Source organism: Spongisporangium articulatum (assembly GCF_044465595.1).
In the GTDB taxonomy this organism is placed as follows: Bacteria; Actinomycetota; Actinomycetes; order Actinomycetales; family Kineosporiaceae; genus Spongisporangium; species Spongisporangium articulatum.
This window is the reverse complement of sequence record NZ_JBITLV010000003.1, coordinates 341,933-456,368: the sequence shown is the minus strand read 5'-3', so window position 1 is coordinate 456,368 and position 114,436 is coordinate 341,933. Positions and strand designations below refer to the sequence as shown.

The window sequence follows — 114,436 nt, the reverse complement described above, 5'->3', positions numbered from 1 at the left end:
CCGGACAGGAGGCCGCTCGCCAGCGGGACCCGCGCGATGATGCCGACGCCGGCCTCCCGCGCGGCCGGGAGCACGTCCAGCAGCGGGTTCGTCCGGAACATGTTGAGGATGATCTGGATGCTCGCCACGTGCGGTCGGGCGATGGCCGCGAGCGCCTCGGCGCGGGTCTCCACGCTGAACCCGTAGTGCGCGACGCGCTTCTCGTCCACCAGGGTGTCCAGGGCGGCGTAGACCGCGTCGTCGGTGAAGACGGCGGTGGGCGGGCAGTGCAGTTGCACCAGGTCAAGGGTGTCGACGCCCAGCTTCTCCCGGGAGCGGTCGGTCCAGGCCCGGAGGTTGTCCAGCGTGTAGTTCTCGGGTTGCTGCGGCAGCCGGCGACCCGCCTTGGTGGCGACCAGCACGTCCGGGCGTCCGTTCGCCAGGAACCGGCCGACCAGCTCCTCGCTGCGGCCGTCGCCGTAGACGTCCGCCGTGTCGAAGAACCGGACGCCCGCGTCGTAGGCGGCCTCGAGGACCGCGAGCGCGTCCTCCTCGCGCACCTCACCCCAGTCGGCGCCGAGCTGCCAGGTGCCGAGACCCACCACGGAGACGGGGCGCTGCGTGCGGCCCAGAGTGCGCTGTTCCATGTCGACCTCTGTTCGGTTGCGTGACCGGGTCAGCATCGTCACCCGTCGGCGTTCGGTCCACTCCAGACGCGCCGGCGTCCCTCAGGGCTGGGGGAACGACCCGAGCGCCCGGTCGACGTCGATCCGGACGACGACCCGCTCGGGGTTCTCCCGCGGCGGCCGGTAGCGCACGGCGTAGCGGGCCTCGGCGTCGGCCACCGAGTCGGCGTCGGTCAGCACCGACACCGGGCCCTCCAGCGCGAGCCAGCGCCGCCCGTCGACCTGGCAGACCACGGCGCGACCGCCGGCGGCGGCGTTACGGGCCTTGCGGCTCGCCCCGTGGGTGATCACCCGGGCCACGCGCGCCTCGTCGTCCCAGGTGAAGCCCACGGCGACGACGTGCGGCGACCCGTCGGGGCGCAGGGTCGTCAGGGTCGCCAGGTGGCGCTCGCGCAGGAACTCCTGGACGCCGGCGGGCAGCCCGGCGGGGTCGAACGACATGTCCCGCAGCCTGTCATAAAGGGTCGAAGGTCCTGTGGGCACGCCCCGGTACGGGCTGTCACGATGGTTCGCATGACGACGCAGTCGGACGGTCGAGCGCGCTACGACGAGCTGCACCGCCGCAGCATCGAGGACCCGGAGGGGTTCTGGGCCGAGGCCGCCGAGGCGATCAGCTGGATCCGGCGCCCGACCCGGGTGCTCGACGACAGCAACCCGCCGTTCTACCGCTGGTTCCCCGACGGCGTGCTGAACACGTGCTTCAACGCGCTGGACCGGCACGTCGTCGAGGGTCGGGCCGACCAGGCCGCGCTGATCTACGACTCGCCCGTCACGGGCACGAAGAAGACCTTCACGTACGCCGAGCTGCTCGACCTGGTGGCCCGGTGCGCCGGGGTGCTGCGCGACCTGGGCGTCGGCCAGGGCGACCGGGTGCTGCTCTACCTGCCGATGATCCCCGAGGCCGTGGTCAGCATGCTCGCGTGCGCCCGGCTCGGGGCGGTGCACAGCGTCGTGTTCGGCGGGTTCGCGCCCGGTGAGCTCGCGGTGCGCATCGACGACGCGAAGCCGAAGGTGATCGTGTCGGCCAGCTGCGGCATCGAGCCGACCCGCGTCGTCGAGTACAAGCCGCTGCTGGACGCCGCGATCGAGCGCGCCGAGCACACCCCCGACCACGTGCTGATGGTGCAGCGACCCCAGGCGCAGGCCGCCATGACCGACCGCGACCTCGACTGGGCCACCCTCATGCGCCCCGGTGTCACCAACCCGGCCGGCGCCGTCCCGGTGGCCGCGACCGACCCGCTCTACATCCTCTACACGTCCGGGACGACGGGCCGTCCGAAGGGCATCGTGCGGGACAACGGCGGTCACGCGGTCGCCCTGCGCTGGACGATGGACGCGATCTACGGCGTCCGGCCCGGCGAGGTCATGTTCACCGCCAGCGACGTCGGCTGGGTCGTCGGGCACTCGTACATCGTCTACGGCCCGCTGCTGGCCGGGGCGACGACCGTGCTCTACGAGGGCAAGCCGGTGGGCACGCCCGACGCGGGCGCGTTCTGGCGGGTGGTCGCCGAGCACCAGGCCACGGCCCTGTTCACCGCGCCGACCGCGTTCCGGGCCATCCGCAAGGCCGACCCGCAGGCGGAACTCCTCGCCGGGCACGATGTTTCGAGCCTGCGCACGTTGTTCCTGGCCGGTGAGCGGCTCGACCCGGACACCTACGCCTGGGCCACGGGGACCCTGGGCGTCCCGGTGGTCGACAACTGGTGGCAGACCGAGACCGGCTGGCCCATCTGCGCCTTCCCGCGGGGCTCGGCCGAGCCGGGGGAGGGGTTCGCGCTCAAGCCGGGTTCGCCGTCCGTGCCCAGCGCCGGCTACGACGTTCGGGTCCTGGACGGCGACGGCGTCGAGGTCCCGGCCGGGACCGAGGGGGCGATCTGCGTGCGACTGCCGCTGCCGCCCGGCACCCTGACCACGCTCTGGCAGGACGACGACCGCTTCGTCGCGTCGTACCTGTCGACGTTCCCGGGCTGGTACCTCTCCGGCGACGGGGGTTACGTCGACGAGGAAGGCTACGTCTTCGTGATGGGCCGCACCGACGACGTGATCAACGTGGCGGGGCACCGGCTCTCGACGGGTTCGATGGAGGCCGTGCTCGCGGCCCACCCCGCGGTCGCCGAGTGTGCGGTGGTCGGGGTGGCCGACGCCCTGAAGGGACAGCTGCCGCGCGGTTTCGTCGTCCTCAAGGCCGGGGTGACCACCGACCCGGAGACCCTGCAGGCCGAGCTGGTGGCCGCCGTCCGGGCCGAGATCGGTGCGGTCGCGGCCCTGCGCGAGGTCGACGTCGTCGCGGCCCTGCCCAAGACCCGGTCGGGCAAGATCCTGCGCAAGACCATGCGCCAGATCGCCGACGGCCAGACGCCGCCGGTGCCGAGCACCATCGAGGACCCGGCCGTCCTCGATGCCCTCACCCCCGTGCTGCGCCGAGCTGACTGAGCGCGGAACGCAGCGCCGCCCAGGTCTTCTCGCCGAGGTCGGCGCGGCGGCGAGCCTCCATCGCGGCGATCGCCGCCGTCGTCGCGGTCACCACCTCACGCCCTTCGCCGGTGAGGGTGACCAGCCGGGCGCGCCGGTCGGTGGGGTCGGGCGCCAACTCGACCAGACCCACCGCCCGTAGGTCGCGGGCGAACTCGCCGACGGCCTGCGCGGTCATGCCCGCCTCGGTGGCCAGGTCGCCGACCCGGATGCCGGTCTCGGGGATGTAGGAGAGCAGGCGCAGGTGCGAGGTCCGCAGCTTCCGGCCGAAGTCGGGCATCAGCTCGTCGAGGTCGGCGCGCAGTACGCGCATCGCCCGGTCGAACAGCTCGAAGACGTGGGGCTCGGGCCGGTTGACGTCAGTCATAAAGTTACCTTACTTTCCTTCTTAGCAAGGTTACCTTTCTATCATTCGGGGTGGCGTCATGGACGGACTCACGGACCTGCTCGGCGGCCTGGGCCTCGACGAGATCGCCGGTCGCCCGCTCGACCCGCGATCCGTCACGGTCGACCCGGTGCCCTACACGTTCGGCTCACCGGCGACGGGCGGCCTGTTCCGGGTGGCCGCCGCGGGGGCGGAGGGAGAGTGGCGGGCCTTCGTGAAGGTGCTGCAGCACCTGCGGCACTGGCCGGCACTGCAGTTCATGCCGCCGCCGGTGCGGGAGTCGTTCCTCGAGTTCTTCCCCTGGCGGGAGGAGGTCGACATGTGGCGCCCGGCCTTCGTCGACCGGCTGCCCGCCGGCCTGCGGGTGCCCGAGCTGCACCGGCTCGTCGAGCTCCCCGACGACCGGCTCGCGGTCTGGGCGGAAGATGTCGCCGTCGACGAGTCGCCGTGGGATGACGAGCGTTTCGACCGGGCCGCCTATCTGCTGGCGGTGCACAACGCACGGATGGCCGACCCCGAGGTGCTGGCCGCCTGCGAGCACGAGCCCGACTACGGGATGCGGATGTGGGTCACGCACGCATTGCGCGGCCAGGGGTTGGCCCCGCTGGCCGACGACGCGCTGTGGGCGCACCCGGCGCTGGTCGCGGGGGGCGACGTCCGGTCCGGCCTGCAGGCCTGGGCTCCGCACGTCGACGAGGTGCTGGCCCGGCTCCGGCCGTTGCGGCACGGCATGCCGCACGGCGATGCGAGCCCGCAGAACCTGCTCGTCCCGGCCGACGGCTCGGCCGAGTTCGTGATGATCGACGTCAGCTTCCAGACCCCGGCCCCGCTGGGCAGCGACCTGTCTCAGCTCGTCGTCGGGCTCGCCCACGCCGGGCTGTTGCCCGCCGCCCGCCTGCCGCAGGTGGAGCAGGTGGTCCTCGAGGCCTACGCGCGCGGGCTGGAGGCCGAGGGGCTCGAACCCGGGGCGGACGACGTCCCGCTGGCCTACGCGGCCACCCTCCTTCTGCGCTCGGGGTTCACGGCCCTGCCCTACGAGGCCCTCGAGCGCGCCGACCCGGCGACCGTCGCCGCCCGGCTCGACCTGACCCGCTTCATCCTCGGGGCGGCCGACCGGCACCTCTGAAAGCTATTCACGCGAGGTATACACCGAGTGTATAGTCTCGGAACATGGCGATGACCGACGTGCTGCTGGCCCTGCTGGCCCGCGGCCCGCGGCACGGTTACGACCTGAAGCGCAGCTACGACGAGTGGTTCGCCGGGCTGCGCCCGCTGGCCTTCGGGCAGGTCTACTCGACCCTGGCGCGGCTCCAGCGCGACGGTCTGGTCGAGGTCGCGCACACCGAGGGTGGGGACGGCCCGGAGCGGGTCGTGTACGAGACGACGGGGGCCGGGCGCGAGGCGCTGCGGGTCTGGCTGGAGGAACCGGTGGAACCGAACGGGACGGCGTCCGACGATCTGCAGCGCAAGGTGCTGGCCGCCCATCGGCTGAAGGAGGACGTGCCGGCGCTGATCGCCCGCCAGCGGGCCGCTCATCTGCGCGCCATGCGGGCGTTGACGCCCAGCGGGGAGTTGGCCGCCACGCTCACCGCCGACCTGGCCCGGCTCCGGCTCGACGCCGAGCTGCGCTGGCTCGAGCTCGCGGAGGAGAGGCTGGCCCGTGGCTGAGCAGATCCTGGTGCTGGACGGCGTCCAGCACGCCTACCGTCGCACCGTCGCCCTGCGGGGCGTGAACCTCGCGGTCGCCTCCGGCGAGGTCGTGGCCGTGACGGGCCGGTCCGGCTGCGGCAAGTCGACGCTCCTGCACGTGGCCGCCGGCCTGGTGCGCCCGCAGGGCGGGCGGGTCGAGCTGTTCGGGCAGGACCTCGCGGGGGTCGGGGACGACGAGCGCGCCCGCCTGCGCCGCACCCGCCTCGCGCTGGTGCTCCAGTTCGGCCAGCTCGTCGACGAACTCACGGGCCTCGACAACGTGGCGCTGCCGTTGCTGCTGGACGGTCACGACCCGGCGGCGTCGCGGCGGCTGGCCGCCGAGCGGCTGGAACGTTGCGGGGTCGCCGACGTGGCGGGCGTCGTCCCGGGGGAGATGTCGGGCGGCCAGCAGCAGCGGGTCGCGGTGGCCCGGGCGCTGGTCACCGGCCCGCAGCTGATCCTGGCCGACGAGCCCACCGGGTCGCTCGACTCGCTCGGGGCCCGCGACCTGCTCGACCTGTTGCTGGCCGAGACCGTCTCGACCGGTTCGGCTCTGGTGATCGTCACGCACGACAACGAGGTGGCCGCCCGGGCCGACCGCGAGGTGCGCCTGGCCGACGGCACGGTCGCCTCCGACGTGGTGCTCGCATGAACGGCTGGTCGCGCGGGGTCGCACCGGCCGCCGTCACCTCGGACGCGGAACGGCGTCGGGCCCGGCTGCTGGCCGCAGCGGTCGCCGTGACCGGGGCGCTGCTGATCGCCACCGAGCAGATCCTCACGTTGATCTGGACGGCGGCCTCGTATCCCGGGCCGGTCGAGTACGTCGCGCCCGACGGCACTCTCACGGTGGTTTCCTCGCTGGACGACAACTTCCACTACCAGGCCCGGCACGTGAGCGGCCTGTCCGAGTACCTCAGCCAGCCGGGCCTGCTCGGTGGCGCGACCCTGGTCCCCGCGCTGCTGGCGGTGACCGTGCTCGTGTTCGCGGTGCAGGCCCTGCGGATCGGGACGGTGGCGCGCGAACGTCGCCTGGCCGCCTTCAGCCTGGCCGGGGCCACCCGGCGGCAGCTGCGCAGGCTGGCCGCGCGGGAGGGGACGCGCGCCGCCGTCCGGGGGGCTCTGCTGGCCGGGCCCGCCTACCTCGTCCTGTGGCTGCTGCTCGGCGTGCTGGCGCCCGACGGCTGGAAGCTGCTGCCGCCCCTCGACTGGACCGCCGCCGTGACCTGGGTGCTCGTCGTCCCGCTGCTCGGGCTGCTCGGTGGGCTGGTGTCGGCGCGGACCGCCCGGACCGCCGAGGTGTCCCCGCTCGGCATCACGCGGCGGGCGCCGCGGGCGCTGACCTGGCGCACGGTCGCCGTCCCGGTGGTCTCGTTGACCGTCTGCCTGGCCTTCCTGGTCTACGCCTTCCGCACCTACGCGCAGCAGTGGGTGATCCTGCTGGGCATCGTCGCCGCGGTGGTCTTCTGCCTCAGCCTCGGCCCGCTGGCCGTGGTGGGCCTGGGCCGGTTGGCGGTCCGCAGCGACCGGCTCGAGACCGCGCTGGCCGGCCGCCGTCTGCTGGCCGACCCGCGGCCGTCCGGGCGGGTGGCGGGCGTCCTGTTCGCCGTGGGGCTGACCCTCGGCTTCGAGGCGTACCTGGCCGTGGGCGTCCTGCGGGAACCGGGGTACACGGCCGACGACCTGGCCTTCTACCTGGGCGGGGTGGCCATCGTCGGGGTCGCCGCCGTGCTCTCGGCGCTCGTGGCGTGCCTGTCGATGGTGGTGGCCGCCTCGGAGCAGGTGCTGGAGGGCCGCCGGGGCGTGGCCGTGCTCGTCTCGCTGGCCGCCTCGCCCGGTTTCGCGCTCTCCGTGGTGCGGCGTCAGCTGCGGATCGTGGCCGTACCCCTGGCCCTGACGGGGGCGGTGATCGGGCTGGTGGCCCTCGGTCTGGGCGACCCGGTGTCGACCCTGGCCGGGTTGCCCGCGCTCCTGGTGGTCTACCTGCTCGGCCGGGGTGGCGCGGCGCTGGCCGCGCGGGCGGTGGCGCCCGTCGTCCGGGAGTGCTCGGGGCCCGAGAACCTGCGTGCCGCCTGAGGGCCGACTCACAGCGGGTGGCTACCATCGGCCTCCGGCGGGGCGAGAATCTGTGGGATGACCGGGTGAGAGGGGCGGGACGTGGACAAGGCGGTGAAGTCCGTGGCCGTGCCGCGCTGGCCGGCGACGGCCGAGCCGGTGACCACGCTCGCCAACGCCGTCACGCTCGTGCGCACCGTCGTCGCCGTGGCTCTGGGCGTGGCCGCCATCGCCCAGGGGTCGCTGGAACTCGTCGGCATCGGCTACGCCGTCTACTGGGTCGGCGACATCGCCGACGGGGCCGTGGCCCGGCTGCGCGGCGAGGAGACCCGGCACGGGGCCGTGTTCGACATCCTGTCCGACCGGGCCTGCACCAGCATCCTGGCCGCCGGGTACCTGAGCATCCGGCCCGAGTCGGCGCCTGCGCTGGCCGTCTTCCTGCTCCAGTTCATGGTGCTGGACTGCCTGCTGTCGCTGTCCTTCCTGCACTGGGAGATCTTGGGCCCCAACGACTTCCATGCCGTCGATCCGGTGGTCTACAAGCTCAACTGGTCGCCGCCGGCCAAGGCTCTGAACACCGCGGCCGTGATCATCCTGCTGCTGGCCCACCTGGTCTGGGTCGCCGCCGCGCTGGCCCTGGTCGTGGCCGCCGTCAAGGCCTGGTCCGGACGACGGGTGCTCCGGCTCCTCGCCGAACGGACACCCGCCGAGCTGGCCACGGTCGTCTGATGGACTCCGCGGCGTTCGCCGTCCTCACCGGGTCGCTCGGGTTCGGGGTGGCCTCGGCGATCCTCGTGATCCTGAACGCCGAGGCCTACCTGATCGCGGTCGCCGAGACCACCTCGTTGTGGGTCGGCTGGGGGGCGGTCGTGGCGGTCAGCGTCGGGCAGATGATCGGCAAGATCATCCTGTTCGTCTCGGTGCGCCAGGGCAGCCAGTCGAAGTGGTTGCGGCGCTGGCGCGAGAAGCACGCCGGCGACCTGGAGCGGGCCCGCGCGGACGGCGTCCCGGCCCCGCCCCCGGGTGGGCCGACGGCCACGGCCGTCGCCGTCCGTCCGGTCGAACAGACCCGCTGGCAGCGGTTCAAGGCCTGGACCGTCCGCTGGGGCACCCTCGGCCTGGGCCAGCTCGACCACCCGGTCCGGGCGGCCGGGCTGGTGCTGTTCAGTGCCGCCGTGGGGGTGCCACCGCTGGCGGTCGTGACCATCGCCGCGGGGGCCCGCCGGACGTCGCTGCCGGTGTTCGCCGTGTGCGCCCTGGTCGGCCGGCTGGTCCGGTTCGGGGTGATCGCGGCACCGTTCATCTGGCACCACAACCGCTGAGGTCCGTCGGGGTCTCGCCCTGCGGGGACGCCGTTCCCAGGTGACGCTTCACCCATGACGACCGCAGCCGTGCCGCACCCCACCCGCCCCTCGAACGGTGACCTGGCCCGCCAGGTCGCGGTGGGGCTCGGGGCCGTGGTGGCGATCGTGGTGGCCTTCATCGGCTCCGGCGTCGTCGTCGGGACCCCGATCGCCGACGCCGCGGGCGGGGCGCTCTCGGCAGACGCCACGCCCGTCGCCCCCGGGACGTCGGCGTTCCGCATCTGGTCGGTGATCTACACGGGCCTGCTCGCGCTGGCCGTGTTCCAGGCGCTCCCCGCACGGCGGACAGACCCCCGACAGCGGTCGGTCGGGCTGCTCGTCCTGGCGTCGTTGGTGCTGAACGCGGTGTGGATCCTGTGCACCCAAGCCGGCTGGGTCGCGGCGACGGTGCCCGTGATCGTCGCCCTGCTGGCCGTGCTGGTCGTGACGTGGGCCCGGCTGGTGCGCAGCGCACCGACCTCCTGGGTCGAGGCCGTCCTGGTCGACGGGACGATCGGCCTCTACCTGGGCTGGGTGTCGATCGCGACGGTGGCGAACGTGGCGGCCTTCGGCGTGGACGCCGGAGCCTCGGCGACCGGGCCGGTCGCGACCGGGGCCGCCGTCACCGTCCTCGTGGTCGCCGCGGGAATCGGGGTCTTCCTGGCCGTCGTCGGGCGGGGCCGGCTGGCCCCCGGTGCCGCGCTGACCTGGGGTCTGGCCTGGATCGCGGTCGGCCGCACCGACGGCGGCCTGGAGAACGGGACGGTCGCGGTCGTGGCCGCCCTGGCGGCCGCAGTCGTCGCCGCGACGACCGCGACCGCGAGGTTCCGGGCCGGCCGGGCCACGCGCGTGGGCACGGTGTGACACCGCGCCCGTCCCGTGAGCGCTGTGTGACACCGTGCCCATCCGGGCGCCCGTTCAGGCGAAGGCGTTGAGCCCCGTGAGCGCCTTCCCGATCACCAGCTGGTGCACCTCGGACGTGCCCTCGTAGGTGAGCACGGTCTCCAGGTTCGACAGGTGCCGCATGGGCGAGTAGTCCGCCGTGATGCCCGACCCGCCGAGGATCGTGCGCATGGTGCGGCACACGGCGAGCGCCGTCCGGACGTTGTCGAGCTTGCCGACACTGATCATCTCCGGGGTGATCCGCACGCCGGGGTAGGCGCCGTCCTTCACCCGCCCCAGGTGCAGCGCCAGGAGCACCGCCTTCCCGTAGGCCGCGGCGGCGTCGGCGAACTTGGCCTGCGTGAGCTGGAAACCGGCGATCGGCTTCTCGAACTGGACCCGCGTCGCCGCGTAGGCCAGCGCCTGCTCGAGGCTGTCGCGCAGCGCGCCGGTGGCCCCCCAGATGATCCCGAACCGCGCCTCGGTCAGGCAGCTGAGGGGGCCCTTCAGACCCGAAACCCCCGGTAGGACGGCCGATTCCGGCAGGCGCACGCCGTCCAGCACGATCTCTCCGGTCAGGCTGGCGCGCAGCGACAGCTTGCCGGTCACCTCGCTGACCGAGAACCCCTTCGAGTCGGTCGGGACGACGAACCCGCGCACCCCTTCGTCGGTCCGGGCCCAGATCACGGCGACATCGGCGACGGGGGCGTTGGTGATCCACATCTTGCCGCCGTCGAGCACCCAGTCGGAGCGGTCCCGGCGGGCCCGGGTACGCATGGACGACGGGTCCGACCCGACGTCCGGCTCGGTCAGCCCGAAGCAGCCGATCGCCTCGCCGGCGGCCATCCGCGGCAGCCATTCCTGCTTCTGCTCCTCGCTGCCGTAGCGGTGGATCGGGTACATCGCGAGGCTGCCCTGCACCGACACCAGCGACCGGACGCCGCCGTCGGCCGCCTCCAGCTCGCGGCACGCCACCCCGTACATCGTCGCGCTGGTGCCCGCGCAGCCGTAGCCCTCCAGGTGCATGCCGAGCAGGCCCAGGTCGCCGAAGGTCTTGGCCAGGTCACGGGCCGGCAGCGTGCCGTCCAGGTACCACCGCGCCACGTGCGGGCGGACGACGTCGGCCAGCATCCCGCGGACGCTCGCCGCGGTCGCCCGCTCCTCCTCGGTCAGGACCGAATCGAGAGCGAGCAGGGAGTCGGGGGTGAAGGACGGCTGTGCGGACGGCGTCGTCATGCCCGCCATCATGCCCGGCCCCTCAGCGACGGCGCAGCAGTCGGCCCACGGGGCCCGCTTCCTCGGCCTTGGCGAGGTCCGACTTCCACTCCCGGAAGCCCTCCTCGGTCCGGCCCTGGCGCCAATAGCCGGAGATGGACACGTCGGCGCGGGGGAGGCCACGCTCCTTCAGCAGGTAGGGCCGGATGCCGTGCATGACGGCTTGCGCCTCGCCGTGCACGAAGGCCTGCACGCGTCCGGGCAGCCAGTCCAGCGCCCGGACGGCCTCGACCAGGTCGTCGCCCGACTCCCGGTGCAGGAACACGACCTTCGCGTCGTCGGGCCGATCGTCGAGCGCGGGTTCGTGCGCCGCGTCGTCCACCAGGACGACGACCCGCGCCACGGCGGTCGGGCTCAGCACCGCGAGGGCGGCGGTGATGGCGGGAAGGGCCGACTCGTCCCCGGCCAGCAGGTGCCAGTCGGCGGCCGGGTCGGGGGAGTAGGCGCCGCCCGGCCCGTTGGCCAGCAGCGTGTCACCGGGCTGGGCGCGGGCCGCCCACGGCCCGGCGGTGCCCTGGTCGCCGTGCACGACGAAGTCGATCGCCAGCGTCCCCGCCGCGACGTTAGGAAAGAGCGCGGTGTAGGTGCGGACGACCGGCCGGTCCTGGTCGGCGACGGGGAACATCAGCTTCACGTACCGGTCGGTGTGCTCGCTGCCCGCGAAGGCGGACAGGTCGTCGCTGCGGAACCACACCCGGCGCAGGCCGGGCGTGACGTCCTCGGTGCTGGTGACCGTCAGGTGAGTAGGCACGCCCCCAGTATCCGCCTCGCTGTCGGTGGTCGCGGCTAGGGTCGTTCACCGGGGCAGTCCTCCCACATACAATCTCGATGTTTTCCCTTGCTGGATAACGCTTTTCGGGCTAGAATCGAACACATGTCGGAATGCTTCGCGGAGACCGGGTGGGTGGATGAGTCGCCCTTTCCGGAGCCGGAGCTGACTCCCGACGAGCTTGCGCACTGGCGCGAGTTGGAACGTGAGTTCGCGCGTGAGGGCCTGGCGGACGGGCGGGTGTGGGAGTTCGACTCCGCGCCCGGTGAGGCCCTGTCGCTGCGCCTGCATGCGTTGAACGACCGGGCCGTCGTGGCCGATGCCGATGACCGGGTGCTGCTGGCCGGTCTTCGAGGGGTGCAGCGGGCCAAGGCGGCGTTGGCGGCGCAGGAGTTGGAGCTGGTCGCCGAACTGACCCGGCGTCGAGCGCCGGTCACCGACACGGTGCCCGAGATGGCGTGGCGGGCTGTAGCGGATGAGATCGCGGCCGAGACCGGCATGTCCCGCTATGCGGCGACGAAGTTGCAGGACCTGTCGTTCGGGCTGAGCGACCGGTTCCCCGCCACGCTCGATGCGCTGGCGGCCGGGCGGTTCGACGTCCGGAAGGCCGAGGTCATCGCTGACGGCCTGACGAACGTGCGCGACGATACTGTGCGGCGCCGGTTGGAGGCCGCGGCGATCGAGGCCGCGGGCGGCCTCACCGTTCCTGGGCTGCGGGAGTTGCTGAAAGGCTGGGTGCTCGCAGCCGAACCGCAGGTGGCGGACGAACGCGCCGTAGAGGCCCGGTCGCGGCGGCGGGTTGTGTTCACCCCGGTCGAGGGCGACATGGTCGAGCTGTGGGCGCTGCTACCGGCCGAGGACGGGCTGAAGGTCCGCGCGGTCCTGGAAGCCACCGCCGCCCAGGTCAAAGATTCACGGACCGCGGATCAGCGGCGCGCGGATGTCCTGGTCGACCTGGTGACGGGCGAGCAGAGTGGGGTGCAGCCGAAGACGCGAGTGACGGTGACTGTCCCGTTGGATGTTCTGGCTGGGGACAGTGACCAGCCGGCCCATCTGGACGGGTACGGGCCCGCGACCGCGCTCCTGGCCCGGCGGTTGGCGGCGGACGCCGTCGAGACCGGGACGTTCCGGTGCGCGATCGTCGACTGACAACACGGGACGTTACTGGGGTTGGGTAAGGCGACGCATACCGCGCGATATGTGGCGTCGGCGGCGTTGAAGGACCATGTGCAGCAGCGGGACCGGCACTGTCGGTTCCCCGGCTGCCGGATCCAGGCGTCGGCGTGCGACTTCGACCACCGCACAGCACATTCTGCGGGTGGGGCGACGTGTGCCTGCAACGGCCAGTCGCTGTGTGGTCACCATCATCGGGTCAAGCACGAGACCCGCTGGAGCGTGCAAGCCACGACCGAAACGCTGGTCTGGACCACCCCGGCCGGCACCCAGGTGCCCGACCGACCGGCCCGGCTCACGCCGTCCGCACCACCGTTCTGAGCCCCAGAGTTCAGGCCGACTCGCGCCGGAAGGTCGACGTGCCGAACCAGAGGCCCAGGGCCACGAGGATGACCAGCGACACGAGACCCCAGGCGCCGGTCGAGGTCGCGATGTCGCCCTGGAAGTAGGCGCGCACGCCGTCCACGATGTGCTTGATCGGGTTGACGTCGGAGACGCGCTGCAGCCACGTCGGGGCGATCGACATCGGCAGCAGGATGCCTGACAGGAGCAGTACCGGGACGAAGAGGCCGTTGAACAGCGGGGCCAGGGCGTCCTCGGACTTCAGGCGCAGCGCGGCCCCGTACGAGAGGGCGGCGAAGGCGGCCCCGAGCCCGGCCACCACGACGATCGCGAGCACGATCCCGCCGAGCGGGGCCCGCAGCCCGAACGGTACGGCGACCAGGACGAGCGCGACCGCCTGGATCACCAGGGTCAGCACGTCGCGCAGCACCCGGCCGGTCAGCAGGGCGGTCCGGCTCGCCGGGGTCACCCGCTGGCGCTCGATCACGCCGGCCCGGTACTCGGCGATCAGCGCGAAGCCCACGAACGCCGCCCCGAACAGCCCCAGTTGGACGAGCAGGCCCGGGACGAAGATCTGCCACTCGTCGCCCGGCGGCAGCCCGGGGGTCGCGGCGACGACCTTCTTCAGCAGCGGCCCGAACAGCCCCAGGTACATGATCGGCTGGATCAGCCCGAGGAAGACCCAGACCGGGTTGCGCAGCGCCAGCCGCCACTGCCGGACGAAGACGATCCAGGTCTCGCGGAGGAAAGTCATTGCTGCTCCTCAGTTCTCGTCGCGCAGCGAGCGCCCGGTCACGGTCAGGAAGACGTCGTCGAGGGTGGGGCGCCGCACCTCGACGGCGGCCAGTTCGACCCCGCGCGCGTCGAGATCGCGCAGCAGGCCGGGCAGGACCGCTGCGCCCTTCGGGACGTGGACGACGAGTTGCTCACCTTCCAGGGCCGGTTCGTCGGCACCGGTCAGGCTCTTCAGCACGGCGACGGCGTCGTCGGAGCGGGCCGGGTCGGTCAGGGTCAGCGTGATCGCGTCGCCGGACACCCGCGCCTTGAGCTCCTCGGGGGCGCCCTCGGCGACGATCTGCCCGGCGTCGATGACGAGGATCCGGTCGCACAGGGCGTCGGCCTCGTCGAGGTAGTGGGTGGTCAGGAAGACCGTGGTGCCGCCGCCGCGCAGGGCGCGGATGTGCTCCCAGAGGTTGGCCCGCGACTGCGGGTCGAGACCGGTGGTCGGCTCGTCCAGGAAGATCAGCTGCGGGGTGTGGACCAGGCCCATCACGATGTCGAGCCGGCGGCGCTGTCCGCCGGACAGCGACTGGCACTGGCGCTTCCAGAGCCCGTCGAGGTCGAGCTGCGCGAACAGGTCCTGCCCGCGTCGGGTGGCCTCGGCCTTCGACAGCCCGTAGAGCCGCGCCTGGTCGACGCACTCCTCGCCGGCGATGGCCTGCGGCAGGGTCATCCCGCCCTGCGCCACGTACCCGATGTTGCGCCGGACGCCGACCGGGTCCTTGCGCAGGTCGTGCCCGGCGACCGTGGCCTCACCGGCGGTGGGGGCGATCAGCGTGGTGAGCATGCGCAGCGTCGTCGTCTTCCCGGCGCCGTTGGGGCCGAGGAACCCGACGATCTCCCCGGCGGCCACATCCAGGTCGACACCGCGCACCGCCTCGACCGGACCCGTGCGGGACGTGAACGTACGGGCGAGCCCGCGAGCCGTGATCATCCGATGGATCCCTCCGTGTGAGTCGATCGCACCCCAGCGTAGGTGGGGGCTCAAGTCCGGCGGCGTGCCGTCCGACGAAACGCGCATGAGTCGGACCCAGGCGGAGACGCAGGTGGCTGAGCTGCTGCGGACCGCCCGCCGGGCCCTCGGCCTCAGCCTGGCCTTCCTGAGCCGGCTCGACGAACAGCACCAGCACATCCAGGTGATGGAGTCGGCCCTGCCCGTCTTCCGGGACGGCCACGTCGCACCGCGTGAGACTTCGCTGTGCCAGTACATCCTGGACGAGAAGCTGCCTCCGGTGATCCCCGACCTGCGCGCCCACCCCGAGGTGATGTCGCTGCCCGGCCCGCGCTGGGCGCACCTGCGCAGCTACGTGTCGGTCCCGGTGACCCTGTCCGACGGCACCCTGTGGGGGACGTTCTGCGCCGCCGGCCTGAAACCGCACAAGAAGCTGGCCGAGAAGGACCGGGCGTTGCTGGAGGTGCTGGCCCACGCGGCGTCGATCGTGATCGAGCGGGACGTGGTGGAGACCGCGCGGCTCCAGGAGATCCGGTCCCGGCTGGAACCCCTGATCGCGGCGGGCGGTCCGGTCGTCGTCCTGCAGCCGATCGTCGACCTGGCCGACGGCCGGCGGGTCGGGGCCGAGGCGCTCAGCCGGTTCCCGCCGGCCTGGGACCGGACACCGGACGTCGTCTTCGCGGAGGCGCACGAGGTCGGCCTCGGGCACGGGCTGGAGCGGATGGCCCTGGCCAGCGCGATGCGCTACCTCGACGGCCTGACCGGTTACCTGGCGATGAACGTCTCGCCGCGCACGCTCGTCACGCCCGAGTGCCTCGCGCTGCTGGCCGAGGCTCCGCTGGACCGGGTGGTGCTGGAACTGACCGAGCACGAGGCCGTCGAGGACTACGACACGCTGCGCGCGGCCCTGGGCGGGTTGCGCGGTCAGGCGGCGCGGTTGGCCATCGACGACGTCGGGTCGGGCTTCTCGTCGCTGCGCCACATCGTCCTGACCGCCCCGGACGTGATCAAGCTGGACCGCACGATCGTGGCCGGCGTGCACGCGGATCCCGTTCTCCAGGCGCTGGTCTCGTCGATGGTCCGGTTCGGTCACGACTCCGGCGCCAAGGTGGTCGCCGAGGGGGTCGAGACCCGGCAGGACGCCGACGCGCTCGCCACCCTGGGTGTGGACTACGGGCAGGGCTGGTTCTTCGGTGCCCCCGTGGCCCCCGACCAGCTGGCCCCGGCGCGGAAAATGCTTGGCGAGGAACGACCTCGGGACGCGACACTGCGGACGTGATCACCACGCCGCTGCTCGCCGTCCCTGGCCTGCGGTCGACCGACGACCCGGAGGACGTGCTCGAACTGCTGTTCCTCGAACCGTTCACGGCCGGGCGCGAACCGTTCGCCCGGCAGCGGGAACTGGACGACGTCCCCCAGACCGAGCCCTGCCTGCCGGACGCGCGCGACTGGCCGCACCGGGTGGTCCGGGAGACCACGGCCGAGAGCCGCCGCTGCCGCCTCGTACGGGGGGCCGAGTGGTCGCTGCGCGTGCGGCGCTGGCGGGACGGTACGACGCACCTGTCGGTGACTGCGGCCCGGGTCGAACTGGCCCGCGACGTCATGGCTTCCGCGGTCCGCGACGCCCTGCCCGCCCCGCCCGACCCCGACGAGGTGCCGGTGGGCTTCTGGCATCTGCGTGAAGACTGCGCCCGGCGGACGCACCGGGTCGTCGGGGCACCGGCCTGGTCCGACGTTCGGGGCAACTACGCGGGCCGGGTGGCGGCCGCGCTGGACCCGCTGATGGGGCTGCGCCCGGACGACGTGAGGGGGCGGCTGCTGCTCCTGCACGGCGCACCAGGGACCGGGAAGAGCACCCTGCTCCGCAGCCTGGCCCGGGAGTGGCGGGACTGGTGCGCCGTCGACTGCGTGCTCGACCCCGACCGGCTCTTCGAGAAGCCCTCGTATTTGCTGGACGTGGTGCTGGGCGAGGACGACGAGTACGAGGACGAACCGCACCGTCCGTGGCGGTTGCTGCTCCTGGAGGACTGCGACGAGCTGATCCGGTCCGAGGCGAAGTCCACGACCGGGCAGCAACTCTCACGCCTGCTGAACCTGACCGACGGGCTGCTCGGCCAGGGTCGCAACGTGCTGGTGGCCATCACCACCAACGAGCCGCTGGCCGCCCTGCACCCCGCCGTGACCCGCCCGGGCCGTGCGCTGGCGTCGGTCGAGGTCGGCGCGCTGCCGCCGGTCGAGGCGCGGGAATGGCTGGCCGGGCACGGGGTTCAGGCACCGGCCGGTCTGATCGGTCCGGACGGCGCCACCCTGGCCGAGCTGTTCGCCGCCGCCGGTCGCGGTGGCCCGGTCCGCGTCGACGCCCCACCCGCCGAGGTCGGCCTCTACCTCTAGTGCCCCAGCAGCGGGGCGAGCAGGCGGGCGGTGACGGACGGGTGGCGGGTCAGCCGTTCCTCGGCGTCGGCGGTCGACATGGCCAGCAGCCCGGCGTTCACGCCGAGCCAGCGCAGGGGCTCCGGTTCCCACTGCGGGGAACGGTGATCGACCCACGGCAGCGTCGTCAACGAGGTCTCGGCCCCCAGGCCCAACTGCCGCAGGGACAGGTCGCGCAGCGTGCGCCCGGCCAGATTGGTCGTGGCCAGGCCGTCGCCCACGTAGCCGCCGGCCCAGGCCAGGCCGGTCGCGGGGTCGAGCCCGACGCTGGCGTGCCAGTCCCGGGGGATGCCCAGCGGGCCACCCCAGGCGTGCGTGAAGTCGTCGCGTGACAACCCGGGGAACAGCTCCCGCAGCGTCAGACGGAGTTTGGCGAAGACCCGCTCCGAGCGGTCGTTCGCCGGCGCGATGGTCGAACCGAAGTGGTAGGGCGCGCCCCGGCCGCCGAAGGCCAGCCGGTCGTCCGCGGTGCGCTGCCCGTAGATGATCAGGTGCCGCTCGTCGGTGAACGTCTGCCCGCGCGCCAGCCCGGCGACGTCCCAGAACGACTGCGGTAGGGGCCGGGTGGCGACCATCAGGGAGTACACCGGGACGACGTCGCGCCGGCTGCCGGGCAGCCGCGCCGTCCACGCCTCGGTCGCCCGCACCACGACCTTCGCGTGGACGGTCCCGGTCGACGTGACGGCCCGGCCCGGCTCCAGGCGCAACGCCGGCGACTCCTCGAACAGCGACACCCCGCGGCCCTCGACCACCCGGGCCAGGCCGCGCACCAGCCGCGCGGGCTGCAGGCGGGCGCAGTGCGGCGTGTACGCGGCGCCGAGAACGCCCGCCACGCCGACCTGTTCGGCCGCCTCGGTGGCCGAGAGCCAGGTCAGCCCGTCGGGACTCCCGAGCGCCTCGTCGTCCTCGACGCCGGCCCGGGCCCGGTCGCGCTGCACCGTGGTCCGGGCCAGGTAGAGCGTGCCGCCGCGCCGGTAGTCGCAGGCGATCTCCTCGGCCGCGGCCACGTCCCCGACCTCGCGCACGGTGTCGTTCATCGCCGCACGCATGGCCAGCGCGGCCTCGGCCCCGTACCGGCGCACCAGCGCGCCGGTGGTGACCGGGAACAACGCCGAGCACCACCCGCCGTTGCGGCCGCTGGCCCCGAACCCGGCGATCCGCGCCTCCAGGACGACGATCCGCAGGTCGGGGCGCGCCCGGGCCAGGTAGTAGGCCGTCCACAGCCCGGTCAGGCCGCCGCCGACGATGCACACGTCGGCGTCGAAGTCGCCGTCGAGCGGCCGGCGCGGTCGCAGCGGGTCGCCGTCCTCGGCGACCTGGTCGAACCAGAGCGACAGCCCCCGATGGCTCATGCGCGGGGCGGCCACGTACCGATGGCCGGCGGAGCGGTGGGATCGACGCCGGCCGGCAGGTCGGGCGCCGGGACGGGGGAGCCCCAGACATGTTCCAGCGGAACGATCCCCGCCCAGACCGGCCGGGCGACGTCGTCGGGCTCGTCGTCGGGCCCGACCTTGGCCGAGACCTTCAGCGACCACTCGGCCAGCGGCAGCTCCAGCAGCAGGGTGGCGGCCGACTCCTTGCGGGTGGGCGGGCGCTGCCAGTCCACCCCCGGCAGCAGGCCGGCCGAGATCGCCTGCAGCCCGGCCTCCTTCGCGTCGCCCTCCAGGACCGAGCAGCGCCCGAGCACCATCGCCGACCGGTAGTTCATCGACGACTCGAACTGGCTGCGGGCCAGCACCAGACCGTCGAGGACGGTCACGGTGACGCAGGTCGGCGCGCCCGTGGCGAGCGCCCGGAAGGCCCGCGAACCGGTCGATCCGTGCAGGAGCAGGCGGTCGCCGTCCCGCGCGAAACCGGTCGGCACCACCAGGGGCCAGCCGTCGTCGACCACCGCGACGTGGGCCACGAGCGCGGTGTCGAGCAGCGCGTCGAGCGCGGCGCGTTCGGTGACCTGTTTCTCGGCGGCCCGCCGGACCCGGGTGTCCGGCGCGCCGCTCAGAGGTGGCTCCAGGCCTCGGTGAGCACGCTGCGCAGGATGCCCTCGATCTCGTCGAACTCGGGCTGCCCGATGATCAGCGGCGGGGCCAGCTGGATGACCGGGTCGCCCCGGTCGTCGGCGCGGCAGTACAGGCCGGCGTCGAAGAGGGCCTTGGACAGGAAACCCCGCAGCAGGCGCTCGGACTCGTCGTCGTCGAACGTCTCCCGGGTGGCCTTGTCCTTGACCAGTTCGAGCCCGTAGAAGTACCCCTCGCCGCGCACGTCGCCGACGATCGGCAGGTCCAGCAGCTTCTCCAGCGTGGCCCGGAACGCGGGGGCGTTGTCGTGCACGTGCTGGTTGAGGCCCTCGCGCTCGAAGATGTCGAGGTTGGCCATCGCGACCGCGGCCGAGACGGGATGCCCGCCGAAGGTGTAGCCGTGCGGGAAGTACGTGGTGCCCTTCCGGAACGGCTCGAACAGCCGGTCGCTGGCGATCATCGCGCCGATCGGGGAGTACCCGCTGGTCATCCCCTTGGCGCAGGTGATGATGTCGGGCACGTAGCCGAAGTCGTTGCAGGCGAACATGTCCCCGATCCGGCCGAACGCACAGATCACCTCGTCCGAGACCAGCAGCACGTCGTACTCGTCGCAGATCTCGCGGACCCGTTCGAAGTAACCGGGCGGCGGCGGGAAACAGCCGCCCGAGTTCTGCACCGGCTCCAGGAAGACTGCGGCGACCGAGTCCGGGCCCTCGAACTCGATGGCCTCGGCGATGCGGTCGGCGGCCCAGCGGCCGAACCGTTTGGGGTCGTCGCGCAGCTCGACGGGCGCCCGGTACTGGTTGGTGTTCGGCACCTTGAAGGTCCCCGGGACCAGCGGCTCGAACGGGATCTTCGCGTCGGGGATGCCCGTGATGGACAGCGCGCCCTGCGGCGTGCCGTGGTACGCGATGGACCGGGAGATGACCTTGTGTTTGGTCGGGCGGCCCATCAGCTTCCAGTACTGCTTGGCCAGCTTCCACGCGGTCTCGACGGCCTCGCCGCCGCCGGTGGTGAAGAAGACCCGGTTCAGGTCGCCCGGCGCGTAGGAGGCCAGCCGGTCGGCCAGCTCGATCGCGCGGGGGTGGGCGTAGGACCACAGCGGGAAGAACGCGAGCTCGCGGGCCTGCACGGCGGCGGCGTCGGCCAGTTCCTGCCGCCCGTGACCGACCTGGACGACGAACAGCCCGGCCAGCCCGTCCAGGTAGCGCTTGCCCCCGTCGTCCCAGATGTAGGCGCCCTCGCCGCGCGTGATGACGGGGACGTGCCCGCCCTCCTCGAACGTCGAGTGCCGGGTGAAGTGCATCCAGAGGTGGTCGCGCGCTGCGTCTTGCATGGTCATCGGGTACCCCAGTTGTAGAGCTGTTTGCGGAGTTTCAGGTAGACGAACGTCTCCGTCCGCCGGACGCCGGCCAGCCCGCGGATCTTGGAACTGACCAGCTCGAGGAGGTGGTCGTCGTCCTCACAGACCACCTCGACCAGCAGGTCGAAGGAGCCTGCGGTGACCACGACGTAGTCGACCTCGGCGAACGAGGCGAGCTCGTCGGCGACCGCGGCGATGTCGCCCTCCACCTCGATACCGATCATGGCCTGCCGGGAGAACCCGACCTGCAGCGGATCGGTGACGGCGACGATCTGCATGACCCCGGTGTCCAGCAGGCGCTGAACCCGTTGCCGGACCGCCGCTTCCGAGAGGCCGACGGCCTTGCCGATGGCCGCGTACGGGCGCCGGCCGTCCTCCTGCAGCTGTTCGATGATCCGTTTCGAGGTCTCGTCGAGCACCTGCGCCGTGCGCTGCCGGTTCGATCGAGTCGCCACGTCTCGATGGTGGCGCTCACCAGGGCGCCGTGCAAGTGATTTCGTCGTCCGGAAGTGCTTCCAGCACGGAATCAGTCGGCGTAGGGTTTCGTCATGAGCAGCCTCCGTGTTCTGAAGAACTTCGTCAACGGCGAGTACGTCGAGGCTCGCGCGGGCGCCACGAGTGACGTCGTCGACCCGTCGTCCGGCGCGGTGGTCGCCCAAGCGCCCGTCTCGGGCCCGGACGACGTGAGCGCGGCCTACGCCGCGGCGTCGGCGGCCTTCGAGGGCTGGGGTCAGACCACGCCCGCGGAACGGCAGAAGGCGTTGCTGAAGATCGCGGATGCGATCGAGGCCCGCGCCGACGACCTGATCACGCTGGAGGCGGCCAACACCGGGAAGCCGTTCGCGCTCACCGCGAGCGAGGAGATCCCGCCGATGGTCGACCAGATCCGGTTCTTCGCCGGCGCGGCGCGCGTGCTCGAGGGGCGCGCGGCGGGGGAGTACATGGCCGGGCACACCAGCTGGATCCGGCGCGAGCCGATCGGCGTCATCGGCCAGGTCACGCCCTGGAACTACCCGATGATGATGGCGGTCTGGAAGTTCGCACCGGCGATCGCGGCGGGCAACACCGTCGTCCTGAAGCCGAGTGACACCACCCCCGAGACGACCCTCCTGCTGGCCGAGATCTGCGCCGAGTTCCTGCCGCCGGGCGTGTTCAACGTGATCACCGGCGACCGGGACACGGGCCGGGCGCTGGTCAGCGACAAGGCGGCGCAGATGGTGGCCATCACCGGGTCCGTGCGGGCCGGCATGGAGGTCGCGGGCGCCGCGGCGGCCGACGTGAAGCGGGTGCACCTCGAGCTGGGCGGCAAGGCGCCGGTGATCGTGTTCGACGACGCCGACGTCGAGGCCGCCGCCGAGGCGATCGCCGTGGCGGGCTACTTCAACGCCGGCCAGGACTGCACCGCCGCCACCCGCGTGCTGGCCGGCCCCGGCGTCCACGACGACTTCGTCGCCGCGCTGGCCCAGCAGGCCCGCGACGCCGTGGTCGGGCTGCCCGACAACGAGGACGCCCTGCTCGGCCCCGTGAACAGCGCCAACCAGCTGGAGCGGGTGTCCGGGTTCATCGACCGGCTGCCGGACAACGCCAGCGTCGACGCCGGCGGGCAGCGGGTGTCCGAGCTGGGCGGGGGCTTCTTCTGGCAGCCGACCGTCGTCTCCGGCCTGCAGCAGAGCGACGAGATCATCCAGAACGAGGTGTTCGGCCCGGTCATCACCGTGCAGCGCTTCGACGACGAGGAGAAGGCGCTGGCCTGGGCCAACGGCGTGGAGTACGGCCTGGCCTCGAGCGTGTGGACCAAGGACTTCGGCCGGGCGATGCGGATGTCGAAGCGGCTCGACTTCGGCTGCGTGTGGATCAACACGCACATCCCGCTGGTGGCCGAGATGCCGCACGGCGGGTTCAAGCACTCCGGTTACGGCAAGGACCTGTCCATGTACGGGTTCGAGGACTACACGCGCATCAAGCACGTGATGGCCGCCATCGACTGAAGGCCGGTCACCGCACAGGCGCGGCCCGTGCGGTGACCGGCCGGCCCTCAGACGGTGAAGGTCCCGATCAGCGACTGCAGGTTGCTGGACAGGCCGGCCAGGTCGCTGGCGGCCCGCTGAGCCTCGCCGATGCCCCGGGTCGAGGAGTCGGCGGCCTCGGCCACGGACGCGACGTCGGAGGCGATGGCGCCCGCCCCCGCGGCCGCCTCGGAAATGTTGCGCGAGATCTCGTTGGTGGTGGCCGTCTGCTCCTCGACCGCACTGGCGATCGTGGTCTGGAAGGAGCTCACGTCCTCGATCGTGCGGGAGATCCGCTCGATGGCCTGCACGGCGGCGTCGGTGTCGCCCTGGATGGCCTCGACCCGCTGGGAGATGTCCTCGGTGGCGCGGGCGGTCTCCTGAGCGAGCTGCTTGACCTCTTCGGCGACGACGGCGAAGCCCTTGCCGGCCTCCCCGGCGCGCGCCGCCTCGATGGTCGCGTTCAGCGCCAGCAGGTTCGTCTGCTCCGCGATCGAGGTGATCACCTTGACGACGTTGCCGATCTCCGCGCTGGACGCGCCGAGCCGGGCGACGGTCCCGGTCGCGGTGGCGGCCTCGTCGACGGCCGTGGACGCGACGCGGGAGGCCTCGGAGGAGGACTGGGCGATCTCGCGAATGCTGGCGCTCATCTGCTCCGTGCCGGCGGCGACGGTCTGCACGTTGCTGGACACCTGGGCCGCCGTCGAGGAGAGCGTGAGCGCCTGCGCCGAGGTCTCCTCCGAGTTGGAGGCGACCTGGGCGCTGACCGCCGACAGCTCCTCGGCGCTGCCGGCCAGGGTGGTCGAGGTCTCGCGGATCGAGGTCACCGTCGCGGCGATCTTGGCGACGAACCGGTTGAAGTTCTTGCCCAGGGTGCCCAACTCGTCGGCACGGTCCTCGTCCACCCGCTCGGTGAGATCGCCGTCGCCGTCGGCCATCTCGGCCAGACGCTCGGTCAGCGCGCGCACCGGGGCGGTGACGCTGCGGGTGATCAGCCAGCCGAGGGCCACCAGCAGGAACGTGGCGAACAGGCTGCCGAAGAGGATCACGGAACGCGTGGTCGAGGCGGCGCTCTCGCTCTCGTGCTCGCGGACGCCGAGCAGGCTGCGCTCGGTCTGGTCCATCGTGGCGATCAGGGCCCGGATCTGGTCCATCACGGCCTTGCCCTTGTTGTCCAGGACGATGGCCCGCGCGGGCTCGAAGCCCTTCGTCCGGCGCACATCGATGGTCGACTGCATCTCGGCGAACTTGGCCTGCGTGAGCGTGCGCAGTTGCGCGATGCGCTCCTGCTGCTTCGCGTTGTCGGCGGTCAGGTGGGCGACCGCGTCGATGTCGGCGCTGATCCCTGCGGCGGCGGCCGTGTACGGGGCCAGGTAGCTGTCCTTGCCCGTGATCAGGTAACCCCGCTGGCCCGCCTCGGCGTCCTTGAAGTCGGACAGCACCTCGCTCAGGCCCTCCAGGACCTGGTAGGTGTGCACCACCATGCCCTGATTGCGGTGCAGCTTCCCGACGTTGAGGTAGGCGACCCCGCCGATCACGACGAGGAGGGTCAGGGCGGTGGCGAAGCCGGCGGCCAGCCGGTTGCCGATGGTGTTGATGCGCATGTGTCCACTCCCGTGGTCGCTCGAAGGGTCGCTCGTGGTTGGGCGTGCTCTCGAAATCGGCGAACACCGGGAGAACTTGATCTTGAAACGCGGGCCGATTTGATCTTGAAACAGACCGGCCGGGCGGCTCTCGGGAGGAGCTGACGGGGCGAGCGCACGGCGCAGATAGGCAACGATCATTGCCGTCGTGTAACGAATTCGGTCGCCGGTGGAGTGCAGGCCTACGGATCTCGTCGCGAACCTTGCCGAGCTTCTGGGGGCATGTCAGCATTCGGGAAACCTTCGCTCCAATCAGCCGATGATCGGCTGATTCTTCGCCCAGCGGAGGAGGAAGGCGGCGATTTCGATGCCGGCACCGGACCAGAGCCGAGCCGCGGCCATGGCCAGGCTCTCGCCGTCCCAGCGCTCCGCCGTCCGCTCGATCGTGCAGGGCTCGATGAGCAGGCGCGCGTTCCTCGGGGGCGCCGGAGGGCTCGGGCTCTCGGCGTTCCTGGCCGCGTGCGGGACGGCGGGCCTCTCCAGCGGGCCCCGACCGTCGCCGGCGGTCGACAAGTCGGCCACCGAGAAGGTGGTCAACTGGGCCAACTGGGCCGCGTACCTCGACTACGACTCCGACCTCAAGGGGTACCCGACCCTGAAGGCGTTCACGAAGAAGACCGGCATCAAGGCCACGTACGACGAGGCCATCGAGGACAACGACAGCTACTACGGCAAGGTCCAGGGCCAGCTGCGCAACGGCGACGACATCGGTAAGGACATCGTCGTGTTCACCGACTGGATGGCCTCCCGCATGATCCGGCAGGGCTACGTCCAGGAGCTGGACCACGCGAAGATGCCGAACGCCGGGAACATCCTGAAGAACCTGGCGGACGTCGACTTCGACAAGGGCCGCAAGTACTCGCTCACCTGGCAGTCCGGCTACGCGGGCCTGGCCTGGGACAAGCGAAAACTCCCGCAGGGCCTGCGGAACGTGTCCGACCTGTGGAACCCGGCGCTGAAGGGCCGGGTCGAAGTGCTGTCCGAGATGCGTGACACGATCGGGCTGATCATGCTCGAGCAGGGCGTCGACATCAGCGGCGACTTCATCGCCGACGACTTCTCGAAGGCGCTGGAAGTGCTGGAGAAGCAGGTCGGTTCGGGCCAGATCCGCCAGGTGAAGGGCAATTCCTACCGGGAGGACCTGGTCTCGGGCGACGCGATCGCCGTGATCGCCTGGTCCGGCGACATCACGTCGCTCAACTTCGAGAGCGGTGACCACTGGGAGTTCCGGCTGCCCGACGCCGGCGGCACGCTCTGGAGCGACAACCTCATGGTGCCGATCGGCTCGCCGCACAAGGCCAACGCCGAGGCGCTGATGAACTACTACTACGACCCCGAGGTCGCCGCGACGGTCGCCGCCTACGTGAACTACATCTGCCCGGTGCAGGGGGCGCAGGAGGCGATGCAGTCCATCGACCCGTCACTCGTCGACAACCCCAACATCTTTCCCACCCCGGCCGACCTCACGAAGGCCCACGTGTTCCGAACCCTGCAACCCGCCGAGGAGACCGAGTTCTCCACCGACTTCCAGAAGGTGCTGGGCCTGTGACGAGTGACCTGACGCTGACGGGCGTGACCAAGTCGTTCGCCGACTTCACCGCCGTCGACGACCTCGACCTGACCATCCCGGCCGGCGAGTTCTTCGCCCTGCTGGGCCCTTCCGGCTGCGGCAAGACCACGACCCTGCGGATGATCGCGGGTCTGGAGGAGCCGACGGTGGGCACGATCCACCTCGGCGACCTCGACATCACGCACGCCAAGCCGTACAAGCGCCCCGTCAACACCGTGTTCCAGAACTACGCCCTGTTCCCGCATCTCGACATCTACGAGAACGTCGCCTTCGGCCTGCGCCGCCGGCGCATCAAGGACGTCAAGAAGCAGGTGGACGACGCCCTCGAGCTGGTCGAGCTCGGTCACCTCGCGCGGCGCAAGCCCGCGCAGCTGTCGGGCGGTCAGCAGCAACGCATCGCGCTGGCCCGGGCGATCGTCAACCGGCCCGACGTCCTGCTGCTCGACGAGCCGCTCGGGGCCCTGGATCTCAAGCTGCGCCGCCAGATGCAGCTGGAGCTGAAGCGGATCCAGACCGAGGTCGGGCTGACCTTCGTGCACGTCACGCACGACCAGGAGGAGGCCATGACGATGGCCGACCGGGTCGCCGTGATGAACCTCGGCAAGATCGAACAGCTCGGCACGCCGCAGGAGTTGTACGAGACGCCGCGCAGCACGTTCGTGGCCAACTTCCTCGGCCAGTCCAACCTGGTCGAGGGCACGATCACGGCCTCGGAGGCCGACGTCGTCGCCCTCGACGTCCAGGGGCGCGGCGTGACGATTCCCGGTGACCGGTGCATGGCCGTCGGCGGTGCGGGCGAACCGATCCTGCTCGGTGTCCGGCCCGAGAAGCTGAAGCTGTACGCCGACGGGGACCCAGCTGCGGCGGGGGAGAACGTGCTGCCCGGCGGAGTGGTCACCGACGTCAGTTACCTCGGCGTCTCCACCCAGTACCTGGTCCGGATGCCGTGGGGTCAGACTCTTACCGTGTTCGTCCAGAACCTCGTCGCCGGAGCGGGTTTCGCGGTCGGGGCCGGCGTCGAGGTCGGGTGGCAGCCGGTCAACTCGTTCGGCCTGCGGGGCGATGCCACCGCGGGCGTCGAGGTCGACCCGGACGAGCTGGTCGTCGTCCCGTGAGCCTCGCTCCCGCGGCCCGGCCGGGGCTGGACCCGACCCCGCCGCCCGCCGCGAAGGCCTCGTCCTGGAGCCGTCGGCGGCTGCTGCTGGTCCTGCTGCTGCCCGGGCTCGCCTGGCTCACCGTGTTCTTCGTCGTGCCGATCCTGACCCTGTTCGCGACGTCCCTGCAGACGCCCGCCCCCAGCGGTGAGATCGGCGCGTTCCAGCCGGACCTGCACTTCGGCATCTACTGGGACGCGATCCAGGAGTACCACGAGCAGTTCGTCCGCTCGTTCGTCTACGCGGGCATCGCCACGGTGCTCTGCCTGGCGATCTCCTACCCGCTGGCCTACTTCATGGCCTTCAAGGCCGGCGGGGCGCGGAACATGCTGCTGGTGCTGGTGGTCGCGCCGTTCTTCACCAGCTTCATCCTGCGCACGCTGGCCTGGCGCCAGATCCTCGGCGACGACGGGCGGGTCGTGTCGTTCCTGCACTGGCTGCACGTCCTGCCGCAGGGCACCGCGCTGACCGCCAGCCCGGTCGCGGTGGTCGCGGGCATCACCTACAACTTCCTGCCGTTCATGATCCTGCCGCTGTACTCCAGCCTGGAGCGGATCGACCCGCGACTGATCGAGGCGGGCGGCGACCTGTACGGCAACGGGCTGACCGTGCTGCGGAAGGTGACCTTCCCGCTGTCGCTGCCCGGCGTCGTCGCGGGCACGCTGCTGACCTTCATCCCGGCGGCCGGCGACTACGTGAACGCCGCGCTGCTGGGCAACTCGCGGACCCAGATGATCGGCAACGTGGTCGAGAGCCGGTTCTTCCGGATCGTCGACTACCCGACGGCCGCGGCGCTGTCGTTCATCCTGATGGCGGCCATCCTGATCCTGGTGTTCCTGTACGTGCGTCGGGCCGGGACGGAGGAACTGGTGTGATCCGCTGGATCCGCAGCCACTGGCTGCACTTCTACGCCGTCCTGGCGTTCGCGTACCTGTTGACGCCGGTCGCGTACGTGATGGTGTTCAGCTTCAACAGGTCGGGCAAGAGCAACCTCGTCTGGCGGGGCTTCACGTTCGACAACTGGACCAACCCGTGCGGCGCCCCCGGCGTCTGCGGGGCGGTCGTGAACAGCCTGAAGATCGGTCTCAGCGCGACGGTGATCGCCACCGTGCTGGGCACGATGATCGCGTTCGCGCTGACCCGCAACCGGTTCCGCGGCCGGACGACGACCAACCTGCTGCTGTTCCTGCCGATGGCCACCCCCGAGGTCGTGCTCGCGGCGTCGTTGCTGGCCCTGTTCCTGAACATGAAGCTGCCGCTGGGCTACCCGACCATCGTGATCGCGCACGTGATGTTCTCGATCAGCTTCGTTGTGGTCGCGGTCAAGGCGCGGATCGCCACGCTGGACCCCCGGCTGGAACAGGCGGCGGCCGACCTCTACGCGACCGAGTGGCAGACGTTCCGGCGGATCACGCTGCCGCTGGTCGCCCCCGGGATCGCGGGCGCGGCGCTGCTGGCCTTCAGCCTGTCGTTCGACGACTTCATCATCACCAACTTCGTGTCCGGCAACGTGAACACGTTCCCGAAGTTCGTCTACACCTCCGCCCAGCGCGGTATCTCGGCGCAGGCCTACGTGGTGGGCGCGTTCATGTTCATCCTGGCCCTGACCATCGTCGGCGTCGGGGAGTTCCTGCGGTCGCGGCGGGCCCGGAGCCTCGCCAGCTGAGTATTCGCTCGGTCGCAGGCTGTGAGAAGCGGGATCTTAAGGCCCTCTTCAGCGTGACAAGTGCAGGTCAGCGCCCATACTGGCGGGTAGGGAACCACCCCGAGTACAGCAACGACGCCGTGCCGAGAGGACCGCCAGCATGCCCGCGCCGGACCGCCGCGCCTTTCTCAAGGCTCTGGGCGTGCTCGGCCTCGGGGCCGCCGGGCTCCCGCTGGCGGCCTGCGGGAACGGTGCCGACAGCCCCGGTTCGGGCCCCTCGCCCGCGCGGGACGTCTCGACCCGCGACCTGCTGGTGAACTGGGCCAGTCGTCCGCTCTACCTGGACTACGACGCCGACCAGAAGTCGCACCCGACGCTGGACGTCTTCACCCGGACGGTCGGCATCAAGGTCACCTACGAGGAGTCGATCCAGGACGGCGAGAGCTTCTACGAGGAGGTCCAGCCCCAGCTGCGCTCGGGCCGGGACATCGGGGCGGACCTCGTCGTGCTGCGCGACCACGTCGCCGCCCGGTTGATCCGGCAGGGCTACGTGCAGCGGCTCGACCGCAGCAAGATCCCGAACGCCGCCAACCTGCTGCCCGCCCTCGCCGACCCGAACTGGGACCCGGGCCGGCAGTACTCGCTGCCCTGGCAGTCCGGTTACACCGGGCTGGCCTGGCGACGCGACGCCGTCGACGACGGCCTGCGCTCGGTCTCGGACCTGTGGCGCAAGGACCTGAAGGGCAAGGTCGTCGTGCTGTCGGAGATGCGCGACACGATGGGCCTGCTGCTGGGCGAACAGGGCGCCGACGTCGGCGGTGCGAACGGCACCGGCTTCACCGACGACGATTTCTCGAAGGCGTTGGAGGTGCTGGAGAAGCAGCTGTCCAGCGGTCAGATCCGCCGGGTGGCGGGCGCCGAGTACGCCGACGACCTGGTCTCGGGGGACGCCGTCGCCGTCATCGCACGTTCCGGCGACATCGCCCAGCTCAACGAGATGCACGGGCACAAGTGGGATTTCGCGCTGCCGGACGGCGGCGGCCTGCGCTGGAGCGACGACCTGCTGATACCGATCGGCGCCCCGCACAAGGAGAACGCGGAGATCCTCATCAACTACTACTACGGGCCCAAGGTCGCGGCCACCGTCGCCGAGGCGATCCGCTTCGTGTGCCCGGTGACCGGCGCGCAGGAGCAGATGCAGACCATCGACTCGCGGGTCGCCGTGGACGACAGGGTGTTCCCGACGCCCGAGCAGTTCGCGAAGGTGCCTGCCTTCCGGGACCTGCAACCGGCCGAGGAGGCCCAGTTCGACAGTGACTTCCGGACGGTCATCGGGGTGTAGCGGGCGGCTGTGAGCCCGCGGCTATTGTCCTGCGGTGCCCACCGCCGACCACATGTCGTCCCGCTCAGGCGGCCGGACCCGTTGGGCGCAGCCGCTGCACGTGGCTCTGCTGCTGGTGAGCGCACTGGCCGTGACCGATGCGGTCACCGTGGTCGTCGTCGTCCCCCGGCCGCCTCAGGTGCCGCATCTGACCCTCGCGGTGGCGCTGTTCGCTGCTCTCGGGGTGGTCAACGTCCTGCTCGGTGTCCTGGCCTGGTGGCGTCGCCCGCACAACCGGACCGGGGTGCTGCTGTGTGTCTGCGGCTTCCTCTTCATCCTGGCGATGGCGGCGAACTCCGAACTGCCGGTGCTCTATCCGGTGGGCTTCGTGGCCGGACAGGCGACCGTCGCCGCCGTCCTGCACGTCCTGCTGGCGTTTCCGTCGGGTCGGCTGAGCGGCCCGGCCGACCGCGTGCTCGTGATGGCTGCGTACGGGGTGACGGCCGGATTCGACACGGTCCGGATCGCGCGCATCCTGACCGGTGACCTGCTTCCGGGTCAGGAGAGCGGGTTCGACCGCTGGTTCCTGATCGGGCAGCGGACGCTCGGTGCCCTCGTCCTGCTGGCGGCCGGCGCGCACCTGGTCACCCGGGTGCGCGGCAGCCGGATGCGTCGCCCCGTGGCCGAGCGGCGGGCCCTGGCCGCCGTCTACGGCTGGGGTGTCGTCGTCCTGTGGTTCATCCCGTTGTCGGCCAACGTGATCGCCCCGGCGTTGCGGTGGCAGCCGCTGCCGCTGTTCGTGGCCCAGACGCTGGCCCTGCTCACCATGCCGATCGCCTTCTCCGCCGGCCTGCTGCGCGGGGGGTTCGCCCACATCGGCCGGATCGAGGAACTGGGGGCCACGCTGGCCTCGGGCGCCGGCGGGTACCCCGACCTGCGCTCCGCCGTGGCCGGGGCCCTCGGCGACCCGAGCGCCGACCTGGTGATACCGGCACCGAGCGGCGCGCCCGCCCCCGGCCGCGGGCGCGTGCTCTGTCGAGGCAGCTCCGGGACCTTCGGCGCGATCGAGTACGACCTCGAGTTCATCGCCGATCCGCGGCCCGTGATCCAGGTGGCCGACGTGGTCTCGCTGGCGCTGGAACGCGACCACCTCCTCGCCGAGCTGGTGGCCGGTCGTGAGCAGGTGGTGGCCTCCCGGGCCCGGCTGGTCGAGGTGGCCGACGCGGAGCGCCGACGGGTGGTCACCCAGTTGCACGACGTCGTCCAGTCGCGGCTCGTGCTGGCCGCCGCCCAACTCGGCGCGGCGGTCGCGCGCCCGGGCGTCCCGGCGGACGACGGCCCGGCGCAGGGTCTGGTCCTCCAGGTCCGCGACCGGCTGGATGAGACCCTGGACGAGATCCGCAGGTTGATCCAGGGCCTGCTGCCCGCGACGTTGACCGATCTGGGCCTCGTCGCCGCCGTGGAGGAACTGCTCGAACGCACCCCGCTGCGCTCACGGCTGACGCTGGACGACGCCGGCCGCGGCGCCGACGTGCCGGACACCGTGGCGTTCGGTGCCTACGCGATCGTGGCGGAGGCGGTCGCGAACGCCGTGAAGCACTCCCGGGCGACGGAACTCGTGGTCGACCTGGCCCGGCAGCCGGGGCGCCTCGTCATCACGGTCGCCGACGACGGTCGCGGCGGCGTGCGGCCGGGTGGCGTGCGCCCGGACGGCACCGGCCTGGGACTGCAGAGCATGGCCGACCGCGCCGAGGCGATGGGCGGTCGGCTCACCATCGAGAGTCCGCCCGGAGAAGGCACTCTCGTGCGGGCGGAGCTGCCGTGCGGGTCGTGATCGTCGAGGACGAGGCGCTCTTTCGGCACGGACTGGTCTCGCTGCTGGCGGGCTCGGAAATCGATGTCGTGGGTACCGCCGGGGACGCGGGCTCCGCGCTGGACGTGGTGCGGCGGGCCCGACCGGACCTGCTGATCACCGACGTCCGCATCCCGCCCGGTGGCACCACCGACGGCCTGGACACCGCACTGCAGCTGCGGCGCGAGCAACCCGGCCTGGCGGTGATGGTGCTCTCCCAGTTCGTCGCCCGCCGCCACGGCGCGCAACTGCTCCGTCAGGACGCGCGCGGCGTCGGCTACCAGCTCAAGCAGCGCGTCGGACACGTCCCGACCTTCCTCGCGGACCTGCGTCGCGTCGCCGGCGGCGGCACCGCCTTGGACCCCGACGTCGTCCGGCTGCTGCTCGGGCACGCGGGCGACCCGGTGGAGCGCCTGACCCCGCGCCAGCGTGAGGTGCTCGCCCTGGTGGCCCAGGGTCGCTCCAACGCGGCCATCGCGGCCCGGCTGGGCATCGGGGAGAAGGCGGTCGTGGCCCACACCTCGCGGATCTACGACGAACTCGGCATCCACGAGGACGGCGACGACCACCGTCGGGTGCTGGCCGTCCTGCGGTTCCTGGCCGGGGACTGAGCTCTGGACCCGGGCATGGACCTGGGTCCATTCCGGAAGCCCCGCCGTCCTGCCTAGAGTCCGCGCGGGTCGTTGCGGCCCGGCGGACAGCGGTGAGCGGACGGAGAAGCCAGGCATGACGGTCACACCCACGGCAGCACGAACCTCAGGGACCGGACGCCGGTGGCGCCCGGCCGTGAGCGCCACCGCAGTGGGCGTGCTGGCCGTCGGCTCGGCCCTGGTCGCCCTCGCCCCGCCGGCGGCCGCGGCGGGCGGGGTCTGCGTGTACGGCTTCACCGGGGTCGAGCAGACCTGGACCGTGCCGGCGGGTCTGACGTCCACGACCGTCACGGCGAACGGCGCCAGCGCCGGTGGCCCGGGCGCCCAGGTCACCAGCACCCTGACCGGCCTGGTGCCCGGCAGCACGCTCTACCTCGAGGTGGGCGGCGAGGACGGGTGGAACGGCGGCGGCCGCGGCGGGTCCGGACGCGGCGCGGACGGCGGCAACGGTGGTGGAGCCAGCGACATCCGGACGGTCAGCAGCACGCAGAACGGCTCCCTGGCCTCGCGTCTCGTCGTCGCCGGCGGAGGCGGCGGCAGCGCCGGGATGGGGGGCGCGAACGGTGGGGACGCCGGCGCCGCGGGCAGCGACGGGCGGCCCGGTTTCATCGGCAACGCTCAGGGCGGTCGCGGAGCGTCGGGCACGGCCGGAGGCCAGGGCGGAGCCGGAGCGAAGGGATACCAACCCGTCCCCGGCGGCTTCTACTACGTGGGTTCGGACGGCGGCGCCGGCGGTCTGGGCCAGGGCGGCGACGGGGGCGACACGTTGGGCCGCGACGGCGCGGCCGGTGGTGGGGGCGGCGGCTACTACGGCGGCGGGGGCGGCGGCAGCGGCGGCTACGCGGTCGACTCGAGGGGTCAGTCGATGTACGAGGAGGTCGGCGCCGGCGGGGGCGGCGGTTCGTCCTACGCCCCGCCCGGCTCCCGGATCATCACCGGCGGCGGACCGGCCGGCATCAACATCACCGACCCCACGATGCAGCCGCCCTCGGCGCCCCGGCAGCTGCAGGCCGCGGCGGGCAACCGCGGTGCGCAGGTCTCGTGGTCGGCCCCGGCCGACGACGGCGGCTGCGCCGTGACCTCCTACACGGTGACCCCGTACGACGTGACCGGCGGTCAGAGCGTGCCGGGGCGCGCGGTCTTCGTGACCCGGACCTCGGCCACTGTGACCGGCCTGACCGAGGGCCACGACTACCGGTTCGCCATCGTGGCGATCAACCCGGCCGGAGACTCGGGCATCGCGACCACCCAGGCGGTACGGCCCTTCTCCGACGCCGGCTTCACCGGCACCCCGCCCGACGGCGCCGAGGACCAGCCCTACGACTTCAGCTTCACCGCCACCGGGTACCCGGCCGCCGGCTTCACGGTCACCGGGGGCGCCCTGCCGCCCGGTCTGACCCTCGCCTCGGCCGGCCGGTTGTCCGGGACTCCTACCGCTCAGGGCGATTTCAGCTTCGAGGTGACGGCCGCCAATGGGGCCGGGGCCGCTCAGCGACGCTCGTTCACGTTGTCCGTGCAGCAGTCCGTGCCCGACGCCCCCACCGCCGTGCGCGCGAGCGCCGGGCCGTCGTCCGCGGACGTCTCCTGGACCGCCCCCGGCTACACCGGGATCAGTCCGATCACGGGCTACACCGTGACCGCGCGCGACACCACCGACCCGGCCGCCACCCCGGTCACGACGACGGTCGCCGGTACCTCGACGACGGCCACCGGGCTCACCGCCGGGCACGACTGGACCTTCACCGTCATCGCGAGCAACTCCGCGGGCCGCTCGGTGCCGTCCGCGGCGTCGGCTCCGGTGACGCCGTTCTCGGCCCCGGGCATCACGTCGGAACCGGTGCCGAACGGCACCGTGGGCACCGACTACCGGTTCGGGTTCACCGCGACCGGCTACCCGGCGTCCACCTTCACCGTCTCGGGTGGCGCGTTGGCGCCGGGGCTGAACCTGAGCTCGGCGGGCGTGCTGAGCGGGACCCCCTCGGCCGCAGGCTCTTTCGGGTTCACCGTGCGGGCCGCCAACGGCCATGACCCGGTCGCCGAGCGGAACGTCACGATGACCGTGGCCGCGATCCGGCCCGGCGCCCCGACGAAGGTCACCGCGACGGCGGGCAACACCTCGGCCGACGTCAGCTGGACGGCGCCCGCCTCCACCGGCGGGACGGCGCTGACCGGGTACACGGTCACCGCGCACGACATCACGGACGGCGCCACCGCACCGGTCACCCGGACGGCGACGGGCACCTCGGCCACGGTGCCGGGCCTGACCGCCGGCCACGCCTGGACGTTCACCGTGGTGGCGTCGAACGCGGTGGGTGACGGCCCGGCGTCCGCGCCGTCCGATCCCGTCACGCCCTTCTCCCCGCCCACGATCACGGGCACCCCGCCGAACGGGACGGCGGGCAGCGCCTACTCGTTCGCGTTCGGCACCGGCGGCTACCCGGCCCCGGCGGTCACCGCCACCGGCGCGCTCCCGCCCGGGCTGGTCCTGAGCCCGACCGGCGTGCTGTCGGGCACACCGACCACGGCCGGTACCTACGCCTTCACCGTCGTCGCCGACAACGGTCGGACCGCACCGGCCAACCGCGCGGTCTCCGTGGCCGTCGTGGCCGGGCCGGCCACCGCGGTCTCCGCCGCAGGCGGCTCGGGACAGGCGGGCACGGCGGGCCAGCCGTTCGCCGATCCGCTCGTCGCCACCGTCACCGACGCCTACGGCAACCCGGTCCCGGGCCAGAGCGTCACCTTCAAGGTCGTGTCCGGCTCGGCGGCCTTCGCCGGCTCGGCCGCCACGTCGACGGCGGTCACGAACGCCGCCGGCACGGCGACGGCCGCCGTGCTCACGGCAGGCCGTACGTCAGGCCCGGTGCGGGTGACGGCCTCGACCGGTTCGGCCACCTCCGCGAGCTACTCCCTGACGGTCCTGTCGGTCACCTCCGCGCGAGCCGACCTGCAGGTCTCGGTCAGCGCTCCGTCGAGCGTGCCGCGGGGCGGTACCTTCACCGCGACCGTGACGGTGCGCAACGTCGGCCCGAACGCGGCGTCGGCCACGACGACCTCCGTGGACCTCGGACCGGGGCTCCTGGTGAGCGAGGCCAAGGGCGGGACCATCGTGCTGCCGACCGCCGTCGTCTACAGCGCCTCGGGACTGGCCAGCGGGGCGAGCCTCACCTACTCGGTGAGCGTGAAGCCGGTGGCGCTCCTGCTGCCCGGGAGCTGGATCAAGGCCGGCGCGTTGTCGACGGTGCCCGATCCGCGGTTGAGCAACAACGTGGCGGCGCCGACGGTCCGGATCGGCTGAGCGCCCCGGCCCCCCGGCCCCCGGTGATCAAGGAAACTTCTACTCTCAGCGGCCGTTCCAGCCATGGTCGAGGTCCTCGAGGAGAGTAGAAGTTTCCTTGATCACGACCGGATGAGGGCGGGCATCGGCACGGTCGGGGGGCTCACCAGGATGGGGGCCGTCTCGGGGGAGGTGGGGGCCGGTCGGGGCGTCGGCTTCCGGCGGGCCCGGGGCGCGAGGGCCAGCAACTCGAACGTCGGGCCCAGCCGGGCGGCCAGGTCGCGGGCCTGGGCGATCTCGCGCCGTGACCAGACCGAGTCGGTACGTCGCAGGCAGGTCAGCAGGGCGACCGAGACCCCGCGGCTGACCACCGGGACCAGCAGCGCGGCCCCTTCTTCCGTGTGCACCGGCATGACGCGCCGCTCGGCGAGGCACCGCCGGGTCGCGCCGCAGTCGGCCAGCCGCACCCACTCGCCGGACCCACCGTCGCGGGCGGCCCCGAGGTCCGTGACCGCCGTCCCGGCACCGGTCACCGGGCTCAGCACCACCGTGTCGGCGCCCAGCCGGGCCGCCTCGGCGGCGGCGAGCTCGCCCAGTTCCTCGACGGTGCGCGCCGCAGCCAGGCGCGTGGCCAGGTCGCCGCCGTGCTCCCCGGCGGGGGCGCCGAGCATGGCCGTCAGCGACGCGCAGGCGGTGCGCACGGCCGAGGGCCGGGCCGGTTCGAACTGCGCCCGCGGCCCGCCGATCAGCCAGCCCTGCGCGAGGTCGACCTGCAACTCGGCGAGCGCCGTCAGGTCCTCCACCGACTCGACCCCCTCGGCGCACACCTCGGCGCCGAGCTGGGCGGCCAGTTCGACGATCGTGCGGATCAGGGCCGCCTTGGCGGGGCGCCGGGCCACGCCCTGCACGAGATGCCGGTCGATCTTCAGGCGGTCGGGCTCCAGCTCGATCACGCGGCGCAGGCCCGAGTGGGCGATGCCGACGTCGTCGATCGCGATGGTGGCGCCCCGGGCCCGCAGGGCGTCGATGGCCCGGCGCAGCCGGTCGCCGGCACCGGGCTGGTCGGCCTGCTCGGTCAGCTCGATCTCGATGCCGGTGAGGTCGTCGGGCAGGACACCCGACAGCAGGGGGCCGCTCAGGCCGGGCCCGGTCAGGACGCCGGGGGAGAGGTTGACCGCCAACGTCACCCCGGCCGGCCGGTCCTGAGCACCCTCGAACGCCCGGCGCAGCGCGGCGGCCTCCAGTGCGGGGCCGAGGCCGACCGTGCGGGCCAGGCCGAACCAGTGCTCGGTGCCGGAGTAGGGATGGTGCGGGAACCGGGAGAGCGCCTCGTAGCCGGTGACGGTGAGTCGGGACAGCGACAGCTGCGGCTGGTAGACGACCTGCGGCCCGCCGGCGTCCAGCAGCTGGTGCAGCCTCGCCTCGCCGGCCCGGGCCCGTCCGTCGACACTCGGCCCGGCGGTCAGGTGGGGCAGGTCCTCCGCGGAGGCGCCGTCGAGCTCAGGGGGCTCGTCGGTCTCGCGGTCTTGCTGGTGCGCCGGTGCGGTCAAACCGGCCATCGCTCACCCCCGGGGGAAGTCGGTGGGTCGCCCTCGCACCGGCCACCGGGGTGGGGAGCGCGAGAACTGCCGGTCAGCATGGCACACAAAACCGGCAGATTGATCCCCCGAACAGACCCGGTTCGTGACGTTGAGTTAATGATTGTTGCGTTAGGCCGTTCTCTGTCCCGATATCGCCACCGCCAGCACATCGAGCCCCTCGGCGAGCAGCCCGTCGTCGATCACCAGCGGCGGCAGCAGGCGCAGCACGTTGCCGAAGGTCCCGCAGGTCAGCGTGATGACCCCGGCCGCGTGGCAGGCCGCGCTGATCCGGGCGGTCTCCACCGGGTCGGGGTCCGTCGTCCCGGGCCGCACGATCTCCACGGCCACCATGCCCCCTCGCCCGCGCACGTCCCCGAGCTGCGGGCAGGTCTTCGCCAGCTCCGTGAGCCGGGTGAGCAGCGTCTCACCGATGCGGCGGGCGGCGGCCACCAGACCGTCGTCCTCGACCCTGGCGTGCGCGGCCAGCGCGGCCACACAGGCGACCGGGTTGCCGGCGTAGGTGCCGCCCAGACCACCCGGGGGGACGGCGTCCATCAGTTCCGCGCGCCCGGTCACCGCCGACAGCGGCATCCCACCCGCGATGCCCTTGGCGGTGGTGATCAGGTCGGGGACGACGCCCTCGAACTCGCACGCGAACAGGTCGCCGGTGCGGGCGAACCCGCTCTGGATCTCGTCGGCGATGAACACGATCCCCCTGTCCCGGCAGTACTCGGCCAGCGCGCCGAGGAAGCCGGGGGCCGGCACGACGAACCCGCCCTCGCCCTGGATCGGCTCGATCACCAGGCAGGCGACGTTGTGGGCGCCCACCTCGGCCTCGATCTGGCGGATCGCCCGGTCGGCGGCCTGCGCACCCGTCATGCCCTCCGGGTCCCGGAACGGGTACGACATCGGGGCCCGGTGCACCTCGCCCGCGAACGGGCCGAAGCCGTCCTTGTACGGGACGTTCTTGGCGGTCATCGCCATCGTCAGGTTGGTGCGGCCGTGGTACGCGTTCTCGAACACCACCACGGTGTCCCGCCCGGTCGCCCGACGGGCGATCTTCACGGCGTTCTCCACGGCCTCGGCGCCCGAGTTGAACAGCGCGGTGCGCTTCTCGAAGTCGCCGGGGGTGATCCGGTTCAGCAGCTCGCACACCTCGACGTACGGCTCGTACGGCGTGACCGTGAAGCAGGTGTGCGTGTACAGCGCCGCCTGCTGCGCGACCGCTGCGGCCACCCCGGGGTCGGCGTTGCCGACCGTCGTCACCGCGATCCCGGACCCCAGGTCGATCAGGCTGTTGCCGTCGACGTCCACCACGACCCCACCACCGGCCCGGGCGGCGTAGACGGGGATCACGCTGCCGACCCCGCCCGCGACGGCGGCCGCGCGCCGGGCGGCCAGCTCACGGGACTTCGGGCCGGGCAGCTCGGTCACCAGCTCGCGCTTCTGCCTCACAACGCTTTCGGAGCCCCCCGAGGTGGTGTCTGAGTGGCCCGCGGCGGAGGATGACGCAAGGGTGGAATCCATGGGTACCAATGTAAGGAGTGAGCGGCTGTGAGCGTGAGTCTCAGCGAGCGCGAGGCGGAGATCGTCAAGGCGGCTCCAGGGGGCCTGTTCATCGGCGGCTCGTGGCTGCCGTCGAGCTCCGGGAAGACGGTGCCCGTCGAGGACCCGTCGACCGGTGAGCAGATCGCCGAGGTCGCCGACGCGACGGTCGAGGACGGGCGCGCGGCCCTCGACGCCGCGGTCGCCGCCCAGGCCGACTGGGCCGCCACGCCGCCGCGCGAACGCGGCGAGATCCTGCGCCGCGCGTTCGAGCTGATCACCCGCCGGATCGACGAGCTCGCCCTGCTGATGACCCTGGAGATGGGCAAGACCGTCGCCGAGTCCAAGGGGGAGATCACCTACGCCGCCGAGTTCTTCCGCTGGTTCTCCGAGGAGGCCGTGCGGATCTCGGGACGCTGGTCGGTGGCCCCCAACGGCGCCACCCGGCTGCTCACCATGAAGCAGCCCGTCGGGCCCTGCCTGTTCGTCACCCCGTGGAACTTCCCGCTGGCCATGGGCACCCGCAAGATCGGGCCGGCGATCGCGGCCGGCTGCACGATGGTGGTCAAGCCCGCGACGCTCACCCCGCTGTCGATGTACGCGCTGGCCGGCATCCTCACCGAGGCCGGGCTGCCCGACGGCGTGCTGAACGTCGTCACCACCTCGCGCACCGGCCAGCTCGTCGAGCCGCTGATCCGCGACGACCGGCTCCGCAAGCTGTCTTTCACCGGCTCGACCGAGGTCGGCAAGAAGCTGGTCGAGCAGTCCGCCGAGCAGTTGCTGCGGGTCTCGATGGAGCTGGGCGGCAACGCGCCGTTCCTGGTCTTCGCCGACGCGGACCTGGACAAGGCCGTGGACGGCGCGATGCTGGCCAAGATGCGCAACGCCGGGGAGGCCTGCACGGCGGCCAACCGGTTCCTGGTGCACGAGTCGGTCGCCGACGAGTTCGGCCGCCGCCTGGCCGAGCGGATGGGGGCCCTGAAGGTCGGGCGCGGCAGCGAGGACGGCGTGGACGTCGGCCCGCTGGTCGACGCCGCCACGCGGGACAAGGTCGAGGAGCTGGTGGTCGACGCGGTCGACTCGGGCGCGAAGGTGCTGACCGGCGGGGCGCGGGTGGGGGAGCGCGGGTACTTCTACGCGCCCACCGTGTTGGGCGGCGTCGAGCCGGGCGCGCGGCTGCTGTCGGAGGAGATCTTCGGCCCGGTCGCACCGATCACCACGTTCCACTCCGACGCCGAGGCGCTGGCCATGGCCAACGACACGGAGTTCGGGCTCGTCGCCTACGTGTTCACCGAGGGCCTGAGCCGGGCGCTGTCGATCGCCGAGGGCCTGGAGACCGGCATGGTCGGGCTGAACCAGGGGATCGTCTCGAACCCGGCCGCCCCCTTCGGCGGGGTGAAGCAGTCCGGTTTCGGCCGCGAGGGCGGCTTCGAGGGCATCGAGGAGTACCTCGAGACCAAATACGTCGGAGTGGCGCTCTAGGTTCTTCCCGTGAGTTCCGCGGTGAGAGACGTCGTCCTGCTCGGCTCGACCGGTTCCATCGGTACCCAGGCGCTCGACGTCGTCCGGCGCAATCCCGAGAGATTCCGGGTGGTGGCGCTCGCCGCCGGCGGGCGCGACGTGGGGCTCTTGGCCGCTCAGGCCGCAGAGTTCCAGGTGGCCGCCGTCGCGGTCCATGACGAGTCGGCGGCGGGGCCTCTGGCCGCCGAACTGGCCCGGGCGGGGTCCGATGCGCGCATCCTGGCGGGCGCCGAAGCGGCCGCCGAAGCGGCCCGCATACCTTCAGACGTCGTCCTGAACGGGATCACCGGGGCCATCGGCCTGGCCCCGACCCTGGCCGCCCTGGCGGCCGGCTCCGTGCTCGCCCTGGCCAACAAGGAGTCGCTCATCATCGGCGGCGCCCTGGTCACCGGGGCCGCAGGCGAGGGGCAGATCGTGCCCGTCGACTCCGAGCACTCGGCCCTGGCCCAGGCCCTGCGCTCGGGTACCGCCGCCGAGGTCGAGAAACTGGTGCTCACGGCGTCCGGCGGGCCCTTCCGGGGCTGGACCCGCGAGCAGCTGACCGGGGTCACCCCGGCCCAGGCGCTGGCCCACCCCACCTGGGCCATGGGCCCGGTCGTGACCACCAACTCGGCCACCCTGGTGAACAAGGGGCTGGAGGTGATCGAGGCGCACCTGCTGTTCGGGGTGCCCTTCGAGCGCATCGAGGTGGTCGTCCACCCCCAGTCGATCGTTCACTCCATGGTCGAGTTCGCCGATGGGTCCACCATGGCTCAGTGCTCGCCGCCCGACATGCGGCTCCCGATCGCCCTCGGCCTGGGTTGGCCCGACCGGGTGCCCGGAGCCGCTCCGGCCTGCGACTGGACCACGGCCGCCACCTGGGAGTTCTTCCCCCTGGACGACGCCGCCTTCCCCGCGGTCCGGCTCGCCCGGGAATGTGGTGACCGGGCTGAGACGTATCCTGCCGTGTACAACGCCTCGAACGAGGTCTGCGTCGACCGTTTCCTGCGCGGAGAACTGGCCTTCACGGACATCGTGGACACGGTGGCCCGCGTGGTGGCCGACCACGAGGCGCCGCAGGCGCTGAGCCTGGAGTCGGTCCTCGAGGCCGATCGCTGGGCTCGGGGACGGACGGTCGAGATGCTGGATGGAAGGGTGGCGCTGTAGATGGCGTACCTGGTGGGCGTGCTGGTCTTCGTGGTGGGCATCGCCCTCTCGATCGCCCTGCACGAGATCGGCCACCTCGCGCCGGCCAAGCGGTTCGGCGTCAAGTGCACCCAGTACATGATCGGGTTCGGCCCGACGCTGTGGTCGACCCGGCGGGGCGAGACGGAGTACGGGGTCAAGGCCATCCCGCTGGGCGGCTACGTGCGAATGGTCGGCATGTTCCCGCCGCAGCCCGGCAAGCGGGCCCGCGCCGACACCACGGGCCGGTTCGGCCTGCTGATCGAGCAGGCCCGTCACGACTCGGCGCAGGAGATCGGTGATGAGCTGCCCGAGCGCCTCTTCTACACGAAGCCGGTCTGGCAGAAGCTCGTCGTGATGCTCGGCGGGCCGACGATGAACCTGGTGATCGCCGTCGTCCTGCTCACCGTCTGGTTGTGCGGCATCGGGCTGACCGCCCAGACGACGACCCTGAAGTCGGTCTCCCAGTGCATCCTGCCGGTCTCGGCGCCCGCCGACGCGACCTGTGGGGCCGACAGCCGACCGGCGCCCGCCGCGCAGGCCGGCCTGAAGCCCGGCGACACCATCACGTCGATCAACGGGGTGCGCACCACCAGCTGGTCGCAGATGCAGAAGGCGATCCGCTCGGGCGCCGGCCAGCCCCTGACCCTGGGCATCGAGCGCGCCGGGCAGGCCCTGACCATCCGGGCCACGCCGCAGCTCGACGCGCGCAACCAGCTCGACGCCGACGGCAACCCGGTGCTCGACGCCGACGGCAACCCGGTGCTGACCAAGGTCGGGTTCCTCGGCGTCACGCCGGCCAGCACCTACCAGCGGCAGTCGGTCACCGACGTGCCGGGCGTGGTCTGGGACGGACTGACCGCGACCGCGGGCGTCGTGCTGCAGATCCCGAGCAAGATGGTGGGCGTCGTGCAGTCCATCGGCGGCGGCGAGCGCGACCCCAACGGGCCGATCAGTGTCGTGGGGGTCGGCCGGCTGGCCGGCGAGGTGACCAGCTCGTCCGACACCACGACCACCGACATGGTGGTGCAGCTGCTGTCGCTGCTGGTCTCGCTGAACATGGCCCTGTTCGTGTTCAACCTGATCCCGCTGCTGCCGCTGGACGGCGGGCACGTGGCCGGGGCGCTGTGGGAGGGCGTGCGGCGCCGCTGGGCGCAGGCGCGCGGGGCCGCCGACCCCGGGCCGGTCGACGTGGCCCGGGCCCTGCCGCTGGCCTACGGGGTGGCCTGCGTGCTGCTCGGGTTCTCCGCGGTGCTGATCTTCGCCGACGTGGTGAACCCGGTCCGGCTGGGTGGCTGACCTGAGGGACAATGAACCCATGAGTGTGTCCCTGGGATTGCCCGGCATCCGTTCCAACGAGGCTCCGCCCGTCCTGGCGCCGCGCCGGGCGTCTCGTCAGATCAAGGTCGGCAAGGTGCTGGTCGGCGGCGACGCCCCGATCTCGGTGCAGACGATGACCACGACGTTGACGTCCGACGTCAACGCCACCCTGCAGCAGATCGCCGAGCTGACGGCGGCCGGGTGCGACATCGTCCGGGTGGCCTGCCCCTCGCAGGACGACGCCGACGCGCTGCCGGAGATCGCGAAGCACTCGCAGATCCCGGTGATCGCCGACATCCACTTCCAGCCCAAGTACGTGTTCGCCGCGATCGACGCCGGCTGCGCCGCGGTGCGCGTGAACCCCGGCAACATCCGGCAGTTCGACGACCAGGTCGGCGCGATCGCCCGGGCCGCGAAGGACGCCGGGGTGTCGATCCGGATCGGCGTGAACGCCGGCTCGCTCGACAAGCGGCTGCTGGAGAAGTACGGCAAGGCCACGCCCGAGGCGCTGGTCGAGTCGGCCGTCTGGGAGGCGTCGCTGTTCGAGGAGCACGACTTCCACGACTTCAAGATCTCCGTCAAGCACAACGACCCGGTCGTGATGGTGCGCGCCTACGAGCTGCTCGCGGCCGCGGGCGACTGGCCGCTGCACCTGGGCGTGACGGAGGCCGGCCCCGCGTTCCAGGGCACGATCAAGTCGGCGGTCGCGTTCGGGCACCTGCTCGGCCAGGGCATCGGCGACACGATCCGGGTGTCCCTGTCGGCGCCGCCGGTGGAGGAGGTCAAGGTCGGCCAGCAGATCCTGCAGTCGCTGAACCTGCGGCCGCGCAAGCTGGAGATCGTCTCGTGCCCCTCGTGCGGGCGGGCCCAGGTCGATGTGTACACGCTCGCCGAGCAGGTCACCGCCGGGCTGGAGGGGCTGACCGTGCCGTTGCGGGTCGCCGTCATGGGCTGTGTCGTGAACGGGCCCGGCGAGGCCCGCGAGGCCGACCTGGGCGTGGCCTCCGGGAACGGCAAGGGCCAGATCTTCGTCAAGGGTGAGGTGATCAAGACCGTGCCCGAGTCGAAGATCGTCGAGACCCTGATCGAGGAGGCCATGCGGATCGCCGAGGAGCTGGGCGAGGGCGTCGAGGGCGAGCCCACCGTCAGCGTCAGCTGATATTCATTGAGCGTGCTCCGCTCGGCGTTGAGAGTCCTCGGCAGGGATGACCTGGACGAGGCCCTCGAGGTGTGCGCGACCAACCCGGTCGCGAACCTGTTCGTCGCGGCCCGCCTGACCTCGGTGCGGCTCGACCCGCGTCGGCACACGGGCGAGATCTGGGGTTTCTACGAGGCGGGCCGGCTGCGGTCGGTCTGCTGGTCGGGCGCCAACCTGGTCCCCGTCGAGGCGACCCCGGTGGCCCTGGAGGCGTTCGCGCACCGGGCCCGGCGGCACGGCCGGCAGTGCTCGTCGATCGTCGGCCCGGCCGAGTACGTGCTGCCGCTGTGGCAGCACCTGCAGTCGTCCTGGGGGCCGGCGCGGGACGTGCGCGCCAACCAGCCGCTGATGGCCATGTCCCGCGAACCCGACGTCGCCTCCGACCCGTTGGTGCGGCGCACCCGCGTCGACGAGCTGGAGGTGCTGGTCCCGGCGTGCGTCGCGATGTTCACCGAGGAGGTCGGGTACTCGCCGATCGCCGCGGACGGCGGCACGGTCTACCGCACCCAGGTCGCCTCGCTGGTCGCGGCGGGTCGCTCGTACGTGCGGATGGAGGAGCTGGCCGGCGGTTCGCAGGTGGTCTTCAAGGCCGAGCTCGGGTCCGTCACCCGCGAGGCCGTCCAGGTGCAGGGCGTGTGGGTGAACCCGCGGTGGCGGGGTCGCGGGGTGGCCGCACCGGCCATGGCGGCCGTCGTGGCGGCCGTACGCCGCGAGGTCGCTCCGACCGTCTCCCTCTACGTGAACGGCTACAACACCCGCGCCGTGCGGGCCTACGAGCGGGTCGGCTTCCGCTCGGTCGGCACCTACGCCACGATCCTCTTCTAATTCGGGAACCCGGTCCAGCGGACGGCGGCGGCCACGGCACCGGCGGCCAGCAGGACGCCGAAGAGCGCGAACCAGGCGCTCAGCTCGACGTCGTGCTGCTCGACCCGCATGTGCCGGGGCAGCTCGTCGAACACCTGCTGCAACTGGTCGGCGTCGCCGGCGCTGAAGTACTCGCCACCGGTCGTGTCGGCGACCTGTCGCAGCGTGGCGTCGTCGGCCACCAGCGGGCTGCCCGCGCCCCCGAGACCGCCCGGGACGCCGCCGTTGACGCCCTGCGTCGAGCCGAACTGGCCCTGCCCGAAGTTCTCGAACGTCCGCCCGCCGAGCTGGTCCGCGCTGCACACCATCGACGTCGGGTTGCTGGTGCCGAAACCGATCGGGTAGACCCGCACGCCGCGCGAGGCCGAGATCTTCGCGGCGTCCTCGGGGCTGATCCCGTGGGTGTTCGCGCCATCGGTGAGCAGGACGACGATCTCCGGCGCCTGCTGGGCGGCCGGCACCGCCGCGCCCGGGTCGGGGCCCTGGGGTTGGGCCGGGTCCTGCGCGTCGCCGACCGGCTGCACGTCGGGGTCGATCTGGGCGATGGCGTCGACGGACTTCAGGATCGCCGCCCCGATGGCCGTGCCCCGGCCCGTGGTCAGGGCGTCGATCGCCTGGTTGAGCGCGTCCTTGTCAGTGGTCGGCTCGACCACCACGTCGGCGAACCCGGCGAACGCGACCAGGCCGATCCGCGTGCCCTTCTGCTGTCTCACGAACTCCCGCACCGCGTTTCCGGCCGCGGTCAGCCGGTTGGGTGCGACGTCGGTCGCGCACATCGAACCCGACACGTCGAGCGCGAGGATCACCGACGTCGCCGACACCGGGACGTCGAGCCGGGCCTGCGGGCGGGCGGCCGCCAGCCCGAGCGCCGCCAGGGCGGCGAGCAGCAGGGCGGCCGGCACGTGCCGGCGCCACGTCGCACCGCCGGGCCGGGCGGCGCGCAGCAACGCCAGGGCGGGGTGCGGGACGACGGCCCGCCGCCGCCGTCGCAGCTGCCACAGGTAGGTGCCCAGCAGGGCGGGGACGACGATCAGCGCCACCAGCGCCAGCGGCCATTCGAAGCCCACGTCAGATCACCCGCCCGGTCCGCACGACCGTCACACCCGCGGCCGCCACCACCAGGCCGAGGGCGACCAGGGCGAGGAGCCCGGTGATCTCCTGCTTCTGGCCCCGCGCCGTCCAGCCCAGGTCGATCGACGAGTAGACCTCCTCCAGCGTGGCCGCGTCGGCGGCCGGGAAGTACTGCCCGTCGGTGGTTCTCGCGATCTGCTGGAGCCCGGCCTCGTCGAGCCGGGTGGCGACCTGGTACCCGTCGACGGTCAGCACCGTCCCCTGCGGGCTGCCCAGCCCGACCGGGTAGACCTTCACCCCCGCGGTCGAGGCCAGTTCGGCGGCCAGCTGGGGGTCCGGGTCGTCGGTGTTCTCGCCGTCGGACAGGAGCACCACGGCGGCGGAGGAGAAGTAGCCGAGGTCCGGTGCGGGTGCTGACGTGCCCGAGTCCGGGGCCTCCGGGTCCTCCAGTGCGACGGTGTGCCCGGCGATCGCGGACAGCGACGTCTGGATGCCCCGGGCCAGCGCCGTCCCACCCTCCGGCTGCAGCCGGTCGACGGCGGCCAGCACCCGGTTGCGGTCGGTGGTCGGCGGCTGGGTCACCAGACCCTGACCGCCGAACGCGACCACCGCGATCCGCACCGCGGGCGGCTGGCGGCGGACGAACTGCTGCGCAGCCGTTTTCGCGGCCGCCATCCGGGTCGGAGCCACGTCGGTGGCGGCCATGCTGGCCGAGGTGTCGAAGGCCAGGACGACGGTGCCCTCGCGGTGCGGGACGTTCACCGTCGCGGTGGGCCGGGCCAGGCCCACGCCCAAGACGGCGAGCGCGGCCAGCAGCAGCCCGGGCGCCAGGTGCCGCAGGGCCCCGGAGCGCCCGGTGGGGGCGCGGGCGACCAGTCCGGTGGCGGCCAGCCGCCGGCGGCGGGCCTCGGCCCGCTCCAGCAGCCGCAGGTACCCGAAGGTGGCCAGGGGCACCAGCAGCAGCGAGGCGAGCAGCCAGGGCCAGGCGAAGGTCATCGCAGCCCCCGCCGGCGCAGGCCCGCGATGCGGGTGAGGACCCGGACCAGGTCCTCGTCGGTGCCGACCGTGTGCAACTCGGTGCCCGCGGCGCGCACCTTCTCGACCAGGTCGGCCTGGTGCTGCGCCGCGACCTCCCGCAGCCGGGCGCCGAACCCGGCGTCGGCGGTGTCGACGAACAGCTGCTCACCGGTCTCCGGGTCCTCCACGTAGATCATCCCGATGTCGGGCAGCTCGTGCTCGCGCGGGTCGAGCACCTGCAGGGCCAGGACGTCGTGCCGCCGGGACAGCACGCCCAGCGGCCGTTCCCAGCCGGGTGTGCTGGTGAAGTCGGAGACCACCACGACCAGGCTGCGCCGCCGGGCGATCCCGGACAGCGCGCGCAACGGTGCGGCCAGGTCGGTGGTGCCCTTCGTGCCGTGCGGGGGGTTCAGGAGCCGGGACAGGATGCGCAGCACCTGGGCCCGGCCGTGCCCGGGTGGGATCACCTCCTGGGCCCCGCCCGCATCCCGGTGGCCGAAAAGCACGGCCCCCACCTGGTTCCCGCCCCGGACGAGCAGCTGGGCCAGCGAACCGGCCAGCTCGGCGACGACCAGGTTCTTCTGCCGGTCGACCGGCCCGAACCCCATGGACGGCGACCGGTCCAGCACCAGCCAGGCCGTCACGTCGCGGTCCTCCAGGTACTCGCGCACGTGCGGTACGTCGGTGCGGGCCGTGACGTTCCAGTCGACGCGGCGCAGGTCGTCGCCCGGCTGGTACTCGCGCATGTCGACGACGTCGATGCCGGCGCCCCGGAACAGCGTGCGGTGGTCGCCCTGCAGGCGGCCGTCGAGGCGGCGCAGCACGCGCCACTCGAGGCGGCGCAGCACCCGTTCCGGGGTCAGGGCCGGGGCGGTATCCGGGGCCGGCCCAGCGCCCGGGGCGGGTCCCTGGTCAGGCGTGGGCGCCCGGGAGGGGGAGCGACGCCACAGCACGTCGTCACCTCTCCTGCGCGGCGGCCGGGCCGCGAGAAGCCGTCTCGCGCATCGGGATCTCGGGGACGGTGACCGCCCCGACGACCGGGCCGATCAGGTCGTCGGGCGAGACGTCGTCCGCCAGCCCCTCGTACGACAGCACCAGCCGGTGCCGCAGGACGTCGGCCGCCAGGTCGCGCACGTCGCCCGGCAGGGCGTAGTCGCGCCCGCGCAGGAACGCCAGTGCCTTGGCGGCCATGACCAGGTTGATCGAGGCCCGGGGACTGGCGCCGAACGAGACGTACTTCGCCAGCTCGGGCAGCCCCACGGACGCCGGATCCCGGGTCGCCGTCGCGAGTTTTACCGCGTACTCGATCACGCCGGGGTCGACGTACACGGCGTCGGTGGCCCGCTGGTAGTCGCGCAGCCGGTCCAGGTCGAGCACCTGGGCGGTCGGTTCGAAACCCCCCGTCATCCGCTCGACGACCACGAACTCCTCGGCCGGGGACGGGTACCCGACCAGCACCTTCAGCATGAACCGGTCGACCTGCGCCTCGGGCAGCGGGTACGTGCCCTCCGACTCGATCGGGTTCTGCGTGGCCATCACCAGGAACGGGTCGGGGGCCGGGTAGGTGTCGCGCCCGATCGTGACCTGACGTTCCTGCATGACCTCCAGCAGCGCGCTCTGCACCTTGGCCGGCGCCCGGTTGATCTCGTCGGCCAGCAGCAGGTTCGCGAACACCGGGCCGAGGGAGACCTGGAACTCGCCCTTCTGCTGGTTGTAGATCCGGGTCCCGACGACGTCCGCCGGCACCAGGTCGGGGGTGAACTGGATGCGCTGGAACTCGCCCCCGACGGCCCCGGCCAGCGCCTTCACGGCCATGGTCTTGGCCAGCCCGGGGACGCCCTCGACGAGCAGGTGCCCGCGGGCCAGCAGGCAGACGAACATCCGCTCCAGCAGCTGGTCCTGGCCGACGATCGTCTTCTTCACCTGGTAGAGCGCGTGCTCGAGCGGGTGCTGGGGCGTGTCTGCCATGGGGGCTCCCTATTTCATGGGTCCGCCGGGGCCGCCCCCGGCGGTCTCGATCGGGACGGCGAAACCGATCCCGACGAAGTACGACTGGTGCGAGGGGTTGGCCAGGCCGGTGACGACGCCGACCACCTGTCCGGCCCGGTTCAGCAACGGGCCGCCGCTGTTGCCGGGGTTGACCGCGGCGTCGAACTGGATCAGCCCCTTCAGGACCGTGCCGTCCTCGCTCTCGATCTGGCGGTTCAGCCCCGAGACCAGCCCGCCGGACAGCGACGCGGTCAGCCCGAGGGGGTTGCCGACCGGGTAGACCGGGTCGCCGACCTGGACGCCGCCGCCCAGCACCGCGGGCACCACGACCGACGGCAGCCGCGCGACCCGCAGGTGGGCGATGTCGTCGTCCGGTTCCTTGCTCGCGACCACCGCGGGCGAGGTGGTGCCGTCGGCGAACCGGACCCGCACGTCCTTGCTGCCGGCGACGACGTGCAGCGCCGTGAGGATCGAACCGTCCGCGTTCACCACCGTGCCGGACCCGGTGGCGGTGTCCTTGCCGACCTTCGCGCTGATCGACACCAGCGACGGGAGGATGGCCTGGTACGCGGTGGCGGCCTCGGGCGGCCGCCGGTCCTGCGCTTCCTGGGCCTTCGCGATCGCCGTGGCCACCGCCCGGTTCACCTGGGCGGCGTTCAGCCCCGCGTCACCGGTCCCGGCGCTCCAGCGGACGGCGAGCACCCCGAGCGTCGCGACCGTCAGGACGACGAGCAGAGGGACGACGACCGCGCGGACGCGTGGTCGTCTCTCGGGCGGTGGGGGGTCCCCGGCGGTTCCGGCCGAGCCGGTCCCGTCGGCGCCGAGCACGGAGTGTGCCTGCCCCACTCCATGAATGTACGTGCCGATCCGGGGAATGACACTCCCAGGCCGTGACAGTTTCGTTACCACCCCCCATCCCCTCGTTGATCATGCGCAAACGCAGCATCGTTGCTGCGTTTGCGCATGATCAACGGGAGAGGGAGTGGAGCGCGGCCCGGATCTCCTCAGGAACGGGGACCGGACGGCGGGTGGCGGCGTCCACGTAGACGTGCACGAAGCGGCCCGTGGCCGCGGCCTCCGCGCCGGCGCCGAAGATCGCGAGCGAGTAGGTGACCGACGACGTCCCCAGCCGCTCCGACCGCAGTCCCACGGTGACCGGTTCGGGGAAGGACAGCGGCGCGAAGAACCGGCAGCTCGTCTCCACCACCAGCCCGATGGCGGGCAGCGTGCGCACGTCGAGGCCCGTCGCCTCGATCAGCCAGCCGTTCACGGCCGTGTCGAAGAAGGCGTAGTAGACGACGTTGTTCACGTGCCCGTAGTGGTCGTTGTCGGCCCAGCGGGTGGTGATCGGCCGCAGCGCGGGGAACTCGGCCCGGGTCGGCCGCTCGGTCGAGGTCACCGGGGCATGGTGCCAGGCGCCGAGCCGATACGGTGCAGGCATGTTGAGGATGTCGTCCCTGTTCCTGCGCACGCTGCGGGAGGACCCGGCCGACGCCGAGGTGCCCAGCCACAAGCTGCTGGTGCGCGCCGGCTACATCCGGCGCGCGGCGCCGGGCATCTACTCGTGGCTGCCGCTGGGCTACCTCGTGTACCGCAACATCGAGCGGATCGTGCGCGAGGAGATGGACGCGGCGGGCTTCCAGGAGGTCCACTTCCCGGCCCTGCTGCCGCGCGAACCCTACGAGGCGACGAACCGCTGGACGGAGTACGGGGACAACATCTTCCGGCTGAAGGACCGGCGCGGGAACGACTTCCTGCTGGGGCCCACGCACGAGGAGATGTTCACCCTCCTGGTGAAGGACCTGTACTCGTCCTACAAGGACCTGCCGCTGGCGATCTACCAGATCCAGACCAAGTACCGCGACGAGGCGCGGCCCCGCGCGGGCCTGCTGCGCGGCCGCGAGTTCGTGATGAAGGACAGCTACTCGTTCGACGTCGACGACGCCGGCCTGGAGAAGAGCTACCTGCGGCACCGCGACGCCTACATCAGGACGTTCGACCGGCTCGGCCTCGACTACGTCATCGTGCAGGCTCAGTCGGGTGCGATGGGTGGCAGCGCCTCGGAGGAGTTCCTGGCCGTCGCCGAGAACGGGGAGGACACGTTCGTCCGCTCGCCCGGCGGCTACGCGGCCAACGTCGAGGCGGTGACCACCGTCGTCCCCGACCCGATCCCGTTCGACGGCCTGCCCGCCGCGCACGTCGAGGACACGCCCGACACCCCGACCATCGAGACGCTCGTCGCGGTCGCCAATGAGAAGCACCCCCGCGCCGACGGGCGCGCGTGGACGGCGGCCGACACGCTCAAGAACGTCGTCGTCGTGCTCGTGCACCCCGACGGCACCCGGGAGCCGCTGGTCGTCGGCCTGCCCGGCGACCGCGAGGTCGACCTCAAGCGGCTCGAGGCGCAGGTCAGCCCGGCCGAGGTCGAGGCGTTCACCGAGTTCGAGAAGTACCCGGCGCTGGTCAAGGGCTACATCGGGCCCGGCGCGCTGGGGGAGAAGAGCGCCAGCGGCATCCGGTACCTGGTCGACCCGCGGGTGGTCAGCGGCACGGCGTGGATCACCGGCGCCAACGAGACCGGTAAGCACGTCTTCGACCTGGTCGCCTACCGCGACTTCACCCCCGACGGCGTGATCGAGGCCGCCGAGGTGCGCGCCGGCGACCCGGCGCCCGACGGCTCCGGGCCGCTGGAACTGGCCCGCGGCATCGAGATGGGCCACATCTTCCAGCTGGGCCGCAAGTACGCCGAGGCCCTCGACCTGAAGGTGCTCGACGAGAACGGCAAGCTCGTCACGGTGACCATGGGCTCCTACGGCATCGGGGTCAGCCGGGCGGTCGCTGCGATCGTCGAGAACTCCTACGACGACCTGGGAATCATCTGGCCGCGGGAGATCGCCCCGGCCGACGTGCACCTCGTGGCCACCGGGAAGGACGAGGCCGTCCACGTGGCCGCCGAGGCGCTCGCGCTGGAGCTGGAGGCCGTCGGCGTGCGGGTGCTGTTCGACGACCGGCCGAAGGTCTCACCCGGGGTGAAGTTCAAGGACGCCGAGCTGATCGGCGTCCCGACCATCCTCACCGTGGGCCGCGGTCTGGTCGACGGTGTCGTGGAGCTGAAGGACCGGGCCACCGGCGAGCGCACCGAGGTGCCGATCGGCGAGGTCGTGAAGCGCGTTCTGGAGGCGACACGACCGCGGGGTTGAGGCACGCTGATGGCGTGATCTCCGTCGAGCTCGCCCGCCGGCTGCGCGACGCCGGCGTGGCCTGGGAGCCGCAGCCCGGCGACCGGTTCGTCGTGCCCGACAAGGGGATCGACGACACGGTGTTCGTGGTCAGCGACATGGTCGTCGAGGTGCACGAGACGCCGGGCGGGCGGATCCTCGGTTTCAACGGGACGACGGAATGGGCGCTGGACAGCGTCCAGGCCAACGACGTGCTCTGGTTGCCGCGTGAGGGGCAGTTGCGCGCGATGCTCGGTGGCCGGTTCCGCCGCCTGGAGGCCGCGGACCCCGGCTGGGTGGTCGTGGTGGAGCGGGACGGGCAGGAGCACCGGGAGGTCGACGGCAGCGCCGAATCGGCATATGCGCGAGCGCTTCTGGCGATCCTGACATAGGACTGGGGACATGGATACCGGGACCGAAGGGCCTCAGCTGGCTGTCGCCTCGCCCGCGGACCTGCCGCACATCGAACGCACCGGCCCGGTCGATGCCGTCATCTTCGACTGGGGCGGCACCCTCACCCCGTGGCACACGATCGACCTGGCCGCCCAGTGGCACGTCTACGCCGAGCACTACGCCCGCGGCCTGCCCGAGGAGTTGCCCGGCGGGGCACCGGCGCTCGCCCGCCGGATGCTGGCGGCGGAGCAGGCGGCGTGGGCGCGGCTGCGCCGGGACGGCGGGAGCGCCCGGCTCGCGGAGGTGCTGGAGGCCGCGGGGATCCGCGACGACCACCCCGGTTACCTCGGCGCCCAGGCCGCGTACGAGGAGTTCTGGGAGCCGCACACGATCGTCGACCCGCAGGTGCCCGACCTGCTGGCGGGCCTGCGCGAGCGCGGCGTGCTGACCGGCGTCCTGAGCAACACGATCTGGTCCCGGGAGTACCACGAGCGGGTGTTCGCCCGCGACGGCGTCCTGCAACTGCTGGACGGCGCCGTCTACACCTCCGAGATCCCTTACGTGAAGCCGCATCCCGCCGCTTTCGAGGCGGCGATGGCCGCGCTCGGCTGCACCGACGCGAGCCGCTGTGTGTACGTCGGCGACCGTCCGTTCGAGGACGTGTTCGGCGCCCAGCGGGTCGGGATGCGGGCGATCCTGGTGCCCCACAGCGACATCCCCCTCGACCAGCAGGTGCCGGTCGACGTCCAGCCCGACGCCGTCGTCCACGAGCTGGGCGAGGTGCTGGGCCTGGTCGAGGGCTGGAACGCTAGGTCGAGGCCGGCGCGCTGAGCGCCGGGGCGCCGGTCGTCGCGGGCGCGCTCGGGGAACTCTGGGCGTCCGCCGACCGCCGACCGGGCAGGCCCTCGGTCCGGCCCGACCACCCCGCGGCGCGGCGGGCCGCGAGCACGAGCTGCTCGGCGCCGTCGTCCCGGTCCGCGCCCACGGGGGCGGTCGCCACCACGTCGGCGGCCAGGGTGGCCAGCGCCGCCTCGATCCGGGCGGCCAGCTCGGCGGCCTGACCGGCGGTCGTCGGCACCGGTTGGACGACGTACGCGGGCTCCGACTGCACCGGCGCCACCCCCGCGCTCAGGAGCCGGGCGACCAGCACCTCGCGCCGCGCCCGGTGCTCGGCCCACAGCTGCTGGGCCAGCTTCCGGCGGGCGCCCGTCGTCCGGGCGATCACCAGCGGGTAGGCGTAGACGGCGGCGTGCTCACCGGCCAGTTGGCGGTTCAGGGCCCGCTCCGTCGGCGAGGCGAACACCGACCCCGGGGAGGGCGTGGGGGTGACCGACGGCGTTGCGCTCGGACTGGGGCTGGGGCTCGGGCCGGCACTCGGGCTCACCGAAGCGGCTGCGGGAGAGGCGCTCTCGACGGTGAGTTCCGCCGGAACCCTGGCCTTGGTCGCCGTGGCCGTCAGATCGGCGTGCGCCGCGTCGGAGGCCGCGAGCCGGACCAGCAGCAGCGCGAGCGGACCGCTGGCGATCGACCGCCCGGCCTGGAAGGCCTGCACCGCACTGGACCATTCGGCGTCGAGCTGAGCGGCCGCGGGGTCACCGGCGGCGGGCGAGGGTGACGTCGAGGGGGACACGGACGGGCTGGCGCCCGCCGTCCCGGACGTGGACGCGAACGGTGCGCCCAGCGCGGCCAGCTGGTCCTCGTGGTCGCGGGTCACGTCGAGCATCAGCGCCCGGACCCGATCGCTCTGGGTGACGTCCTGCGCGAGGGCGGCGGCCCCCGTGCGCAGGGCCCGGGCCCGCGCGACGGCGGCCTCGACGGCCTGCTGCTCGGCGCCGCGGGAGGCCTGCGCCGCCGGGCCCGCGCCGTCGGAGTCGAAGGGGTTCGTGCAGCCGGCGATCGCGAACACGGCCAGTCCGGCCAGCACCACGCGACGCTCCAACCCCACCTCCTCCACAGCCGGGATCCTGCCACGTGGCGACCCGTGGGTGTCCGAGGCGCCTCGCGTGGCGGGTAGGGTGCTGACGCACGATCATCGTCGTGCGACCGGCCCTGGCCTGATCAGGGCGGTCGTTCTCGGCGCTCATATCGAGGAGGTGTTCGCATGGGCGCGCCCTCCCCGGTGGACGGCGTGCGGCAGCTGGTCGAACCGCTGGTGGCGGAGGCCGGGCTGGTGCTGGAGGACGTCACGGTCACGCCGGCCGGCAAGCGCCGGGTGCTGCGCATCACCGTCGACCTCCCCGAGACCGAGACCGGCGGCGTCCCGATGGACTCGGTCGCCGAGGCCGCGCAGGCCATCTCGGCCGCGCTGGACGCCGACGCCTCGATGGGTTCCACCCCGTACGTGCTGGAGGTCAGTTCGCCGGGTGCGGACCGCCCCCTGACGCAGCGCCGGCACTGGCTGCGCGCCCGCGGCCGGCTGGTGCGGCTCACGCCCGCCGACGGCGTCAAGACGTCCGCGCCGCAGTGGTCGGGCGACGCGCCCGCCGGGCGCCTGGAGGCGGTGGACGACGACGGCGTCGAACTCGAGGGTGGCCGCCGGTACCCGTGGGGCGAGATCCGGGCCGGCAAGGTCGAGCTGGACTTCTCCAGACCCGTCGAGGGCGAAGAGCTGGACGAGGAGGAGAGCTGATGGACATCGACCTCGCGGCGCTGCGCGCGCTGGAACGGGAGAAGGAGATCCCGCTCGACCTGCTCGTGCGCACCATCGAGACGGCACTTCTGCAGGCCTACCACCGCACCGAGGGCGCGGAGCGGGACGCGCGGGTCGAGCTCGACCGCAGCAGCGGGCACGTCGTGGTCTACGCGCAGGAGAAGGCCGCCGACGGATCGGTTGTGCGGGAGTGGGACGACACGCCCGAGGGCTTCGGCCGGGTCGCGGCCACGACGGCGCGCCAGACGATCCTGCAGCGGCTTCGCGACGCCGAGGACGAGCAGGTCCTGGGCCAGTTCCACGGCACGGAGGGCGAGATCGTCTCCGGTGTCGTCCAGCAGAGCTCGGACGCCCGGATGGTGCACGTCGACCTGGGCACGGTCGAGGCGGTCATGCCGCCCACCGAGCAGGTGCCGGGGGAGAGCTACCCGCACGGCTCGCGGCTGCGGGTGTACGTGGTCGGCGTCCGGAAGGGGATGAAGGGGCCGTCGATCACCGTGTCGCGCACCCATCCCAACCTGGTCCGCAAGCTGTTCGCGCTCGAGGTGCCCGAGGTCGCCGACGGCAGCGTGGAGATCGCGGCCCTGGCCCGCGAGGCCGGGCACCGGACGAAGGTCGCGGTGAAGGCCAACGTGGCCGGGCTGAACGCCAAGGGGGCCTGCATCGGGCCGATGGGGCAGCGGGTCCGGGCCGTCATGACCGAGCTGCACGGTGAGAAGATCGACATCGTCGACTTCAGCGAGGACCCGGCCGCGTTCGTGGCCAGCGCCCTCTCGCCCGCCCGGGTGGCCTCCGTCGAGGTCGTCGACGCCGAGGCCCGCTCGGCCCGGGTGATCGTCCCCGACTACCAGCTGTCGCTGGCGATCGGGAAGGAAGGGCAGAACGCCCGCCTGGCGGCCAAGCTCACCGGCTGGCGGATCGACATCCGTCCCGACACCCAGTAGGACCGCCGGTCACCGGGCCGGAGCGCTCACAGCGGCACCAGGAACAAACCATGGCCCTCCGAGGGCTATGCTCTACGAGGCAGGTCGACGTGGTCACAGCTCGGATGTGCATTCGGATGTGCATCGGGTGCCGCGAGCGCGAAGACCGGTCCGTCCTCTTGCGAGTGGTCGCGGCCGAGGTCGGTGGAGTTCTTTCCGCCGTTCCCGATCCCGACCGTCGGCAGCCCGGCCGGGGTGCTTCACTGCACCCGCGGCAGCACTGCCTCGACCTCGCCGAACGACGTCGGGCGTTCTCCCGGGCCCTCCGCTCGGGGGTTCCGCTCGCGTCCGAACCGGTGCGGGAGTACCTCGCCGGCCGGGCGTAGCACCATCGGAAGTGAAGAAACACGACCGTCCACCGAAAGCGGGTCAGAAGCTGATGAGCACTCGATGAGCGTCCAGCGATGAACGTCCCACCCCGGTAACACGGTCCGCGCCTGCCTGTCTGGCCCGGACCGAGACAGGAGAGAAGTGGCAAAGATCCGGGTCCACGAGATCGCCAAAGAACTCGGGTACGACAGCAAGACCGTCCTGGCCAAGCTGCAGGAGATGGGCGAATTCGTCCGGTCGGCGTCGTCGACCGTCGAGGCGCCCGTCGTCCGCAAGCTCCGAGAGGCCATGCCGGCCGTAGCGGCGCCCGCCCCCAAGACCGCCGCGCGCAAGGCCCCCGCCGCGCGCCCCGGCCCCGCACCCGCCCCGTCGGCACCCGCCCCGTCGGCGCCCGCCCCCGCGGCCCCCGCCGTCGAGGCTCCCGCCCCGACTCCCGCCCCGGCCGCGCCCGGTCCGGCGCCCGCGGCCCCCGCCCCGGCGGCCCCCGTGGCCCCGGCCGCGAGTGCCGCCCCGGCCGCGCCGGCCGCGCCCGTCCCGAGCCGCCCGGCCCCCGCCGAGCGGCCCGCCCCGGCCCCGGCCGACCGGGACGACTCCGGTGGCTCGGCCCCGGCCCCGCGCCCGGCGGGCCCCCGCCCGGGCGCCCGCCCGGGCAACAACCCGTTCGCGTCGTCCCAGGGCATGCCCCGTCCGGGCGCCCCGCGCCCGGGCAACAACCCGTTCGCGTCGTCCCAGGGCATGCCGCGCCCGCAGGGCCGGCCCGGTGCCCCGGGTGCGCCCGCGGCCCGGGACGGCGCCGGTGCCGGTGACCGGCCCGGCGGTCCCCGTCCCGGTGGCCCGCGTCCCTCGCCCGCGGGTATGGGCCCGCGCCCGAACCCGGGCATGATGCCCGGCCGCAGCAACGTCCGTCCGGGTGCGCCCGGCGGCGGTGGCGGCGGCCGACCGGGCGGTGCGCCCGGTCGCGGCGGCCCCGGTGGTGGCCGGGGCGGCGGCTTCGGCGGCGGCCCCGGTGGTCCCGGTGGCGGTGGCCGTCCCGGTGGTCCCGGTGGCGGCGGCGGTTTCGGCGGCCCCCGTGGTCGTGGCGGCCGGGGTGGCACGCAGGGTGCGTTCGGTCGCGCCGGCGGCCGTCCGGTCCGTGGCCGGAAGTCGAAGAAGCAGCGGCGTCAAGAGTTCGACAACATGGCGGCGCCGGCGCCCGGTGGCGTGATCGTCCCCCGTGGGGACGGTTCGACGATCATCCGGTTGCGTCGCGGCTCGTCGCTGACCGACTTCGCCGACAAGATCGACGCGAACCCGGCGAGCCTGGTCACCGTCCTGATCCACCTCGGTGAGATGGCCACGGCGACCCAGTCGCTCGACGAGGACACGTTCCGCGTGCTCGGCGAGGAGCTGGGGTACGTCATCCAGGTCGTCTCGCCCGAGGACGAGGACCGTGAGCTGCTCTCGACGTTCGACATCGACGTCGAGGGCGAGGCCGAGGGCGATGCCGACTTCCTGGAGGCCCGCCCGCCGGTCGTGACCGTCATGGGTCACGTCGACCACGGTAAGACGAAGCTGCTGGACGCGATCCGGCAGACCGACGTCGTGGCCGGCGAGGCCGGTGGCATCACCCAGCACATCGGTGCGTACCAGATCCACACCACGCACGAGGGTGAGGACCGGGCGATCACGTTCATCGACACCCCGGGTCACGAGGCGTTCACCGCCATGCGAGCCCGTGGTGCGAAGGTCACCGACCTCGCGGTGCTGGTGGTCGCGGCCGACGACGGCGTGATGCCGCAGACGATCGAGGCGCTGAACCACGCCCAGGCGGCGGACGTGCCGATCGTGGTGGCCATCAACAAGGTCGACAAGGAAGGCGCGAACCCGGACAAGATCCGGCAGCAGCTGACCGAGTACAACCTGGTGGCCGAGGAGTACGGCGGCGACACGATCTTCGTCGAGGTCTCGGCGAAGCAGCGGCTCAACATCGACGGGCTGCTGGAGGCGATCCTGCTGACCGCCGACGCCTCCCTCGACCTGCGGGCCAACCCCGACAAGGACGCCCGTGGTGTCGCGATCGAGGCCAACCTCGACCGCGGCCGCGGTCCGGTGGCCACCGTCCTGGTGCAGTCCGGTTCGCTGCGGGTCGGCGACTCGATCGTCGCCGGGACCGGTTACGGCCGGGTCCGGGCGATGCTCGACGAGCACGGTGAGCAGGTCGAGGTGGCCACGCCGTCGCGGCCGGTCCAGGTGCTCGGTCTGACGTCGGTGCCCGGCGCCGGTGACACCTTCCTGGTGGCGCCCGACGACCGGACCGCCCGGCAGATCGCCGAGAAGCGTGAGGCGGTCGAGCGCAACGCCGCCCTGGCCAAGTCGCGCAAGCGGATCAGCCTGGAGGACTTCACCGCGGCCCTCGAGCAGGGCAAGGTCGAGACCCTCAACCTGATCCTGAAGGGCGACGTCTCCGGTGCCGTCGAGGCCCTGGAGGACGCGCTGCTGCAGATCGACGTCGGCGACGAGGTCCAGCTGCGCGTCATCGACCGCGGCGTCGGTGCGATCACGAAGAACAACATCAACCTGGCCGTGGCCTCGAACGCGATCATCGTCGGCTTCAACGCGAAGGCCGACGGCCAGAACGCGGAGTACGCCGAGCGCGAGGGCGTCGACGTCCGGTACTACTCGGTCATCTACCAGGCGATCGAGGAGATCGAGGCGGCCCTGCGCGGGCTCCTCAAGCCGGAGTACGAAGAGGTCCAGCTCGGTACCGCCGAGGTCCGGGAGGTGTTCCGTTCCAGCCGGTTCGGCAACATCGCCGGTTCGCTGGTCCGGTCCGGGGAGATCCGCCGCAACTCGAAGGCGCGTGTGCTGCGCGCCGGCGTGGTGATCGGTGACAACCTCTCCATCGAGTCGCTGAAGCGGTTCAAGGACGACGCCACCGAGGTCCGCGAGGGCTACGAGTGCGGTATCGGCCTCGGGTCGTACAACGACATCCGGGTCGACGACGTCATCGAGACCTTCGAGATGCGCGAGAAGGCGCGGATCGAGAAGGCGCGGAGCTGAGTTGTTCGTCGGGACACTGAGTCTCGACCTGCTGCTGGGGGACGTCCGGTCGCTGAAACAGAAGCGATCGGTCGTCCGCCCGGTGGTGGCCGAACTCAAACGCACGTTCGACGTCGCGGCCGCCGAGACCGGCCACCTCGACCTGCACCGGCGGGCCGAGGTGGGAGTTTCGGTGGTGGCGGCGGACGCCGGCCACTGCCAAGACGTGCTGGACGGTTGCGAGCGGCTGGTCTCCGACCGGCCCGAGCTGCAGGTGCTGTCGGCTCGTTCGCGGGTCTGGAACGACGGCGATGAATAGGCACGACGAGTGAGGGATTCATGACCGACACCGCACGCGCGCGGAAGCTGGCCGCCCGGGTCAGCGAGGTGGTGGCCGAGACCCTGGAGAAGCGGATCAAGGACCCGCGCCTGGGCTTCATCACCGTCACCGACTCGCGGATGACCGGCGACCTCCAGCACGCGACCGTCTTCTACACCGTGTTCGGCGACGACGAGGAGCGGGCCGCCACGGCCGCAGCTCTGGCCAGCGCCCACGGCGTACTGCGCTCGGAGCTCGGCAAGCGCCTGGGCATCCGGCTGACGCCGACGCTGGAGTTCGTGGCCGACGAGCTGCCCGAGAGTGCCCAGCACATGGCCGAGCTCCTGCAGCGGGCCAAGCAGCGCGACGCCGAGGTCGCGGCGATCGCCGAGAAGGCGCAGTACGCCGGCGACGCCGACCCGTACAAGAAGCCCGAGCTCGACGCGGTGGACGACGAGCTGGACGAGGACGACAACCTCGACGACGAAGACCTCGACGAGGACGACTGAGTTGGCCGAGTCCGGGCTGGTCGTGGTCGACAAGCCGCAAGGGCTGACCTCGCACGACGTCGTCGCCCGGATCCGGCGGCTGGCCGGCACCCGCAAGGTCGGGCACGCCGGGACGCTCGACCCGATGGCCACCGGGGTCCTGGTGGTCGGCGTCGAGCGGGCCACCCGGCTGCTGACCTACCTGGTGGGCGCCGACAAGGAGTACCGGGCGACGGTCCGGCTCGGCGTCGGCACCCACACGGACGACGCCGAGGGTGAGGTCACGTCGACCCCGGGCTTCACCGGTGACCTGGACCGGGTGGACGTCGCGATACGCCCGCTGCGCGGCGCGATCGAGCAGCGGCCCAGCAGCGTCAGCGCGATCAAGGTGAACGGCAAGCGGGCCTACGCCCGGGTCCGCGACGGGGAGGACGTCACCCTCCCGCCCCGCGCGGTCACCGTGCACGAGCTCGAGGTGCTCGGCGCCCGTGCTCAGCGCCTGGACGACGGGACGCCGGTCCTCGACGTCGACGTCCGGGTGGTCTGCTCGTCCGGTACGTATATCCGGGCGCTGGCCCGCGACCTGGGCGAGAACCTCGGCAGCGCGGGCCATCTCACGATGCTGCGGCGCACCCGGGTCGGCCCGTACGGGCTGGACGTGGCGGCCACGCTGCCGCAGTTGGAGGAGTCGTTCACGGCGCTGCCGATGGCCCGGGCGGCCCGCGCCGCGTTCCCGGCCCGCGAGCTCACCGACGACGAGGCCCGCCGGCTCGCCCACGGGCAGCGTCTGAGCGCGAGCGGGCACGGCGAACCGACCGCCGCCTTCGCACCGGACGGTGGCCTGGTCGCCCTGGTGGCCGACGCCGGGGAGACCGCGAAGCCGCTCGTGGTCCTGGTCGGGTGAGCCCGCCGATGCGGTTGGCACCCGAATACCCGGTCCTGACGGACCGTCTCATGCTGCGCCCGTTCGGGGTGGACGACATCGACGCGATGCTGGCCTACCGCGGCCGCGCCGACGTCTGCCGGTACCTGCCCTTCGAACCGCAGGACGCCGCGGACCTGCTCCAGCGCCTGGCCGGAGACTACGGGCGGGTCGCGCTGACCGCCGAGGGGCAGTCGCTCACGCTCGGCGCCTGGTCCCGCGCGACGGGTGAACTGCTGGGCGACGTCATCCTGTTCTTCCGCAGCCAGGTGCACCGCGGCGGTGAGATCGGCTGGGTGTTCGACCCGGCCCATGCGGGGCGGGGCTACGCGACCGAGGCCGCGACCGCCGTCCTGGCCCTGGGTTTCGCACGGCCGGAGGCCGGGGGACTGGGGCTGCACCGGGTGGAGGCCCGGTTGGACGCGCGCAACGACCGCTCGGCCGCGCTCTGCGAGCGGCTCGGCATGCGCCGCGAGGCCCACTTCGTGCGCAACGAATGGTTCAAGGGCGAGTGGGGCGACCTGCTGGTCTACGCGGTCCTGGCCGAGGAGTTCAGCCGCTCCTGACCGTGCACCACCACCGAATGTACGGTCGGTGCGCCAATTTCCCGCCGATTCCGCACTCATCTGCGCATCAGCCTCACACTCGGTGGGCGGAGCCCGTGATGGACTGGGCATTGGGCCTCCCATGATCGATGCCGACGTGCGACTCTGTGCCCATGGGGACGCATGGGGGACTGGTCGAACGGCTGCGGCCGGCGGCGCGACGGGTGGCGGGGCCGGCCGTCCGCCGGCTGCGGCGGGAGCTCGACTGGCGCCGGCACGGGCGCGCGTTGTGGCTCGATCGCGCGCCGGAAAGCTTTTTCCCGCACGGGGTCTCGGCCCACGCCACCCCGCTGTTCCGGGAGCTGGCCGGGGTGGACCAACAGTTGCAGCGCAACAAGGTGGTCAACCTGGGGCTGGCGATCGAGCGACTCGACGGGCTGGTCCTCGCCCCGGGGCAACGGTTCTCGTTCTGGTGGCACGTCCGCAAGGCGACCGCCCGGCGCGGCTTCCTCGAGGGGCTCGAGCTGCGCAACGGGGCGATCGACACCGGGATCGGTGGCGGCACAGCTACGACGTCTTCCCCAATACCAACCGCAACCAACCCTTCGGTAGCGGGGCGACCTGCGCGTGGCCGGTGCTGGACCTGCAGCTGGAGAACCCGACAGACACCCGGTTCCGGCTGGGCCTGCACCTCACCGGCACGGACCTGGTCGGCGCCTGGACCGCCGATCGGCCCGTCCTGGGCGGCTACCGGGTGTACGAGCAGTCGCACGCGATGACGATCGGCGCGCCCGGGGTCTACCTGCGGCGGAATGTGCTGCGCCGCAAGGTTTTCAACGAGGCGGGCGACGAGGTCGGCGACGAGCTGGTGGCGGTCAACCAGGCCCGGATGATGTACCAGCCCTTCATCGAAGCCGGCTGACCAGCTGCGGGTTGTCGACGTCGGCGGCGGCCGCCCGGGCCGCCCGCAGCGCGTCCGGCTCGCCCAGCCGGTGCCGGTGCAGGTGGGCCCGGACGACCATCTCCCGCATGTCCGTCCGGGCGGCCAGGGCGGACAGCGCCCGGACGGCGCCGCGCGCCGCGTCCGCATCGCCGCGGCCCAGGGCGGCGGTCGCCGTGGCGTCCAGGACGTACGCCGTCACCCACTGGTACCGGTCGGACGTGCGGGTGCACCGCCGTCCGGCCTCGGCCAGCCACTCCTGCCCGTCCGCCGTCGCGCCCCGGGCGCTGTGCAGTAGGCCCAACCCGCGGGCCACCATGCCCTCCCAGCACGGGTCGGCGATCTGCAGCGCCATCACCCAGGCCTGCTCGAGCGTGTCCGCGGCGCCGGTCAGGTCGCCGTCCAACCGACTCAGCTCCGCGGAGAGGGCCTGCGGCCAGGGCTGGAACGCCATCCAGCGCTGCTGGGCGACGACGTCCAGCGTCTGGGCGATCTCCACCCGGGCCTGGCTCAGCTCCCCGCGCAGCAGGTGGGCTCGCGCGACCAACGACTGCGACCAGGCCGCTTGCCGGGCGTCGCCCGCCGAGCGGGCCGCCTCGACCGAGGCCGTCAGCTGCTCGAACGCGGTCGCGTAGTCGCCGCGGTCGGAGGCGTTCATGCCCCGCACGCCGAGGATGGCGCCGAGTTCCGCCGCAGACTCCGCGGCCGCCTGCGCGCGGGCCAGCCAGCCGTCGCCGGTCTCCCGCCGTCCGGCCTGTACATCGATGAAACCCAGCTCCCGGCAGGCGGTCACGGCCGTCGCGGCGTCGCCCGTCGAGGTGGCCAGCTCCAGCCCCGCGTGCAGGACGACGGCCCCCTCCTCGTCCCGCCCGCGCACCGAGTGCACCAGCGCCCCACCCAGGGCGACCAGCGCGCGGGCGTGCAGGGCGTCGTCCCCGCACTGCTCGGAGTCGGCCACCGCCCGGCGCAGGCACTGCACCCCGGCGTCCACCGCGCCGGCCACGATCGCCGCCCGCCCGGCCTCCAGCTGGTTCAGCGCCGCCGCCCGGCCGCCCGCGGCGGGCAGGGAGGGGGAGCCGGGCGCGGCGCCGGCCGCGTCGCGCAGCGCGGGCGAGGGTTCGACGCCCAGTTCGCGCCCGAAGAGGTCCTCGCAGACGGCGACCTGCCGCAGCGCCGCCTCCCGGTCGCCCGCCGTGGCCAGGCTGCGGACCAGCAGCTCGTGGTTGCCCTCCTCGAGCGGGTTGCGGGCGACCGCCGCCGCGGCCAGCCGCACCGCCTCGCGCGGCCGGCCGCCCGCCAGGTGCGCGACCGCCGCCTCGTGCCACCGGGCTTCGACACTCGCCGAGACCCGGTGCCTGGCCACCACGAGCCACGACTCGAACTCCAGCGCGGTCGGCAGGGACACGCCCTCGAGCAGTTCGCCGGTGCTGATCGGCACTCGCTCCGCTCCCTGGGTGCCCTCGGTCACCTCCTCGTGCAGGTCGAGCCGGACGCCGGGCGGCAGCGCGACCTCGATCGGGTCGCCCGTGAACGACTCGGGCAGCCCCAGCGCCCGGCGCAGCTCGGCGAGGCTCCAGCGCAGGGCGCCGAGCGGGTCGTCGGCGTCGGCGAACAACAGGTCCGCCACCTGCCGCCGGCTCGGGGGCCGCTCGGCCAGCACGAGGTAGCCGAGCAGCGCCCACGCCTTGCGCCCGCGGGGTGGGCGCAGCGGTACCTCGGTCCCGTCCGGCTCGTGCCGGACGGCACTCGGCCGTCCGAGCAGCCGGATCGTCAGCACCTGTCCCACCTCCCCGCTCGCGGTGATTATCGCCCCTACTTCCGGACGCCGACGGCCTCGAGGTAGGTGCCGACGATCTTCACCCCGGGCCCGTCACCCGTGACGTGCGTCCGCGCCGCACCGGCCAGCTCGGTCGCGAACCGCGCCCGGGTCACCTCGTCCAACGACCCCGACAGCCGGGTGATCGGGCCGTAATGGGCCACGAACCAGTCGGCGAAGTGCTCGGGGGAGCGGTAGCAGAAGTGGAACTCCTTCTCCTGCAGGGAGATCCACTCCACCCGGTCGCCGAAGATGTCACGCAGGTGGTCGGCGTCGCCCCACAGCACGGGCGGCTGCACCGGCACCGGCGGCTTCGGCGCGTACGACCCGATGATCCGGAACATGTCCGCGACCAGCGAGGTCGGCGTCCAGCTGGCCAGCCCGATCCTCCCACCCGGCTTCACGACCCGGACGAGCTCGGACGCGGTCTGCGCATGGTCGGGGGCGAACATGGTGCCGACGACGCTGAGCGCGACGTCCTGCTCGCCGTCCTCGCACGGCAGATCCTGCGCGTCGCCTTCGACGAACCGCACGGGCAGTCGTTCGGCCTGGGCGCGCTCGCGGCCCTCGGCCAGCAGGTTGCGGGCGTAGTCGACGGCCACGGCCTCGGCGAACCGGCGTGCCGCCGCCAGCGCCGCGTTGCCCTGCCCGGCCGCGACGTCGACGACCTTCTGGTCGGGCCGCACGTCGACGGACTCGACGAGGCGCTCGGCGATGATCTGCAGCGTGTTGCCGACCCGCGCGTAGGCACCGGTCTCCCAGGCCGCCTGCTGGGCCTTCGTCACGCCGCTGTAGTCGTACTTCTCGGTGGTGGTGCTCATGTCGGTGGTTCTCCTTCTCACGCGGATGGATGAGAGGAGTCGACCGGGCGGGCGTGTGAAAGCGCGTGTGAAGGTTCAGAGCATGCACCCCGTCGAGTTGCGTGAGCAGCTGGTTCACCGAACCGCGCTGGGCCGACCCCTGCAGCGCCGTCCGCTTGTGACCGAGGGCGTCGATCTCGTCGAGGAACAGGACGCACGGGGCGCCGTCGTCCTCCGGGCCGGCGCCACCATCCGCCGGGTGGGGCGCCGCCGCGCCCGCCGTGCGGTGGCGGGCGCGTCCCGGCACGTCTGAATGCCTCTGTCTGCAACGGTTCGTGTGGATGGCAGCGATTGGCATACCCGACGGCTTCGCCGGTTGGTCGGCACCAGCGCAGCGACCTGATCGGGCGGATCCGTGCAGGCTTGGACCTGCCGAAATTCACCCAATCCCGCTCGGGGTTAAGGCTGGCTGAAGGACTCGACCTGCACGTCGCCACCCTCCGGCTGTCGGGCTGCCCTCGACACGATGCTCTCCAGAGTTGCCGCCGACGCGGTGCAGTAGAAGCCGAACTTCGCCCGCACCCGCTCGCTCGCGATGGTCAGCGCCTCGGTGCTCAACCGCACGAACTCGTCGACCGGGTAGGTGTTCCCGGGCGTCAGGTACTCCTCGACGACCAACGACGGTGAGTAGCAGCGCTCGCGCGCCCCGTCGGGCCACACGACGTGGAAGTACATCTCGGGCATCGAAATCAGCTCCGTTCTCAGCTCCGGTAGGTGTCGGGACGGCGTTCGGACAGGTGGTCGAGAACCCTTCGGGCGAGGGTGATCTCGGAGTCGACGTCGACCGTGGCGACGGCCAGACCGGCCTTGGCCCACGTGCGCGCGAGGATGTCGCCGGCCGGCCCGACGACCTTGGCCTGACCGAGGAACCGCATCCCGCCCAGGGCGCCGGTCTGGTTGGACGACGCGAGGATCACCTGGTTCTCGGCGGCCCGCGACCGGTCGTAGAGGTCGAAGAGCCGGGACTGGCGGTCCTGGTTCATCCGCGGGGCCCGGTTGCTGATACTGGTCGGCCAGGCCGACAGACAGGCCAGGACGCGGGCACCGTCCAGGGCCAGCGACCGCGCCGACTCGGGGAACGTCTTGTCGTAGTCGATCAGCATGCCCAGCCGCCCGATCGGGGTGTCGAACGCCGAGAACCCGGCCCCCGGCGCGTAGGCGCGTTCCTCGCCCGCGGGCAGGTGCACCTTCCGGTGCCGGCCGAGGACGCCGTCCCCGCTCACCGCGACCGCGGCGTTGTAGCGCGAACCGTCCGGGCCGAGTTCGCAGTACCCGACGCAGACGACCATCTCGGCAGCCGCCGCAGCGACTTTCGCGATCAGCTCGTGGTCGGGCTCCAGCGCCGGGGGCAGCGACTTGGGGTCTGACGGGTCGGGGTTGCGCAGGTCGGGCAGGTAGCCGCCGAGCGCGGCGTCGGGCAGCACCAGCAGCCCGGCCCCGGCCCGCCGGGCCTGCTCGATGAGCGTCTGCACGCGGGCCAGGTCGAAGTCCAGGTCGCGCCCGAAGCTCGCCGCCACCGCGGCGATCGTCAGGGCCGGGCGGGACGCCGCCGGTCCGGCGACGTTCACCGCTCACCCACCGATCGTGACGGTTTCCGCCAGCGGCGGCCCGTAGGCGTCGGGACGCCGGTCACGCAGGTGCCCCATCGAGCGTCGCGCCGCCTCCAACGCCGCCTCGACGTCGAGCGAGGCGACGGCCATCCCGGGCGCGACGCCGGTGTCGGCGAGCACCTCGCCACCGGGGTCGACGACCTTGGCGCTGCACACGAACCGCAGCGACCCGAACGAGCCGCTCTGGTTGGCCGACAGCCACACGACCTGGTTCTCCAGGGCCCGGGCCCGGTCGAACAGGTCGAAACGGTGCTTCCACCGGTCCTCCGCCAGCGTGGGGGCCGCGTTGGTGCGGCTACCCGGCCAGGCGGACACGCACACCACGATCTGGGCGCCGTCGAGCGCGAGCGCCCGCGCCGACTCGGGGAAAGCCTTGTCATAACAGATCATCATGCCGAGTCGCCCGACCGGAGTGTCGAACGCCGCGAAGCCCGCGCCTGCCGCGTAGTGCGCGTCCTCCCGTAGCGGCTGGTGCACCTTGCGGTGGTTGCCCAGCACGCCCGACCCGTCGACGCACACGACACTGTTGAAAACCCTTGTCTCACCGTCAAGCTCGGCCTGCTCGCAGTAGCCGGCGCAGACGACCATGTCCCCGGCCAGCGCCGCCAGCCGGGCGATCTCGGGGCCGTCCACCGCGAAGGCCGGCGGCGGGGGAGCGTTGCCCGCCAGGTCCGACAGGTACCCGCCGAGCGCGGCCTCGGGCAGCGCCAGCAACTGCACGCCGCGCTCGCGGGCCTGGCCGATCAACTCGGCGATGCGGGCGAAGTCTCCCTCCAGGTCGCGGTCGAACGGTGCGCAGACCGCGGCCATCGTCAGCTCGCCCATGGTTCTCTCCTCACGTCCGACGGGCCCAGGCCCGTGCTCCCCAGACCCGTGCTCCCCAGCCCCGTCACGGCGCCGGTCACGGCCGGCGTCGTCTCACCGTCCGGCCACCGCAGTCGGACGCCGTCGCCCGGCTCGAGCGCTCCGCACACCGCCGTCGTGGTCGGCCCGGGTACCGGTTTCGCCCGGCCCGGCGCGTCCGTGGTCAGCATCGCGAACCCGGGGAAGCAGGTCAGCCAGTCACCCGCCGTAGCACCGTCGGGGCGGGGTACCGCGGCGACGTCCAGCACCGCCCCGCACCCACTGGCCTCGGCCAGCATGCCGAGCGTGCCGACCACCCCGGCCATCGAGACGTCCTTCGCGGCGGCGGGCCGCAGGGCCGCCACCGTGCCGAGCATCGCCCGCAGGTCGGCCGGCGACCGGTGCGAGCTGGAATCCCATTGCCGTCCGGCGTATCCCGGACGCCAGTCACCGCCGAGGTCCACGCTCAGCCGGACGTCGTGCCCGGGGCGGCCACCGGAGCCCGGCACCGGCTCCGGCGCGTGCCCGAGCGCGGTCACCGACAGCGCCGCGGGCACCCCGAGCTGGGTGTGCCCGCCGAGCACGGGCACCCCGTAGGCCTCGGCGGCCCGCCGCAGCCCGCCCAGCACCCGGGCGGCGAAGGACGCGTCGCGGGCGCCGATCGCGTCGAGCAGGCCGACCGGACGGGCGCCCATGGCGGCCAGGTCGTTCACGTTGACCAGCACCGCGCACCAGCCGGCCCAGTCGGGGTCGCGCTCCACCATGGCCGGCAGGATCGCGTCGCAGGCGGCGACCAGGTCGCTGCCCGGGACGGGAGCCCCGTCGTCCCCGACGAAACCGGGCCCGCCCAGGTGGAGCCCGCCCAGCAGCCCGCCCAGGTCGCGCTTGGTGACCGCGGCCAGGGCCGCGATCCGCCCGATCGGCCAACGCATCCCGGCGTGCGGGACACCCTGCACGACAACGGTTCCCGTATGATCCCAGCCGAGCCGCTCGAAGAAGCGCCGGTAGCGGTCCTGCACGGTCGCGTCGAACCGCAGCACGCCCTCCGCCTCGGCCCGGGCGCACGCGGCCCGCACCAGGGCCGCGCCCACGTGGGCTCCGTCCCGGGTGACCAGCCGGGACCCCTGCCACCACCCGATGTCCGGGGCGTGCACCGGGTGCAGCCGCACCCCGCCGAGCACCCGGCCGTCGGGGGCCCGGGCCACCAGGACGACGGTGCGCGGGTCGTCGTCCACCTCGTCGGCGTCCGAGCCGGTGAAGAGCCCCTGGGACACTACGAACTCGTCGTGCCGCAGGCGCCGGTAGGCGGCCAGGGCGGCGGCGTCGGCCTGCTCGACGACGAAGGTCGAGGCCGGCGAGGGGACCGACAGGTCGCGCAGGAGAACCTCTCCGATGACCGTCATCCGCCGGCCGCCTTCAGGGCGCTGCACGCCCCGCAGGCCGCACATCCCGCGCCCTGGTCGGCGCCGAGCATCCCGGCCCCGCGCAGCAGCGCCGCGACCCGGGCCGTCACGTCGGCCACCACGGAGGCCGGGGCCGTCGTGGCGCCGTCCCGCCGGGCGAGGGTGCCGGCCATCGGCCGCATCGGGACGACGAACGGGTAGACCCCCCGCGCGATCAGGCTCCGGGCCCCGGCGACCAGTTCGTCCGGCGTCTCGCCCAACCCGATCAGCAGGTACGTCGACACCTTGTTGCGGCCGAACACCCGCACGGCCTCGTCCCAGGCCGCCTCGTACTCGGCCATCGGCACGGAACCCTTGCCCGGCATCCACTTCCGGCGCAGCTCGTCGTCCATCGACTCGACGTGGATGCCGATCGACGTCGCGCCCGCCTCGCGCAGCTCGGTGAGCACCGCCAGGTCGCGCGGCGGTTCGATCTGCACCTGGACGGGCAGGCCGGGGACGGCGGCCAGAACCGCCCGGACCGAGCGCACGAGGTTCCGCGCGCCCCGGTCCGGGCCGACCGTCGTCCCGGTGGTCATCACCATCTGCCGCACCCCGTCCAGCCGGACGGCGGCCTCGGCCACCTCGGCCAGCTGGGCCGGGGTCTTCGCGGCGATGGTGGAGCCCTGCGTCAACGACTCCTCGATCGCGCAGAACCGGCACCGCTGGTCCTCGACGTAGCGGATGCAGGTCTGCACGACCGTGGTGGCCAGCACGTCCTGGCCGTGCAGCAGGGCGATCTTCTCGTAGGGGACGCCGTCGGCCGTCGTGAGGTCGTAGAACCTCGGCCGCCGCACGGTGTTCACGCTCAGGCCGAGGTCGATCCGGCCCGCCCGCTCGTCGTAGACCCGCCCCTGCCGGATGACGTAGGGGCTGTCGGCCACGATGGGCAGGGCCGCGTTCTCGCCGTCGAGAACCAGGTGCCCGTCGTCGCTCGGCCCCGCGCCCTTGCTGCGCGAGACCGGAGCGTCCACCCGGACACCCCGCACTGCGAGGTTCACTCTGGTGACGGTGTCCATGAGAAGGCTGCTCTCAGAACATGTAGGTCGAGTTGATGATGGCGCCCTTGCGCGCGTAGTGGATCAGCGCGTCCTGGACGTCGAGGGGGTGCGTCGGGATGACGCCCTCGATCAGGTCCTCCTCGCGGGCGCCGTGCAGGGACAGCCCGAACCGGCAGCAGTAGACCTTGCCGCCCTCGGCGATGAACGTCTTCAGCGAGTCGTTGATGTTGTGCTCGCCGGGGAACGCGCTGTTGCCGGTGGTCGGGAACCCGCGGGTGGCAAGGCAGTTCAGCGAGCCCGGCCCGTAGAAGTAGATGGCGGACTCGAAGCCCTTCCGCTGGGCGCGGGTGGCCTGCAGGATCGCCACGAAGCTCACCGACGACTCGTGCGCGATGCCGTGCACGAGGGTGAAGTACACCTCGCCGTCCTCGGCCTGGTAGTCGGGGAAGACCTTCGTCCCGCCGTAGATGCTGCTGCCCTGCGGCAGGCTGGGGTGCGGGATCTCCTCGAGGCTCTTGGTCTCCAGCTCGGTCAGTTCAGTCATCACGGTCCCTTTCGTCGGTGGTTCAGTCGTAGAGCGTGGCGAAGGTGTCTCGGAATGCGAGGGCGGCGAGTTCGCCGTCCCCGAACGCCGCGCTGAGCCGGGCGTATTCGCCGCTGAAGTCGCCCCAGGGTTGATCGCTGGCGAACAGCACCCGGTCGTGACCGAGGCCGCGGGTGGAGATCTCCTGCGCCAGCCAGCGGGGCGCGAAGCCGATCGCCCAGGACAGGTCCGTGTAGACCTGCTTGCCCTGCGCGATCCAGTCGAAGAAGCGACCGCCGATCAACTTCATGTGGCCGCTCATGCCGCCGCCGAAGTGCACCAGGTGCAGCTTCACGTCGTCGGCGTACTGCTCGACGAGCTTGCCGATCTCGTCGATGTCGGAGGCCGCACCGGGAGAGGTGTGGCAGTGCACCACGAGGCCGTGTTCCCGGGCGGCGCCGAAGATGGCGTCCAGGCCCGGCCGCACGTCGTCGTCGTCCACCTTCCCGCCCAGCAGGAAGCTGAGTTTCAGGGCCCGGACGCCGTTCTCCCCGGCCAGGGTCAGCGCCCGCGCCGTACGCTCGGCGTCCGAGGGCTTGGCGCTGACCCACAGGCCGGCCCGGATCCGGTCGTCCGTCTGGGCCGCCTCGACCACGAGCTCGTTGAAGCCGAAGGCGATGTCGGGCTGCGGGACGCCGTAGTTCGGGATGACGAGGGCCCGTTCGGTGCCCTCCTCGTCCAGGTCGGCGATGAGCTCCTTGATCGTGGCGCGGGCCGTGATGTCGGCCCGGATCGGCGGCCCACCGTAGAAGGGGAACTCCGGCATCACGCCGAGGTGCCGGTGGGCGTCGCTGTGCGCCGCGACGTTCGTGAAGAGGCTCATGCCGCGACCTTCCGGGCGACGCGCGCCTGGATCCTCTCGGCCAGGTACTCGGCGTCGTCGGCCACCCCGCGGAACCGACCCGAGCCCCAGGTCCACTGCCACGGCATGCCCAGCACGTACAACCCCGGCACGCTGGTGACGCCGCGGTGGTGGGTCGGGTAGCCGCGCCCGTCGAAGGCGGGCAGGTCGACCCAGGAGTAGTCACGGGTGAAGCCGGTGCACCAGATCACGCTCGTGACGCCGGCTCCCACCGGGTCGAGCGAGGTCGGGGTGTCGTCGCCCGGCTCCCACACCGGGGTGTAGCGCGGCTCCGGCGGCGCGTCGAGACCGAGCGCGTCCACGTGCGCGTCGACCAGGTCCTTGATCGACTCGGCCACTGCGTCGGCGCCGTCGAGGTTGCTGCGCAGGTCGTCGTCGAACGCGATCGTGCCGGTGGCCCGGTCGACGTCCCGCAGCCGCCCGTAGAGCCGCATCCCGTCGCGGGCGAAGGCGCGCAGGTCGATGTCGCGCCCGCCGTCCCGCCCGGTGACGTAGTGGTTGACCTTGTACCGGGTCGCCTCCTGGTCGGGGAACTCGTCGAGACCCTTGGCGTAGTGCCCGATCTCGTCCAGCCAGGTCATGCAGTCCTTGCCGCGGTAGACGCGGGCGACCCGCGGGGCGGTGCCGGTGGCCAGGTGCACGCGCCGCCCGGCCAGGTGCAGGTCCTCGGCGATCTGGCAGCCCGACTGGCCCGTGCCGACCACGAGCACCTCACCCGCGGGCAGCTGGGCGGCGTTGCGGTAGGCGCTGGAGTGCAGCTGGACGACGTGGGCCGGCAACCGCTCGGCGAACCGGGGGGTCTTCGGGATCTGGTAGGGCCCCGCGGCCAGCACCACCTGGTCGGCGCGCAGCGTGCCGCGGCTCGTGGACAGGACGAACGAGCGCTCGTCGTGCGCGAGCCGGGTCGCGGCGACGCCTTCGTGCAGCGGCGCGTCGAACGAGCGGGCGAACGCGCGCAGGTAGCCGACGATCTGGTCCTTGACCATGAACCCGTCGCCGTCGCCCGACCCGTCACCGGTGTAGTCGGCGTAGGCGAAGCCGGGCAACTGGCACTGGTAGTTGGGTGTGACGAGACAGAAGCTGTCCCAACGCCTTTCGGCCCACTCGTGACCGACGCGATGCTTCTCCAGCACGACGTGCTCGAGGCCGCGGGCGCTCAACCGGTGACTGGCCGACAGACCGGCCTGGCCGCCACCGATCACCGCGACCGGCACGTGCCGGCCGTCCAGGCCGCCGGCCAGTTGATGACCGGCGAGATCGCTCGTGGCTGTCATGCCAATCAAGTAGAGAGGCGCTGAGTTACCGAACGGTTTCGTCCGGAACTCCTGCACGTTACTCGCCGTGAGACGACGCCGGCCTCCGCTCGATTCTCAAAAGGGCTGAACGACAGCTACTTTCGAGCCTTCAAGCCGTGTCGCGGCTCACCGCGAATCAGGTAAACACTGGCGAACACGGCCCCGGCGAGCAGGGCGGGGGCCTCGATGACGCCGGGGGGGGGGGGGGGGCGGGGGGGGGCCGGGGGGGGGGGGGGGGGGGGGGGGGGGGGGGGGGGGGGCGGGGGGCGGGGGGGGGGGGGCCCCCCCCCCCCCCCCCCCCCACCGGTGGTCTGGAGCCGGGGCTACGGCTGGGTCGAGATCCGCACCATCTCGTCGCGCGCCACGACCTTCACCCGCGCGCGCCCCTGCGCCTCGCCGAGCGTGACCTCGTGCGCGTCCAGCAGGTCCCAGCCCTGCTTGGTCGTGTACCGGACGCCCAGCCCGTCGAGGTGCGCGGTGACGTCGTCCGGGTCGGGCCGCTCCGCGGGGGTCAGGGTGGCGACGTCCTCGAGCAGGCACGAGATCGTCTCGGAGGCGTCGCTCTTCGTGTGCCCGATCAACCCGATCGGCCCGCGCTTGATCCACCCGGTGACGTACACGCCGGGCACCTGCTGCCCGTCGACGTCCTGCACGCGGCCGGCTGCGTTGGGCACCACATGCCGCCGGTGGTCGAACGGGACGTCGGCCAGGTGTGAGCTGCGGTAACCGACCGCCCGGTACACCGCCTGCACGTCCCATTCGGTGAATTCGCCCGTGCCCCGGGCGGTCCCGTCGCCGACCAGCTCCTGCCGCTCGGTCCGCAGCCCCTCGACCCGCGCCGTCCCGAGGATCTCGACCGGGTTCTCCAGGAAGTGCAGGTGCAGCCGGTGCGGCTTACCGGTGGGCTCCTGGCCGACCCAGGCGTTGAGGGTCTTCATGACCATCTTCACCTGCTTGTCGGTCTGGGCGAGCTGCAGCGAGGCCTCGTCGAACTCGAACCCCTCGGGGTGCACGACGACATCGACGGTGGGGGAGTGCGCCAGCTCGCGCAGCTCCAGCGGGGAGAACTTCACCTGGGCCGGGCCGCGCCGGGCGAACACGTGGACGTCGGTCGCGCGGTTGGCCAGCAGCCCCGCGTGCACGTTCGGCGGGATCTCGGTGGTCAGCATCTCCGCGGCGGTCTTGGAGAGCACGCGGGCCACGTCGAGCGCGACGTTGCCGGCCCCGAGCACCGCGACGCTGCGCGCGTCCAGCGGCCAGGTGCGCGGCACGTCGGGGTGCCCGTCGTACCAGGAGACGAAGTCGGCCGCGCCGTGGCTGCCGGGCAGGTCGACGCCGGGGATGTCGAGGTCGCGGTCGTCCATCGCCCCGGTGGAGAAGATGATCGCGTCGTAGTGGCGGCGCAGGTCGTCGAGCTTCAGGTCCGAGCCGTAGTTCACGTTGCCGAGGAACCGGATGTCCGGGTGTTCGAGCACCCGGCGCAGCGCCTTGATGATCTCCTTGATCCGCGGGTGGTCCGGTGCGACGCCGTAGCGGACCAGGCCGTAGGGGGCGGGTAGCCGCTCGATGAGGTCGATGCTGACGGGGAGCTGCCCGGAACCGGCCTTGGTCAGGATGTCCGCCGCGTAGATGCCGGCGGGGCCGGCGCCGACGATGCCGATGCGGAGGGGGCGCGAGAGGACGGTCGTCATAGTTAGGCGAGCCTAACCTAACAACCCTTGCCCGGGTGCGCCGGACGGGCGTGACCTCAGTCATGCTGGCCTCGTGCGGATCGCCCTGCTCACCTACTCGACCAAGCCGCGCGGCGGCGTCGTCCACACCCTCTCACTCGCCGAGGCGCTGGCCCGAGCCGGGGCGGACGTGACGGTCTGGACCCTGGCCCGGGGCGGCGACACCGGCTTCTTCCGGCCCGTCGACCCCGGTGTCGACGTCCGGGCCGTGCCCTACCCCGAGGTGGGGGGCGAGACGGTCGGCGAGCGCGTCGCCCGCTCGATCGAGCTGCTGGGCACGGCGTTCCGCGCGCACGTGGCCGCCGGCGCCGGCTTCGACGTCGTGCACGCCCAGGACTGCATCACCGCCAACGCCGTACCCGGCCGGGTCCGCACGATCCACCACCTCGACCACTTCACCACGCCGCAGCTGGCCGCCTGCCACGAGCGGGCGATCGTGGAACCCGTCGCCCACGTGTGCGTCTCGGCGTTCGTGGCCGGACAGGTTCGGGACGGCTGGGGGATCGAGCCGGTGGTGATCCCCAACGGCGTCGACGCGGCGCGTTTCGCCGCGGCGCACGCGATCGGCGACGGGGCGAAGGCCCGGGCCCAGCTGGGCCGGTACGTGCTGGCGGTCGGTGGCATCGAGCCGCGCAAGGGCACGCTCGAGCTGGTCCGCGCGATGGCCGTCGTGCAGGCCGCCGAACCCGACGTCCGGCTCCTGGTCGCCGGCGGCGAGACCCTGTTCGACTACCGCGACTACCGGCTCGAGGTCGACGCGCTGGTGGAGATCCTCGGGGTCCGGCTCGACATGCTCGGCGTGGTCCCCGACGGCCTGCTGCCGGGGCTCGTCGCCGGCGCCGAGGCCTTTGCCTTCCCCTCCACCGCCGAGGGTTTCGGCCTCGCCGCGATGGAGGCGCTGGCCGCCCGCCGGCGCGTCGTCGTCCGGGACCTGCCGGTCCTGCGTGAGGTGTTCGGCCGGTGCGTCAGCTACGCCGACGACGAGGCGAGCCTCGCCGCCCGCCTGCTGGACGCCGTCCGCGGGTCGGGCCCGGACCCGGACCTCGGTGCCGCGCTGGCCGCGTCGCACAGCTGGGACGACGCCGCGGCCCGGCACCTGGACCTCTACGAGGCACTCATCGGCGCCGGCCGTCACATCGGCGTCGGGTGAACCGTCACCACAGTAGGAGGTGGCGTAGGTGAGTGACGACGAGCTGGCGGCCCGGTTCGAGGCGGAGCGGGCGCGGCTGCAGGCGGTGGCCTACCGGATGCTGGGCTCACCCGCGGAGGCGGAGGACGCCGTCCAGGAGACCTGGTTCCGGCTGGCCCGCAGCGACCACCGGTCCATCGACAACCTGGCCGCCTGGCTGACCACGGTCGTGGGGCGGGTCTGCCTCGACGGGCTGCGGGCGCGCAAGGCGCGCCGCGAGGCCTACGTCGGCACCTGGTTGCCCGACGCGGTGATCGCGGACGTCGAGTCGGCCCAGCCAGGCCCGGACCGGGACGCCGAACTGGCCGACGCGGTCGGGACGGCGCTGCTCGTCGTCCTGGAGACCCTCACGCCGGGCGAGCGGCTGGCCTTCCTCCTGCACGACATGTTCGGCCTCCCGTTCGGCGAGATCGCCCGAGTGCTCGACACGTCCGTGCCCGCCGCACGGCAGCTGGCCAGCCGGGGGCGACGGCGGGTTCGCGGCGCGCCCGAGCCCGAGCGGGACCGGGCCGCGCAGCGCGAGGTGGTCGAGGCGTTCCTGGCGGCCGCCCGGCGGGGTGACTTCGACGCGCTGGTCGAGGTGCTGCATCCTGACGCCGTGTTCCGGATCGACCCGGGGGCGTCGCCGGGCGGGCGGGGTGCGCCGGCGGAGGTCAACGGCAGCGCCGCGGTGGCCCGGCAGGCGGCGGCCAACGGCCCGTTCTTCGCGCCGACGTGCCGGGTGGCCCTGATCAACGGTTCGGTCGGCATCGTCGTGGGCGCCGCATCGGGTGCCGCATCGGGCACCGGGCCGGGAACCGGGCGCCCCCGGGGAGCGGCCGCCGTCACGGTCGTGGACGGGGTGGTGGTGGCGATCGATCTGGTGCTGGCCCCCGAGAAGCTGCACGTCGTGTCCTGAGGGCCGTGCGCGCTCTCAGCCGTAGTGGGTGACCTGCGGCCACAGCTGCGTCCACGATCGGCGCAGCCCGGTGCAGACCTGGACGCTCGCGCCGTCCTCCTCGTTGTCCACCCCGGTGTCGATCGTGGCCACCGGCCGGCAGGCGGTGAACCAGTCCCCGAGCGTGCCCGGCTCGTACCCGACCACGACCACCGTGGTGGCCGACCCCGGCGGCGGGCCGAGCATGCTGAAGGCGTTGTGCCCCGAGTAGACCGGCGGCAGGTCGGCTCCGCTGCGGCGGGCCCGTTCCAGGGCGCCCGCCTCGCCGTAGTTCCCCGTCAGCAGCACGGTCTCGTCGGCGGGGGAGCCGGCCGCCGTCACCCTCGACGTCACCGCACCCACCTGCGCGGTCAGCCGGTCCCACCCGACGGTCTCCCCGGCGTCGGGATTCGCGGCGACGGACACCTCGTACAGCGCCGACCCCTCGGGCGCGAGCGGCAGGCACACCACCGCCGTCCCGAGCGCGTGCAGCCCGACCAGGGCCCCCGCCGTCCAACGCCGCCGGCGCGCGCCGTCCATCCAGCGCAGCGTCACGTCCGCCCCGGCGGCGAGCAGCGCCGGGTAGAACCCCGACGGGTAGTAGGCCTTCCCGCCCAGCACGACCAGAAGAACGAGCAGGACCACGAAGCCGAGGCCGAGCCAGCGGAAGGCCCGCAACCGCTGCGAGCGCAGCAGGGCCCAGACCCCGGCGATCAGCACGGGGCTGATGAAGACGCCGACCATGACCAGCTGCATCGGGATCAAGGCGGCGCGCGGGGTCGAGCTGGTCGAGCCGCCCGCCGCGATGTCGGCGGCCACCTCGAGCTGGGGCCACCCGTGGACGGCCTGCCAGACCAGGTAGGGCGCGGCGATCAGGGCCGCGAGGAGCGCGGCCAGCCAGGGCCCGGGCCGCCGGAGCCCCTCGCGCGGCCCGGCCACCAGCACGCCGACCAGGCAGGCGAGCAACGTCAGGGCCGGCAGCGTCTGGGCCTGCAGGGCCACGCCGGCGCTCAGGCCGGTGAGCAGCCAGGCCCGCAGCCCGCCGTCCTGCAGGGCCCGGACCAGCAGCAGCAGCGTGAGCGCGGTGAGCAGCAGGGTGAAGGTGGAGGTGGAGAACAGGTGGCCCATCGCCACCGCCGCGGTGGTCAGGGCGGTGAGGACGGCGGTCGCCACCTGGGTGCGCCGGTCACCGCCCAGCCGGGCGGAGGTCGCCGAGGCGACGAGGACGACGCCCGCCACGGCCAGCGCGGGGAGCAGTCGGAACAGCCACAGCTGCCCGCCGACCACGGCGTTCCAGCCGGCGGCGAGCAGGGGCGTCAGGGGTGGCTGGTCGGGGTACCCCCAGGAGGGGTGGCCACCGGCGACCACGAAGTACAGCTCGTCGCGGTGCCAGCCGTACCGGCCCGCGGTCAGCGCGAGGACGCTGAAGAGTGCCCCGGCACTCAGCCAGGAACCGAGCGGGAGTCTCGGGAGACCTAGGAACGAGGACGCATCGGCGGTACGGAAGCCACCTTGCCGGCCTGGGCGCACGGCCACACGCTGCCACAGACGGTGCAGAAACCACCCTCGCTGGTGTGCGAGTAGTGGGTGCCGGTCGGGGCCATCAGGAGCGGGGCCCGGCCGGCGGTGGGAGATGACGGTTCCGTCGGTGCCATTTGCGTCGTTTGCACGTACCTATCCAATCACGTTCAGTCACGGCCCAGAGGATTTCGACCGCAACGAGAGTTGATTTCATCACATCGGCGCGGTGCTCGTGGGCCTGAATGCGATCTGCCGCGAGAACTGGGCCGAACGAGGGAGCTGGGACTCCCACGGGTTACCCGGTCGGCATCGCGGCGGGCGGCATGAGCGTTACGACGCTCGTCCGGACGGCCGTCACCCGCTCGGCGCACGACTTCGGCAGGCAACCTGGCAGAGTATCGGCGTGCCCACCTCGCCCACCCGCTGGAACGAGCTGACCGACGTCCCCGAGGGCTTCGGTCCGTCGGTCGTGACGATCGGGAACTTCGACGGCGTGCACCGCGGTCACCTGGGCGTTCTCGCCCTGGTCGTCGAGCGGGCCCGCGAGCTCGACCTGCGCCCCGTGGCCATCACGTTCGAACCGCACCCGGTCGCCGTCCTGTACCCGGAGCGCGCGCCCGAACCCCTGACCAGCACCGGGCACAAGCTCGAGCTGCTCGGTGGGGCCGGGCTCGAGGCCGTGCTGGTCATGGAGTTCACGCACGCCCTGGCCCTGTGGAGCCCGCGACGGTTCGTCGAGGAGGTCGTCGTGCGGACCCTCGGCGCGAAGCTGATGGTCGTCGGCGGCGACATGCGGTTCGGTCACCGGAACTCCGGAAACGTCGACACCCTGCGGGAACTGGGCGCCGAGTTCGGCTTCGACGTCGAGGTGATGCCCGACCTGCACGACGACGACGGTGACGAGAAGGGGGACGGCGAGCGCCGCTGGTCGTCCACGTGGGTCCGTGAGCTGGTCGCGGACGGTGACGTCGAGGGTGCCGCCGCGCTGCTCGGTCGCCCGCACCGGGTCGAGGGCGAGGTCGTGCACGGCGACCACCGGGGCCGGGAGCTCGGCTTCCCGACCGCGAACCTCGGGCCGGACGCCGTCGGCGCGGTCCCGGCGGACGGTGTCTACGCGGGGTGGCTGGTGCGCGCGGCGGGCGAACGGCTCCCGGCGGCCATCTCGGTGGGCACCAACCCGACCTTCGACGGCGTCCGGCACCGCCGGGTCGAGGCCTACGTGCTCGACCGCACCGACCTCGACCTGTACGGCGAGCAGGTGGCCGTCGACTTCGTGGCCCGCCTGCGGGCCACGGAACGGTTCGACAGCGTGGAGGCCCTGGTCGAGCAGATGGCCGCCGACGTCGTCCGGGCCCGCGAGCTTCTGGCCCCGTAGGGGAGTGTCGCGATTGGGCTCTGACCTGGGCCCGCTGGTAGTGTGCAATGGCCGTCAGATCGGCCGCGGAACCAGAGAGCCCGGGTGGATATGCCCCGGAGCGCCGCGCAGCGACTTCCGGGAGGAATTTCGTGGCACTTGAAGCTGCCGTCAAGTCCCAGATCATGGCCGAGTACGCGACGTCCGAGGGTGACACCGGTTCCCCCGAGGTCCAGGTGGCAATGCTCACCAGGCGCATCAAGGACCTGACCGAGCACCTGAAGGAGCACAAGCACGACCACCACAGCCGGCGGGGCCTGCTGCTGCTGGTCGGGCGTCGTCGTCGTCTCCTGAAGTACATGCAGAAGACCGACATCGCGCGCTACCGCACGCTCATCGAGCGGCTCGGTCTGCGCCGCTAGCACCAGACAGGCCGTGGCCCTTCGGGTCACGGCCTGTTCCACACCTGGAGCGGAGTTCCGGCTTCCGGTCCTCGGTAGTGGCCTCCGGGGTTGAACCCCGTGGGCCTCGATCGAAGACCGGCCGAGCCCGCCGGTGACGCCGCTCCTGCCGATCCGCAGCACCACACGGGTGCTGGGGAGTGACAGACAGGAGAGTGACCCTTGGAGGGTCCGGAGATCACGGCCGCTGAGGCCATCATCGACAACGGCTCGTTCGGTAAGCGGGTCGTGCGGTTCGAGACCGGGCGGCTGGCCAAGCAGGCCGCCGGTGCCGTCGCCGTCTACCTCGACAACGACTCGTTCCTGCTGTCGGCCACCACGGCCGGCAAGCAGCCGAAGGAGCAGTTCGACTTCTTCCCGCTGACCATCGACGTCGAGGAGCGGATGTACGCCGCGGGCAAGATCCCCGGCTCGTTCTTCCGTCGTGAGGGTCGGCCCAGCACCGAGGCGATCCTCGCGTGCCGCCTGATCGACCGCCCGCTGCGCCCGACCTTCGCGAAGGGGCTGCGCAACGAGGTCCAGGTCGTCATCACCGTCATGGCGCTGAACCCCGACGACGCCTACGACGTCGTGGCCATCAACGCCGCGTCGCTGTCCACCCAGATCGCGGGCCTGCCGTTCTCCGGCCCGATCGGCGGCGTGCGCGTCGCCCTGATCGACGGCCAGTGGGTCGCGTTCCCGCGGCACTCCGAGCTGGAGCGGGCCGTGTTCGACATGGTCGTCGCCGGCCGGGTCGTCACCAACGCCGACGGCAGCTCCGACGTCGCGATCATGATGGTCGAGGCCGAGGCCACCGACGAGTCGTGGAACCTGATCAAGGTCGCCGGCGCCACCGCGCCGACGGAGGAGGTCGTGGCCCAGGGTCTCGAGGCGTCCAAGCCGTTCATCGCCGCGCTGTGCGCCGCCCAGAACGAGGTCGCGGCGAAGGCCAGCAAGCCGACCGCCGACTACCCGCGCTTCCTGGACTACCAGGACGACGTCTACGCCGCCGTCGAGGCCGCGGGCGCCGAGCGCACCGCCGCCGTCCAGCAGATCGCGGACAAGCAGGAGCGCGAGGCCGCGACGGACGAGCTGAAGGAGGCCCTCAAGGCCGAGCTCGGCGGGCAGTTCGAGGGGCGCGAGAAGGAGATCTCGGCGGCGTACCGCTCGCTGCAGAAGAAGATCGTCCGGCAGCGCATCCTGCGCGACAAGGTCCGCATCGACGGCCGCGGGCTGCGGGACATCCGCCAGCTGAGCGCCGAGGTCGAGGTCATCCCCCGGGTGCACGGTTCGGCGCTGTTCGAGCGCGGCGAGACCCAGATCCTGGGCATCACCACGCTGAACATGCTGCGCATGGAGCAGCAGCTCGACACGCTCTCCCCGGAGACGCGCAAGCGCTACATGCACAACTACAACTTCCCGCCGTACAGCACGGGTGAGACCGGCCGCGTCGGTTCGCCGAAGCGCCGCGAGATCGGCCACGGTGCGCTCGCCGAGCGCGCCCTGGTGCCGGTGCTGCCGACGCGCGAGGAGTTCCCGTACGCGATCCGCCAGGTCTCCGAGGCGCTCGGCTCCAACGGGTCGACCTCGATGGGCTCGGTCTGCGCGTCGACCCTGGCGCTGCTGAACGCCGGGGTGCCGCTGCGCGCGCCGGTCGCCGGCATCGCGATGGGCCTGGTCTCCGACACCGTCGACGGCCAGACCCAGTACGCGGCGCTGACCGACATCCTGGGCGCGGAGGACGCGTTCGGTGACATGGACTTCAAGGTCGCCGGCACCTCCGAGTTCGTCACCGCCATCCAGCTGGACACCAAGCTCGACGGCATCCCCGCCGAGGTCCTGGCCGGTGCGCTGACCCAGGCCCGCGAGGCCCGGCTGCACATCCTCGACGTGATGGCCGAGGCCATCGACAAGCCCGACGAGATGTCGCCGTTCGCGCCGCGGGTCATCACGGTGAAGGTGCCCGTCGACAAGATCGGCGAGGTCATCGGGCCCAAGGGCAAGATGATCAACCAGATCCAGGAGGACACCGGCGCCGACATCTCCATCGAGGACGACGGCACGGTCTACATCGGCGCGACCGACGGTCCGTCGGCCGAGGCGGCTCGGGCGGCGGTCAACGCGATCGCCAACCCGACCATGCCCGAGGTCGGCGAGCGCTACGTCGGCACCGTCGTGAAGACCACGACGTTCGGCGCCTTCGTGTCGCTCAGCCCGGGCAAGGACGGCCTGCTGCACATCTCGCAGATCCGCAAGATGGTCGGCGGGAAGCGGGTCGAGAACGTCGAGGACGTGCTCGGCATCGGGCAGAAGGTCCAGGTGGAGATCGCCGAGATCGACCCCCGCGGCAAGCTGTCGCTGGTGCCGGTCCTCGACGAGTCCGCGGCGGGCGAGGGCGAGAAGGTCGACGAGCCCGCGGGCGCGAACGCCTGACGTGCCGGTCTCCCTACCGCTGACCCCCGCCGGCCCCGAAGGCCGGTCGTGGACCATCGCCGGGCAGGACGGCGGCGCCCTCGTGCGCCGTTCCGTCCTGCCCGGCGGGGTCCGGGTCCTCACCGAGTCGATGCCCGGTCTCCGCTCGGCCACCGTCGGCCTGTGGGTCGGCGTCGGCTCGCGCGACGAGACGACGAGTCACTTCGGCTCGACGCACTTCCTCGAGCACCTGCTCTTCAAGGGCACCGCCCGGCGCTCCGCGATGGACATCGCCTCGGCCTTCGACGAGGTCGGGGGCGAGGCCAACGCGGTCACGGGCAAGGAACACACCTGCTACTACGCGCGGGTGCTGGACGACGACCTCCCCATGGCGGTCGACGTCCTGTGCGACATGGTCACCTCGGCGACCCTGGCCGAGGCCGACGTCGAGAGCGAGCGCGGGGTCATCCTCGAAGAGCTCGCGATGAACGACGACGACCCGACCGACGTCGTCCACGAGCGGTTCGCCGAGGCCGTCCTGGCCGGGCACCCGCTGGGCCGCCCGATCGGCGGCACCCCCGACACCATCAACGCGGTCGGGCGCGACGACATCGCCGCCCACTACGCGCAGCACTACCGCCCCGCGGGGCTCGTCGTGACCGTCGCGGGCGGCGTCGACCACGACAAGGTCTGCGCGCTGGTCGGCGAGAGCCTGGCCCGTTCGGGCTGGGACCTGTCGGACGACTCCGCCGCCGACCGCGCGCCGTTCGCGCGCCGGCCCACCACCGGTGGGGCGCAGCTGATCACCCCGGCCCGGCGCCCGGTCGTGGTGCGCCGGACGACGGAGCAGGCCAACGTCGTCATCGGCACGCCGTCCCTGACCGCTACCGACCCGCGCCGGTACGCGATGTCCACGCTGAACGCGGTGCTCGGCGGCGGGATGAGCAGCCGCCTGTTCCAGGAGATCCGCGAGGCCCGCGGGCTCGTCTACTCCGTCTACTCGTTCGCGTCCGGGTACTCCGACTCCGGCTACTTCGGCCTCTACGCGGGGTGTACGCCGGCCAAGACCGACGAGGTCGTGCGCCTGCTCGTCGCCGAGCTGCACCGGCTGGCCGACGGCGGCCTGCCGGCCGACGAGCTGGCCCGGGCCCACGGGCAGCTGCGCGGCGGACTCGTCCTGGGGCTGGAGGACACCGGCTCGCGGATGTCCCGGCTGGGCAAGGCCGAGCTCGTACACGGCGAGTTCATCGACGTCGACGAGGCGCTGGCGCGGGTGGAGTCGGTGACGGCCGAGGACATCCGTTCCCTCGCAGCCGATCTCGCTGCCCAGGAGCTGACCCTGGCGGTCGTCGGTCCCTTCGACGAGGACCGCGAGTTCTCCCTGGGCTAGGTCCCGGTAGGTTGCTCACGTGAGCATCAGAGTCGCCGTGATCGGGGCCGCCGGGCGGATGGGGGCGACCACCTGCGCCGCGGTCGAGGAGGCCGACGGGCTAGAGCTGGTCGCCCGGCTCGACGTCGGTGACGACGTGGCGGCCGGCCTGAAGGGCGCCGACGTCGCCGTCGTGTTCTCCGTGCCTGCGACGGTTCTCGAGCACGTCCTGGCCTGCGTCGAGGCCGGTGTGCACGCCGTGGTCGGCACCACGGGCTGGGACGACGAGCGCCTGGCGGCCGTGCGCTCCGCCCTGGAGGGCTCCGCGACCGGGGTGCTGGTGGCCCCGAACTTCGCGATCGGCGCCGTCCTGCTGATGGAGTTCGCCGCCAAGGCCGCGCCGTTCTTCGAGTCCGTCGAGGTCGTCGAGCTGCACCACCCGAACAAGGTCGACGCGCCGTCCGGCACGGCGCAGCACACCGCGCACGCCATTGCCGAGGCCCGGCGGGCGGCCGGTTCCGCGCCCATCCCCGACGCCACCGAGACCGGGCTGGACGGCGCCCGCGGCGCCGACGTCGAGGGCATCCGCGTGCACGCGGTCCGGTTGCGGGGCCTCGTCGCGCACGAGGAGGTGCTGCTCGGCGGCCCGGGGGAGCAGCTGACCCTGCGCCACGACTCGTTCGACCGGGTGTCGTTCATGCCGGGGGTGGTGCACGCCGTGCGCACCGTCGGGTCGCGTCCGGGGCTCACCGTCGGCCTCGAGCACTACCTCTGACCGGCGCCCCTGCCCGGCTAGAGGCGCAGGAGGGCGGCCGTCAGGGCGGCGGCCGCCACCACCACGATGAACGGCGCCCGCCGCCACAGCAGGACGGCGGCGACCCCGACCGCGGGGACGCGGGCGTCCAGGGCCAGGCGCTCGCCGTCCACCAGGGTCTGCACGGTGACCAGCGCGGCCAGCAGGCCCGCGGTGACGATCGCCGCGGCGCGGACCACCGCGGGCCGCTCCAGGTGGCGCGCGGGCACCAGGTGCCCGGCGAGCTTGAGCACGAAGACCGCCGCGCAGCCGAGCAGTACGACCGTCCAGGTGCTCATACCAGGACCGCCATGCCCAGCGCCGCGACGGCCGCGATCAGCACCGGCACCCCCGCCGGGACGAACGGCACGGCGACCGCCGCGACCAGCGCCGCGACCAGCGCCGCACGCCGGGCCGACAGCTCCCGCAGCCGCGGCCACAGCAGCGCGAGGAACGCGGCGGCGGCCGCCGCGTCGAGCCCGAACCGGCGCGGGTCGCCCGCGGCGGTGCCGAGCAGGGCCCCGGCCAGTGTGGTGGCGTTCCACAGCGAGAAAACCGTGACGCCGGTGACCCAGAAGCCGACCCGGGCCACATCCGGCCGGTCGGGCTGCACCGCCTGCTGGCCCGTGGCGACGGCGGTCGTCTCGTCGATCGTCAGCTGTACGCCGACCAGGTCGCGCACCGGTTTGAGCGGCCGCCGCCAGCCTGTCGGGGCCGGCGCCCCGCGCAGCAACGGCCCCACCTGCAGCCCGTACAGCCCGTTCCGGACGCCGAGCAGCCCCGCCGTCGCGACCGCCGACAGGCCGCTACCACCCGCGCCGACGATCCCGGCCAGCGCGAACTGCGACCCGCCGCTGAACATCAGCAGGCTGAGCACGCAGGTCTGCGCGACGCTCAGCCCGGACGCGGCCCCGAGCGCCCCGAACGACACCCCGTAGGCGCCGACCGCGAGCCCGACCGACAACGCCTGCCGGACGGCGGCCGCCCGGGCCGGGTCCTGGGTACCCCTCGTCAAGCGACTCTCCTCACGACCCGCGCGACGCCCTCTTCGAGCGGCCCACGTTCGCGGGGTGCACCGCAGGCGAGCGCGAACGCTACGGCCGCAGCCAGTTCCACGACGAGGGCCACCGCCGACAAAGTGGCCTCGGGTTCGGCGGGCAGCGCCCCGAGCGTGATCACGTGCAGCGTGTAGAGCGTCAACGTCATCGACCCGGCCGCCGCCAGCGGCCACCCCGCCCACCGCCGGGGCACGACCAGCAGGGCCAGGCCCAGCACCGCGACCGCGACCCCGGTCGTGTACAGCAGGTCGGTGACCGACCCCGAGTGCGGCGCCCGGACCAGTAGCCACACCGGGTCGTGCAGGGGCGTGACCCCGAAGAACGTGTCGTGCAACAGGTCTGGACCCCGATCGGTGAGATCCGCGCCCGGCTGCGGCGAGCCGGCCAGCCGCGCGTTCAACCCGGCCACCCCACCGGCGACGTGCACGGCGACGGCGCCGGTCACGACCGCGACCCCCGCCGCCGCCACGCCGGCGCCGAGCAGCGAACCGGCCACGCGCGTCGAACGCAGGTCCAGCCGGCCGATCGCCAACCCGGCCAGCAGGTAGGTCGTCCAGGTCAGCACGGGGTAGTAGCCGGTCAGCAACACGGTGCTCACCAGAGCGCCCGGCGCCGGCAGCGACAGCAGTCCGAGGTTCTCGAAAGCGACCGAGTCCAGACCGTTCTGGCGCAGCACGTAGCTCAGCACGGGTGTGCCGAGCGCGGCCACCAGAGCCAACGCGGCCAGCGTCCCGGGGCCGAACCGCAGGAACGCGGCGGCCACCACGAACAGCACCCCGTAGTACACGAGGATGATCGCCGCCGGGGTCGGCACCAGTCCGACCACGAGCCCGACGACGACGAGACACAGGCCCCTGACCACGGTGCGGGCCCTCGCGGTGTGCGCCAGCCCGGAACGGGTGGCCAGCCCGAGCCCGACCCCCGCCAGCACCGCGAAGGTGGCGGACGCCGTCCCGGAGCTCACGCGGTGCAGCCAGCCCAGCGGCGCGGGCGCGTCGAACGGCACGAGGTGCACGGCGAACATGCCGGCCAGCGCGACCGCGCGGGCCACGTCGACCGCGGCGATCCGCGGCGCGTGCTGAGCCTCGGTCACGGCTCCCCGAGGGACGCCGCCAACCGCAGCTCGACCACCTCGCGACCCTCGGCGCCGAGGTAGCCGCGCGTGGCGCCGTCCGGCTCCATCCCGGCCGAGGTCAGGAACGTGCGGCGCGCGTAGTCGAGCTCGGGCGACCAGGCGCGGACCACCGTGAGGCCCTGTTCGCGCAGGTGGTCGGCCGCCGCGGACAGCAGCCGCGACGCATGCCCGGCGCGCTGGTGGGCCGGGTCGACCACGAGGACGGCGAGCAGCCCGTCCCCCTCGCCGGCGTCCCCGTCGTCGCTGGGCCCGGCGGTCGCGAACCCGACCACGATGTCGTCCGAGACCGCGACCAGCAGGGCGTTGCGGGTGCCGTTCGCGGCCAGCACCGCCTCCCGCCAGCTCGGCGTCAGCGCGGCCGCGTCCAAGGCCTCGAGCACGTCCTCCGGCAGCAGCCCCGCGTAGGCGGCGCGCCAGCCGCGCGACTGGACCGCCGCGATCGCCGCCGCATCACCGGGCGTCGCGGGCCGGACCGATACCTGTGCCGTCGACGCCATGCCCGTCATCGTGTCATCCCCGGGGCGGTTACCGTGTTCCGGTGCTCGACACCCTGGAGGGGCGCGTGTTCGCCGCCGTCCTGTTCGACATGGACGGCACCCTCATCGACTCCCACCCCGCGGTGGAACGCAGCTGGGTGCGTTGGGCGCAGGAGCACGACGTCCCGTTGAGCAGCTTCGCGGGGATGCACGGGCGCCCGGCCGCCGACATCGTGGCCCTGTTCCTGCCGCCCGAGCGGCGCGAGGCGGCGTTCCGCCGGATCGAGCAGCTGGAGACCGAGGACACGGACGGCGTCGTCGTGCTGCCCGGCACCGTCGACGCGCTCGCCGCGCTGCCGCCGGGCCGGGCCGCCATCGTCACCTCGTGCACCGCGCCCCTGGCCCGGGCCCGGATCGGCGCGTCGGGCCTGGTCCAGCCGTCGGTGCTGGTGACGGCCGACCAGGTGACGGCGGGGAAGCCGGCCCCCGACCCGTACCTGCTGGCCGCGCAGCGCCTCGGCGTGTCCGCCGCCCAGTGCCTCGTGGTCGAAGACGCCCCCGCCGGGCTGGCCGCCGGCCGGGCGGCCGGGGCGGCGACCCTGGCCGTGACGGTCACCCACAAGGCGTCCGAACTGGACGCCGACGCCGTCGTCGAGACGTTGGCGGACGTCCGGTTCGTGGTCGGGGACGGCGGCGTGCGGGTGGTTGCTCCGTCCGGGTGATCATCGGCGCGGGAACCGCTGTCCGGGTAACGACCGCTCACGGGCTGCCGATCAGAACACCAGGTCCTGGTGTGCTCGAACCCCCGAGCGGGCACACCAGGGCCACTCCAGTTTGGGGGGCCGATAGGCTCGGGCCATGCCCCCGACCAGCCCGACGGAACGTCCCGGACGTCCGTTCGGTGCGGTCCTGGTGGCCATGGTCACCCCCTTCGACGCCTCCGGCGCCGTCGATCTCGACGCCGCAGCCGCGCTCGCCGAGCGCCTGGTGGACGACGGGTGCGACGGCCTGGTCGTGTCCGGCACCACGGGCGAGTCCCCGACCACCTCCGACGCGGAGAAGGTCGCGCTGCTGCGGGCCGTCGTCGAGGCGGTCGGTGACCGGGCCACGGTGGTGGCGGGAGCCGGCACCAACGACACCGCGCACTCGTGCGAACTGGCCGGCCAGGCCGAGCAGGCCGGCGCCCACGGCCTGCTGGTCGTGACGCCCTACTACTCCAAGCCCCCGCAGTCCGGGCTGATCGCGCACTTCACCGCCGTGGCCGACGCGACCGGCCTGCCGGTGATGGTCTACGACATCCCGGGCCGTTCCGCACAGGTGATCGAGTCGTCGACGCTCGCGACGCTGGCGGAGCACCCGCGGATCGTCGCGGTCAAGGACGCCGCAGGCGACCTGTACGCCGGGTCGTGGGTGATGGAACGGACGGACCTGGCCTACTACTCCGGTTCTGACGAGCTCAACCTGGCGTGGTTGACGCACGGGGGAGTCGGCGTGGTGAGCGTCGTCGGGCACGTGGCTGCGGCACGATATGCGCAGATGGTCCGGGCGGTGGACGCAGGGGACCTCCGGGCGGCGCTCGCGCTGCACCGGGAGCTGCTGCCCGCCGTCCGCGGGATCATGACCAGGGCCCAGGGGGCCGTGATGGCCAAGGCGGCGCTGCAGCTGGCCGGCGCCCTGGCGAACAGACGAACGCGACTGCCGCTGCAGGACGCGACGGAGGAACAGGTGACGGCGTTGCGCGCCGACCTGGAGGAGGCAAGGGTTTCTTGAGTCAGTCGCATCCCGAACTCGGGCTGCCGCCCGCGTTGAAGCCGGGCGCGTTGCGCATCGTCCCTCTCGGCGGTCTCGGCGAGGTCGGCCGGAACATGGCCGTCCTCGAGATCGACGGCAAGATCCTGGTCGTCGACTGCGGGGTGTTGTTCCCCGAGGACCACCAGCCGGGCGTCGACCTGATCCTGCCCGACTTCGAGTACATCGCCGACCGGCTCGACGACGTCGTCGCCGTGATCCTCACGCACGGCCACGAGGACCACATCGGCGCCGTCCCGTACCTCCTGCGGCTGAAGCCCGACATCCCGCTGATCGGTTCGCAGCTGACCCTGGCGCTCGTCGAGGCGAAGCTGAAGGAGCACCGCATCACGCCCATCACGCTCGCCGTGCGGGAGGGGCAGAAGGAGCAGCTCGGGCCGTTCGGCTGCGAGTTCGTGGCGGTCAACCACTCGATCCCCGACGCGCTCGCGGTGGCCGTGACGACGGCCGCCGGCACGGTGCTGCACACCGGCGACTTCAAGATGGACCAGTTGCCGCTCGACGGCCGGATCACCGACCTGCGGTCGTTCGCCCGGCTCGGCGAGGCCGGCGTCGACCTGTTCATGGTCGACTCCACCAACGCCGAGGTGCCCGGGTTCACCGTCTCCGAACGCGAGATCACGCCCGTGCTCGAGTCGGTCTTCGCGGCCGCCGACCGGCGGATCATCATCGCCTCGTTCGCCTCGCACATCCACCGGGTGCAGCAGGTGCTGGACGCCGCCCACAAGTACCGTCGCAAGGTCGCCCTGGTCGGGCGGTCGATGGTCCGGAACATGGGCATCGCCCGCGACCTCGGGTACCTGAACGTGCCGCCGAACACGATCGTCGACGTCAAGGCGGTCGACGACCTGCCCGACGAGCAGGTCGTGCTGATGTGCACCGGTTCGCAGGGTGAGCCGATGGCCGCCCTGTCCCGGATGGCCAACCGCGACCACCGGGTCAGCGTCGGTGCCGGCGACACGGTGGTGCTCGCGTCGTCGCTGATCCCGGGCAACGAGAACTCGGTGTACCGGGTGATCAACGGGTTGACCCGGCTCGGCGCGAAGGTGGTGCACCAGGGCAACGCCCGGGTGCACGTCTCGGGCCACGCCTCGGCCGGCGAACTCCTCTACTGCTACAACGTGATCCGGCCGCGCAACGTGATGCCCGTGCACGGCGAGGCCCGGCACCTGGTGGCCAACGCCGAGCTGGCCGTCAAGACCGGCGTGCCGCGCGAGCGGGTGGTGATCGCCGAGGACGGCGTGGTGGTCGACCTGGTCGACGGCGTCGCGAAGGTGGTCGGCAAGGTCGACTGCGGGTACGTGTACGTCGACGGGTCGAGCGTCGGGGAGATCACCGAGGCCGACCTGAAGGACCGGCGGATCCTCGGCGAGGAGGGGTTCATCTCCATCATCGTCGTGGTCGATTCGGCCAGCGGAAAGGTGGTGGCGGGCCCCGAGATCCACGCGCGCGGGTTCGCCGAGACCGAGTCCGTGTTCGACGCCGTGCGGCCCCGGATCGTCGACGCGCTGCGCGACGCCGCCAACTCCGGCCCGACCGACACCTACCAGTTGCAGCAGGTCGTGCGGCGGGTCGTGGGCCGGTGGGTCAGCGAGTCGTACCGTCGCCGCCCGATGATCATCCCGCTCGTGATCGAGGCCTGAGGCGTCCCTGGCGCACGCCACGGCGCTTCATTGCGTAGTTTCTGCGCTACGCACGGTTAGGCTCCGGGCGTGTTGCGCACCCTCGTCCCGATCCTCGCCACCGCGGCCGTGCTCGCCGGCCTGACCGCCTGTTCGTCGTCGGACTCCACGGTCTCGCCCTCCGCGCCGCCCGCCGCGGTGCCGACGTCGACCGTGTCGCCGACCGCGGCGCCGACCACCGGCCCCACGGCCGCGCCGAAGCGGGTGAGCGCCGACCTGGAGGCCGCGGCCCGGACCGCCCGGTCGGCCGCGAGGTCGGCGAAGGCCGCCGTCCTGGCCGCGCAGGACACCGACGAACCGGTGCCGTTCTCGTGAGGCGGCGCGTGGTGATGGCCGTGGCGTTCCTGGTGGCCGTGTCCGGCCTCCTGGCCGCGTCCGGCCCGGCCCGGGGCGCCACCCCGAGCGGCACGACGATGCCGAGTTCCATGGCCGGTGACGAGTCGCTCTGCACCGCGAAGGCGAAGGCCCGCGTCGTCACCCTGACCGGTCGGGCCGTCAGCCTGCGGCAGGACCTGCTGAGGCAGCTGGACGGCAGCGCCACCCGGGCCTCCGCCCTGACCGCGAAGCACCGGGCCCAGATCGGCGCGATCACCGATCGCGCCCTCGAGGGTCTGGCCGCGCTCAAACCGGCGGTGCGGTCGGCCGACGGGTGCAGCGTGGCGATCTCCCTGGCCAAGGGCATCGTCACCGACTTCCGGGTCTACGGTCTCGTCGCGCCGCAGATCCGGCTGGCCGTCGCCGGCGACACCGGCGCCCACGCGGCCGCCCAGCTCACCGACGTCCTGCCCGCCCTGAAGGCGGCCGTCGCGGCCATGCCGGACACCGATACGAAAACCCAAGCCCAGAGCCTGCTCTCGAACTACAGCGGATCGGCCACGGCGGCCGCCGAAGCGTTCGGGCCGGTGGCCGACGCCGTCCTGGCGCTGAGCGCCGACGACTACCCCGGGAACCGGGCCACGCTGGAGGCCCAGATGATCGCGGTCGCGCGGGGCGTGCAGGCGCTACGGGTCGCGGCCACCGACGCCGACACCCTCGCGGACCTGCTCACGGCCTGAGCTCCACGGCCGCCTGACAGGATGGGCGGGTGCCTGAACTGCCCGAGGTGGAGACCGCGCGCGCGGCGATCGAGCGGTCCGGCCTCGGCCGGCGCATCGTGGACGTCGACGACACCGACTCCTACGAGTGCCGCCCGCACGCCCCGGGCCAGATCCGCGCGGCGCTGGTCGGGCACGAGTTCACCGTCGCCCACCGGCGGGGGAAGTCGATGTGGGTGGAGACCGACGGCGGCCCGGTGCTGGGGCTGCACCTGGGCATGAGCGGCAAGATCGTCGCCGTCGAGGCCACCCCCGACGGTGCCGCGGTCGCCGACCAGGGCGGCGACTACTGGAACAACAACCGCCCGGTGAACCTCGAGGCGCTGCGCAAGTGGTCGCGGTTCAGCCTGACGTTCTCCGACGGCGGTCGCCTGCACCTGCTCGACCCTCGCCGCCTCGGGCGGGCCCGGCTCGATCCGGACGTGTCCGGGCTGGGGCCGGACGCCTTCGACGTCGGTCGGAACGAGTTCCGGGCGCGGGTCGGGCGCGGCCGGATCCCGCTCAAAGCACGGCTTCTCGATCAGGAGACGATCGCCGGGGTGGGGAACCTGTTGGCCGACGAGGCCCTGTGGCGGGCGAGGCTGGACCCGCGCCGTCCGGCCGGGGACCTGACCACGGAGGAGTTGGACGGCCTGCGTCGTGCGGTGCGGGCCGCCGTCCGGCACGCGATCACGCACGGTGGCGTGCACACCGGTGAGATCGTGCCGTTCCGGAAGGCGGGGGAGCACTGCCCGCGCTGCGGGACCGAGATGCGGCGGGCGACCGTCGGCGGGCGCACCACGTGGTGGTGCCCCGAGGAGCAGCGATAGCTCGTGTCCGTCGACCTCATGTCCGTCGACGCGGTCGTGTTCGACGTGGGCGGGGTGCGCCGAACCGTACCGGTGGCGATCCTGAGCAACTCCGCCGACGGCGCTCGCGAGGAGGAGGAGCGGCGGTACGGCTTCTCCTCGGCGGACCTGGGCTTCGCCGCCGTGCGCTTCGAGGAGACCGGTCAGGTGACGGCCGAACTGGCCCGGCTGACGGGCGTCGCCTGACTGTCGGCGGATGCTCGAGGCCCGTCGTGAGGGCCCCGCTCGGTCCGCCAGTCGTGGCCCCAGGAGACGACGAGCACCGCGCAGAGGGCGGCCAGGGCCACGCTCAGCAGCACGACGAGGGCGCGAGATGCGTTCCCCGGCACGGCGCCCCGCCCCGGGCCGGGCACCGTCAGCTTGACGGCGGGTACGAGCCGGGCCAGCAGATGCGCCCCGGTAACGGTCGCCCAGGCGATGAACACCGCCTGGTGGAGGGTCACGTAGTCCACGCGCAGCAGCGGGAGGGTGAACAGCGTGGTCCGGGCCGGGTCGGGGCCGATCAGCACCAGCAGCAGCCCGGAGCCCAGCAGGGCCAGGGTCGAGATCACGACCAGGGGCCCCAGCGCTCTGAGCAGCGGGACCGGTGGGCCCGCCTGGCCGTAGTCGGCGTCGCCCAGGTAGTACCGGACCAGGCGCCAGCCCGTGCTGCCGGTCTTGAGCAGGGCCGGCGGGACGAGCAGGGCGCCGATGGCCAGGTGCCAGCTGATCAGGCCGCCGACGTCGAGCAGGGTCAGCAGTTCGGCCACGAACAGGACCAAGAGCAGCAGGCCGGTCCAGGCCGTCAGTCGCGCGTTCCCGGCGGGACCCCCGGTCCCGGCCCGGACGGGGTCCCGCCGGTGCCCCCGACCGAGGGCCTCGTCGACCACCTCCGTGGCGAGGACGCTCAGCCGAGTCGGGGCAGGTGTGCTCATGAACCCAGGATGTCCGGGCGGGGGCTCTCACATGAGCCGACACCGTCGTCCGTTCAGACTGCGCTCAGAAACGTGAGGGCCACCCGGCTCACCTGGCTGTACCCGGATGACAGCCGTTCAGTGAGTGTCGGTGGTCGCGTCTAGGGTCGTTCACTGGGGCAGTCTGCTCGGATGCAGGGGCGATGTTTTGCCTTGTGGGAGAGGTGGTTTCGGTCTAGAATCGAACACATGTCGCACTGCCTGGAGGCCCCCTTCGATCCGGAGACGGGCCTGTCTGCGGAGGCGTTGGTGCGGTGGCGGGAGATCGAGCGTGAGCTCCTGCACGAGGGCTGGGTCGACGAGCGGGTGTGGGAGTTGGACTCCGCGCACGGTGAGGTTCTGTCGGTTCGGTTGCACGGGTTGGACGACCGGCGCGTGGTGGCTGACGCGGATGATCGGGTGCTGTTGGCGGGGTTGCGGGGCGTGCAGCGGGCGAAGGCGGCGTTGGCGGCGCAGGAGTTGGAGTTGGTGGCGGAGTTGTCCCGGCGGCGGGCGCCGGTGACGGATCGGGTGCCCGAAATGGAACTGCGGGCGGTGGCGGATGAGATCGCGGTCGAGACGGGCCTGTCCCGGTATGCGGCGACGAAGCTGCAGGACCTGTCGTGCCAGTTGATCGACACGTTCCCCGCGACGCTGGATGCGTTGGCGGCGGGTCGGGTTGATGCGCGGAAGGCGGAGGTCATCGCCGACGGGCTGACGAATGTGGGTGAGGAGTCGGTGCGGCGGCGGTTGGAGGCCGCGGCGATCGAGGCCGCGGCCGGGCTGACGGTGCCGGGATTGCGGGAACTGGTGAAGGGCTGGGTCCTCGCAGCGGAACCTCAGGTAGCCGAGGAACGCGCACTCGAGGCCCGGTTGCAGCGGCGGGTGGTGTTCACGCCGGTCGAGGACGACATGGTCGAACTGTGGGCGCTGCTACCGGCGGAGGACGGGCTGAGGGTCCGAGCTGTCTTGGAATCCACTGCCGCGCAGATGAAGGACTCGCGGACGGCGGATCAGCGGCGGGCGGATGTTCTGGTCGATCTGCTCACCGGCGAGCAGAGTGGGGTGCAGCCGAAGACGCGGGTGACCGTGACCGTGCCGTTGGAGGTGCTGGCCGGGGAGAGTGACCAACCGGCGCACCTCGACGGATACGGGCCCGCGACCGCGCTGCTGGCCAGGAGACTGGCCGCGGATGCGGTCGAGACCGGCACCTTTCAGTGCGCGATCGTCGACGGAGACCACGGCACCCTGCTCGGGTTGGGCCGAGCGACGCGCACCGCCAGGTATGTCGCGTCCCAAGCGTTGAAAGATCATGTGCAGCAGAGGGACCGGTACTGCCGGTTCCCCGGCTGCCGCACCCAGGCGTCCGCGTGCGACTTCGACCACCGCCAGCCCTACGCGGCGGGCGGCGCGACGTGTGCCTGCAACGGCGTCTCGCTGTGTGGGCACCATCATCGGGTCAAACACGAGACGGCATGGCGCGTGCACGCCCCGGCCGAAACCCTGGTCTGGACCACCCCGGCCGGCACCCAGGTGCCCGACCGACCCGCCCGGCTCACGCCGTCCGCGCCGCTCGGCCCGCCCCCGTTCTGAGGTGCACACTGGGCCCGTGCTGGGTGTCGACGCGACCGCCGAGGAGACGGCCGCAACACGGCCGGGGGATGCGCTGGTGCGCGCGGACGTCGTCATGGACCGCGCGTTCACCGTCCCCGGCGCCCCCGAACTCGTGTGGCCGTGGCTGCAGCAACTCGGCAAACGGCGGGCCGGCTGGTACCTGCCCCGGTCCGTGGAGCGGTTCGTCCCGCGCGGGCGGCGGGCGGCCCGGCACCTCGACGACCGCTGGCAGCACCTGGTCGTCGGCGACGTGATCCCCGACTACGGCGGGCGCGACGAGACCTTCACCGTGGCGGTGATCGAATCGCCGCACACACTGGTCTACACGTCGCTGCGCGGCCACACGCACGTCAGCTGGTCGATCACCCTGACGGCCACCGGGCCCGACACCCGGGTGCACCTGCGGCTGCGGCTCGGCCCGGTCAAGCACCGACGGCTGGCGGAGACCCTCGGCGGTCTCTTCGACCTGCTCACCATCGCCGGGATGGCGGCGGGTCTTCGGGAGCGCCTGGCAGAGTGACGCCGTGGACCGGGTGGTGTGCGTGGGCGGCGCGGTCGCCGACCTGAAGCTGACGTTGCGGGCCTCCGCCGTCCTGGAGACCTCGAACCCGGCGGTGTCCGGTACGGCCTGGGGCGGGGTGGCGCGCAACGTCGCCGAGAACCTGGCCGTGCTCGGCGTTCCCGTCGCACTGGTGTCACGGGTCGGCTCCGACCCGACGGGGGAGGCGCTGCGGGCCCACCTGACCGGGGTCGGGGTCGACGTCCAGCACCTGGCCACCGACTCCGGCGCCGAGACCGCCCGCTACGTGGCGGTTCTCGAACCCTTCGGCGATCTGGTGCTGGGTGTCGCGGCCATGGACATCCTCGACGGGCTCACCACCGACGACCTCGACGCGGCGTGGCCGGGACGCCCCGGCGCCTGGGTGTTCTGCGACGCGAACCTGCCGACCACCCTCCTGCGCCGCGCGATCGCGCGGGCGGCGGCCGACGGCGTCCCCCTGGCCCTGGACGCCGTGTCCACGCCCAAGGTGACCCGGTTCCCCGCCGACCTGCGCGGCGTGACCCTGATCAGCCTCAACATCGACGAGGCGCGCGCCTGGCTGGCCGCGCACGGGCGGCCAGACCCGGTCGACGAGACCGGGCTGGCCGAGGCCGTGCGCCGGGCCGGCGCCCGGACCGTGCTGCTCACGCTGGGGGAACGCGGCGTCCTGGTCGCGCAGGAGGGGCGCGTCGAGCTGGTGCTGTCCCCACCCGCCACCCCGGTCGACGTGACCGGCGCCGGCGATGCGCTGATCGCCGGGACGCTGGCGGCCCTGCTCGCCGGGGCGGACATTCTGGACGCCGTCGCCCTCGGGGTCGAGCGGGCGGCCCGGACGGTTGAGAGCCCGCACTCCGTGCTGCCTAGGCTGGAGGCGTGAGTACCCCGGTCAAGGCCAAGAAGGTCAAGCGCGAACTCCTGCACGTCGACCCCGAGGTGGCCGAGGCGCTGGCCGCCGACCGGCCGGTCGTGGCCCTGGAGTCGACGATCATCAGCCATGGGATGCCCTACCCGCAGAACCTGGAGACGGCTCGCGAGGTCGAGCAGACGGTCCGCGACGGCGGGGCGGTGCCGGCCACGATCGCCGTCCTCGACGGCCAGCTGCGGGTCGGCCTCGACCCCGCCTCCCTCGACCGGCTGGCCCGGCCCGGCGAACCGGGGGAGGAGACCGCGAAGGCGTCGCGCCGCGACCTGCCCGTGCTGCTGAGCAGCGGGAGGACCGCCGGGACGACGGTCGCGGCCACCATGTTCATCGCGAACCTCGCCGGGGTGGGTGTGTTCGCCACGGGCGGGATCGGGGGCGTGCACCGGGGCGCCGAGCAGACCTACGACGTGTCCGCCGACCTGCTCGAACTGGCCCAGACCCCCGTCACCGTGGTGTGTGCGGGCGCGAAGTCGCTGCTCGACCTGCCCAAGACGCTGGAGCTGCTGGAGACCCACTCGGTGCCGGTGCTCGGGTACGGCACGACGGAGTTCCCGGCCTTCTTCTCCCGCACGTCCGGGCTGTTCCTCGACCACCAGGTGGACGACGTCTCGGCGCTGGCCGCCGCGGTCGAGGCGCACCGCGAACTGCGGCTGCGCAGCGGCATCCTGGTGGCCAACCCGGTGCCCGAGGCCGACGCCATCCCCGCCGCCGAGATCGACGGCATCATCGAGCAGGCCGTGACCGAGGCCGACGACCAGGGCGTGAAGGGCAAGGACGTCACGCCGTTCCTGCTGGCCCGGATCAACGAACTGACGGGCGGACGGTCGCTGGTCGCCAACATCGCCCTGGTCAAGAACAACGCCGCCCTCGCCGCGGCCCTGGCCTCGGAGCTGGCCCTGCCTTAAGGCTGCAGGTGGTGGCGAGCCTCGGCCAGGTAGCTCTGAACCGCAGCCCGGTCGTAGCCGCGGAACCGGATGGTGAAGGCCGCCTCGTCGAGAGCTCGTGCGGCCTGCGATCTAACCAACGGGTCGGGCGAGTCCTGTGCCGCATCGACGAGCGCGACGAGGGCTGCGACCTCGTCGCGATCGTAGCCGCGCATGACGAGCATGAACTCCGGGAGCGGCGTCATGCCCCGGGACGATAGTGGGCGGGTCTCGGCGCAGGGGACGATTCGGGCGCCCGCGTCACGGCGTGGGATCCCTGGGACCGGCGTGGCGCTCACGTAGTGTCGGGAACATGGCCTTCGGTACGTCTGCTCAGCGCACGAGCAAGCAAAAGGCTGCGTCGCGGGCGAACGGAAAGAAGGCAGCTCAGAGTCGGACCACGAGCCTCAGGCAACCGGCGGCGAAGACCGCCGCCCGCAAGCCCCCGGCCAAGAAGGCCGCCCCCCGGGCTCGCCGGGCGAACGCGACGCACGAGCCCTCGTGGCCGGTGCGCGCCGCGTCCGCGGTCTGGATGGGGCTCGCCCATCTCGTCGGGGGCGCGGCCCGCGGCATCGGGCGCAGCGCGCGCGAGCTCGACCCGGCGCACCGCCGCGACGGGGCGGGTCTCCTGCTGGTCGGCCTGTGCCTGGTGGTCGCCGCCCGCGAGTGGTGGCAGCTGCCGGGGCCGGCCGGGACGGCGGTGCACGCCGTGGTCGCGGGCACGTTCGGCCGCGCCGGGCTGGCCCTGCCGGTGGTGCTGCTGATCGTCGGGGTGCTCCTCCTGATCAAGCCGGAGGAGGTGCCGATGATCAACCGGGTCGGCATCGGCCTGACGGCGATCATGGTGGCCGCCACCGGGCTCGTGCACGTGTCCGCTGGGGTACCCGGCCCGGGCGACGGCATCGAGAAGGTCCGGGACGCGGGCGGTTTCGTCGGTTACCTGGTCGCCACGCCGCTGGTCGCGGGGCTGACCGCCTGGGTCGCGGTGCCGATCTTCCTGCTCCTGGGCGGGTTCGGCCTGCTGGTGGTCACCGCGACCCCGGTGCACGCGATCCCGCAGCGGCTGCGCTACCTGCACGACCGGCTGACCGGCTCGCACGCGGCCGCCGGCGGCGTCGCCGACCCGCTCGCGCCGTGGCGCTCGGGCAAGGGCGGCCCGTCGCTCGACGGGGACGAGGCCTACGAGCAGGCCATGGTCAGGGAGAAGGAGCTGGAGGCCGAGGCGAAGAAGCCGGCCCGCGGCCGCAAGGCCAAGGACACGGTGCTCGACCTCACCACGGCCGACGCCGCCGACACGATCTCGGACGAGCTCGGGGCGGCGTCGGGGATGGCCAGCGGGCGGCAGGCCGCCGAGGCGAAGGCCAAGACGTCCGACGCGCCGAGCCCGGCGCCGTCCCCTCCGCCGAAGGTGCCCTCGAAGCCCCCGCTGGAGGCCCCGCCGACCACGCAGCTGCCCGAGCGGGTCGAGCAGCTCAGCTTGGCGGGCGACGTCACGTACACACTGCCGGCGTCGTCGTTGCTGGCCGCCGGCCCGCCGCCGAAGGAGCGCACCGAGGCCAACGACAAGGTCGTCGAGTCGCTCACCCAGGTCTTCGAGCAGTTCGCGATCGACGCGCAGGTCACCGGCTTCACCCGCGGTCCGACGGTGACCCGGTACGAGGTCGAGGTCGGGCACGCCGTCAAGGTGGAGCGGGTCACGGCACTGAGCAAGAACATCGCCTACGCGGTGGCCAGCGCCGACGTCCGCATCCTGTCGCCGATCCCGGGCAAGTCGGCGATCGGCATCGAGATCCCGAACACCGACCGGGAGACGGTCAGTCTCGGCGACGTACTGCGCAGCAACACCGCCCGCCGGGTCGAGCACCCGATGGTGATGGGCGTCGGTAAGGACGTCGAGGGCGGGTACGTCATCGCCAACCTCGCCAAGATGCCGCACCTGCTCGTCGCGGGGGCCACCGGCGCCGGTAAGTCGAGTTTCATCAACTCGATGATCACCAGCATCCTGATGCGCTCCACGCCCGACGAGGTGCGCATGGTGCTGGTCGACCCCAAGCGCGTCGAACTGACCGCGTACGAGGGCATCCCGCACCTGATCACCCCCATCATCACCAACCCGAAGAAGGCCGCCGAGGCGCTGGCCTGGGTGGTCAAGGAGATGGACGCCCGCTACGACGACCTGGCCGCGTTCGGGTTCAAGCACATCGACGACTTCAACAAGGCCGTGCGCAGCAACGCGGTGAAGCTGCCCCCGGGCAGTGAGCGCAACCTGCAGCCGTACCCGTATCTCCTGGTGATCGTCGACGAGCTGGCCGACCTGATGATGGTCGCCCCGCGCGACGTCGAGGACGCGATCGTGCGCATCACCCAGCTGGCCCGGGCCGCCGGTATCCACCTGGTGCTGGCCACCCAGCGCCCGAGCGTCGACGTCGTCACCGGCCTGATCAAGGCCAACGTGCCCTCTCGGATGGCGTTCGCGACGTCGTCCGTCACGGACTCGCGGGTCGTCCTCGACCAGCCCGGCGCCGAGAAGCTGATCGGCCAGGGCGACGGGCTCTTCCTGCCGATGGGCTCCTCGAAGCCGCTGCGGGTGCAGGGCGCCTGGGTGGGGGAGAGCGAGATCCACAAGGTCGTCGACCACGTGAAGACCCAGCTGCAGCCGGTCTACCGCGAGGACGTCGCGGTGAGCGTGGCCCGCAAGGAGATCGACGAGGACATCGGCGACGACCTCGAGTTGGTGCTGGCGGCTGCCGAACTGATCGTGACCACCCAGTTCGGGTCGACGTCCATGCTGCAGCGCAAGCTGCGGGTCGGTTTCGCCAAGGCGGGCCGCCTGATGGACCTGCTCGAGTCGCGCGGGGTGGTCGGCCCCAGCGAGGGTAGTAAGGCCCGCGACGTCCTGGTCAAACCCGACGAACTTCCGTCCACACTGGCCATGATTCGGGGGGAAGACCTTCCTGACGTCCCCGATGACGACGCCGGGCGGGTGGAAGAACTCTGGGAACCAGGTATGGATGATGACTAGCGAAATTGCTCCGCCCACCCCCGCGGCCGGCCTGCCGCTGACCGCCCAGGCCGGCGACCGGCCCGAGCTCGACCTGTTGGTCTGGGACGCCCCGAACATCGACATGACCCTGTCGAACGTGATCGGCGGGCGGCCCTCGGCCAGCTCCCGGCCCCGGTTCGACGCCGTGGCCCGGTGGCTGCTCGCCGGTGCCGGCGAGCGCGAGGTCGAGGGCTGCGTCTTCGCCAACGTGCCGCCCGGCGGTGCGGCGACCATGCGCGGCTGGGTGGAGGCGATCCGTTCGTTCGGCTACGCCGTGTTCGCCCGCCCCAAGCTGAGCGCCGGCGACGACGTCGACGCCGACATGCTGGCCCACATCGCGGCCCGGGCCACCAGCCACCAGTTGCGCCGGGTCGTGGTGGCCAGCGGCGACGGCCGCAACTTCCTCGAACCGCTGGAGGACCTGGCCCGGGCCGGGGTCGAGGTCACCGTCCTGTCGTTCATGGAGGTCGCCGGGTACGCCCAGGAGTCCGACCTCCTGACGTTCGTCGACCTGGAGGACGTGCCGGGGGCCTTCACCTCGCCGCTGCCGCGGGTCCGGCTCGACAACCTGCCCGAGGGCGGCGCGTGGCTGCAGCCCACGCGGTCGATGCGGGCGCTCCTCACGGACAAGCCGGCCGAACGCATCTCCGACAAACCGGGCGAAGCGGTCGCGTAGGCCACAGCAGCGGGGCGCGGCGCGCCGTCGTCCGGCGGCTACCCTGGGGCAGTGACTGCCTCCCGTTCCGTCTCGCTCGTCACCCTCGGGTGCGCCCGCAACGAGGTGGACTCGGAGGAGCTGGCGGGCCGTCTCGAGGCCGCCGGCTGGCAGCTGGTGGACGACGCGTCCGCGGCCGACGTCGCGGTCGTCAACACGTGCGGTTTCGTCGAGCAGGCGAAGAAGGACTCGATCGACACGTTGCTGGAGGCCGCGACCCTGCGCGACGGCGGCTCGAGCGTCCAGAAGGTCGTCGCCGTCGGCTGCCTGGCCGAGCGGTACGGCAGCGAGCTGGCCGACTCGCTGCCCGAGGCCGACGCGGTGCTGGGTTTCGACGCCTACCCGGAGCTGTCGCGGATCCTGGACGACGTCCTGCACGGGCACGCGCCGGCCCCGCACGTCCCGCGTGACCGCCGGGCGTTGCTGCCGGTGTCCCCGGTGGACCGGGCGGCCGCCCGGGCGGCGCACGCCGCGTCGCGCGAGCTCACCGATCTGCCTGAGGGCCTGGCCCCGGCGTCGGGTCCGCGAGTGGTGCGGCGCCGGCTGGACGACGCTCCGTGGGCCCCGCTGAAACTCGCCTCCGGGTGCGACCGGCGCTGCACGTTCTGCGCGATCCCCGCGTTCCGCGGCGCGTTCGTGTCCCGGCCGCCGGCCGAGGTGCTGACCGAGGCGCGCTGGCTGGCCGAGCAGGGCGTCCGCGAGCTGTTCCTGGTTTCCGAGAACTCCACCTCCTACGGCAAGGACCTCGGCGACCTCACCCTGCTGGAGCGCCTGCTGCCGGAGCTGGCCGCGATCGACGGCGTCGAGCGGGTCCGGGTGTCGTACCTGCAGCCCGCCGAGTTGCGCCCGGGGCTGCTCGAGGCGATCGCCGCCACCGCCGGGGTCGCCCCGTACTTCGACCTCTCGTTCCAGCACTCGGCGCCCGGCGTGCTGCGCCGGATGAAACGGTTCGGCGGCACCGCCGACTTCCTCGACCTGGTCGAGCGGGTCCGGGCCCAGGCGCCGGCGGCGGGTATCCGGTCGAACGTGATCGTCGGCTTCCCGGGGGAGACCGAGGCCGAGTTCGACGAACTGTGCCACTTCCTGGAACGCGCCCGGCTCGACGTCGTCGGCGTGTTCGGCTACTCCGACGAGGACGGCACCCTCGCCGCCGACCTCGACGGCAAGCTCGACGACGCCGAGATCGCCGCGCGGGTCGCGCACGTCACCGACCTCGTGGAGGAGCTGACCGCCCAGCGCGCGCTGGACCGGATCGGTGAGACCGTGGAGGTCGTCGTCGAGGGCGCGGACGACGACGAGCCCGACGTCCTCGTCGGCCGGTCCGCGCACCAGGGGCCCGAGGTCGACGGGGTCACCCTGCTGCCGGGGGGATCGGCGGCCCGGGGGGACGTCGTCCGTGCGGAAGTGGTCGACGCGGCCGGGGTGGACGTGATCGCGAAGGGACTGGCATGAGCGCCCTGCCGAAGCCCAGCAACTGGAACGTGGCCAATGCGTTCACGGCGCTGCGGCTCGTCGCCGTACCGGTGTTCATCGTGCTGCTGCTGCACGACGACGGGCAGTCGGACAGCTGGCGGATCGCCGCCACGGCGGCCTTCGCGGTCGCGATCATCACCGACCGCATCGACGGTGAGCTGGCCCGCCGCTGGGGCCTGATCACCGACCTGGGCAAGATCGCCGACCCGATCGCCGACAAGGCCCTGGTCGGCTCGGCGCTGATCTGCCTGTCCCTCATCGGCGAGCTGCCCTGGTGGGTCACGGTCGTCGTCCTGTTCCGCGAGCTGGCCATCACGGGCGTCCGGTTCGTGGTGATCCGGCACGGCGTGATGCCCGCCAGCCGCGGCGGCAAGTACAAGACCACCGCGCAGTCGGTGGCGCTGCTGCTCTACCTCGCCCCCCTGCCCGACGCCTTCCAGCCCGTCGCCGTCGTCACGATGGGGGTGGCCGTCGTACTCACCGTGGCCACCGGGCTCGACTACGTGGTCCAGGCCGTGCGGCTGCGCCGGGGCAGCGATCGCACCCGGGCCAAGCGGGCCACCGGGCGGGGCGTGCCGCCCGAATCCCACCGGGCCGGGCAGTCCAGCGCGGCCTGAGGAGGGATCGTGGTCGTTCCAGCGGGAGACCTCGACCCGGACGCCGCGGCGGTCCGGGTGGTCCTGCTGCTCGGCGGCCGGGGCGAGACCGTGGCCTGCGCCGAGTCGCTCACCGGCGGCCTGGTGACGTCGGCGCTGGTCGACGTCCCGGGGGCGTCGACGGTGCTGCGCGGTGGGGTGGTGGCCTACGCGACGCCGCTGAAGCACACGCTGCTGGGGGTGGACGACGCGCTGTTGACCGACCGGGGTGCGGTCGATCCTGACGTGGCCCTGCAGATGGCGGCGGGCGTGCGGGAGCGTCTGGGCGCCGACTGGGGCTGCGCGACCACGGGGGTGGCGGGCCCCGACCCCCAGGACGGGAAGCCACCGGGTCGGGTCTACGTGGCCGTGTGCGGCCCCGACGGTGGCGCGGGCGGCAAGGCCGTGCGCGAGCTGGACCTTCCCGGGGACCGGGCGGCGGTGCGGGCCGCCTCCGTGGACGCCGTGCTGGGGCTCCTTCTGGCCCAGGTGGACGTTTCTGCTCACAGCGGAGCCCCCCGGACGCCAGGAACAGGCCCGAACGGCTGATCGTTGCGACCGACATGCCACAGGCTCGAACCCTCCCTGCCCGCACCCTGTCGGTTCCGGGGGGTACGGTGAGATATCCACGGCCCGTCGGCCACACGGCCGTAACCGTGGCAAGGCAGGATGGTGCTGGTTCACCGGCAGGCCCGGCGGGCCCGGTAGGTTCGGCACGGTCGTCGAAGGGAGGGCGCGGCGTGGTGCTTCTACGGCAGGAGATCGGCGACGTGCTCCGCGACGCCCGCCGCCAGCAGGGCCGCACCCTGCGCGAGGTGTCCTCGGAGGCCCGGGTGTCCCTCGGGTACCTGAGCGAGGTCGAGCGCGGCCAGAAGGAGGCCTCCTCCGAGCTGCTGGCCTCCATCTGTGATGCGCTGAGCGTGCCGCTGTCGTCCGTCCTCCGTGAGGTCAGCGAGCGGGTGGCCCAGGCCGAGGGTCCGGTCACCTCGCCGATGGTGCCGGCGGTCCAGGTCCCCGACACCGTTCCCGACGGTCTGGCCGGCGAGCTGGCCGGCGCCGCCTAGCTCGCCCGGCCTAGCGTCTGCGGGCCCCCAGCGGGGCCTGGGGGCGACCGTCGTCCGTCGGGGTGGGGCCGGGCTGGCAGCGTGGGCACCAGAACATGACCCGCTGGGTGGGTGCCTGCCCGATCGGCGCCACGCGCACCGTCGTCCCGCACCGCAGGCACGGCCGCCCCGAGCGGGCGTGCACGTAGTTCTCCCGGCCCCGCCGCGCGTCCCCGGTGGTGACCTGGACGGCGTGCTCCAGGCTCATGATCATCATCTTCCGGATCAGGTCCAGCAGGCGCAGGACGTCGGGGACCTCGCCGGCGGGCGTCCACGGGTTCACGCCGCGCAGGAACAGCCCCTCGGCGGCCCAGAACGTCCCGATGCCGGCCAGGACCCGCTGGTCGAGCAGCGTCTCGCCGATCGTCCGGCCGGGGTCGACGACGATCCGCGCGGCGACGGCGTCCACGTCCCAGGTCGCCCCCAGCACGTCCGGGCCCAGGTGGCCGACGAGCCGCCCCTCGTCGGCTGTGGCCACCAGGTCGAGTTCACCGAGCTTGTGACCGATCGTCGTCCACTCGGCGTTGGCCAGCACGGCCCGGATCTCGTGCGCCGAGCGGGCCCCGCGCCACGGCCGGCCCGTGCGGTGCACGTGCCACGACCCCTCCATCCTGAGGTGGCTGTGCAGGGTGAGCTCGCCTTCCAACCTGTGCAGCAGGTGCTTGCCGGCCGCGACCACCTCGGTCACGGTGCGGCCGGTCAGGTCGACGGTGGCCAGCGACGGCCAGCGCAGGTCGCTGACGGTCAGGACTCGGCCCGCCAGGGCGGCGTGCAGCCGTCGGGCGGAGCGCAGGACGACGTCTCCTTCGGGCACTCGAGGATCGTCTCAGCTCACGAGGATGACGGTGAGCATCCGGGGGCCATGTACGCCCTCGACCCGGTTCAGTTCGATGTCGCTGGTCGCGCTCGGGCCGGAGATCCAGGTCAGCGGGCGGATCGCGACGTCGCCGAGCCGGGCGATCGCGTCGGGCACGTCGGGCACGACCTGCTCGGCACGCACGACGCAGACGTGCCGGTCGGGGACCAGGGTGAGCGCGCGACGACCCTGCCCGGGCCCGTGGTCGAGGACGATCGTCCCGGTGACGGCGATGCCCAGGGTCGCGGTGGTGACGACGGCGTCGACCGCGTCGAGTTCCGTTGCGGTGAGCCCGGTGTCACGCAGGCGCAGCGCGTCCGGCACCAGCCCGTCGGGCAGGCCGTCCGGGACGACGACCCGTGCGGCGCCGGCGAGCGCCGCGCCGACCGCCGTGGGCAGGTCGGCCTCGGAGCACCGGACGACGTCGGCCCGGTAGTCGGCCACCCGCTCGGCGAACAGCTCGGCCCAGTCGGTGCCGTCCGGCGGGGCCGAAACCGTTGTCGGGACGGTGATCTCGGGCCGGGGGTTCGGGCCCCAGGCGGCGCGGACCCGGGCCAGGACGTCGTCGCGGGCGCTCACCGGGACCGCCACCAATCCCGGAACGTCTGCTCCGGTGCGGGCGGCAGGTCGCGGAACCGCGTCCACGCCGACCACGGGCCGGGCAGCCGGCGGGCCAGGCGCAGGCCGAGACCCGTCGACCGGGCGGCGAGCCGCAGCCGCCGGCCCGAGCGCAGGGTGGCGGAGGCCGACTTAATGGCCAGGGCCTCGGGTTTCGGGAGTCCGGGGCGGTGGGCGTCGACCACCTGGGCCCGGAGGTCGACCAGCACGCTCGGGATGTCGATCTTCACCGGGCAGACCTCGTAGCAGGCCCCGCACAGGCTCGAGGCGTAGGGCAGCGAGTCGAGCTGTTCGTCGGTGCCGGGCCCGCGTAGCAACGGGTTGAGGATCGCGCCGATGGGGCCGGGGTAGACCGACGCGTAGGCGTGGCCGCCGACCCGCTCGTAGACGGGGCACACGTTCAGGCAGGCCGAGCAGCGGATGCAGCGCAGCGCCTGGCGGCCGACCTCGTCGGCCAGGGCCCGGGTGCGGCCGTTGTCGAGGAGCACGACGTGCACCTCCTGCGGGCCGTCACCGGGCGAGACCCCGCTCCACATCGAGGTGTACGGGTTCATCCGCTCGCCCGTGGAGGAGCGGGGCAGCAGCTGCAGGAACACGTCGAGGTCGGCGAACGTCGGCACGACCTTCTCGATGCCGACGACGCTGATCAGCACCTCGGGCAGGGTCAGGCACATCCGGCCGTTGCCCTCGGACTCGACGACGACGAGCGTCCCGGTCTCGGCGACCGCGAAGTTCGCCCCGGAGACGCCGACCTTCGCGCGCAGGAACTTCTCCCGCAGGTGCAGCCGGGCGGCGGCGGCCAGCTCGGCCGGTTCGTCGCTCAGGTCGTCGGGGGCGGGGCGCCCGGCCGCGGCCATCCGGGTCGCGAAGATCGCGCGGATCTCGGCCCGGTTGCGGTGGATCGCGGGCACGAGGATGTGGCTGGGCAGGTCGTCGCCGAGCTGCACGATGAGCTCGGCGAGGTCGGTCTCCCAGGCGTCGACCCCGGCGGCGGCCAGCCGTTCGTTGAGGTCGATCTCCTGGGTGGCCATGGATTTCACCTTGACCACCTCGCGGGCACCGTGGGCCCGCGCGACCCGGGCGACGACGTCGGCGGCCTCGGCGGCGTCCCGGGCCCAGTGCACCGTGGCGCCGCGCGCCTGCAGCGACGCCTCCAGGGTGAGGAGGTGTTCGTCGAGGTGGGCGAGCGTCGCATCCTTCCGGGCCGCCGCCTCGGTGCGCAGGGCCTCCCAGTCGTCGACCTCGGCGACGACGTGCGCGCGCTTGGCCCGGATGGTGCCGGTCGCGTGGGCGAGGTTGGCGCGCAGCTGGGCGTCGGCCAGCTTCTGGCGGGCGGCGGTGGGGAAGGCCGGCATGCCGACGAAAGTGCCTGTCATGGCGACCCTTCCGTCGATGCGAGCACCTCGGCCAGGTGTACCGTCCGGACGCCCGACCGCTGCCGGGAGAGCAGGCCGCCGATGTGCATCAGGCACGAGTTGTCGCCCGCGATGAGCACTTCCGCACCGGTCTCGCGCACGTGCCGGGCCTTGTCGGCGCCCATGGCCACGGAGACGTCGGCGTTCTTGACGGCGAACGTGCCACCGAACCCGCAGCACTCCCGCTCGGCGGGCAGCTCCACGAGCCGCAGGCCGCGCACGTGCCGCAGCAGCCGCAGCGGCCGGTCACCCACGTGGGCGACCCGCAGCGAGTGGCACGTCGGGTGGTAGGTCGCGGTGTGCGGGAACCAGGCTCCGACATCCTCGATGCCCAGCAGGTCGACGAGGAACTCGCTCAGTTCGTACACGTGCGGCGCGACCTGCTCGACGGCCGCCGCCAGACCGGCGTCGCCACTGCGCCGGGCGACGAGGGTGTGTTGGTGCCGGGCGGACGCCGCGCAGGAGCCCGACGGCGTGACGATCGCGTCGTACCCGGCGAACGCGTCGACGAAGTTGCGCACGACCGGCACGGCCTCGTCGAGGTAGCCCGTGTTGATCATCGGCTGGCCGCAGCAGGCCTGCGACGCCGGGAAGTCGACGTCGACGCCGAGCCGCTCCAGCAGCCGCACCGTGGCGATGCCCGTGTCGGCGAAGAGGGCGTCGTTGAGGCAGGTCAGCTGCAGGGCCACGCGCATGGTCACGCCCGGAGCCGGAGCCCACGCGGGGTGGCCCGGAAACCCGCGGCCTCCAACGCTTCTGCCAAGGGGCCGCCGGCCAGCACGCCCTCGCCGTCGGCCTTCTGCACGGTCAACCGGCCCAGCGCGCCGTCCTTCACCGACAGGGCCAGCGCATCGGCCGCGGCCTGCAGCAGCGCCGGGTCGTCGCCCCAGGACAGCAGCGTGCGGCCGCCCTTCTCGACGTAGAGGGTGAGCGCCCCGTCGACCAGCACCACCACGGCCCCGGCCTTGCGGCCCGGCCGGTGGCCGGTGGCGGGCCCGCCGGTCGAGGGGACGGCGCGCTCGGGCCAGTCGAGGGCCGCTCCGTAGGGGTTGGCCGGGTCGCAGGCGGCCAGGACGACGGTCCGCATGCCGCCGTCGGTCGCCTCCGGGCTCAGGGCCTCCAGCGGTCGGGCCCCGGCGCGCAGCCGGTCCACGGCGCCGCCCCCCGCGAACTGCGAGGCGCCCAGCCCTTCGACGAAGTACCCGCGGCGCACCCGCCCGGCGTCCTCGGCCGCGGTGAGCACCTTGTACACCGCGGCGAACCCGCCGGGCACGTGCTCGGCCACGACGGCTCCGCGGGTGACCACCCCGTGCCGCTCGAGCAGCACCTCGGCCGCCGCGTGCGCCCGGGCGGTCGGGTCGGGTTCCCGGTCGGGGAGCAGGGCCCAGCGGCCCGCCACGGTCGGCGGGCCCGAGGCGGTCGGCATCGCCGGGCGGCCGAAACCACCGGCACCGCGACGCAGACTGCCGTACCGGCCGCCGTACCGGACCTTCGGCGCGGCCGCGCGCTGCCGGTGCGCCGTGCGGCCGCCGGACAACCGCGACCGCAACGCGGCGAGCGTGTCGTTGCCGACCAGACCGGCCCACACCAGGTCCCACAGGGCTTCGACCAGGTCCGGGTCGTCGGGCCCGCCCACGGCGTCGCTCAACCGGCGGAAGAAGAAGGCCCCACCGCCACCGAGCGCGTCGAGCACCGCCGAATGCAGGGCCCCGGGCTCGAACTCGGCGTCCGGTGCGGCCAGGGTCAGGGGCGCGAGGTCCGCGGGGTGCAGGCTGACCCAGCCGTCGTCGCCGGGCAGGGTGCCGTGGCCGGCCCACACCACCTCGCCCGCGGTGGTCAGCTCGTCGAGCATCGCGGCGGAGTAGCCGGGCACCCGGCTCGGCAGGACGAGCGTCTCCAGGGCGCTGGCCGGCAGCCACGCCCCGGCCAGCTGCTCGACCGTGCGCAGCACACCCTCGGCGCCGCGGACCCGCCCACCCACGCCCTGCCACGCCGGCAGGAACCGGGCCAGGTCGCGGGGCGGCACCGGCTCGACCTCGGCGCGCAGCGCCGCCAGCGACCGGCGCCGCAACGTGCGCAGCACCTCGGCGTCGCAGAACTCCATGCCGTGCCCGCCGCCGGCCTCGAGCGGTCGCAGCTCGCCCTGCACCACGCGACCCGTCGCGACCAGCCGGCGCAGCGCGTCGAGCACCACCGCCTGGCCCAGCCCGAGCCGCCCGGCGAGCTCGGCGGCGGTGAACGGGCCGTGCGTGCGCGCGTACCGGGCCACGAGGTCGCCGAGCGGGTCGGGCACGGGTTCGGTGAAAGCCTCGGCGACACCCACCGGCAGCGGGGTGCCCAACGCGTCACGCAGGCGCCCGGCGTCCTCGACCGCGGCCCAGCGTTCCTCGCCGGCGACCCGGACCCGGATCAACCGGCGCGCGGTCTCCAGCGCGGCGAGCCAGGCCGGGGCCTCGGGGTGGCCGGCCACGGCCGACTCCTCGGACACCTCGGTGCGGTCCAGGACCTCCGCGGTCGACAGGGGCCCGATCTGGCGGACCAGGTCGGCCACCGACTCCAGCGTGCGGGCCCGGCGGCCCGGTTCGAGGCGCTGCAGCTGGCGCTCGGTGCGCAGCAGCGACTCGACGTCGAGCAGGTCCCGCAGTGAGGCGCCCTCCCCACGGCCGAGCAGCTCCGCCAGCAGGGTGGGGTCGAGAGCCAGCGCGGCGGCCCGGCGCTCGGCCAGCGGGGAGTCGCCCTCGTAGAGGAACTGGGCGACGTAGCCGAACATCAGGCTGCGGGCGAACGGCGACGGCTGCACGGTCGACACCTCGACCACCTTGACCTTGCGCTGCGCGACCTGCCGCATGATCTCGCTCAGCCCGGGGACGTCGAACACGTCGCGCAGGCACTCGCGGACCGTCTCCAGGACGATCGGGAAGCTCTCGTACCGGCTGGCCACGCCGAGCAGCTGCGCCGAGCGCTGCCGCTGCTGCCACAGCGGCTGCCGCTTTCCAGGGTCACGGCGCGGCAGCAGGAGGGCGCGCGCCGCGCACTCCCGGAACCGGGACGCGAACAGCGCCGAACCGCCCAGCTCCGCGGTCACGAGCTCCTCGAGCTCGTCCGCGTCCAGCACCACGAGGTCGCCGATCTCCGGCGCGGAGCCGTCCTCGGTCTCGATGTCGGGCAGCCGCAGGACGATGCCGTCGTCGCCGTGGGCGGCCTGCACCTCGACCCCGAACCGCTCCCGGAACCGCGCCGCCAGCGCCAGCGCCCACGGGGCGTGCACCTGACCACCGAACGGCGAGTGCACCACGACCCGCCAGTCGCCGAGCTCGTCGCGGAACCGCTCGATCACGATCGTGCGGTCGTCGGGCACGTGCCGGGTGGCCTCCTGCTGCTCGCGCAGGTAGCCGACCAGGTTGTCCGTCGCCCACTCGTCGAGACCGGCGGCGCCGACCCGCTGCCGCGCCGCCTCGTCGTCCAGGTGGGTCAGCTCCCGCACGAAAGCGCCCACCGCGCGGCCCAGTTCGGCCGGACGGCCGGGCTGGTCGCCCTTCCAGAACGGGAGCCGCCCGGGCTGGCCGGGCGCGGGGGTGACCAGCACCCGGTCGTGCGTGATCTCCTCGATCCGCCAGGACGACGAGCCGAGCGTGAACACGTCCCCCACCCGGGACTCGTAAACCATCTCCTCGTCGAGCTCGCCCACCCGGCGGCCCGCGCCCCGGCGCGACTCCTCACCACCGGCCAGGAACACGCCGAACAGCCCGCGGTCGGGGATCGTCCCGCCGCTGGTCACCGCCAGCCGCTGGGCGCCGGGCCGGCCGGTCAGCTCGCCGGAGTGCCGGTCCCACACGAGTCTCGGTCGCAGCTCGGCGAACTCGTCGCTCGGGTACCGCCCGGCCAGCATGTCGAGCACCGACTCCAGCACCGGGCGGGTCAGCGTGGCGAACGGCGCCGCCCGCCGGACCATCTGCTCCAGCTCGTCCACCGACCACGGCTCCATCGCGACCATGGCCACGATCTGCTGGGCCAGCACGTCGAGCGGGTTCGCCGGCACGGCCAGCTGCTCGATCTGCCCGGCCCGCATCCGTTCCACCACCACCGCGGTCTGCACCAGATCGCCACGGAACTTCGGGAACAGCACACCCCGCGACACCGCCCCGACCTGGTGCCCGGCCCGCCCGACCCGCTGCAGCCCGCTGGCCACGCTGGGCGGCGCCTCCACCTGGACGACCAGATCGATGGCGCCCATGTCGATGCCCAGCTCCAGGCTCGACGTGGCGACCACCGCGGGCAGCCGGCCGGCCTTCAGCTCGCCCTCGATCAGGGCCCGCTGCTCCTTGCTGACCGACCCGTGGTGAGCCCGCGCCAGCACGGCGGGGACGCCGACCGCGGCCCCCGAGGCGGCCATCACCTGCGCCGGGTGCAACGACCGGTGGTCGGGCAGCTCCTCACCCGTCGTGCGCTCCTCCCACAGCTCGTTCAACCGGGCCGTCAGGCGCTCCGCCAACCGCCGCGAGTTGGCGAAGACCAGCGTCGAGTGGTGCCGGGCGACCAGGTCGACGACCCGTTCCTCGACGTGCGGCCAGATGGACGGCGAGCGCAGGGCTCCCGCGGCGGCCCCGGTGAGATCCGCGTCGGGGGCGAAACCGGGGCCCGCCGGCGTGTACGGCTCGTTGTCCGGGTCGAAGTCCTCCGGCAGGTCGGGCCGCATGCCGGACCCGGCGCCCGGGACGCCCGGCATCGCGGCGTCCAGCTCGGTCATGTCCGGCACGGGCACGACGACCTGGAGGTCGAACTCCTTGGCCGACGGCGGCTGGACGATCGAGACCCGCTGCGCGTCGCCGGACAGCCAGCGCGCCACCTCCTCGACGGGGCGGACCGTGGCGGACAGCCCGACCCGCTGGGCGGGGGCCTCCAGCATCGCGTCCAACCGCTCCAGCGAGAGGGCCAGGTGCGCACCGCGTTTCGAGCCGGCCATCGCGTGCACCTCGTCGAGGATCACCGTCTCGACACCCGCCAGCATCTCCCGGGCCTGGGAGGTCAGGATGAGGAACAGCGACTCGGGGGTGGTGATCAGGACGTCGGGCGGGGTGCGGGTGAAGGCCCGGCGCTCCTCCGGTGGGGTGTCGCCGGAGCGGACGCCCACCCGGACGTCGGGCACGGCGACGCCCAGGCGCCCGGCCGCCTGACGGATGCCGGCCAGCGGGGCCCGCAGGTTGCGCTCGACGTCGACCGCCAGCGCCTTCAGCGGGGAGACGTACAGGACGCGGCAGCGTTTGCCCCTCTCCGCCGGCGTGGGCGAGGCGGCCAGTTTGTCCAGCGCCCACAGGAAGGCCGCGAGGGTCTTCCCGGAGCCGGTGGGGGCCACGACCAGGGCGTGCCGGCCGTCGGCCACCGCGTTCCAGGCCCCGGCCTGGGCGGCCGTCGGCGCGACGAAGGCGCCCTCGAACCACGCCCGGGTGGCGGGTGAGAAGCGCTCGAGGACCATGCTCAGATCCTCACACGGACCACCGACAGAACGCTCGGGACGGGCGAAGGCCCCCGCGGACGACGTCCACGGGGGCCTTCGTGCCCTTCAGCGGCGGCCGATCAGAAGTCGGTCGTCCGGATCTTGGCGATGTTGCGCTCGGCCAGCGCCGTGATCGTCAGGGTCGGGTTCACCGTGCCGGTGCTGCCGGGGATGCCCGCGCCGTCGACGACGTACAGGCCCGGGTAGCCGTTGACGCGGCCGTAGTTGTCCGACGCCTGGCCGATCACCGCGCCACCGAGCGGGTGCGCGGTGAAGGTGGTGTTGACGTCGGGCGCCAGGGGCGGGAAGCCGACGCTGACGCCGGCGGCCTTCGCGATCTTGTTGTTGACCGCGCGCATGGCCAGCTTGGCCGCGTCCTGACCCGGCCACGACAGCTTCAGCTTCTTGGCCGTGGTGTCGTAGGTGAACGAGCCACGGGTGTCGTCGAGCACCATGCCCAGCGAACCGATCATGCCCAGGTCGACGGGCAGACCCGGCACGTACCAGTTCTCGAGCGTGACCGGCAGGCCCGGCGTGGTCGTCTCGTCGAGGATCCGGCTGCGGGACGCCGCGCCCTGGGTGAAGCCACCCAGGGTCAGCACGCGCACGATCGCCGCGTCACCGTTGGTGCCCCAGCCCTTGCCGATGGCGCTGGGCAGGTTCGGCAGCGCGCCGGTGGCCTTGGCCTTGAGCAGCAGTTCGGTGGTGTTGATCGAGCCGGCGCCCAGGAACAGCTTCTCGGCGGTGAGGGTGCGGGTGGAGAGCACCTTGCCGGTCGGGTCGATCTTCTGGACCGTGACGGCCCACAGGTTGCCGCTGCGCTTGATGTCGGTGACCTGGTGGCCGGCGTAGATCTTGGCCTTGCCGGTGGCCTCGGCCCACTTCAGGTAGCTGTAGTTGAGGTCCTGCTTGGCGCCGTTGGAGTTGCCCAGGTTGCTCGCGCCCATGATGCAGGAGGGGCTGCTCTTGCCGTCGATCTCCTTCTGGACGGTGTCCCAGTTCCAGATGCCGTTGATCACCTGCGGCGCGTAACCCGCCTTCGCCGACTGCGCGTCCCACGTGCGGGAGTGCGTGAAGGCGTTGGAGTTGTAGATCTTGTCCGGCATCGGGGTGGCGCCCAGGTTGGCCAGGGCCATCGGGTAGTACGTGTTGTGCATCTCGTTGTAGAGCGCGCCCACGTCGCCGAACGTGCCGGTCAGGCCGAAGACGTGCTTGAAGAACCGCTCCTCGGGCTCGA

At 72.8% G+C, this 114,436-nt stretch carries 106 protein-coding genes and 2 pseudogenes (2 of these 108 cut by a window edge); 62 read left to right on the top strand and 46 right to left on the bottom strand.

The window, feature by feature from the left end; all coding sequences use genetic code 11:
* Both ACIB24_RS11740 and ACIB24_RS11735 read right to left on the bottom strand, forming a co-directional pair.
* Positions 1-626 carry the 5' portion of an aldo/keto reductase gene (locus ACIB24_RS11740; RefSeq protein WP_398279969.1) on the bottom strand. 355 nt of this gene lie to the left of the window's left edge, so only the first 626 of its 981 coding nucleotides appear in the window; the start codon lies at positions 624-626; its stop codon lies off the left edge, out of view.
* 81 nt (positions 627-707) lie between these two features.
* Positions 708-1,106: a TIGR03618 family F420-dependent PPOX class oxidoreductase gene (locus ACIB24_RS11735; protein ID WP_398279966.1), complete on the bottom strand. Its 399-nt coding sequence runs from the start codon at positions 1,104-1,106 to the stop codon at positions 708-710.
* A 72-nt stretch (positions 1,107-1,178) separates the two neighbouring features.
* On the opposite strand from ACIB24_RS11735, the gene ACIB24_RS11730 reads away from it, so the two are divergent.
* Complete coding sequence (locus ACIB24_RS11730; protein ID WP_398279963.1) at positions 1,179-3,098, top strand: propionyl-CoA synthetase; 1,920 nt, start codon at positions 1,179-1,181, stop codon at positions 3,096-3,098.
* Here the strand turns inward: ACIB24_RS11730 and ACIB24_RS11725 are convergent.
* The gene (locus ACIB24_RS11725) at positions 3,070-3,504 is read right to left on the bottom strand and encodes a MarR family winged helix-turn-helix transcriptional regulator (protein WP_398279960.1); all 435 of its coding nucleotides are present in this window, start codon (positions 3,502-3,504) and stop codon (positions 3,070-3,072) included. The genes ACIB24_RS11730 and ACIB24_RS11725 overlap by 29 nt on opposite strands.
* A gap of 58 nt (positions 3,505-3,562) precedes the next feature.
* Here ACIB24_RS11725 and ACIB24_RS11720 point away from each other — a divergent pair, with 58 nt between their 5' ends.
* The 7 genes from ACIB24_RS11720 to ACIB24_RS11690 all read left to right on the top strand — a co-directional run bounded on the left by ACIB24_RS11720 (position 3,563) and on the right by ACIB24_RS11690 (position 9,470).
* Positions 3,563-4,648, top strand: coding sequence for an aminoglycoside phosphotransferase (locus ACIB24_RS11720; RefSeq protein WP_398279957.1), 1,086 nt, complete (start codon positions 3,563-3,565; stop codon positions 4,646-4,648).
* Between the two features lie 44 nt (positions 4,649-4,692).
* On the top strand, positions 4,693-5,190 hold the full coding sequence (locus ACIB24_RS11715; protein WP_398279954.1) for a PadR family transcriptional regulator: 498 nt from the start codon (positions 4,693-4,695) through the stop codon (positions 5,188-5,190).
* Positions 5,183-5,863 (top strand): ABC transporter ATP-binding protein, encoded by a 681-nt coding sequence (locus tag ACIB24_RS11710; protein ID WP_398279951.1) that lies wholly within the window; start codon positions 5,183-5,185, stop codon positions 5,861-5,863. The genes ACIB24_RS11715 and ACIB24_RS11710 overlap by 8 nt, the downstream gene beginning before the upstream one ends.
* The gene (locus ACIB24_RS11705) at positions 5,860-7,284 is read left to right on the top strand and encodes an FtsX-like permease family protein (protein WP_398279948.1); all 1,425 of its coding nucleotides are present in this window, start codon (positions 5,860-5,862) and stop codon (positions 7,282-7,284) included. The genes ACIB24_RS11710 and ACIB24_RS11705 overlap by 4 nt, the downstream gene beginning before the upstream one ends.
* Positions 7,285-7,365: 81 nt before the next feature.
* A complete protein-coding gene (locus tag ACIB24_RS11700) occupies positions 7,366-7,992 on the top strand; it encodes a CDP-alcohol phosphatidyltransferase family protein (RefSeq protein WP_398279945.1) in 627 nt (208 codons plus the stop codon).
* The gene (locus ACIB24_RS11695; protein ID WP_398279943.1) at positions 7,992-8,585 is read left to right on the top strand and encodes a hypothetical protein; all 594 of its coding nucleotides are present in this window, start codon (positions 7,992-7,994) and stop codon (positions 8,583-8,585) included. Before ACIB24_RS11700 ends, ACIB24_RS11695 begins: the two co-directional genes overlap by 1 nt.
* A gap of 54 nt (positions 8,586-8,639) precedes the next feature.
* Positions 8,640-9,470, top strand: a complete 831-nt coding sequence (locus tag ACIB24_RS11690) for a tryptophan-rich sensory protein (protein WP_398279940.1) — start codon at positions 8,640-8,642, stop codon at positions 9,468-9,470.
* Between the two features lie 54 nt (positions 9,471-9,524).
* Here the strand turns inward: ACIB24_RS11690 and ACIB24_RS11685 are convergent, their stop codons facing one another.
* Together ACIB24_RS11685 and ACIB24_RS11680 are read right to left on the bottom strand one after the other, a co-directional pair.
* On the bottom strand, positions 9,525-10,724 hold the full coding sequence (locus ACIB24_RS11685; protein WP_398279937.1) for an acyl-CoA dehydrogenase family protein: 1,200 nt from the start codon (positions 10,722-10,724) through the stop codon (positions 9,525-9,527).
* Positions 10,725-10,746: 22 nt separating this feature from the next.
* Entirely contained in the window at positions 10,747-11,514 is a 768-nt protein-coding gene (locus tag ACIB24_RS11680) for a siderophore-interacting protein (RefSeq protein ID WP_398279935.1), read from the bottom strand.
* Between the two features lie 123 nt (positions 11,515-11,637).
* On the opposite strand from ACIB24_RS11680, the gene ACIB24_RS11675 reads away from it, so the two are divergent.
* Positions 11,638-12,681: a DUF222 domain-containing protein gene (locus ACIB24_RS11675; protein ID WP_398279932.1), complete on the top strand. Its 1,044-nt coding sequence runs from the start codon at positions 11,638-11,640 to the stop codon at positions 12,679-12,681.
* A 355-nt stretch (positions 12,682-13,036) separates the two neighbouring features.
* Here ACIB24_RS11675 and ACIB24_RS11670 read toward each other — a convergent pair whose 3' ends face one another.
* Both ACIB24_RS11670 and ACIB24_RS11665 read right to left on the bottom strand, forming a co-directional pair.
* A complete protein-coding gene (locus ACIB24_RS11670; RefSeq protein ID WP_398279929.1) occupies positions 13,037-13,801 on the bottom strand; it encodes an ABC transporter permease in 765 nt (254 codons plus the stop codon).
* A 9-nt stretch (positions 13,802-13,810) separates the two neighbouring features.
* A complete protein-coding gene (locus ACIB24_RS11665) occupies positions 13,811-14,761 on the bottom strand; it encodes an ATP-binding cassette domain-containing protein (protein WP_398279926.1) in 951 nt (316 codons plus the stop codon).
* 85 nt (positions 14,762-14,846) lie between these two features.
* On the opposite strand from ACIB24_RS11665, the gene ACIB24_RS11660 reads away from it, so the two are divergent.
* Both ACIB24_RS11660 and ACIB24_RS11655 read left to right on the top strand, forming a co-directional pair.
* Entirely contained in the window at positions 14,847-16,058 is a 1,212-nt protein-coding gene (locus ACIB24_RS11660; protein WP_398279923.1) for a sensor domain-containing phosphodiesterase, read from the top strand.
* Positions 16,055-17,170, top strand: a complete 1,116-nt coding sequence (locus tag ACIB24_RS11655; RefSeq protein WP_398279920.1) for a DUF5925 domain-containing protein — start codon at positions 16,055-16,057, stop codon at positions 17,168-17,170. Before ACIB24_RS11660 ends, ACIB24_RS11655 begins: the two co-directional genes overlap by 4 nt.
* Here ACIB24_RS11655 and ACIB24_RS11650 read toward each other — a convergent pair.
* From ACIB24_RS11650 to ACIB24_RS11635, 4 genes are read right to left on the bottom strand one after another with little or no spacing between them, the layout of a single operon-like run.
* On the bottom strand, positions 17,167-18,561 hold the full coding sequence (locus tag ACIB24_RS11650; RefSeq protein ID WP_398280424.1) for an NAD(P)/FAD-dependent oxidoreductase: 1,395 nt from the start codon (positions 18,559-18,561) through the stop codon (positions 17,167-17,169). The genes ACIB24_RS11655 and ACIB24_RS11650 overlap by 4 nt on opposite strands.
* A complete protein-coding gene (locus ACIB24_RS11645; protein ID WP_398280421.1) occupies positions 18,558-19,208 on the bottom strand; it encodes a pyridoxamine 5'-phosphate oxidase family protein in 651 nt (216 codons plus the stop codon). Before ACIB24_RS11645 ends, ACIB24_RS11650 begins: the two co-directional genes overlap by 4 nt.
* Positions 19,205-20,566 carry an aspartate aminotransferase family protein gene (locus ACIB24_RS11640; RefSeq protein ID WP_398279917.1) on the bottom strand — a complete coding sequence of 454 codons (1,362 nt, stop codon included), beginning with the start codon at positions 20,564-20,566 and terminating at the stop codon, positions 19,205-19,207. Before ACIB24_RS11640 ends, ACIB24_RS11645 begins: the two co-directional genes overlap by 4 nt.
* A complete protein-coding gene (locus ACIB24_RS11635; protein ID WP_398279914.1) occupies positions 20,563-21,042 on the bottom strand; it encodes an Lrp/AsnC family transcriptional regulator in 480 nt (159 codons plus the stop codon). Before ACIB24_RS11635 ends, ACIB24_RS11640 begins: the two co-directional genes overlap by 4 nt.
* 93 nt (positions 21,043-21,135) lie before the next feature.
* On the opposite strand from ACIB24_RS11635, the gene ACIB24_RS11630 reads away from it, so the two are divergent.
* The gene (locus ACIB24_RS11630; protein WP_398279911.1) at positions 21,136-22,575 is read left to right on the top strand and encodes a gamma-aminobutyraldehyde dehydrogenase; all 1,440 of its coding nucleotides are present in this window, start codon (positions 21,136-21,138) and stop codon (positions 22,573-22,575) included.
* A gap of 47 nt (positions 22,576-22,622) precedes the next feature.
* Here ACIB24_RS11630 and ACIB24_RS11625 read toward each other — a convergent pair whose 3' ends face one another.
* Complete coding sequence (locus ACIB24_RS11625) at positions 22,623-24,197, bottom strand: methyl-accepting chemotaxis protein (protein ID WP_398279908.1); 1,575 nt, start codon at positions 24,195-24,197, stop codon at positions 22,623-22,625.
* Positions 24,198-24,576: 379 nt separating this feature from the next.
* On the opposite strand from ACIB24_RS11625, the gene ACIB24_RS11620 reads away from it, so the two are divergent.
* From ACIB24_RS11620 to ACIB24_RS11585, 8 genes are all read left to right on the top strand, one after another.
* Positions 24,577-25,785 (top strand): PotD/PotF family extracellular solute-binding protein, encoded by a 1,209-nt coding sequence (locus ACIB24_RS11620; protein ID WP_398279905.1) that lies wholly within the window; start codon positions 24,577-24,579, stop codon positions 25,783-25,785.
* Positions 25,782-26,921 (top strand): ABC transporter ATP-binding protein, encoded by a 1,140-nt coding sequence (locus ACIB24_RS11615; protein ID WP_398279902.1) that lies wholly within the window; start codon positions 25,782-25,784, stop codon positions 26,919-26,921. The genes ACIB24_RS11620 and ACIB24_RS11615 overlap by 4 nt, the downstream gene beginning before the upstream one ends.
* Positions 26,918-27,835 (top strand): ABC transporter permease, encoded by a 918-nt coding sequence (locus ACIB24_RS11610; RefSeq protein ID WP_398279899.1) that lies wholly within the window; start codon positions 26,918-26,920, stop codon positions 27,833-27,835. Before ACIB24_RS11615 ends, ACIB24_RS11610 begins: the two co-directional genes overlap by 4 nt.
* On the top strand, positions 27,832-28,626 hold the full coding sequence (locus ACIB24_RS11605; protein WP_398279896.1) for an ABC transporter permease: 795 nt from the start codon (positions 27,832-27,834) through the stop codon (positions 28,624-28,626). Before ACIB24_RS11610 ends, ACIB24_RS11605 begins: the two co-directional genes overlap by 4 nt.
* 139 nt (positions 28,627-28,765) lie before the next feature.
* The gene (locus ACIB24_RS11600; RefSeq protein ID WP_398279893.1) at positions 28,766-29,947 is read left to right on the top strand and encodes a spermidine/putrescine ABC transporter substrate-binding protein; all 1,182 of its coding nucleotides are present in this window, start codon (positions 28,766-28,768) and stop codon (positions 29,945-29,947) included.
* A gap of 34 nt (positions 29,948-29,981) precedes the next feature.
* Positions 29,982-31,760, top strand: coding sequence for a sensor histidine kinase (locus ACIB24_RS11595; RefSeq protein WP_398279890.1), 1,779 nt, complete (start codon positions 29,982-29,984; stop codon positions 31,758-31,760).
* Positions 31,748-32,389: a response regulator gene (locus ACIB24_RS11590; RefSeq protein WP_398279887.1), complete on the top strand. Its 642-nt coding sequence runs from the start codon at positions 31,748-31,750 to the stop codon at positions 32,387-32,389. Before ACIB24_RS11595 ends, ACIB24_RS11590 begins: the two co-directional genes overlap by 13 nt.
* 175 nt (positions 32,390-32,564) lie before the next feature.
* A complete protein-coding gene (locus ACIB24_RS11585; RefSeq protein WP_398279884.1) occupies positions 32,565-35,723 on the top strand; it encodes a fibronectin type III domain-containing protein in 3,159 nt (1,052 codons plus the stop codon).
* Positions 35,724-35,824: 101 nt separating this feature from the next.
* Here ACIB24_RS11585 and ACIB24_RS11580 read toward each other — a convergent pair whose 3' ends face one another.
* Together ACIB24_RS11580 and gabT are read right to left on the bottom strand one after the other, a co-directional pair.
* Positions 35,825-37,261 carry an EAL domain-containing protein gene (locus ACIB24_RS11580; protein WP_398279881.1) on the bottom strand — a complete coding sequence of 479 codons (1,437 nt, stop codon included), beginning with the start codon at positions 37,259-37,261 and terminating at the stop codon, positions 35,825-35,827.
* 150 nt (positions 37,262-37,411) lie between these two features.
* A complete protein-coding gene (gene gabT / locus ACIB24_RS11575; protein ID WP_398279877.1) occupies positions 37,412-38,809 on the bottom strand; it encodes a 4-aminobutyrate--2-oxoglutarate transaminase in 1,398 nt (465 codons plus the stop codon).
* Positions 38,810-38,842: 33 nt separating this feature from the next.
* Between gabT and ACIB24_RS11570 the strand changes: the two genes are divergently transcribed.
* The 5 genes from ACIB24_RS11570 to ACIB24_RS11550 are packed head-to-tail and all read left to right on the top strand — an operon-like array spanning position 38,843 to position 44,855.
* Entirely contained in the window at positions 38,843-40,309 is a 1,467-nt protein-coding gene (locus ACIB24_RS11570) for an NAD-dependent succinate-semialdehyde dehydrogenase (protein WP_398279874.1), read from the top strand.
* A 9-nt stretch (positions 40,310-40,318) separates the two neighbouring features.
* Entirely contained in the window at positions 40,319-41,494 is a 1,176-nt protein-coding gene (gene dxr, locus ACIB24_RS11565) for a 1-deoxy-D-xylulose-5-phosphate reductoisomerase (protein WP_398279872.1), read from the top strand.
* A complete protein-coding gene (locus tag ACIB24_RS11560; RefSeq protein WP_398279869.1) occupies positions 41,495-42,811 on the top strand; it encodes a M50 family metallopeptidase in 1,317 nt (438 codons plus the stop codon).
* 19 nt (positions 42,812-42,830) lie between these two features.
* The gene (gene ispG, locus ACIB24_RS11555) at positions 42,831-43,991 is read left to right on the top strand and encodes a flavodoxin-dependent (E)-4-hydroxy-3-methylbut-2-enyl-diphosphate synthase (RefSeq protein WP_398279866.1); all 1,161 of its coding nucleotides are present in this window, start codon (positions 42,831-42,833) and stop codon (positions 43,989-43,991) included.
* A gap of 12 nt (positions 43,992-44,003) precedes the next feature.
* Positions 44,004-44,855 (top strand): GNAT family N-acetyltransferase, encoded by an 852-nt coding sequence (locus tag ACIB24_RS11550; RefSeq protein ID WP_398279864.1) that lies wholly within the window; start codon positions 44,004-44,006, stop codon positions 44,853-44,855.
* Here ACIB24_RS11550 and ACIB24_RS11545 read toward each other — a convergent pair.
* The 6 genes from ACIB24_RS11545 to ACIB24_RS11520 form a co-directional block, all read right to left on the bottom strand.
* Positions 44,852-45,961 (bottom strand): VWA domain-containing protein, encoded by a 1,110-nt coding sequence (locus ACIB24_RS11545; protein WP_398279861.1) that lies wholly within the window; start codon positions 45,959-45,961, stop codon positions 44,852-44,854. The genes ACIB24_RS11550 and ACIB24_RS11545 overlap by 4 nt on opposite strands.
* A 1-nt stretch (position 45,962) precedes the next feature.
* Entirely contained in the window at positions 45,963-46,961 is a 999-nt protein-coding gene (locus ACIB24_RS11540; protein WP_398279858.1) for a vWA domain-containing protein, read from the bottom strand.
* Positions 46,958-47,935 carry a DUF58 domain-containing protein gene (locus tag ACIB24_RS11535; protein ID WP_398279855.1) on the bottom strand — a complete coding sequence of 326 codons (978 nt, stop codon included), beginning with the start codon at positions 47,933-47,935 and terminating at the stop codon, positions 46,958-46,960. The genes ACIB24_RS11540 and ACIB24_RS11535 overlap by 4 nt, the downstream gene beginning before the upstream one ends.
* Positions 47,936-47,939: 4 nt before the next feature.
* Positions 47,940-48,950, bottom strand: coding sequence for an AAA family ATPase (locus ACIB24_RS11530; RefSeq protein ID WP_398279852.1), 1,011 nt, complete (start codon positions 48,948-48,950; stop codon positions 47,940-47,942).
* Positions 48,951-48,959: 9 nt separating this feature from the next.
* A complete protein-coding gene (locus ACIB24_RS11525) occupies positions 48,960-49,817 on the bottom strand; it encodes a S1C family serine protease (RefSeq protein ID WP_398279849.1) in 858 nt (285 codons plus the stop codon).
* Between the two features lie 121 nt (positions 49,818-49,938).
* On the bottom strand, positions 49,939-50,370 hold the full coding sequence (locus ACIB24_RS11520; protein ID WP_398279846.1) for an acyl-CoA thioesterase: 432 nt from the start codon (positions 50,368-50,370) through the stop codon (positions 49,939-49,941).
* Between the two features lie 49 nt (positions 50,371-50,419).
* On the opposite strand from ACIB24_RS11520, the gene ACIB24_RS11515 reads away from it, so the two are divergent.
* Genes ACIB24_RS11515 through ACIB24_RS11505 form a run of 3 tightly spaced genes read left to right on the top strand, consistent with a single transcriptional unit; the run spans position 50,420 to position 53,413 of the window.
* Positions 50,420-52,171 (top strand): proline--tRNA ligase, encoded by a 1,752-nt coding sequence (locus tag ACIB24_RS11515; RefSeq protein WP_398280418.1) that lies wholly within the window; start codon positions 50,420-50,422, stop codon positions 52,169-52,171.
* 14 nt (positions 52,172-52,185) lie between these two features.
* A complete protein-coding gene (locus ACIB24_RS11510; RefSeq protein WP_398279843.1) occupies positions 52,186-52,581 on the top strand; it encodes a pilus assembly protein CpaE in 396 nt (131 codons plus the stop codon).
* Positions 52,582-52,591: 10 nt separating this feature from the next.
* Positions 52,592-53,413 (top strand): HAD family hydrolase, encoded by an 822-nt coding sequence (locus ACIB24_RS11505; RefSeq protein WP_398279840.1) that lies wholly within the window; start codon positions 52,592-52,594, stop codon positions 53,411-53,413.
* On the opposite strand, the gene ACIB24_RS11500 is transcribed toward ACIB24_RS11505, so the two are convergent.
* Positions 53,391-54,536 (bottom strand): DUF4439 domain-containing protein, encoded by a 1,146-nt coding sequence (locus ACIB24_RS11500; protein ID WP_398279837.1) that lies wholly within the window; start codon positions 54,534-54,536, stop codon positions 53,391-53,393. The two genes, ACIB24_RS11505 and ACIB24_RS11500, sit on opposite strands and share 23 nt — an antisense overlap.
* Positions 54,537-54,683: 147 nt before the next feature.
* Here ACIB24_RS11500 and ACIB24_RS11495 point away from each other — a divergent pair, with 147 nt between their 5' ends.
* The 10 genes and pseudogenes from ACIB24_RS11495 to ACIB24_RS11450 all read left to right on the top strand — a co-directional run bounded on the left by ACIB24_RS11495 (position 54,684) and on the right by ACIB24_RS11450 (position 62,759).
* Complete coding sequence (locus tag ACIB24_RS11495) at positions 54,684-55,211, top strand: ribosome maturation factor RimP (protein ID WP_398279834.1); 528 nt, start codon at positions 54,684-54,686, stop codon at positions 55,209-55,211.
* On the top strand, positions 55,211-56,176 hold the full coding sequence (gene nusA / locus ACIB24_RS11490; protein ID WP_398279831.1) for a transcription termination factor NusA: 966 nt from the start codon (positions 55,211-55,213) through the stop codon (positions 56,174-56,176). Before ACIB24_RS11495 ends, nusA begins: the two co-directional genes overlap by 1 nt.
* A gap of 50 nt (positions 56,177-56,226) precedes the next feature.
* Complete coding sequence (locus ACIB24_RS11485; RefSeq protein ID WP_398279828.1) at positions 56,227-56,541, top strand: YlxR family protein; 315 nt, start codon at positions 56,227-56,229, stop codon at positions 56,539-56,541.
* Positions 56,542-56,686: 145 nt separating this feature from the next.
* Positions 56,687-59,584, top strand: coding sequence for a translation initiation factor IF-2 (gene infB / locus ACIB24_RS11480; RefSeq protein WP_398279825.1), 2,898 nt, complete (start codon positions 56,687-56,689; stop codon positions 59,582-59,584).
* Between the two features lies 1 nt (position 59,585).
* Positions 59,586-59,882 (top strand): DUF503 domain-containing protein, encoded by a 297-nt coding sequence (locus tag ACIB24_RS11475; protein ID WP_398279822.1) that lies wholly within the window; start codon positions 59,586-59,588, stop codon positions 59,880-59,882.
* A gap of 20 nt (positions 59,883-59,902) precedes the next feature.
* Positions 59,903-60,391 carry a 30S ribosome-binding factor RbfA gene (rbfA, locus tag ACIB24_RS11470; protein ID WP_398279819.1) on the top strand — a complete coding sequence of 163 codons (489 nt, stop codon included), beginning with the start codon at positions 59,903-59,905 and terminating at the stop codon, positions 60,389-60,391.
* Between the two features lies 1 nt (position 60,392).
* Complete coding sequence (truB, locus tag ACIB24_RS11465) at positions 60,393-61,274, top strand: tRNA pseudouridine(55) synthase TruB (protein ID WP_398279816.1); 882 nt, start codon at positions 60,393-60,395, stop codon at positions 61,272-61,274.
* Between the two features lie 50 nt (positions 61,275-61,324).
* Positions 61,325-61,858, top strand: coding sequence for a GNAT family N-acetyltransferase (locus ACIB24_RS11460; protein ID WP_398279813.1), 534 nt, complete (start codon positions 61,325-61,327; stop codon positions 61,856-61,858).
* A 128-nt stretch (positions 61,859-61,986) separates the two neighbouring features.
* Positions 61,987-62,361 (top strand): annotated as a pseudogene (locus tag ACIB24_RS11455) (VanW family protein); the annotation flags it as partial.
* A gap of 110 nt (positions 62,362-62,471) precedes the next feature.
* Positions 62,472-62,759 carry a hypothetical protein gene (locus ACIB24_RS11450; protein WP_398280450.1) on the top strand — a complete coding sequence of 96 codons (288 nt, stop codon included), beginning with the start codon at positions 62,472-62,474 and terminating at the stop codon, positions 62,757-62,759.
* On the opposite strand, the gene ACIB24_RS11445 is transcribed toward ACIB24_RS11450, so the two are convergent.
* From ACIB24_RS11445 to ACIB24_RS11390, 12 genes and pseudogenes are all read right to left on the bottom strand, one after another.
* Positions 62,743-64,554, bottom strand: coding sequence for an AfsR/SARP family transcriptional regulator (locus tag ACIB24_RS11445; protein ID WP_398279810.1), 1,812 nt, complete (start codon positions 64,552-64,554; stop codon positions 62,743-62,745). The genes ACIB24_RS11450 and ACIB24_RS11445 overlap by 17 nt on opposite strands.
* A 35-nt stretch (positions 64,555-64,589) precedes the next feature.
* On the bottom strand, positions 64,590-65,414 hold the full coding sequence (locus ACIB24_RS11440; RefSeq protein WP_398279807.1) for a class I SAM-dependent methyltransferase: 825 nt from the start codon (positions 65,412-65,414) through the stop codon (positions 64,590-64,592).
* 136 nt (positions 65,415-65,550) lie between these two features.
* Positions 65,551-65,751 (bottom strand): annotated as a pseudogene (locus ACIB24_RS11435) (hypothetical protein); the annotation flags it as partial.
* Positions 65,752-65,852: 101 nt separating this feature from the next.
* Positions 65,853-66,137: an MSMEG_0570 family nitrogen starvation response protein gene (locus tag ACIB24_RS11430; protein ID WP_398279804.1), complete on the bottom strand. Its 285-nt coding sequence runs from the start codon at positions 66,135-66,137 to the stop codon at positions 65,853-65,855.
* A 17-nt stretch (positions 66,138-66,154) separates the two neighbouring features.
* Positions 66,155-67,021: a carbon-nitrogen hydrolase family protein gene (locus ACIB24_RS11425; protein WP_398279801.1), complete on the bottom strand. Its 867-nt coding sequence runs from the start codon at positions 67,019-67,021 to the stop codon at positions 66,155-66,157.
* 3 nt (positions 67,022-67,024) lie between these two features.
* Positions 67,025-67,888, bottom strand: coding sequence for a carbon-nitrogen hydrolase family protein (locus ACIB24_RS11420; protein ID WP_398279798.1), 864 nt, complete (start codon positions 67,886-67,888; stop codon positions 67,025-67,027).
* Positions 67,876-69,309: an MSMEG_0567/sll0787 family protein gene (locus tag ACIB24_RS11415; protein WP_398279795.1), complete on the bottom strand. Its 1,434-nt coding sequence runs from the start codon at positions 69,307-69,309 to the stop codon at positions 67,876-67,878. The genes ACIB24_RS11420 and ACIB24_RS11415 overlap by 13 nt, the downstream gene beginning before the upstream one ends.
* The gene (locus tag ACIB24_RS11410; protein ID WP_398279792.1) at positions 69,306-70,367 is read right to left on the bottom strand and encodes an MSMEG_0568 family radical SAM protein; all 1,062 of its coding nucleotides are present in this window, start codon (positions 70,365-70,367) and stop codon (positions 69,306-69,308) included. Before ACIB24_RS11410 ends, ACIB24_RS11415 begins: the two co-directional genes overlap by 4 nt.
* 13 nt (positions 70,368-70,380) lie before the next feature.
* Positions 70,381-70,893 carry an MSMEG_0572/Sll0783 family nitrogen starvation response protein gene (locus ACIB24_RS11405; protein WP_398279789.1) on the bottom strand — a complete coding sequence of 171 codons (513 nt, stop codon included), beginning with the start codon at positions 70,891-70,893 and terminating at the stop codon, positions 70,381-70,383.
* A 22-nt stretch (positions 70,894-70,915) separates the two neighbouring features.
* Positions 70,916-71,755, bottom strand: a complete 840-nt coding sequence (locus ACIB24_RS11400) for an amidohydrolase family protein (protein ID WP_398279786.1) — start codon at positions 71,753-71,755, stop codon at positions 70,916-70,918.
* Entirely contained in the window at positions 71,752-73,068 is a 1,317-nt protein-coding gene (locus ACIB24_RS11395) for an MSMEG_0569 family flavin-dependent oxidoreductase (protein ID WP_398279783.1), read from the bottom strand. The genes ACIB24_RS11400 and ACIB24_RS11395 overlap by 4 nt, the downstream gene beginning before the upstream one ends.
* Positions 73,069-73,412: 344 nt before the next feature.
* Positions 73,413-74,780 (bottom strand): FAD-dependent oxidoreductase, encoded by a 1,368-nt coding sequence (locus ACIB24_RS11390; RefSeq protein ID WP_398279780.1) that lies wholly within the window; start codon positions 74,778-74,780, stop codon positions 73,413-73,415.
* A gap of 73 nt (positions 74,781-74,853) precedes the next feature.
* On the opposite strand from ACIB24_RS11390, the gene ACIB24_RS11385 reads away from it, so the two are divergent.
* Positions 74,854-75,969, top strand: coding sequence for an MSMEG_0565 family glycosyltransferase (locus tag ACIB24_RS11385; RefSeq protein ID WP_398279778.1), 1,116 nt, complete (start codon positions 74,854-74,856; stop codon positions 75,967-75,969).
* A 28-nt stretch (positions 75,970-75,997) separates the two neighbouring features.
* Positions 75,998-76,906 (top strand): sigma-70 family RNA polymerase sigma factor, encoded by a 909-nt coding sequence (locus ACIB24_RS11380; protein ID WP_398279776.1) that lies wholly within the window; start codon positions 75,998-76,000, stop codon positions 76,904-76,906.
* A 15-nt stretch (positions 76,907-76,921) separates the two neighbouring features.
* On the opposite strand, the gene ACIB24_RS11375 is transcribed toward ACIB24_RS11380, so the two are convergent.
* The gene (locus ACIB24_RS11375; RefSeq protein WP_398279773.1) at positions 76,922-78,454 is read right to left on the bottom strand and encodes a glycosyltransferase family 39 protein; all 1,533 of its coding nucleotides are present in this window, start codon (positions 78,452-78,454) and stop codon (positions 76,922-76,924) included.
* Between the two features lie 394 nt (positions 78,455-78,848).
* Here ACIB24_RS11375 and ACIB24_RS11370 point away from each other — a divergent pair, with 394 nt between their 5' ends.
* The 5 genes from ACIB24_RS11370 to dapB all read left to right on the top strand — a co-directional run bounded on the left by ACIB24_RS11370 (position 78,849) and on the right by dapB (position 84,795).
* Entirely contained in the window at positions 78,849-79,820 is a 972-nt protein-coding gene (locus ACIB24_RS11370) for a bifunctional riboflavin kinase/FAD synthetase (protein ID WP_398279770.1), read from the top strand.
* Positions 79,821-79,951: 131 nt separating this feature from the next.
* A complete protein-coding gene (gene rpsO / locus ACIB24_RS11365; RefSeq protein WP_398279767.1) occupies positions 79,952-80,221 on the top strand; it encodes a 30S ribosomal protein S15 in 270 nt (89 codons plus the stop codon).
* Positions 80,222-80,422: 201 nt separating this feature from the next.
* The gene (locus tag ACIB24_RS11360) at positions 80,423-82,672 is read left to right on the top strand and encodes a polyribonucleotide nucleotidyltransferase (protein ID WP_398279765.1); all 2,250 of its coding nucleotides are present in this window, start codon (positions 80,423-80,425) and stop codon (positions 82,670-82,672) included.
* Between the two features lies 1 nt (position 82,673).
* Positions 82,674-84,041 (top strand): M16 family metallopeptidase, encoded by a 1,368-nt coding sequence (locus ACIB24_RS11355; RefSeq protein ID WP_398279762.1) that lies wholly within the window; start codon positions 82,674-82,676, stop codon positions 84,039-84,041.
* Between the two features lie 58 nt (positions 84,042-84,099).
* A complete protein-coding gene (dapB, locus tag ACIB24_RS11350) occupies positions 84,100-84,795 on the top strand; it encodes a 4-hydroxy-tetrahydrodipicolinate reductase (RefSeq protein ID WP_398280415.1) in 696 nt (231 codons plus the stop codon).
* Positions 84,796-84,812: 17 nt separating this feature from the next.
* Here dapB and ACIB24_RS11345 read toward each other — a convergent pair whose 3' ends face one another.
* Genes ACIB24_RS11345 through ACIB24_RS11330 form a run of 4 tightly spaced genes read right to left on the bottom strand, consistent with a single transcriptional unit; the run spans position 84,813 to position 87,503 of the window.
* Positions 84,813-85,112, bottom strand: a complete 300-nt coding sequence (locus tag ACIB24_RS11345; protein WP_398279759.1) for an AzlD domain-containing protein — start codon at positions 85,110-85,112, stop codon at positions 84,813-84,815.
* Positions 85,109-85,828, bottom strand: a complete 720-nt coding sequence (locus ACIB24_RS11340; protein ID WP_398279757.1) for an AzlC family ABC transporter permease — start codon at positions 85,826-85,828, stop codon at positions 85,109-85,111. Before ACIB24_RS11340 ends, ACIB24_RS11345 begins: the two co-directional genes overlap by 4 nt.
* The gene (locus tag ACIB24_RS11335; RefSeq protein WP_398279754.1) at positions 85,825-86,964 is read right to left on the bottom strand and encodes a heparan-alpha-glucosaminide N-acetyltransferase domain-containing protein; all 1,140 of its coding nucleotides are present in this window, start codon (positions 86,962-86,964) and stop codon (positions 85,825-85,827) included. The genes ACIB24_RS11340 and ACIB24_RS11335 overlap by 4 nt, the downstream gene beginning before the upstream one ends.
* Entirely contained in the window at positions 86,961-87,503 is a 543-nt protein-coding gene (locus tag ACIB24_RS11330) for a GNAT family N-acetyltransferase (RefSeq protein ID WP_398279751.1), read from the bottom strand. The genes ACIB24_RS11335 and ACIB24_RS11330 overlap by 4 nt, the downstream gene beginning before the upstream one ends.
* Before the next feature lie 41 nt (positions 87,504-87,544).
* Here ACIB24_RS11330 and ACIB24_RS11325 point away from each other — a divergent pair, with 41 nt between their 5' ends.
* From ACIB24_RS11325 to ACIB24_RS11295, 7 genes are all read left to right on the top strand, one after another.
* Positions 87,545-88,204: an HAD-IA family hydrolase gene (locus ACIB24_RS11325; RefSeq protein ID WP_398279748.1), complete on the top strand. Its 660-nt coding sequence runs from the start codon at positions 87,545-87,547 to the stop codon at positions 88,202-88,204.
* Between the two features lie 136 nt (positions 88,205-88,340).
* The gene (gene dapA, locus ACIB24_RS11320; protein WP_398279745.1) at positions 88,341-89,252 is read left to right on the top strand and encodes a 4-hydroxy-tetrahydrodipicolinate synthase; all 912 of its coding nucleotides are present in this window, start codon (positions 88,341-88,343) and stop codon (positions 89,250-89,252) included.
* Positions 89,249-90,934, top strand: coding sequence for a ribonuclease J (locus ACIB24_RS11315; protein ID WP_398279742.1), 1,686 nt, complete (start codon positions 89,249-89,251; stop codon positions 90,932-90,934). The genes dapA and ACIB24_RS11315 overlap by 4 nt, the downstream gene beginning before the upstream one ends.
* Positions 90,935-91,003: 69 nt before the next feature.
* The gene (locus ACIB24_RS11310; protein ID WP_398279739.1) at positions 91,004-91,288 is read left to right on the top strand and encodes a hypothetical protein; all 285 of its coding nucleotides are present in this window, start codon (positions 91,004-91,006) and stop codon (positions 91,286-91,288) included.
* Positions 91,285-92,028, top strand: a complete 744-nt coding sequence (locus ACIB24_RS11305; protein ID WP_398279736.1) for a hypothetical protein — start codon at positions 91,285-91,287, stop codon at positions 92,026-92,028. Before ACIB24_RS11310 ends, ACIB24_RS11305 begins: the two co-directional genes overlap by 4 nt.
* Before the next feature lie 29 nt (positions 92,029-92,057).
* The gene (locus ACIB24_RS11300; RefSeq protein ID WP_398279733.1) at positions 92,058-92,876 is read left to right on the top strand and encodes an Fpg/Nei family DNA glycosylase; all 819 of its coding nucleotides are present in this window, start codon (positions 92,058-92,060) and stop codon (positions 92,874-92,876) included.
* 3 nt (positions 92,877-92,879) lie between these two features.
* Positions 92,880-93,101, top strand: a complete 222-nt coding sequence (locus tag ACIB24_RS11295; RefSeq protein ID WP_398279730.1) for a hypothetical protein — start codon at positions 92,880-92,882, stop codon at positions 93,099-93,101.
* Here the strand turns inward: ACIB24_RS11295 and ACIB24_RS11290 are convergent.
* Positions 93,059-93,829, bottom strand: a complete 771-nt coding sequence (locus ACIB24_RS11290) for a hypothetical protein (protein WP_398279727.1) — start codon at positions 93,827-93,829, stop codon at positions 93,059-93,061. The two genes, ACIB24_RS11295 and ACIB24_RS11290, sit on opposite strands and share 43 nt — an antisense overlap.
* Positions 93,830-94,000: 171 nt before the next feature.
* Between ACIB24_RS11290 and ACIB24_RS11285 the strand changes: the two genes are divergently transcribed.
* From ACIB24_RS11285 to ACIB24_RS11270, 4 genes are read left to right on the top strand one after another with little or no spacing between them, the layout of a single operon-like run.
* The gene (locus ACIB24_RS11285; protein WP_398279725.1) at positions 94,001-95,440 is read left to right on the top strand and encodes an HNH endonuclease signature motif containing protein; all 1,440 of its coding nucleotides are present in this window, start codon (positions 94,001-94,003) and stop codon (positions 95,438-95,440) included.
* Between the two features lie 16 nt (positions 95,441-95,456).
* Entirely contained in the window at positions 95,457-95,981 is a 525-nt protein-coding gene (locus tag ACIB24_RS11280) for a hypothetical protein (protein ID WP_398279722.1), read from the top strand.
* 4 nt (positions 95,982-95,985) lie between these two features.
* On the top strand, positions 95,986-96,879 hold the full coding sequence (locus ACIB24_RS11275; protein ID WP_398279719.1) for a carbohydrate kinase family protein: 894 nt from the start codon (positions 95,986-95,988) through the stop codon (positions 96,877-96,879).
* A complete protein-coding gene (locus ACIB24_RS11270; RefSeq protein WP_398279717.1) occupies positions 96,876-97,829 on the top strand; it encodes a pseudouridine-5'-phosphate glycosidase in 954 nt (317 codons plus the stop codon). Before ACIB24_RS11275 ends, ACIB24_RS11270 begins: the two co-directional genes overlap by 4 nt.
* Here the strand turns inward: ACIB24_RS11270 and ACIB24_RS11265 are convergent.
* Positions 97,826-98,053, bottom strand: coding sequence for a hypothetical protein (locus ACIB24_RS11265; RefSeq protein WP_398279714.1), 228 nt, complete (start codon positions 98,051-98,053; stop codon positions 97,826-97,828). The genes ACIB24_RS11270 and ACIB24_RS11265 overlap by 4 nt on opposite strands.
* 107 nt (positions 98,054-98,160) lie before the next feature.
* Here ACIB24_RS11265 and ACIB24_RS11260 point away from each other — a divergent pair, with 107 nt between their 5' ends.
* The 6 genes from ACIB24_RS11260 to ACIB24_RS11235 all read left to right on the top strand — a co-directional run bounded on the left by ACIB24_RS11260 (position 98,161) and on the right by ACIB24_RS11235 (position 104,777).
* On the top strand, positions 98,161-100,869 hold the full coding sequence (locus tag ACIB24_RS11260) for a DNA translocase FtsK (protein ID WP_398279710.1): 2,709 nt from the start codon (positions 98,161-98,163) through the stop codon (positions 100,867-100,869).
* Positions 100,859-101,566 (top strand): NYN domain-containing protein, encoded by a 708-nt coding sequence (locus tag ACIB24_RS11255; protein ID WP_398279707.1) that lies wholly within the window; start codon positions 100,859-100,861, stop codon positions 101,564-101,566. Before ACIB24_RS11260 ends, ACIB24_RS11255 begins: the two co-directional genes overlap by 11 nt.
* A gap of 51 nt (positions 101,567-101,617) precedes the next feature.
* Positions 101,618-103,057: a 30S ribosomal protein S12 methylthiotransferase RimO gene (rimO, locus tag ACIB24_RS11250; protein ID WP_398279704.1), complete on the top strand. Its 1,440-nt coding sequence runs from the start codon at positions 101,618-101,620 to the stop codon at positions 103,055-103,057.
* The gene (gene pgsA, locus ACIB24_RS11245) at positions 103,054-103,695 is read left to right on the top strand and encodes a CDP-diacylglycerol--glycerol-3-phosphate 3-phosphatidyltransferase (RefSeq protein WP_398279701.1); all 642 of its coding nucleotides are present in this window, start codon (positions 103,054-103,056) and stop codon (positions 103,693-103,695) included. Before rimO ends, pgsA begins: the two co-directional genes overlap by 4 nt.
* Positions 103,696-103,704: 9 nt before the next feature.
* The gene (locus ACIB24_RS11240; RefSeq protein WP_398279698.1) at positions 103,705-104,262 is read left to right on the top strand and encodes a CinA family protein; all 558 of its coding nucleotides are present in this window, start codon (positions 103,705-103,707) and stop codon (positions 104,260-104,262) included.
* Between the two features lie 191 nt (positions 104,263-104,453).
* Positions 104,454-104,777: a helix-turn-helix domain-containing protein gene (locus ACIB24_RS11235; RefSeq protein ID WP_398279695.1), complete on the top strand. Its 324-nt coding sequence runs from the start codon at positions 104,454-104,456 to the stop codon at positions 104,775-104,777.
* A 10-nt stretch (positions 104,778-104,787) separates the two neighbouring features.
* On the opposite strand, the gene ACIB24_RS11230 is transcribed toward ACIB24_RS11235, so the two are convergent.
* The 6 genes from ACIB24_RS11230 to ACIB24_RS11205 all read right to left on the bottom strand — a co-directional run.
* On the bottom strand, positions 104,788-105,630 hold the full coding sequence (locus tag ACIB24_RS11230; protein WP_398279692.1) for a DNA-formamidopyrimidine glycosylase family protein: 843 nt from the start codon (positions 105,628-105,630) through the stop codon (positions 104,788-104,790).
* 12 nt (positions 105,631-105,642) lie between these two features.
* Entirely contained in the window at positions 105,643-106,251 is a 609-nt protein-coding gene (locus ACIB24_RS11225) for a lactate utilization protein C (protein ID WP_398279689.1), read from the bottom strand.
* On the bottom strand, positions 106,248-107,666 hold the full coding sequence (locus tag ACIB24_RS11220; protein WP_398279686.1) for a lactate utilization protein B: 1,419 nt from the start codon (positions 107,664-107,666) through the stop codon (positions 106,248-106,250). Before ACIB24_RS11220 ends, ACIB24_RS11225 begins: the two co-directional genes overlap by 4 nt.
* The gene (locus ACIB24_RS11215; RefSeq protein ID WP_398280412.1) at positions 107,663-108,400 is read right to left on the bottom strand and encodes a (Fe-S)-binding protein; all 738 of its coding nucleotides are present in this window, start codon (positions 108,398-108,400) and stop codon (positions 107,663-107,665) included. Before ACIB24_RS11215 ends, ACIB24_RS11220 begins: the two co-directional genes overlap by 4 nt.
* A 2-nt stretch (positions 108,401-108,402) precedes the next feature.
* A complete protein-coding gene (locus tag ACIB24_RS11210; RefSeq protein WP_398279683.1) occupies positions 108,403-113,178 on the bottom strand; it encodes an Lhr family helicase in 4,776 nt (1,591 codons plus the stop codon).
* A 101-nt stretch (positions 113,179-113,279) separates the two neighbouring features.
* Positions 113,280-114,436: the 3' portion of a GMC oxidoreductase gene (locus ACIB24_RS11205; RefSeq protein WP_398279680.1), read on the bottom strand. It continues 490 nt past the right edge of the window; the window shows 1,157 of its 1,647 coding nt (coding positions 491-1,647); its start codon lies beyond the right edge, outside the window; it ends in the stop codon at positions 113,280-113,282.

Coding starts and splice junctions, on each gene's coding strand:
- ACIB24_RS11735 (WP_398279966.1), bottom strand. CDS start 1,106: ATGTCGTTCGACCCCGCCGGGCTGCCCGCCGGCGTCCAGGAGTTCCTG.
- ACIB24_RS11730 (WP_398279963.1), top strand. CDS start 1,179: ATGACGACGCAGTCGGACGGTCGAGCGCGCTACGACGAGCTGCACCGC.
- ACIB24_RS11725 (WP_398279960.1), bottom strand. CDS start 3,504: ATGACTGACGTCAACCGGCCCGAGCCCCACGTCTTCGAGCTGTTCGAC.
- ACIB24_RS11720 (WP_398279957.1), top strand. CDS start 3,563: ATGGACGGACTCACGGACCTGCTCGGCGGCCTGGGCCTCGACGAGATC.
- ACIB24_RS11715 (WP_398279954.1), top strand. CDS start 4,693: ATGGCGATGACCGACGTGCTGCTGGCCCTGCTGGCCCGCGGCCCGCGG.
- ACIB24_RS11705 (WP_398279948.1), top strand. CDS start 5,860: ATGAACGGCTGGTCGCGCGGGGTCGCACCGGCCGCCGTCACCTCGGAC.
- ACIB24_RS11695 (WP_398279943.1), top strand. CDS start 7,992: ATGGACTCCGCGGCGTTCGCCGTCCTCACCGGGTCGCTCGGGTTCGGG.
- ACIB24_RS11690 (WP_398279940.1), top strand. CDS start 8,640: ATGACGACCGCAGCCGTGCCGCACCCCACCCGCCCCTCGAACGGTGAC.
- ACIB24_RS11685 (WP_398279937.1), bottom strand. CDS start 10,724: ATGACGACGCCGTCCGCACAGCCGTCCTTCACCCCCGACTCCCTGCTC.
- ACIB24_RS11675 (WP_398279932.1), top strand. CDS start 11,638: ATGTCGGAATGCTTCGCGGAGACCGGGTGGGTGGATGAGTCGCCCTTT.
- ACIB24_RS11670 (WP_398279929.1), bottom strand. CDS start 13,801: ATGACTTTCCTCCGCGAGACCTGGATCGTCTTCGTCCGGCAGTGGCGG.
- ACIB24_RS11665 (WP_398279926.1), bottom strand. CDS start 14,761: ATGATCACGGCTCGCGGGCTCGCCCGTACGTTCACGTCCCGCACGGGT.
- ACIB24_RS11660 (WP_398279923.1), top strand. CDS start 14,847: ATGAGTCGGACCCAGGCGGAGACGCAGGTGGCTGAGCTGCTGCGGACC.
- ACIB24_RS11650 (WP_398280424.1), bottom strand. CDS start 18,561: ATGAGCCATCGGGGGCTGTCGCTCTGGTTCGACCAGGTCGCCGAGGAC.
- ACIB24_RS11640 (WP_398279917.1), bottom strand. CDS start 20,566: ATGACCATGCAAGACGCAGCGCGCGACCACCTCTGGATGCACTTCACC.
- ACIB24_RS11630 (WP_398279911.1), top strand. CDS start 21,136: ATGAGCAGCCTCCGTGTTCTGAAGAACTTCGTCAACGGCGAGTACGTC.
- ACIB24_RS11625 (WP_398279908.1), bottom strand. CDS start 24,197: ATGCGCATCAACACCATCGGCAACCGGCTGGCCGCCGGCTTCGCCACC.
- ACIB24_RS11620 (WP_398279905.1), top strand. CDS start 24,577: ATGGCCAGGCTCTCGCCGTCCCAGCGCTCCGCCGTCCGCTCGATCGTG.
- ACIB24_RS11600 (WP_398279893.1), top strand. CDS start 28,766: ATGCCCGCGCCGGACCGCCGCGCCTTTCTCAAGGCTCTGGGCGTGCTC.
- ACIB24_RS11580 (WP_398279881.1), bottom strand. CDS start 37,261: ATGGCCGGTTTGACCGCACCGGCGCACCAGCAAGACCGCGAGACCGAC.
- gabT (WP_398279877.1), bottom strand. CDS start 38,809: ATGGATTCCACCCTTGCGTCATCCTCCGCCGCGGGCCACTCAGACACC.
- ACIB24_RS11560 (WP_398279869.1), top strand. CDS start 41,495: ATGGCGTACCTGGTGGGCGTGCTGGTCTTCGTGGTGGGCATCGCCCTC.
- ispG (WP_398279866.1), top strand. CDS start 42,831: ATGAGTGTGTCCCTGGGATTGCCCGGCATCCGTTCCAACGAGGCTCCG.
- ACIB24_RS11540 (WP_398279858.1), bottom strand. CDS start 46,961: ATGACCTTCGCCTGGCCCTGGCTGCTCGCCTCGCTGCTGCTGGTGCCC.
- ACIB24_RS11530 (WP_398279852.1), bottom strand. CDS start 48,950: ATGGCAGACACGCCCCAGCACCCGCTCGAGCACGCGCTCTACCAGGTG.
- ACIB24_RS11515 (WP_398280418.1), top strand. CDS start 50,420: ATGTCGTCCCTGTTCCTGCGCACGCTGCGGGAGGACCCGGCCGACGCC.
- ACIB24_RS11505 (WP_398279840.1), top strand. CDS start 52,592: ATGGATACCGGGACCGAAGGGCCTCAGCTGGCTGTCGCCTCGCCCGCG.
- ACIB24_RS11495 (WP_398279834.1), top strand. CDS start 54,684: ATGGGCGCGCCCTCCCCGGTGGACGGCGTGCGGCAGCTGGTCGAACCG.
- nusA (WP_398279831.1), top strand. CDS start 55,211: ATGGACATCGACCTCGCGGCGCTGCGCGCGCTGGAACGGGAGAAGGAG.
- ACIB24_RS11485 (WP_398279828.1), top strand. CDS start 56,227: ATGGCCCTCCGAGGGCTATGCTCTACGAGGCAGGTCGACGTGGTCACA.
- rbfA (WP_398279819.1), top strand. CDS start 59,903: ATGACCGACACCGCACGCGCGCGGAAGCTGGCCGCCCGGGTCAGCGAG.
- ACIB24_RS11460 (WP_398279813.1), top strand. CDS start 61,325: ATGCTGCGCCCGTTCGGGGTGGACGACATCGACGCGATGCTGGCCTAC.
- ACIB24_RS11440 (WP_398279807.1), bottom strand. CDS start 65,414: ATGAGCACCACCACCGAGAAGTACGACTACAGCGGCGTGACGAAGGCC.
- ACIB24_RS11430 (WP_398279804.1), bottom strand. CDS start 66,137: ATGCCCGAGATGTACTTCCACGTCGTGTGGCCCGACGGGGCGCGCGAG.
- ACIB24_RS11420 (WP_398279798.1), bottom strand. CDS start 67,888: ATGGGCGAGCTGACGATGGCCGCGGTCTGCGCACCGTTCGACCGCGAC.
- ACIB24_RS11415 (WP_398279795.1), bottom strand. CDS start 69,309: ATGACGGTCATCGGAGAGGTTCTCCTGCGCGACCTGTCGGTCCCCTCG.
- ACIB24_RS11410 (WP_398279792.1), bottom strand. CDS start 70,367: ATGGACACCGTCACCAGAGTGAACCTCGCAGTGCGGGGTGTCCGGGTG.
- ACIB24_RS11405 (WP_398279789.1), bottom strand. CDS start 70,893: ATGACTGAACTGACCGAGCTGGAGACCAAGAGCCTCGAGGAGATCCCG.
- ACIB24_RS11400 (WP_398279786.1), bottom strand. CDS start 71,755: ATGAGCCTCTTCACGAACGTCGCGGCGCACAGCGACGCCCACCGGCAC.
- ACIB24_RS11395 (WP_398279783.1), bottom strand. CDS start 73,068: ATGACAGCCACGAGCGATCTCGCCGGTCATCAACTGGCCGGCGGCCTG.
- ACIB24_RS11390 (WP_398279780.1), bottom strand. CDS start 74,780: ATGACGACCGTCCTCTCGCGCCCCCTCCGCATCGGCATCGTCGGCGCC.
- dapB (WP_398280415.1), top strand. CDS start 84,100: ATGGGGGCGACCACCTGCGCCGCGGTCGAGGAGGCCGACGGGCTAGAG.
- ACIB24_RS11345 (WP_398279759.1), bottom strand. CDS start 85,112: ATGAGCACCTGGACGGTCGTACTGCTCGGCTGCGCGGCGGTCTTCGTG.
- ACIB24_RS11330 (WP_398279751.1), bottom strand. CDS start 87,503: ATGGCGTCGACGGCACAGGTATCGGTCCGGCCCGCGACGCCCGGTGAT.
- dapA (WP_398279745.1), top strand. CDS start 88,341: ATGCCCCCGACCAGCCCGACGGAACGTCCCGGACGTCCGTTCGGTGCG.
- ACIB24_RS11290 (WP_398279727.1), bottom strand. CDS start 93,829: ATGAGCACACCTGCCCCGACTCGGCTGAGCGTCCTCGCCACGGAGGTG.
- ACIB24_RS11285 (WP_398279725.1), top strand. CDS start 94,001: ATGCAGGGGCGATGTTTTGCCTTGTGGGAGAGGTGGTTTCGGTCTAGA.
- ACIB24_RS11265 (WP_398279714.1), bottom strand. CDS start 98,053: ATGACGCCGCTCCCGGAGTTCATGCTCGTCATGCGCGGCTACGATCGC.
- ACIB24_RS11260 (WP_398279710.1), top strand. CDS start 98,161: ATGGCCTTCGGTACGTCTGCTCAGCGCACGAGCAAGCAAAAGGCTGCG.
- ACIB24_RS11255 (WP_398279707.1), top strand. CDS start 100,859: ATGATGACTAGCGAAATTGCTCCGCCCACCCCCGCGGCCGGCCTGCCG.
- pgsA (WP_398279701.1), top strand. CDS start 103,054: ATGAGCGCCCTGCCGAAGCCCAGCAACTGGAACGTGGCCAATGCGTTC.
- ACIB24_RS11220 (WP_398279686.1), bottom strand. CDS start 107,666: ATGACAGGCACTTTCGTCGGCATGCCGGCCTTCCCCACCGCCGCCCGC.
- ACIB24_RS11215 (WP_398280412.1), bottom strand. CDS start 108,400: ATGCGCGTGGCCCTGCAGCTGACCTGCCTCAACGACGCCCTCTTCGCC.
- ACIB24_RS11210 (WP_398279683.1), bottom strand. CDS start 113,178: ATGGTCCTCGAGCGCTTCTCACCCGCCACCCGGGCGTGGTTCGAGGGC.